Source organism: Vreelandella venusta, from assembly GCF_015689495.1.
Taxonomy (GTDB): domain Bacteria; phylum Pseudomonadota; class Gammaproteobacteria; order Pseudomonadales; family Halomonadaceae; genus Vreelandella; species Vreelandella venusta.
This window is the reverse complement of the sequence record NZ_CP065135.1, coordinates 57,672-173,014: the sequence shown is the minus strand read 5'-3', so window position 1 is coordinate 173,014 and position 115,343 is coordinate 57,672. Positions and strand designations below refer to the sequence as shown.

Annotated in this window: 101 protein-coding genes and 3 rRNA genes (1 of these 104 only partly in view); 46 read left to right on the top strand and 58 right to left on the bottom strand. The window is 53.4% G+C overall.

All coding sequences use genetic code 11. The features are described from left to right. Positions 1-1,393 carry the 3' portion of an RNA polymerase-associated protein RapA gene (gene rapA / locus IR195_RS00760; RefSeq protein WP_206048521.1) on the top strand. The gene continues 1,553 nt to the left of window position 1, outside the view, so only the last 1,393 of its 2,946 coding nucleotides appear in the window; its start codon lies beyond the left edge, outside the window; it ends in the stop codon at positions 1,391-1,393. A gap of 10 nt (positions 1,394-1,403) precedes the next feature. Here the strand turns inward: rapA and IR195_RS00755 are convergent, their stop codons facing one another. Continuing rightward, entirely contained in the window at positions 1,404-2,306 is a 903-nt protein-coding gene (locus IR195_RS00755; protein ID WP_206048520.1) for a TIGR01777 family oxidoreductase, read from the bottom strand. Positions 2,307-2,481: 175 nt separating this feature from the next. Between IR195_RS00755 and IR195_RS00750 the strand changes: the two genes are divergently transcribed. The 9 genes from IR195_RS00750 (at position 2,482) to IR195_RS00710 (ending at position 11,421) form a co-directional block, all read left to right on the top strand. After that, positions 2,482-3,546: an NAD(P)/FAD-dependent oxidoreductase gene (locus tag IR195_RS00750; protein ID WP_206048519.1), complete on the top strand. Its 1,065-nt coding sequence runs from the start codon at positions 2,482-2,484 to the stop codon at positions 3,544-3,546. Positions 3,547-3,767: 221 nt separating this feature from the next. Next, a complete protein-coding gene (locus tag IR195_RS00745; RefSeq protein WP_206048518.1) occupies positions 3,768-4,688 on the top strand; it encodes a MerR family transcriptional regulator in 921 nt (306 codons plus the stop codon). Positions 4,689-4,731: 43 nt separating this feature from the next. Next, positions 4,732-6,144, top strand: coding sequence for a deoxyribodipyrimidine photo-lyase (gene phrB / locus IR195_RS00740; RefSeq protein ID WP_206048517.1), 1,413 nt, complete (start codon positions 4,732-4,734; stop codon positions 6,142-6,144). Positions 6,145-6,248: 104 nt separating this feature from the next. Further along, positions 6,249-6,680, top strand: coding sequence for a nuclear transport factor 2 family protein (locus IR195_RS00735; RefSeq protein WP_206048516.1), 432 nt, complete (start codon positions 6,249-6,251; stop codon positions 6,678-6,680). Between the two features lie 58 nt (positions 6,681-6,738). After that, a complete protein-coding gene (locus IR195_RS00730) occupies positions 6,739-7,524 on the top strand; it encodes an SDR family NAD(P)-dependent oxidoreductase (RefSeq protein WP_206048515.1) in 786 nt (261 codons plus the stop codon). Then, a complete protein-coding gene (locus IR195_RS00725) occupies positions 7,521-8,876 on the top strand; it encodes an NAD(P)/FAD-dependent oxidoreductase (protein ID WP_206048514.1) in 1,356 nt (451 codons plus the stop codon). Before IR195_RS00730 ends, IR195_RS00725 begins: the two co-directional genes overlap by 4 nt. Then, positions 8,873-9,637: a DUF1365 domain-containing protein gene (locus IR195_RS00720; protein ID WP_206048513.1), complete on the top strand. Its 765-nt coding sequence runs from the start codon at positions 8,873-8,875 to the stop codon at positions 9,635-9,637. Before IR195_RS00725 ends, IR195_RS00720 begins: the two co-directional genes overlap by 4 nt. After that, on the top strand, positions 9,634-10,902 hold the full coding sequence (locus tag IR195_RS00715) for an SAM-dependent methyltransferase (RefSeq protein WP_206048512.1): 1,269 nt from the start codon (positions 9,634-9,636) through the stop codon (positions 10,900-10,902). The genes IR195_RS00720 and IR195_RS00715 overlap by 4 nt, the downstream gene beginning before the upstream one ends. After that, positions 10,903-11,421 (top strand): DUF2878 family protein, encoded by a 519-nt coding sequence (locus IR195_RS00710; protein WP_206048511.1) that lies wholly within the window; start codon positions 10,903-10,905, stop codon positions 11,419-11,421. Positions 11,422-11,437: 16 nt separating this feature from the next. Here IR195_RS00710 and IR195_RS00705 read toward each other — a convergent pair whose 3' ends face one another. Next, on the bottom strand, positions 11,438-13,279 hold the full coding sequence (locus tag IR195_RS00705) for a putative bifunctional diguanylate cyclase/phosphodiesterase (protein WP_125744883.1): 1,842 nt from the start codon (positions 13,277-13,279) through the stop codon (positions 11,438-11,440). Positions 13,280-13,553: 274 nt separating this feature from the next. On the opposite strand from IR195_RS00705, the gene fabA reads away from it, so the two are divergent. Together fabA and fabB are read left to right on the top strand one after the other, a co-directional pair. Continuing rightward, positions 13,554-14,069, top strand: a complete 516-nt coding sequence (gene fabA / locus IR195_RS00700) for a 3-hydroxyacyl-[acyl-carrier-protein] dehydratase FabA (RefSeq protein ID WP_038480285.1) — start codon at positions 13,554-13,556, stop codon at positions 14,067-14,069. A 12-nt stretch (positions 14,070-14,081) separates the two neighbouring features. Then, on the top strand, positions 14,082-15,299 hold the full coding sequence (gene fabB / locus IR195_RS00695; RefSeq protein WP_125744881.1) for a beta-ketoacyl-ACP synthase I: 1,218 nt from the start codon (positions 14,082-14,084) through the stop codon (positions 15,297-15,299). Between the two features lie 90 nt (positions 15,300-15,389). On the opposite strand, the gene IR195_RS00690 is transcribed toward fabB, so the two are convergent. The 4 genes from IR195_RS00690 to IR195_RS00675 form a co-directional block, all read right to left on the bottom strand. Then, positions 15,390-16,124: a lysophospholipid acyltransferase family protein gene (locus IR195_RS00690; RefSeq protein ID WP_206048510.1), complete on the bottom strand. Its 735-nt coding sequence runs from the start codon at positions 16,122-16,124 to the stop codon at positions 15,390-15,392. Then, positions 16,121-17,011, bottom strand: coding sequence for a sugar nucleotide-binding protein (locus IR195_RS00685; RefSeq protein ID WP_125744877.1), 891 nt, complete (start codon positions 17,009-17,011; stop codon positions 16,121-16,123). The genes IR195_RS00690 and IR195_RS00685 overlap by 4 nt, the downstream gene beginning before the upstream one ends. A gap of 58 nt (positions 17,012-17,069) precedes the next feature. Then, a complete protein-coding gene (locus IR195_RS00680) occupies positions 17,070-17,729 on the bottom strand; it encodes a single-stranded DNA-binding protein (RefSeq protein WP_125744875.1) in 660 nt (219 codons plus the stop codon). A 169-nt stretch (positions 17,730-17,898) separates the two neighbouring features. After that, the gene (locus IR195_RS00675) at positions 17,899-19,278 is read right to left on the bottom strand and encodes an MFS transporter (protein WP_206049725.1); all 1,380 of its coding nucleotides are present in this window, start codon (positions 19,276-19,278) and stop codon (positions 17,899-17,901) included. A 171-nt stretch (positions 19,279-19,449) separates the two neighbouring features. On the opposite strand from IR195_RS00675, the gene uvrA reads away from it, so the two are divergent. Both uvrA and IR195_RS00665 read left to right on the top strand, forming a co-directional pair. Then, positions 19,450-22,299: an excinuclease ABC subunit UvrA gene (gene uvrA / locus IR195_RS00670; protein WP_125744873.1), complete on the top strand. Its 2,850-nt coding sequence runs from the start codon at positions 19,450-19,452 to the stop codon at positions 22,297-22,299. 185 nt (positions 22,300-22,484) lie between these two features. Next, positions 22,485-23,225 carry a Crp/Fnr family transcriptional regulator gene (locus tag IR195_RS00665; RefSeq protein ID WP_125744871.1) on the top strand — a complete coding sequence of 247 codons (741 nt, stop codon included), beginning with the start codon at positions 22,485-22,487 and terminating at the stop codon, positions 23,223-23,225. Positions 23,226-23,352: 127 nt separating this feature from the next. Here IR195_RS00665 and IR195_RS00660 read toward each other — a convergent pair whose 3' ends face one another. Together IR195_RS00660 and IR195_RS00655 are read right to left on the bottom strand one after the other, a co-directional pair. Next, a complete protein-coding gene (locus IR195_RS00660) occupies positions 23,353-24,153 on the bottom strand; it encodes a ribonucleoside-diphosphate reductase (protein ID WP_206048509.1) in 801 nt (266 codons plus the stop codon). Positions 24,154-24,227: 74 nt separating this feature from the next. Further along, a complete protein-coding gene (locus IR195_RS00655) occupies positions 24,228-26,339 on the bottom strand; it encodes an adenosylcobalamin-dependent ribonucleoside-diphosphate reductase (protein WP_125744867.1) in 2,112 nt (703 codons plus the stop codon). A gap of 208 nt (positions 26,340-26,547) precedes the next feature. Here IR195_RS00655 and IR195_RS00650 point away from each other — a divergent pair, with 208 nt between their 5' ends. After that, complete coding sequence (locus tag IR195_RS00650; protein WP_206048508.1) at positions 26,548-27,105, top strand: hypothetical protein; 558 nt, start codon at positions 26,548-26,550, stop codon at positions 27,103-27,105. A 9-nt stretch (positions 27,106-27,114) separates the two neighbouring features. Here the strand turns inward: IR195_RS00650 and IR195_RS00645 are convergent, their stop codons facing one another. From IR195_RS00645 to IR195_RS00515, 27 genes are all read right to left on the bottom strand, one after another. Further along, entirely contained in the window at positions 27,115-29,157 is a 2,043-nt protein-coding gene (locus IR195_RS00645; RefSeq protein WP_206048507.1) for a sensor domain-containing diguanylate cyclase, read from the bottom strand. A 23-nt stretch (positions 29,158-29,180) separates the two neighbouring features. Next, the gene (locus IR195_RS00640; RefSeq protein WP_125744863.1) at positions 29,181-29,852 is read right to left on the bottom strand and encodes an OmpA/MotB family protein; all 672 of its coding nucleotides are present in this window, start codon (positions 29,850-29,852) and stop codon (positions 29,181-29,183) included. Between the two features lie 4 nt (positions 29,853-29,856). Then, positions 29,857-30,672, bottom strand: a complete 816-nt coding sequence (locus IR195_RS00635; protein WP_089040047.1) for a motility protein A — start codon at positions 30,670-30,672, stop codon at positions 29,857-29,859. A 39-nt stretch (positions 30,673-30,711) separates the two neighbouring features. Next, positions 30,712-31,413 carry an RNA polymerase sigma factor FliA gene (locus IR195_RS00630; protein WP_206048506.1) on the bottom strand — a complete coding sequence of 234 codons (702 nt, stop codon included), beginning with the start codon at positions 31,411-31,413 and terminating at the stop codon, positions 30,712-30,714. A gap of 26 nt (positions 31,414-31,439) precedes the next feature. Continuing rightward, entirely contained in the window at positions 31,440-31,880 is a 441-nt protein-coding gene (locus IR195_RS00625) for a flagellar protein FlhE (protein WP_241006776.1), read from the bottom strand. A gap of 67 nt (positions 31,881-31,947) precedes the next feature. After that, positions 31,948-32,526 (bottom strand): hypothetical protein, encoded by a 579-nt coding sequence (locus IR195_RS00620; protein WP_206048505.1) that lies wholly within the window; start codon positions 32,524-32,526, stop codon positions 31,948-31,950. Beyond that, the gene (gene flhF, locus IR195_RS00615; protein ID WP_206048504.1) at positions 32,523-34,727 is read right to left on the bottom strand and encodes a flagellar biosynthesis GTPase FlhF; all 2,205 of its coding nucleotides are present in this window, start codon (positions 34,725-34,727) and stop codon (positions 32,523-32,525) included. The genes IR195_RS00620 and flhF overlap by 4 nt, the downstream gene beginning before the upstream one ends. Before the next feature lie 52 nt (positions 34,728-34,779). Then, positions 34,780-36,864, bottom strand: a complete 2,085-nt coding sequence (flhA, locus tag IR195_RS00610; protein ID WP_125744854.1) for a flagellar biosynthesis protein FlhA — start codon at positions 36,862-36,864, stop codon at positions 34,780-34,782. After that, a complete protein-coding gene (gene flhB / locus IR195_RS00605) occupies positions 36,861-38,027 on the bottom strand; it encodes a flagellar biosynthesis protein FlhB (protein ID WP_171880224.1) in 1,167 nt (388 codons plus the stop codon). The genes flhA and flhB overlap by 4 nt, the downstream gene beginning before the upstream one ends. Positions 38,028-38,144: 117 nt before the next feature. Continuing rightward, complete coding sequence (gene cheZ, locus IR195_RS00600) at positions 38,145-38,840, bottom strand: protein phosphatase CheZ (protein WP_206048503.1); 696 nt, start codon at positions 38,838-38,840, stop codon at positions 38,145-38,147. A gap of 42 nt (positions 38,841-38,882) precedes the next feature. Further along, positions 38,883-39,272: a chemotaxis response regulator CheY gene (gene cheY, locus IR195_RS00595; RefSeq protein WP_125744849.1), complete on the bottom strand. Its 390-nt coding sequence runs from the start codon at positions 39,270-39,272 to the stop codon at positions 38,883-38,885. Between the two features lie 131 nt (positions 39,273-39,403). Further along, positions 39,404-41,089, bottom strand: coding sequence for a methyl-accepting chemotaxis protein (locus IR195_RS00590; RefSeq protein WP_206048502.1), 1,686 nt, complete (start codon positions 41,087-41,089; stop codon positions 39,404-39,406). A gap of 38 nt (positions 41,090-41,127) precedes the next feature. Next, a complete protein-coding gene (locus IR195_RS00585) occupies positions 41,128-42,189 on the bottom strand; it encodes a protein-glutamate methylesterase/protein-glutamine glutaminase (protein ID WP_089040054.1) in 1,062 nt (353 codons plus the stop codon). 88 nt (positions 42,190-42,277) lie between these two features. Beyond that, complete coding sequence (locus IR195_RS00580; protein ID WP_125744845.1) at positions 42,278-43,150, bottom strand: CheR family methyltransferase; 873 nt, start codon at positions 43,148-43,150, stop codon at positions 42,278-42,280. Beyond that, positions 43,147-45,309 carry a methyl-accepting chemotaxis protein gene (locus IR195_RS00575; protein ID WP_146943076.1) on the bottom strand — a complete coding sequence of 721 codons (2,163 nt, stop codon included), beginning with the start codon at positions 45,307-45,309 and terminating at the stop codon, positions 43,147-43,149. The genes IR195_RS00580 and IR195_RS00575 overlap by 4 nt, the downstream gene beginning before the upstream one ends. Positions 45,310-45,367: 58 nt before the next feature. Beyond that, positions 45,368-46,681 carry a methyl-accepting chemotaxis protein gene (locus IR195_RS00570; RefSeq protein WP_206048501.1) on the bottom strand — a complete coding sequence of 438 codons (1,314 nt, stop codon included), beginning with the start codon at positions 46,679-46,681 and terminating at the stop codon, positions 45,368-45,370. Between the two features lie 102 nt (positions 46,682-46,783). Further along, positions 46,784-47,284: a chemotaxis protein CheW gene (gene cheW, locus IR195_RS00565; RefSeq protein ID WP_125744839.1), complete on the bottom strand. Its 501-nt coding sequence runs from the start codon at positions 47,282-47,284 to the stop codon at positions 46,784-46,786. Then, positions 47,281-49,401 carry a chemotaxis protein CheA gene (gene cheA, locus IR195_RS00560; RefSeq protein ID WP_146943079.1) on the bottom strand — a complete coding sequence of 707 codons (2,121 nt, stop codon included), beginning with the start codon at positions 49,399-49,401 and terminating at the stop codon, positions 47,281-47,283. Before cheA ends, cheW begins: the two co-directional genes overlap by 4 nt. A gap of 43 nt (positions 49,402-49,444) precedes the next feature. Further along, positions 49,445-50,365, bottom strand: a complete 921-nt coding sequence (gene motB / locus IR195_RS00555; protein ID WP_125744834.1) for a flagellar motor protein MotB — start codon at positions 50,363-50,365, stop codon at positions 49,445-49,447. Next, entirely contained in the window at positions 50,362-51,231 is an 870-nt protein-coding gene (gene motA, locus IR195_RS00550; protein ID WP_125744832.1) for a flagellar motor stator protein MotA, read from the bottom strand. The genes motB and motA overlap by 4 nt, the downstream gene beginning before the upstream one ends. A 226-nt stretch (positions 51,232-51,457) precedes the next feature. Further along, positions 51,458-51,982 carry a flagellar transcriptional regulator FlhC gene (gene flhC, locus IR195_RS00545; RefSeq protein ID WP_125744830.1) on the bottom strand — a complete coding sequence of 175 codons (525 nt, stop codon included), beginning with the start codon at positions 51,980-51,982 and terminating at the stop codon, positions 51,458-51,460. Beyond that, positions 51,979-52,311, bottom strand: coding sequence for a flagellar transcriptional regulator FlhD (gene flhD, locus IR195_RS00540; RefSeq protein WP_125744828.1), 333 nt, complete (start codon positions 52,309-52,311; stop codon positions 51,979-51,981). The genes flhC and flhD overlap by 4 nt, the downstream gene beginning before the upstream one ends. Positions 52,312-52,414: 103 nt before the next feature. Further along, positions 52,415-52,708: an EscU/YscU/HrcU family type III secretion system export apparatus switch protein gene (locus tag IR195_RS00535; protein WP_125753376.1), complete on the bottom strand. Its 294-nt coding sequence runs from the start codon at positions 52,706-52,708 to the stop codon at positions 52,415-52,417. Continuing rightward, complete coding sequence (gene fliK / locus IR195_RS20585) at positions 52,692-52,913, bottom strand: flagellar hook-length control protein FliK (protein WP_423250120.1); 222 nt, start codon at positions 52,911-52,913, stop codon at positions 52,692-52,694. The genes IR195_RS00535 and fliK overlap by 17 nt, the downstream gene beginning before the upstream one ends. A gap of 989 nt (positions 52,914-53,902) precedes the next feature. After that, positions 53,903-54,304 (bottom strand): flagellar protein FliT, encoded by a 402-nt coding sequence (gene fliT, locus IR195_RS00525; RefSeq protein ID WP_146943083.1) that lies wholly within the window; start codon positions 54,302-54,304, stop codon positions 53,903-53,905. 8 nt (positions 54,305-54,312) lie between these two features. Then, positions 54,313-54,729 (bottom strand): flagellar export chaperone FliS, encoded by a 417-nt coding sequence (gene fliS / locus IR195_RS00520; RefSeq protein WP_125744821.1) that lies wholly within the window; start codon positions 54,727-54,729, stop codon positions 54,313-54,315. A gap of 196 nt (positions 54,730-54,925) precedes the next feature. Next, positions 54,926-56,617 (bottom strand): HD domain-containing phosphohydrolase, encoded by a 1,692-nt coding sequence (locus IR195_RS00515; RefSeq protein WP_206048500.1) that lies wholly within the window; start codon positions 56,615-56,617, stop codon positions 54,926-54,928. Between the two features lie 230 nt (positions 56,618-56,847). Between IR195_RS00515 and IR195_RS00510 the strand changes: the two genes are divergently transcribed. Further along, on the top strand, positions 56,848-57,216 hold the full coding sequence (locus IR195_RS00510) for a flagellar protein FlaG (protein WP_206048499.1): 369 nt from the start codon (positions 56,848-56,850) through the stop codon (positions 57,214-57,216). Between the two features lie 131 nt (positions 57,217-57,347). On the opposite strand, the gene fliE is transcribed toward IR195_RS00510, so the two are convergent. After that, positions 57,348-57,674, bottom strand: coding sequence for a flagellar hook-basal body complex protein FliE (gene fliE, locus IR195_RS00505; RefSeq protein WP_125744815.1), 327 nt, complete (start codon positions 57,672-57,674; stop codon positions 57,348-57,350). Between the two features lie 257 nt (positions 57,675-57,931). Here fliE and fliF point away from each other — a divergent pair, with 257 nt between their 5' ends. The 13 genes from fliF to fliR all read left to right on the top strand — a co-directional run bounded on the left by fliF (position 57,932) and on the right by fliR (position 69,569). Then, positions 57,932-59,695 carry a flagellar basal-body MS-ring/collar protein FliF gene (gene fliF / locus IR195_RS00500; RefSeq protein WP_206048498.1) on the top strand — a complete coding sequence of 588 codons (1,764 nt, stop codon included), beginning with the start codon at positions 57,932-57,934 and terminating at the stop codon, positions 59,693-59,695. After that, positions 59,688-60,695 carry a flagellar motor switch protein FliG gene (gene fliG, locus IR195_RS00495; protein WP_089040071.1) on the top strand — a complete coding sequence of 336 codons (1,008 nt, stop codon included), beginning with the start codon at positions 59,688-59,690 and terminating at the stop codon, positions 60,693-60,695. The genes fliF and fliG overlap by 8 nt, the downstream gene beginning before the upstream one ends. Beyond that, on the top strand, positions 60,688-61,458 hold the full coding sequence (locus tag IR195_RS00490) for a flagellar assembly protein FliH (protein WP_206048497.1): 771 nt from the start codon (positions 60,688-60,690) through the stop codon (positions 61,456-61,458). Before fliG ends, IR195_RS00490 begins: the two co-directional genes overlap by 8 nt. A gap of 57 nt (positions 61,459-61,515) precedes the next feature. Then, entirely contained in the window at positions 61,516-62,904 is a 1,389-nt protein-coding gene (gene fliI, locus IR195_RS00485) for a flagellar protein export ATPase FliI (protein WP_241006775.1), read from the top strand. Between the two features lie 2 nt (positions 62,905-62,906). After that, positions 62,907-63,359 carry a flagellar export protein FliJ gene (fliJ, locus tag IR195_RS00480; protein WP_146943093.1) on the top strand — a complete coding sequence of 151 codons (453 nt, stop codon included), beginning with the start codon at positions 62,907-62,909 and terminating at the stop codon, positions 63,357-63,359. A 23-nt stretch (positions 63,360-63,382) separates the two neighbouring features. Next, positions 63,383-65,014: a flagellar hook-length control protein FliK gene (locus IR195_RS00475; protein WP_206048496.1), complete on the top strand. Its 1,632-nt coding sequence runs from the start codon at positions 63,383-63,385 to the stop codon at positions 65,012-65,014. A 168-nt stretch (positions 65,015-65,182) separates the two neighbouring features. Then, a complete protein-coding gene (fliL, locus tag IR195_RS00470; protein ID WP_125744803.1) occupies positions 65,183-65,659 on the top strand; it encodes a flagellar basal body-associated protein FliL in 477 nt (158 codons plus the stop codon). 20 nt (positions 65,660-65,679) lie between these two features. Then, positions 65,680-66,735, top strand: coding sequence for a flagellar motor switch protein FliM (fliM, locus tag IR195_RS00465; protein ID WP_125744801.1), 1,056 nt, complete (start codon positions 65,680-65,682; stop codon positions 66,733-66,735). Further along, positions 66,732-67,250: a flagellar motor switch protein FliN gene (gene fliN, locus IR195_RS00460; protein WP_172419540.1), complete on the top strand. Its 519-nt coding sequence runs from the start codon at positions 66,732-66,734 to the stop codon at positions 67,248-67,250. The genes fliM and fliN overlap by 4 nt, the downstream gene beginning before the upstream one ends. Next, on the top strand, positions 67,247-67,699 hold the full coding sequence (fliO, locus tag IR195_RS00455; RefSeq protein ID WP_125744797.1) for a flagellar biosynthetic protein FliO: 453 nt from the start codon (positions 67,247-67,249) through the stop codon (positions 67,697-67,699). Before fliN ends, fliO begins: the two co-directional genes overlap by 4 nt. Positions 67,700-67,707: 8 nt before the next feature. Continuing rightward, the gene (fliP, locus tag IR195_RS00450; protein WP_216662374.1) at positions 67,708-68,475 is read left to right on the top strand and encodes a flagellar type III secretion system pore protein FliP; all 768 of its coding nucleotides are present in this window, start codon (positions 67,708-67,710) and stop codon (positions 68,473-68,475) included. 28 nt (positions 68,476-68,503) lie between these two features. Then, complete coding sequence (fliQ, locus tag IR195_RS00445) at positions 68,504-68,773, top strand: flagellar biosynthesis protein FliQ (protein WP_125744795.1); 270 nt, start codon at positions 68,504-68,506, stop codon at positions 68,771-68,773. Positions 68,774-68,777: 4 nt separating this feature from the next. Further along, positions 68,778-69,569, top strand: a complete 792-nt coding sequence (fliR, locus tag IR195_RS00440) for a flagellar biosynthetic protein FliR (protein WP_146943099.1) — start codon at positions 68,778-68,780, stop codon at positions 69,567-69,569. A gap of 69 nt (positions 69,570-69,638) precedes the next feature. On the opposite strand, the gene IR195_RS00435 is transcribed toward fliR, so the two are convergent. The 12 genes from IR195_RS00435 to flgB all read right to left on the bottom strand — a co-directional run bounded on the left by IR195_RS00435 (position 69,639) and on the right by flgB (position 81,580). Beyond that, positions 69,639-70,999, bottom strand: a protein-coding gene (locus IR195_RS00435; protein ID WP_206047697.1) for an IS3 family transposase whose coding sequence is annotated in 2 segments (ribosomal slippage) — positions 69,639-70,543 and positions 70,543-70,999 — 1,362 coding nt in all. Because the reading frame shifts where the segments join, the coding sequence is not laid out codon by codon here. Positions 71,000-71,105: 106 nt separating this feature from the next. After that, complete coding sequence (gene flgL / locus IR195_RS00430; RefSeq protein ID WP_125744791.1) at positions 71,106-72,359, bottom strand: flagellar hook-associated protein FlgL; 1,254 nt, start codon at positions 72,357-72,359, stop codon at positions 71,106-71,108. Between the two features lie 15 nt (positions 72,360-72,374). Further along, positions 72,375-74,033, bottom strand: a complete 1,659-nt coding sequence (flgK, locus tag IR195_RS00425) for a flagellar hook-associated protein FlgK (protein WP_125744789.1) — start codon at positions 74,031-74,033, stop codon at positions 72,375-72,377. A 62-nt stretch (positions 74,034-74,095) separates the two neighbouring features. Continuing rightward, positions 74,096-75,157: a flagellar assembly peptidoglycan hydrolase FlgJ gene (gene flgJ / locus IR195_RS00420; protein WP_206048495.1), complete on the bottom strand. Its 1,062-nt coding sequence runs from the start codon at positions 75,155-75,157 to the stop codon at positions 74,096-74,098. Beyond that, entirely contained in the window at positions 75,158-76,249 is a 1,092-nt protein-coding gene (locus IR195_RS00415) for a flagellar basal body P-ring protein FlgI (RefSeq protein WP_171880225.1), read from the bottom strand. 90 nt (positions 76,250-76,339) lie between these two features. Then, complete coding sequence (locus IR195_RS00410) at positions 76,340-77,029, bottom strand: flagellar basal body L-ring protein FlgH (RefSeq protein WP_125744785.1); 690 nt, start codon at positions 77,027-77,029, stop codon at positions 76,340-76,342. Between the two features lie 51 nt (positions 77,030-77,080). Continuing rightward, on the bottom strand, positions 77,081-77,863 hold the full coding sequence (gene flgG, locus IR195_RS00405) for a flagellar basal-body rod protein FlgG (RefSeq protein WP_089040084.1): 783 nt from the start codon (positions 77,861-77,863) through the stop codon (positions 77,081-77,083). A gap of 30 nt (positions 77,864-77,893) precedes the next feature. Then, entirely contained in the window at positions 77,894-78,652 is a 759-nt protein-coding gene (locus tag IR195_RS00400; RefSeq protein WP_206048494.1) for a flagellar basal body rod protein FlgF, read from the bottom strand. A gap of 42 nt (positions 78,653-78,694) precedes the next feature. Then, complete coding sequence (gene flgE / locus IR195_RS00395; RefSeq protein ID WP_125744781.1) at positions 78,695-79,981, bottom strand: flagellar hook protein FlgE; 1,287 nt, start codon at positions 79,979-79,981, stop codon at positions 78,695-78,697. Between the two features lie 34 nt (positions 79,982-80,015). Next, positions 80,016-80,714 carry a flagellar hook assembly protein FlgD gene (flgD, locus tag IR195_RS00390; RefSeq protein ID WP_423250116.1) on the bottom strand — a complete coding sequence of 233 codons (699 nt, stop codon included), beginning with the start codon at positions 80,712-80,714 and terminating at the stop codon, positions 80,016-80,018. Next, a complete protein-coding gene (flgC, locus tag IR195_RS00385) occupies positions 80,714-81,124 on the bottom strand; it encodes a flagellar basal body rod protein FlgC (protein ID WP_038480124.1) in 411 nt (136 codons plus the stop codon). Before flgC ends, flgD begins: the two co-directional genes overlap by 1 nt. 24 nt (positions 81,125-81,148) lie before the next feature. Beyond that, positions 81,149-81,580, bottom strand: a complete 432-nt coding sequence (flgB, locus tag IR195_RS00380; protein WP_125744779.1) for a flagellar basal body rod protein FlgB — start codon at positions 81,578-81,580, stop codon at positions 81,149-81,151. A 194-nt stretch (positions 81,581-81,774) separates the two neighbouring features. On the opposite strand from flgB, the gene flgA reads away from it, so the two are divergent. From flgA to IR195_RS00360, 4 genes are all read left to right on the top strand, one after another. After that, positions 81,775-82,491, top strand: coding sequence for a flagellar basal body P-ring formation chaperone FlgA (gene flgA / locus IR195_RS00375; protein ID WP_206048493.1), 717 nt, complete (start codon positions 81,775-81,777; stop codon positions 82,489-82,491). Positions 82,492-82,579: 88 nt separating this feature from the next. Then, positions 82,580-82,843, top strand: a complete 264-nt coding sequence (gene flgM / locus IR195_RS00370; RefSeq protein ID WP_146943111.1) for a flagellar biosynthesis anti-sigma factor FlgM — start codon at positions 82,580-82,582, stop codon at positions 82,841-82,843. Between the two features lie 13 nt (positions 82,844-82,856). Next, positions 82,857-83,306 (top strand): flagella synthesis protein FlgN, encoded by a 450-nt coding sequence (locus IR195_RS00365; protein ID WP_125744773.1) that lies wholly within the window; start codon positions 82,857-82,859, stop codon positions 83,304-83,306. A gap of 107 nt (positions 83,307-83,413) precedes the next feature. Then, complete coding sequence (locus IR195_RS00360; protein WP_206048492.1) at positions 83,414-84,169, top strand: SDR family NAD(P)-dependent oxidoreductase; 756 nt, start codon at positions 83,414-83,416, stop codon at positions 84,167-84,169. A 344-nt stretch (positions 84,170-84,513) separates the two neighbouring features. Here IR195_RS00360 and rrf read toward each other — a convergent pair. The 4 genes from rrf to lldD form a co-directional block, all read right to left on the bottom strand. Then, a 5S ribosomal RNA gene (gene rrf, locus IR195_RS00355) occupies positions 84,514-84,629 on the bottom strand. Positions 84,630-84,747: 118 nt separating this feature from the next. Beyond that, a 23S ribosomal RNA gene (locus IR195_RS00350) occupies positions 84,748-87,640 on the bottom strand. A 295-nt stretch (positions 87,641-87,935) separates the two neighbouring features. Further along, positions 87,936-89,470 (bottom strand): 16S ribosomal RNA (locus tag IR195_RS00345). Together the 16S, 23S and 5S rRNA genes form the textbook arrangement of a ribosomal RNA operon. A gap of 570 nt (positions 89,471-90,040) precedes the next feature. Beyond that, positions 90,041-91,195 carry an FMN-dependent L-lactate dehydrogenase LldD gene (lldD, locus tag IR195_RS00340; protein ID WP_206048491.1) on the bottom strand — a complete coding sequence of 385 codons (1,155 nt, stop codon included), beginning with the start codon at positions 91,193-91,195 and terminating at the stop codon, positions 90,041-90,043. Positions 91,196-91,502: 307 nt separating this feature from the next. Between lldD and IR195_RS00335 the strand changes: the two genes are divergently transcribed. Genes IR195_RS00335 through IR195_RS00325 form a run of 3 tightly spaced genes read left to right on the top strand, consistent with a single transcriptional unit; the run spans position 91,503 to position 95,567 of the window. Beyond that, positions 91,503-92,276 (top strand): GntR family transcriptional regulator, encoded by a 774-nt coding sequence (locus IR195_RS00335; protein WP_125744767.1) that lies wholly within the window; start codon positions 91,503-91,505, stop codon positions 92,274-92,276. Then, a complete protein-coding gene (locus IR195_RS00330) occupies positions 92,273-94,192 on the top strand; it encodes a sensor histidine kinase (protein ID WP_206048490.1) in 1,920 nt (639 codons plus the stop codon). The genes IR195_RS00335 and IR195_RS00330 overlap by 4 nt, the downstream gene beginning before the upstream one ends. Next, entirely contained in the window at positions 94,185-95,567 is a 1,383-nt protein-coding gene (locus IR195_RS00325; protein WP_146945325.1) for a sigma-54-dependent transcriptional regulator, read from the top strand. The genes IR195_RS00330 and IR195_RS00325 overlap by 8 nt, the downstream gene beginning before the upstream one ends. On the opposite strand, the gene IR195_RS00320 is transcribed toward IR195_RS00325, so the two are convergent. The 3 genes from IR195_RS00320 to IR195_RS00310 form a co-directional block, all read right to left on the bottom strand. Further along, positions 95,543-96,214: a metal-dependent hydrolase gene (locus IR195_RS00320; protein WP_146945324.1), complete on the bottom strand. Its 672-nt coding sequence runs from the start codon at positions 96,212-96,214 to the stop codon at positions 95,543-95,545. The two genes, IR195_RS00325 and IR195_RS00320, sit on opposite strands and share 25 nt — an antisense overlap. Before the next feature lie 112 nt (positions 96,215-96,326). Then, positions 96,327-96,863: a gamma carbonic anhydrase family protein gene (locus IR195_RS00315; RefSeq protein WP_038480096.1), complete on the bottom strand. Its 537-nt coding sequence runs from the start codon at positions 96,861-96,863 to the stop codon at positions 96,327-96,329. 43 nt (positions 96,864-96,906) lie between these two features. Beyond that, on the bottom strand, positions 96,907-98,247 hold the full coding sequence (locus IR195_RS00310) for a sodium-dependent transporter (RefSeq protein ID WP_125744757.1): 1,341 nt from the start codon (positions 98,245-98,247) through the stop codon (positions 96,907-96,909). 222 nt (positions 98,248-98,469) lie between these two features. On the opposite strand from IR195_RS00310, the gene prlC reads away from it, so the two are divergent. The 4 genes from prlC (at position 98,470) to IR195_RS00290 (ending at position 104,547) form a co-directional block, all read left to right on the top strand. Further along, positions 98,470-100,518, top strand: a complete 2,049-nt coding sequence (gene prlC, locus IR195_RS00305) for an oligopeptidase A (RefSeq protein ID WP_206048489.1) — start codon at positions 98,470-98,472, stop codon at positions 100,516-100,518. 62 nt (positions 100,519-100,580) lie between these two features. Further along, positions 100,581-100,832 (top strand): YheV family putative zinc ribbon protein, encoded by a 252-nt coding sequence (locus tag IR195_RS00300; protein WP_125744753.1) that lies wholly within the window; start codon positions 100,581-100,583, stop codon positions 100,830-100,832. A 438-nt stretch (positions 100,833-101,270) separates the two neighbouring features. Next, positions 101,271-102,251, top strand: coding sequence for a TAXI family TRAP transporter solute-binding subunit (locus IR195_RS00295; RefSeq protein WP_125744751.1), 981 nt, complete (start codon positions 101,271-101,273; stop codon positions 102,249-102,251). A gap of 97 nt (positions 102,252-102,348) precedes the next feature. Further along, positions 102,349-104,547 (top strand): TRAP transporter permease, encoded by a 2,199-nt coding sequence (locus IR195_RS00290; RefSeq protein ID WP_125744749.1) that lies wholly within the window; start codon positions 102,349-102,351, stop codon positions 104,545-104,547. Between the two features lie 118 nt (positions 104,548-104,665). On the opposite strand, the gene metF is transcribed toward IR195_RS00290, so the two are convergent. After that, the gene (gene metF / locus IR195_RS00285) at positions 104,666-105,508 is read right to left on the bottom strand and encodes a methylenetetrahydrofolate reductase [NAD(P)H] (RefSeq protein WP_146945322.1); all 843 of its coding nucleotides are present in this window, start codon (positions 105,506-105,508) and stop codon (positions 104,666-104,668) included. 177 nt (positions 105,509-105,685) lie between these two features. On the opposite strand from metF, the gene IR195_RS00280 reads away from it, so the two are divergent. Further along, on the top strand, positions 105,686-106,627 hold the full coding sequence (locus tag IR195_RS00280; RefSeq protein ID WP_125744745.1) for an AEC family transporter: 942 nt from the start codon (positions 105,686-105,688) through the stop codon (positions 106,625-106,627). Between the two features lie 5 nt (positions 106,628-106,632). Here IR195_RS00280 and ligB read toward each other — a convergent pair whose 3' ends face one another. Together ligB and metK are read right to left on the bottom strand one after the other, a co-directional pair. Further along, a complete protein-coding gene (gene ligB / locus IR195_RS00275) occupies positions 106,633-108,318 on the bottom strand; it encodes an NAD-dependent DNA ligase LigB (RefSeq protein WP_146945321.1) in 1,686 nt (561 codons plus the stop codon). A 138-nt stretch (positions 108,319-108,456) separates the two neighbouring features. Next, positions 108,457-109,677, bottom strand: a complete 1,221-nt coding sequence (gene metK, locus IR195_RS00270; RefSeq protein WP_125744738.1) for a methionine adenosyltransferase — start codon at positions 109,675-109,677, stop codon at positions 108,457-108,459. A gap of 247 nt (positions 109,678-109,924) precedes the next feature. Here metK and tkt point away from each other — a divergent pair, with 247 nt between their 5' ends. Genes tkt through IR195_RS00245 form a run of 5 tightly spaced genes read left to right on the top strand, consistent with a single transcriptional unit; the run spans position 109,925 to position 115,334 of the window. Beyond that, positions 109,925-111,916, top strand: coding sequence for a transketolase (gene tkt, locus IR195_RS00265; protein WP_125744736.1), 1,992 nt, complete (start codon positions 109,925-109,927; stop codon positions 111,914-111,916). 33 nt (positions 111,917-111,949) lie between these two features. Further along, a complete protein-coding gene (locus IR195_RS00260; protein ID WP_089037279.1) occupies positions 111,950-112,303 on the top strand; it encodes a CidA/LrgA family protein in 354 nt (117 codons plus the stop codon). Next, positions 112,293-113,012, top strand: a complete 720-nt coding sequence (locus tag IR195_RS00255) for an LrgB family protein (protein ID WP_125744734.1) — start codon at positions 112,293-112,295, stop codon at positions 113,010-113,012. The genes IR195_RS00260 and IR195_RS00255 overlap by 11 nt, the downstream gene beginning before the upstream one ends. A 60-nt stretch (positions 113,013-113,072) precedes the next feature. After that, positions 113,073-114,116 (top strand): type I glyceraldehyde-3-phosphate dehydrogenase, encoded by a 1,044-nt coding sequence (locus tag IR195_RS00250; protein WP_089037277.1) that lies wholly within the window; start codon positions 113,073-113,075, stop codon positions 114,114-114,116. A 48-nt stretch (positions 114,117-114,164) separates the two neighbouring features. Continuing rightward, on the top strand, positions 114,165-115,334 hold the full coding sequence (locus IR195_RS00245) for a phosphoglycerate kinase (RefSeq protein WP_146945319.1): 1,170 nt from the start codon (positions 114,165-114,167) through the stop codon (positions 115,332-115,334). Positions 115,335-115,343 lie beyond the last annotated feature (9 nt).

Genomic DNA, 115,343 nt, shown 5'->3' with positions numbered 1-115,343 from the left:
AGTACTGATTATTGCTCACCACAGAGAAACCGCTGAAGGGCTTGCCGAAGGACTACGTGTGCTAGGCGGCTATCACGCACCCGTGTTCCACGAAGGGCTATCGCTGGTGGAGCGTGACCGGGCCGCAGCAGCATTTGCCGATGAAGAAGACGGTTGCCAAGTGCTGGTGTGCTCTGAAATCGGCTCAGAAGGCCGCAACTTTCAGTTCTGCCGCCATTTGGTAATGTTTGATATGCCCCAGCATCCTGACCAGTTGGAGCAGCGTATCGGCCGCCTCGACCGGATAGGACAGCGCCACGCAATTGAACTCCATGTCCCCATCTTCACGGGCAGCCCAGGCGAGCGCCTGCTGCGCTGGTACCACGAAGGCATGGACGCTTTTAGCGCCCCGCATGGCATTGGCAACGATCTCTTTGATGCGTTTGGCGATGCCCTGGCTGATGCGTTGCTCGACGATGAAATGCTCAGTGAAATCATCGATGAAACCCGTGAAATGTTCACCGCCAAACTGGCTGAGCGGGACGCTGGCCGTAACCGACTGCTAGAGCTAAACGCCTGCCGCCCTGCCCGTGCTCAGCAGGTAATTGATGCAGTGCGTGAGTTGGATGAAGACCCAGCGCTGCCACGTTTTGTCGAGCGCGCCCTGGATATTTTTGGTGTAGACAGCCAAGAAATTGGCAATGGCTTGCTCTATTTGCAGCCTAGCCAGCATATGCTGGATGGACTCCCCGGGCTGGTGAAAGGTGAAGAGGGCTTTTCGGCCACTTACAGCCGTTCGCTGGCACTTGCACGAGACGATATTCAACGACTCTCATGGGAACACCCGCTGCTGCGCGAAATGATGGAGCGCATTCTAGATGGCACGATGGGCAACACCGCGTTGGCGCTATTACGCCACCCAGCCATTCCCAGCGGCCGTTTAATGGCTGAGTTGGTGTTTCGTACCCACTGCCCTGCGCCTAAATCGCTGCACCTCAACCGCTTCTTGCCCCCCACGGCAGTACGCGTTCTACTTGATGAGTCAGGCGCAAATCTCACCAGCAAGATCTCCTTCACGGGTCTTGGCAAGAATCTGCAGAAGGTCAATAAATCACTGGCACGAGATTTAATCAAAAGTCGCCATGACCAGCTGCGTACGCTCCTCATTCAAGGGGAAGGTGAGGCCGAACGTGAACTGCCCAGCATCGTAGAAAGCGCTGAAACACGCATGCGAGCTCAGCTAGATGCAGAACTCGCCCGCTTGACCGCCCTGGCAGAGCACAATCCCGCGGTGCGTAGTGAAGAACTTGAGGCGTTGAAGCAAGAGCGCCAAGCGCTCAGCGACGCGATAGAGAACACGCGTTTACGGCTTGATTCCGTGCGGGTGATAATCACTGTCGACCCCAACGCCTAACCTGACAAAACTAAAGAATCGCCTTTAACGCCTTATCAAGCGTCGGGTATTGAAAGGTAAATCCCGCCTCGGTCAGGCGTGCAGGGCGCATATCGGCCCCGGTCAGCAATAGCTGGGACATTTCTCCGAAGCCCGCTTTTAGTACAAAAGCGGGCACCGGAAAAATCGCCGGCCGGTGTAGCTGTCTAGCCAACGTTTTCGTGAACTCAGCATTCGTCACCGGATGCGGGGCACTGCCATTAAACGCCCCTGAAAGCGTTGATTCGTTCATCAAAAATATGATCGCTGCCACAAGATCATCACGATGAATCCAGGGCATAAACTGCGCGCCGCTGCCAAAACGCCCCCCAAGGCCAAGCTTAAAGGGTGGCAGCATCTTCTGCAGCGTACCGCCGCCCGTTTCAAGCACTAAACCAATCCGTAGTATCGCTAAGCGAACGCCCATCGCTTCGATCGGTTTTGCCGCCGCTTCCCACTGCGCACAAAGCTGATGAGCGAACTCGTCGTTGGGCGACGTTGTTTCATCCACCACCTTATCGCCTTGATCGCCGTAATAGCCCATCGCAGAGCCGCTAATCATTACGCTGGGTAACGCCTGTCCATTAGCTTCGAGCTGCTCACAAAGCGTTATCAGTTGCTGCGTACTGTCGATACGAGAGCGAATGAGAGTCTCTTTTTGACGGGTGCTCCAGCGCTTGGCAGCAATCGACTCACCGGCAAGGTTCACCAGCACATCCGGAGGAGTGTCCACAAACGCCTGAGCGCTATCACGAATATCGCAGGCTTTTGGCAACCTACCACGCACCTGATGCGGAGCCCGGGAAACCACCTGCACATCATGCCCTTGGGTGAGAAGCTGTTGGCAGAGCCGCTGACCAACAAAACCGCTACCTCCAGTGATTAATACCCGCATGGTGTCACTCCTATGGTTTATTAAGGTGGCTAGCGTATGCCCGCGTCGACGCCGAACTGCAGAGCCGGGAACAGCAGTCAGTTAAATGGCCGTTGCATAGAATTTATTGTACGATATCTATACAAAAATGCTACGCATTGACCACCACACAGCTGCTTAACCATCGCGAGTGCCTATGCTTGAACCATTGCCTGAGTCATTACCACTCTCCGGCGCCCACTCAGTGGCCGTCATCGGTGCAGGTCTGTCGGGCCTTGCCTGTGGGCAGCAACTTGCCAACCAGGGAGTAAAGGTGGCGTTATTTGATAAAGCGCGCGGCCCGGGTGGCCGTATGTCCAGCAAGCGACGTCCCTCAGCGACACTGGACCTAGGTGCTCAAGCGTTCACTGTGCGCGATCCACGCTTCGCCAATAAAGTCGCTGAATGGCAAGCTGCTGGTTGTGTCGCCCGTTGGCCCACATCTTGTTATCAGGCTAGTGCATCTGGCTGGCAAACACACAGTGACGCTCAGCTACGTTATACCGGCACGCCCCGTATGAGTGCACTCACCCGTCATCTAGCCGATACACTTAACGCACTACCGAATGCCTTCATAACGTTTCAAACCCATATTGCAACGCTTGATAAGACGGCTGCGGGCTGGCAGCTTCACGATACCCGCGGCTCAAGTCATGGACCTTTTGACATGGTGGTTATCAGTGCTCCGCCGCCTCAAGCCAAGGCATTGTTAGCCGCGTGGGAGCCAACACTAGCGGCGGCCTGTGAGGCAAAGCCTCAGCGTGGGTGCTGGGCAGGCTGGGTTATTTTCGAGAAGCCATTACCCCACATGGCCAAGGTAGACGACGCTTGGCACACCGTTCACACACAGCATCCAGCGCTTCGTCTAGCATCACGCAATCACACTAAACCTGGCCGTGAACATCAGCCGGAAAGTATTAGCTTGCTTGCTCAGCTGGATTGGAGCGATGCACATATTGAGAGTGACAGCGACAGTGTTGCCCAACAGCTGCTAGCCGCATTTGTATCGCTGTTGCCCGATGATGCAGAGCTACCGAACGTCCTTGACCTGGGTGCGCATCGTTGGCGCTATGCTCAGCCAGCGCAGGCAGGTCATCAGGCATACTTATACAGTACAAGTGGCTTAGCACTCTGTGGCGATAGCTTTAAGGGTAGTCGTGTCGAAGATGCTTGGTTATCAGGCGATGAGCTGGGAAAGGCTCTATTAGGCCGGTCGGTCTGAAATTAGAAATTAAACTTAACTTTTCCGCCCCCATAGGAAAGGTTGTACCCAGAAGCCACAAGTTGTACAAAGGTGGCTATAATAGCGTTCAGCTATCTATACGATTAATAAAGACTCGATTATGTGGCAAAACCGCCGGCCAGGCGCTGAAACATCGCCACGACAATTATTGACAGATCCCTGCACGCTTATTTGCAGGCAACCAAGAGGCAATGGCGCCCATGAGCATCAAGGCGACCCACCCACCCGATACCCCGCTTTATCCGATTAGGGAAGTTTCCCGCTTGACGGGTGTGAACTCGGTCACTCTTCGTGCCTGGGAGCGTCGCTACGGTTTAATTCGTCCACAACGCACCCCCAAGGGCCATCGTCTATACGCACAAGATGATATCACTCGTATTGAGCGTATTTTGCAGTGGCTAAACCGCGGCGTTCCGGTGAGCCAAGTTGTTGATTTACTTGACCAGCCTGAGGCTGTAGAAGCACCTTCGCCGAACACTGGCGACTGGGCCAGTCAACGGCAGTTGTTGCAGTCCATTATTGAAGCCGTTGACCTTCCCAAGCTGGAAGCGCTGTACCACCAGAGTCTGGCGCTATACCCATTAAGCGTCGCGATTAATGAACTCTGGCAGCCCGTTATTCTTACCCTGGAAGCCAAATGGGCTAACCAGCCTGATGATCTTGTACGCCGCACCTTTGAGGCCTTTTTACGCAGCCAGGTAGGCATTCGTCTGCACTATGCCAATCAGGCAACGCGTGGGCCGCTAATCCTGCTCAGCGCGATGCCTGACGACCCTGGTCCGCTATGGGTGTTAATGTGTGCGCTAATGGCCAGCGAACAGGGCTACCGCGTACAACTTTTTGACCGTTCATTAGCGCTGGAGGATCTTCCTCAAGCCGTATCCCGACTGCACTCATCGATGGTACTGCTTTCTAGCGGCCAGCGAGAAAGCGACGACTACATCGGTCGCGCACTACCTCAGGCAGCAGAAGCGTTGAGTGTTCCGATTGGAGTGTGTGGAGAAGTGGCACGCTTAAGAGAAAATGAGCTGCGTGACGGTCCGGTGCAGATGTTAGGCAACGATCTTCCGCAAGCCATTTCACGACTTCGCCCATTGTTGCGCGAATCGGGAATTCTCTGAAATATCAGGTGCTATTTAAGCTTACCGATGATAAGGACATCGCATGAACCTGCAGCTCGTTTGGCTGCGTAGCGACTTACGCATTCATGATAACTCTGCGCTTGCTGCTGCGGCGGCCAAAGGCCCCGTGGTGGCCGTTTTCCTACGCAGCGTGGCGCAATGGCAAACACATGGCCATGGGGCGACTAAAATCGACTTCTGGGCACGCAGTGTTGCGGCGCTCAAAGCGTCGCTTAACGGGCTAAATATTCCACTTTTGCATCGCGATATCGACCACTATGATGAAGCGGCTCAGGTATTGCTTGATATCGCCCGCGAGCACCAGATTACCCAGCTTCACTTTAATTATGAATATGCGCTGAACGAGCAACGTCGCGATCAGTCGGTACTCGATGCTTTTCAACAAGCAGGGATCACCGTTCAGGGTCACCATGACGCCGTAGCCTTCGCCCCTGGCAGTTTGTTGACCGGAAAAGGCGATTATTACGGCGTATTTACACCGTTTTCGAAAGCTTGGCACAAGCAGGTGACTGCACAGCAGCTTGCCTTACGTGATACCCCCGGCGTGCAACCTCCGTTAGCGATCGATAGCGACCCACTGCCCGCGCCTCCATCGCTAGATAATGACCCTGTTGATAAACGCCTATGGCCTGCTGGAGAAGAGGCGGCCAGCGACAATCTCGAACGTTTTTTACGCTTTCGTGGACGGCACTATAAGCAGCAGCGAGACTTTCCAAACGTTCGCGGCACTAGCGAACTTTCGCCCTACCTAGCGCTGGGCATGATCTCCTATCGCCAATGCCTTCAGGCAGTAATGAGTGAAAATAGTGGCCACCTGGCTGATGGTGATGCAGGGCTGACCAGCTGGGTGAATGAGCTTATTTGGCGTGAATTTTATCAGCATGTCGCGGTAGGCTTTCCCCAGGTTTGCCGTCACCAACCTTTTCAAGAGCACACCAAACAGCTCCGCTGGCGTGACGACGACAAAGGCTTTCAAGCGTGGTGCGAAGGCCGTACCGGCTACCCGATTGTCGACGCGGCCATGCGCCAGCTAGTGACTACAGGCTGGATGCACAACCGCCTGCGCATGGTCACCGCGATGTTTTTAAGTAAACACTTGCTGATTGACTGGCGGCGCGGCGAGGCATTTTTTATGCGCCATTTAATCGACGGTGAGTTTTGCGCCAATAACGGCGGCTGGCAGTGGGCGGCATCAACGGGGACGGATGCAGCGCCCTATTTTCGTATTTTTAACCCCACTACCCAGTCAACGCGCTTTGATCCAGAGGGTGAATTTATCGCCCATTGGCTGCCCGAGTTAAAATCGCTGCCTAAAAAAGCTCGCCATGCGCCGCCCCAGGACATGCTAAACCCAACGGACTACCCAGCTCCCATCGTTGATCATAAAGCAGCGCGCCAGCGTGCCCTGGATGCCTTTAAAGCGCTCTCGAAATAACTCCCTCTTTTTTGCATCACCTGCTGAGGTGATGCAAATCGCTCGGCTGCTCTCCCCTCGCATTATCGTTTGCTTATTTTTCTTAACCACCACAGGACTGCGTGATGCCTAACGACCAAGCTTTGGCGAATTTTTGCGCCTTTTTTAATAAACTAGACAACACCTGTACAGAAAAACTATACGAGGTATATACTGAGGAAGTTATCTTCAACGATCCGCTACATCACATTGCTGGGCGGTCGGCGTTAGAACGTTATTTCGCCGCCATGTATGAAAACGTTGAACGTTGCCAATTTACCTACCACACGCAGCAGCAGGTGGCTAATCAAGCATTTGTAACGTGGACAATGGAGTTCGTTCATCCCCGACTAGCCCAGGGAAATCCGATCAGTGTCGCGGGTTGCAGTGCCCTAACATTTGCCGAGGATGGTCGAGTTTCAAAACATCGCGACTATTTCGATGCAGGCGCCATGTTGTATGAACACTTACCAATCCTGGGCCGTGTCATACGTTGGTTAAAACGGCGCATTAGCTGATTTATGCCATTTAATTGCGTACAGGTTGCATGCTAACAGGCCGTTATAGGAGAGCATGATGAGCACATGGAAAACGCCCCAACGCATTTGGCTCACAGGAGCCACGTCAGGCATTGGTGAAGCGCTTGCTACCAAGCTCATCGCCCAAGGTCATCATGTTGTGCTTAGTGCTCGCAACCAAGAGGCGCTCGATGATTTATGTGACGGTCACCCCAATGCATATTCGCTCCCCGTTGATGTCAGCGACCACCAAGCCGTATTGGCAGCGGGTGAACAGATCAGCACATGGTTGGGCGCACTGGATATTGCCTTATTCAATGCAGGCACCTGCGAATATCTAGATGCGCAGCGTTTTGATATGGCGCTGATTGAGCGGGTCTTCACCCCAAACCTGTTTGGCACCCTGTATGGCGTGGAAGCAGCCCTGCCATTATTAAGAGCTGCCCGCAAAGAGGGCAAGCCTGCTCGCCTAGCCGCCACTTCTAGTGCTTCTGCCTATTTACCGCTGCCCAGAGCCGAAGCCTACGGCGCCTCAAAAGCAGCTATCAGTTACTTTTTGGAATCATTACGTCTCGACCTCAATCAAGAAGGCATTGATGTCAGCGTCATTCACCCAGGTTTTGTTAAAACCCCGCTGACCGATCGCAATGATTTTCCAATGCCCATGCAAGTCACTGCAGACCAAGCGGCCGATGCCATCATTGCCGGACTTGTCAAAGGAAGACTGGATATTCACTTTCCGCGTCGTTTCACCTATCTGGTGAAATGTTTAGGAATTTTACCGCCTGCGCTGCGTCGTCATATCGGCCTACGCATGACAAGACGTCAAGAGGAGCAACAATGAGCACCATGGCTTCACAGCGTATCGCCATTATCGGCAGCGGTATTAGCGGCATGGCAGCGGGTTGGTACTTATCCTCCCAACATGAAGTCACTCTGTTTGAAGCAAACGGGCGTCTTGGCGGGCACACGGCCACGATGGACGTGGAGGTCGGGGGGAAGTCCTACGCTATCGACACGGGCTTTATTGTTTTCAATGATTGGACCTATCCCCATTTCCAACGCTTGCTAGAAACACTCGAAGTGCCTAGCCAAGCCACCGAAATGAGTTTTTCGGTGCATGAAACCAATGTTGATTTTGAATATAACGGCCATACGCTAGGCTCGCTGTTTGCCCAGCGGCGCAACTTACTTAGCCCCGCTTTTTATCGCCTGTTACGCGATATCTTGCGCTTTAACAAACAAGCAACGGCTGACTTAGAGGCCAAGCGGCTTCCCAGCGACAGAACGCTAGGCCAATACCTTGACCAACATGGCTACAGTGACGCTTTTCAGCGCCGTTATCTGCTGCCCATGGGGGCCGCTATTTGGTCTGCGAGCATTGGCGATCTACGCGCCTTTCCGCTGGCGTTCTTCGTGCGTTTTTTCCGCAATCACGGCTTGCTGTCGGTTAACCACCGCCCGCAATGGCATACCTTAGTTGGCGGCTCGAAACGCTACATTCCCAGCATGACAGCGCCATACGCAGCACGTATTCACCTGAATACACCTGTGACACGTATTGAGCGAAATGCCACCGGCGTATTGGTCACCACCGCACAAGGCACGCAACGCTTTGATCATGTGGTGTTGGCTTGCCATGCCGATCAGGCGCTCGCGATGCTGGGCGACTCGACACCCGCTGAACAAAACATTCTTGCCGCTATGCCTTATCAAGATAATGAGGTAGTGCTGCATACCGATACCTCGCTGCTGCCCCGGCGTCAGCGAGCCTGGGCTAGCTGGAACTATCGCTTAGATGGTCGGGGAGCAGATGAGCGGGTGTCTGTTACCTACAACATGAATATTCTGCAGCGATTGAAAGAAGCCGAGACGACTTTTTGCGTCACGCTTAACGACTCAAACAGCATTGACCCTGCGAAAGTGCTCGGACGCTATACCTATGCCCATCCCCAATTCACACTGGCGGGACAAGCAGCGCAGATGCGCCATGACGAGATATCTTCGGTTGCTAGGCGCACTCACTTCTGCGGCGCTTACTGGCGCAATGGCTTTCACGAAGATGGGGTATGGAGCGCGCTGCGGGTTGCCCAAGCACTAGGTTGTGATGAAGCCGCCGCGCCCCCAACAACGCCCACGGCACTCCCTGCTCATGACCTAATGCCCACTAACAGCGTTGGGGAGGGGCTCGGATGATGGCCGCGCCTCGCTCGCGTATTTACCGCGGCACCTTACGCCATCGCCGCTTCATACCTAAAGAGCACGCTTTCAGTTACCGCGTTTGGATGGCTTGGCTCGACTTGGATGAGTTGCCGACCCTGTTTGACAATGTGCCTGGCTTTAGCGCCCGAAGGCCGGCACTAGCGCGCTTTCGTCGTGAAGATTATCTCGCCCCAACGGATAAGCCCTTACGCACAGCGGTACGCGAAGAGCTAATTCGTCAGCTGGGTAGTGCCCCCAGCGGCAAGATTTACGTTCTGACTCAATTACGCACCTTTGGCACTGTCTTCAATCCTATTTCGATGTACTACGCCTACGACCATCTTGGCAGGCTGGCAGCGGTGGTTGGTGAAGTCACTAATATGCCCTGGAAAGAGCGTACCTGCTATGCCTGCCGGATCGCTCCTGATCGTCATAGCCATCATGCAAGCTTTGATAAAGCGATGCATGTATCGCCATTTAATCCTATGGAAATGACCTACCGCTGGAAGCTCAACGCACCCGGCGACCAGCTCTATCTTCACATGGAAAACTGGCAAAGCGGGCAGCGCCATTTCGACGCCACGCTTACGTTAGAGGCTGCGCCAGCGACACGCGGCGTTCTATTAGCAACGCTTGCACGCCAGCCTTGGATGAGCCTGAAAACCGTGGCGGGAATTCATTTTGAAGCGTTTCGCCTCTGGCTGAAGCGCATCCCCGTTTATAACCACCCTAAGCGCAAGGAAACTTCAAAATGACGACCCTGCGTTCTACGCCCCCTGATATACAACCGGTTAACCAGGATCGTTTCACTCGCTGGTTGAAGCCTCGCCTGATGACTCAATTAGATGCCTTCCAGGGTGGCCGTATCACCTTAATTGAAGGCAACCAGTGTCACCACTTGGGTCAAGCCGGACCGCTTCAGGTGACCGTCGTGATTCGCCACTCTCGTGCCTGGAAAAGGCTCGCGTTCGGCGGCACAGTGGGCGCAGCTGAATCCTATATGGATGGCGACTGGGATGCTGATGACTTAGTGGCCTTGGTGCGTTTGTTTGCGGCCAATCTGGATCATGTAAACGGTAAAATGGAAAACGGCAGCGCCCGCTTCACCCGCTGGATGCTTGGCGCGGCCTATCGCTTCCAACGTAATAGCCTTTCCGGTTCAAAGCGTAATATCTCGGCACACTACGATATTGGCAATGACCTATTTGCCACGTTTCTTGATCAACGCCACTGGATGTACTCGAGCGCTGTTTTCCCCTATCCAGAAGCCAGCCTGGAAGAAGCGTCTACCTACAAGCTCGATGTCATGCTCGAAAAGCTAGATGTGCGCCCAGAACACCATTTGCTAGAAATTGGTACTGGCTGGGGTGGTCTTGCAATACACGCTGCCAAAACTCGCGGCTGCCATGTCACGACCACCACCATTTCTGAAGAGCAGTACGCCCATACCGCCCGGCGCATTCAAGAAGAGGGACTTGACGATAGAATCACCCTGTTAAAGCAGGATTATCGTGAGCTGACAGGTCGCTACGACCGACTGATCTCTGTTGAGATGATCGAGGCCGTCGGCCACCAGTATTTGAATACCTACCTTGAAAAGATCGACAGCCTGCTGAGCGACGATGGCCAGGCGATGCTGCAAGCCATCACTATCCGAGACCAACGATTTGAGGAAGCCAAACGGGATATGGACTTTATTAAGCGCTATATTTTCCCCGGTGGTTTTTTACCGTCTCATCACGCCATGCTAACCAGCGTGATGCGCAAAACCTCACTGAACGTGGTAGCGCTTGATGAAATTGGCCAGCACTATGCCCGCACTTTACGCGAGTGGCGCCACCGCTTTGAAAGCAGCCTAGAGCAGATAAAGCAGCAAGGCTACGACGAACGCTTTATTCGTATGTGGCGTTACTATTTATGCTACTGCGAAGGCGGCTTTATTGAGCGCTCTATTGGTACGTGCCACTTATTGCTAGCCAAACCAGCCGCTAAACCCGCACCGTTAACAGGCGCACTATAAATGGCTAGCCCTCGCTGGCACGGCTTGCTGTTCAATGCACTTCGCTTCGAAGCGGGCTGGCTGCTGTGCGTTCTAGGTGGCTCAGGAGTGGCAGCCATTATAGGGAGCGCGTTGCTAGGTTGGCATTTCTGGCGCTGTGCCAAACCCGGGGAGTGGCGTTTTATTGGTGTTTTTGCGCTGCTGGGATTAGCGCTGGACGGAGGCCTTCATTTGGCAGGCGGTTTCGACTTCGGTGAGCACACCCTAGTGGCTGGTTTACTACCACTGTGGCTTTGGATGCTGTGGCCGCTGTTTGCAACGCTGGTATTTCACTCGCTTGCTTGGCTGTGGCAATACCCCATGATTGCGGCGGTTTGCGGCGCGGTCAGCGGGCCACTGTCTTATGTTGGCGGTGCAGCGCTCACTGGCGTTAGCTTAGCCCCCTGGTTACTGCCGGCACAGGCCATTATTTGGGCAGCGCTATGTTTGTGTATTAGCCGTTACTCTAACCACAAGCTCGCTGCTTCTAGTGTTGATTAACATCGGCTTCTAGCATTCACGAAGACACTGATTCAGCCAGGATTCGCGGTGCCCAACGCTGTTCAAGCTCCGCAGCAGGTAAGGGCCTAGCAAAATAGAACCCTTGTACTAACGTACAGCCAGCGTTAACCAGAAACTGGCACTGCTCCTGAGTTTCTACACCCTCGGCCACCACTTCTAGCCCCATCCCTTCTGCCATCGCCAACACAGCCGTTACAATAGCGGCATCCGCTTGGTCATGAGGTAATTCACGAATAAACGCGCGATCTAGCTTAATTTTATCCACCGGCAGACGCTTCAAGTAACCAAGCGATGAATACCCGGTACCAAAATCATCGATGGCAATTGCATAGCCTTGACTACGCAACGCCTGCAGGCGAGGTCCCATATCCCCGGCACGCTCGTCCAGCAATACTGATTCCGTTAACTCTAAGCCAATTTGCGACGTTTTTAACTGATAGCGCTCTAAACAGCCAGACAGCTGAGTTTCCAGGTCGCCCTGAAAAAGCTGCAGCGCAGAAATATTGACCCATACCGTCACTTTGGGCATCCCGCTATATTGCCAGTGCGCTTGCTGAGCGCAGGCTTTTTCGATCACCCAACTACCGAGTTCGGCCATCAGCCCATGACGTTCGGCAAGCGGTATAAAATCGCCCGGCGAGATCATGCCAGCCTCAGGGTGACGCCAGCGCAACAGCGCCTCCATGCCCACTAAATCGCCCGTCCCTGGATGATGCTGCGTTTGGTAATGCAGCTCTAATTGATCACCAGAAATCAACGCCGCCCGCAAGTCGCTCACCAGAGCAAGCTGGGGGTTATCTTGTTTATCCAGCGCAGGGCGAAACCGCTGGCTAAGATTACGCCCTAAGCGCTTGGCGCTATATAAGGCAGACTCAAGCCGCTGAAACAGTACGCCTGAATCACTGCCATCTTCAGGGGCTCGACAGCTACCAATCGTTAACCCCAGACGTAACGATTGATCTTTTATTTCGAATGGCCGGCTCATGTGCTCACGCAAGGTCGCTACCCACTGATCATGGTCGTCGAAGGTGGTCGTGCGAATCACCATAAATTCATCACCACCCAGCCTGCCCACTACGCTACCCGCCATATAGCCTGTTAACCGTTGGGCAAAGCGCGCTAACAAACGGTCGCCCTGCTCGACCCCTAAGCTGTCATTCACCGATTTGAGCCCGTCAATATCAATCAATGCCATATCCAAGCTTTCACCCGCGCGCAAATGGCGCAACCGAGAAGACATCAGATCGTGTAAGCGGCGCCGGTTTGGCAATCCTGTTAGCGGGTCTTCATAACCAATTCGGCGTAAATCACGCTCGCGGGCTTTTTGAGAGGAAATATCGGTAAAAAGGCTGATAAAGTGAGTAATTTTGCCACGTTTGTCGGTAACCGCACGGACCTTTAGCCATTCGGGGTACTCATCACCGTGCTTGCGGCGATTCCACATTTCGCCCTCCCAACGGCCAGTCGCCTTTAACGTGCTCCAAAACGTCTGATAAAACGCTTTATCGTGACGTTGCGCCGCTAACGTCTCTAGCTTACGCCCAACCATTTCCTGGCTTTCAAAGCCGGTAATTTGAGTAAAGGCGGGATTGACCGACAAGACGCGATTATGTACATCGCTGATGACAATGGCGTCGCTCGCCAAGCCTATTGCATCTTGCGAAAGACGTAGCCGTAAAAACTGTTGGCGTATTTGGTTCCAAGCATCCCAAATGCCAAATGCAACCAAGCTAGCCGCCACCATACGTAACGCAGAGTCAGGCACCCACACACAAGCGGGCAGCGCTATTAACGCCATCCACACCAGCGGACGATTAAGAGAAACAGGCAGCCACATGGCGGTTTAGTGTGTCCTATAAATGGGCCAAACAGGGCATGGATTACAGATCAGGCATCATGCCGCTTAACAAAAAACATGGATACAGCATATTACGTCAATAGGGCGTTTATTGTGCAGAATCGCGTATTTGAAATAGCGAAATACTAACAATGGCTATCGGCAGACAGGTAAAAAGCTGTAGAAAAACACGATAAGTGCCCAACAACGTGCATTCAGAGGTTTCGGGAAGTAGACTAGAGCCAACTACCATCTTGATACTCGGAACGATTCAGTGACCAAGCAACATTCCTTTGATCGCGAAGAACTGCTGGCCTGCTCCCGCGGCGAGCTATTTGGCCCAGGCAACGCACAGCTTCCGGCTCCCAATATGCTGATGCTTGACCGCATCATGCACATTCACGAAGAAGGTGGCGTGCATGGTAAAGGCGAGCTAATTGCCGAACTGGACATCACCCCGGACCTGTGGTTTTTTGATTGCCACTTCCCCGGCGACCCTGTCATGCCCGGCTGTTTGGGGCTAGATGCCATGTGGCAGCTCGTGGGGTTCTACCTAGGCTGGCTTGGCCATCCGGGCCGTGGACGCGCACTGGGCTGTGGCGACGTCAAATTCAGCGGCCAGATTCTACCCGACGCGAAAAAAGTGACATATCACATTAATGTGAAGCGCATAATTACCCGTCGGCTTATTCTAGGCATCGCCGACGGCACCGTGTCTGTCGACGGACGCGATATATATCAGGCTAATGATCTGCGCGTTGGCCTATTCACCTCCACTGCGAATTTCTGACAGGAGGCTCCCATGCGACGAGTGGTAGTCACCGGCCTTGGCATCGTATCGTGCTTAGGCAACGACCAGCAACAGGTCTTAGATGCACTCAAAAACGGGTGCAGCGGTATTCGTTTTAAGGAAGAGTACGCCGAACGCGGCTTCCGTAGCCATGTAGCGGGTAGCGTCGACATCGACCTTGATTCCCTCATTGACCGCAAGCTTCGCCGGTTTATGGGCGACGCTGCAGCGTATGCCTATGTATCGATGGCACAAGCCATTGAAGATTCGGGGCTCTCTGAAGAGCAGGTGTCCAACGAACGGACGGGGCTTATAGCCGGGTCTGGCGGGGCCTCCAGCGCGAATCAGGTAGAAGCCGCCGATGTCATGCGCGAAAAAGGCCTACGTCGTGTGGGGCCATACCGTGTTACCCGCACGATGGGCAGCACCGTGTCGGCATGCTTGGCAACGCCATTTAAGATTAAAGGCGTTAATTTTTCTATCTCATCCGCCTGCGCAACGTCTGCTCACTGCATTGGTAGTGCGATGGAGCAAATCCAGCTTGGTAAGCAGGATATCGTGTTTGCCGGTGGCGGCGAAGAAGAGCACTGGACCCTCTCTTGCCTATTTGATGCGATGGGTGCCCTTTCCACTCATTACAACGATACGCCCGAGAAAGCCTCTCGCCCTTATGATCAAGCGCGTGACGGGTTTGTCATTGCTGGTGGCGGTGGCATGCTAGTGCTGGAAGAGTTAGAGCATGCTAAAGCCCGCGGTGCCAAGATATACGGCGAATTGGTGGGCTACGGCGCTACCTCCGACGGCCACGATATGGTTGCCCCTTCTGGGGAAGGTGCGACGCGTTGCATGCGCCAGGCCATGGCGACGGTTAAGGGTGATATTGATTATATTAACACCCACGGTACGTCTACGCCGGTAGGCGATGTGGCTGAGTTGAAAGCAATCCGTGAGGTGTTTGGCAATACCACCCCTGCGATGAGCTCAACCAAGTCGCTGACCGGCCACTCATTAGGCGCAACCGGTGTTCAAGAAGCGATTTATTCGCTGCTCATGATGCAACATGATTTCGTCGCTGCCTCAGCGAATATTGAGCATCTCGATGAGCAGGCAGATGGATTCGACATCGTTAGAGAGCGGCGTGATGGCGTTACCATCAACCGAGTGCTTTCCAACAGCTTTGGGTTTGGCGGCACTAACGCTTGCTTGGTATTTCAGCGCTTTGATGGCTAATTCCTAGTCATGCAGTGCATGTGCAGTACGCTATAAAAAAACGGTGCCTTAAGGCGCCGTTTTTTTATAGTCATCGAAAGATTGCTGATCTTAACGAGACGTTGGCCGCGGCACCTCTGAAATCTCTTGCAGCTGCCCCTCTATCCAGGCTTCAACATCCATCAGCACCTCATCGGGTGTCCGGCCTGCCGTCTCGATAGGCGCACCAATACGCACCCGAAGAACACCGGGACGCTTTATCCAATGGCGTCCAGGCCAGCGTTCACCAGCATTATGCGCCACTGGCAGCACTGGCACGCCTGCTCGGCAGGCCACCACGCTACCGCTCTTGTTGTAGCGCTTTCGAACCCCTGGGTCGACACGCGTTCCCTCTGGAAAAATAAGCACTGACAGCCCAGTTCCCAGTCGCGCGACGCCCTGGGTCAACACCTGCTTCATAGCGCGGGCAGGCTTAGAGCGGTCCAGACTAATCGGTCGCAACAAACGTAACCCCCAACCAAATATAGGCAGTCGCAACAACTCCTGTTTTAATACCGTGCAAACGGGTGGCTTCATCACCTGCAGAAACACCGTTTCCCACTCGCATTGGTGGTTGGCCTGGATCACACAAGGGCCCGCTGGAATATTTTCTCGCCCCTGAATGTCGTAGCGCACGCCACACGCAATTTTGAACCACGCTATCAAAAAATGGTTATAGAGGTTTAGCAAACGATAACGGGCAGCCAAAGGCAAAAACGGCGCAATTGGCAAAAAAAGAATGCCAATCAACAGCATGGCAGAAAAATATCCCACATAAAAAACCAAGCTGCGAACCAGATTGATCAAGCCAACTCTCCTGTCCCTTCACCCTGCTGTTGTTCCCGCATCAAACACCACGCATCCAGCATTCGCCCTACCTCCAGCCGCCATGGCTTTTGATGGACACCAAACACATCAAGCACACGGCGGCAATTGAGTACTCGCCGCAGCTTGGCATCATGGTGATGGTTAAGTGCTTGTACTTCACCAAGGGCTACGCTTTCACCGCGGCCTTCCAGATGGGTTGCCAGTTGGGTGCGAACCATTGAGGTAAACGTAAACGCACTAACCGGCTCGGTGCCCGCTAAGTGGTAAGCCCCCCAAGCATCGGCACCACAGACTTGCTGCTGTAGCATGCCGATCAACGCCATGGCGACAGCGTCGGCAGACGTCGGGCAAAAAATAACATCTTCAGCGGCGCGAGCAGGCTGGCCAATCATCAAGCTATCGATTATCTCGTTTAGCCACGCATGGCTACCTTCCAGCGCAAACAAGGGACCTAAGCGAACAATGAGATGCCGGTGATACCCAGCACGAATACGGTCACCCGCTTGCACTAAGCGGCGCAGGCTTTCATCCCGAGGGGCAGGCACCACATGTTCATCGATGGGAATTTCAAAACCATCTTCGTAAAGTTGGTCTGAAACACACCACACCAGCGCAATGCCTTGTGCTTGGCAGGCATCGACGCAGGCATCAACGGCATCGGCGTGTGCCATTACATCGGCAGGCGCCATACTGAGCGGGTGCGCTAATGGGGGGATAATCACCGCATCAGGTGTAATCGCTTGGAGTTGAGCAGAGGTAATCGTGGTCCCCTGCTCAATAACAAGCTCTGTATCCGTTCGACGACTGGCTTCCCGGGCTAATGCCAAACTTAAGCAGTGCCCCGCATCTAGTATCAGCAGCTTCAAAACAGAACCTCCCCCTCACCTAACCCCTGGAATGTAGCGAACTATTCAGTTCAGGCGATCAGAACGGAATTTCGTCGTCAAAATCATCGAAGTTGCCTGGATCCGGAGCCCCATAATTGCTGTTTTGATTGGCGGGAGCTGGCTGGCTGTGTTGTGGCCCACGAGCAGGCTGGGGCGCGCCTCCATAGTTACCTTGAGGAGCACCGCCCTGGGGAGGGTAACCACCCTGCTGAGGCATACCGCCACCCTGATGCCCCTGAGAGGCCGAATGCTGAGGAGCGGGGTGCTGCGGCGCGTGTTGCTGCTGGGCTGGTGCGCCTTGTGCAGGGTTATTTTGTGCGTAACCACCTTGAGGTGCTCCGCCACCCTGGAAATCGCCGCCACGACTATCTAGCATCTGCATGTCGTTGGCCACAATTTCCGTGCTGTAGCGATCTTGACCGTTTTGGTCTTGCCACTTACGGGTTTGTAGACGACCTTCAATGTAGACCTTAGAGCCCTTTTTCAGGTACTGCTGGGCAATCTCAGCGGTCTTATTGAACAACACAATGCGGTGCCACTCGGTACGCTCTTGGCGCTGTCCACTTTGGCGGTCCATCCAGGTGTCAGACGTCGCCAAATTCAGGTTTGCTACCGCCGTTCCGGAGGGCGTAAAGCGTACTTCAGGGTCTTGGCCCAGATTACCAATCAAAATGACTTTGTTAATACCGCGCGCCATAGGTCGCTCCTTTCAATAATCGGTCATATATCAATACCAGTGCCCTCAAGGGTATCACTGATACGGCTGACAGGCCTGAATGCCATGCAGCAAATGTGTGTAAAAGCTTCGGTATGTGTTTAAACCTGGAGGTGTAAACGCTTGCTGTACCAATAATCAGAAATGGTCGTTACGTATTAGGTGGTGATAGCAACCTGCTCAGCGCTGCTTGATCGAGTTCTTTGCGGTTCACTTTTAGGTACATCAAGCGCTCTTCCGGCACCACCATCACATCTTCCACACCCACGACATCGGCTAGATGCTCCATCAACAGATTTAATGCATCAGGCTGCGTATCGTGTAGTGCTACGACCTCACTGGAGAGAGGCGGTGGTGGCGGCATGCGCCACATTGCCAGCCACCATAGCAGCGCCAGCCCTGCACAGCCGAAGAACACCGCATCAAGCCCCCATAGGTTCGACAACAAGCCACCCAGCGTGCCTCCTAAAAAAGCGCCCAAAAACTGACTGGTCGAGTACACCCCCATCGCCGTGCCTTTAGCACCCGCGGGAGCCAGCTTACTGAGCATTGACGGCAGCGTGGCTTCGAGCAAGTTAAATCCTGTAAAAAAAACAAATAGCCATGCGAATAGCCAGCTCTCTTGGGAGAATGGCAGCCCCAGGCTGCCCAAGCTAATGACGATGGCGCCGATTGCCAGCAGGCATATTAATTTCATGCGCTGGTATTTCTCTGCCACGATCACCAGCGGCACCATGGCAATAAATGACAGCGCCATAATCGCCAGGTAAGCCAGCCCGTGATACTCAATCGCAACGCCTGCATTTAACAGGCGGAAAGGAACAGCAACAAAAATCGCCATTAACACCAGATGCAGCGAAAAAATCGACAGATCTAGCCGCCATAAATCGGGGCGCGTAATAACACTTTTAAACTGCTGGCGATCCATCCCCACATCGCGGTGGCGCAAACGGCGGGGGGCGGGGGGCACCCATCGCCAAAGCACCACTAAACCGACCAGCGTTAACAGCGCCGTAAACCAAAAAACACCCGCCAGACCCGCCCAGGCCGCCAGCCAGGGGCCAAGAACCATGGCGATAGCAAACGATACGCCAATGGAGAGCCCAATCGTGGCCATCGCCGCCGTTCGCACCTGCTCACGGGTTTGGTCTGCTAATAGCGCCATAATCGCTGCAGCAACGGCTCCACAGCCCTGCAACGCACGGCCCAAAATGATCCCGCCAATGGAGTCTGCCATCGCAGCGACCACGCTTCCTACGGCGAAGATCAGTAAGCCCATGGCAATAACGCGTTTACGACCAATGCGGTCTGACAGCAGGCCAAAGGGAATCTGTAGCGTTGCCTGAGTTAGCCCATAGACACCTAATGCGACACCAATTAGCAGGGGGGTAGCGCCACTTAAGGTGTCGGCATATAGCGCCAACACCGGCAGCACCATAAACAGCCCCAGCATACGAGACGCATAAAGCCCGGCTAAGCCGCTGATTGCACGGCGTTCAGTGGCCAGCAGCAGTGCGGAAACCTTGCGCATAATACCCTTGTGGTCAATAAAGAGGCTGAACAGCCCGAGATAACCGTCCATTCTAGCGCTTTGTATCCACGCTGGAAACGCCAAGCGCTGACAGCATATCGATATGGAGCTTTGCCGGAAGGGGGACAGCAAACGTATAATTACGCTTTTGCCACGCGATTCGAGGTGTTGATGGACAGCATTCTGGTCAGGGGTGCACGCACCCACAACCTCAAGCAGATCGATGTGGAGCTGCCCCGCGACAAACTTATCGTCATTACCGGCCTTTCTGGCTCAGGTAAGTCGTCGCTGGCGTTCGATACGCTCTACGCTGAGGGACAACGCCGCTATGTGGAGTCACTTTCCACCTATGCGCGTCAGTTCCTTTCGATGATGGAAAAGCCCGATGTAGATCACATCGAAGGGCTTTCACCTGCGATCTCTATTGAGCAGAAATCCACTTCCCACAACCCACGCTCTACCGTCGGCACAATTACCGAGATTTACGACTACCTGCGCCTACTGTTCGCCCGGGCAGGCACACCACGCTGTCCAGAGCACGGCGAAGAACTGGAAGCACAAACCATTTCCCAAATGGTCGACCAAGTCATGAACCTGGCCGAAGGCACCAGGCTAATGCTGCTGGCGCCGGTGGTGAAAGGCCGTAAAGGGGAGCACCTGCAACTGCTGGCAGAATTGCGGGCTCAAGGCTTCGTTCGGGTACAGATTGATGGCCAAGTGCTAGAGCTTGACGATATTGCCCCGCTCGACAAGCGCAAGAAACACGATATCAGCGTAGTGGTTGACCGTTTTAAAGTACGCGATGATATTGCCCAGCGTCTGGCAGAATCGTTTGAAACCGCCATTAATCTCGCCGACGGCACGGCGATGATCCACTTTATGGATGGCGACCAGCAAGATCTTGCCTTTTCGGCACGCTTTGCCTGCCCGGTATGTGGCTATTCGCTTTCTGAACTTGAGCCGCGGATGTTTTCGTTCAACAACCCAGCGGGGGCTTGCCCCACCTGTGATGGCTTAGGCGTTCAGCAATATTTTGACCCCGACAAGTTGATTAGCCATCCGGAACTTTCGCTAGCAGAAGGCGTGATTAAGGGCTGGGATCGGCGCAATATTTATTACTTTACCCAACTCCAGGCGCTGGCTAAACATTACCAGTTTGAGCTTGAAACGCCATGGATTGAGCTGGCCAGCCATGAGCGTGAGATTATTTTAAATGGCAGTGGCAGCGAACAAATTCCCTTTGTCTATGTGGGTGACCGTGGCCGCAAGGTAACGCGCGAGCACGCCTTTGAGGGTGTACTACCCAATATGCAGCGTCGCTATCGGGAAACCGAATCCAATATGGTACGTGACGACTTGGCCAAGTATATCGCCGTGCAACCCTGCGCCACCTGTGGCGGTTCGCGGCTGCGTCAAGAGTCACGCCATGTGTTTGTCGATGACCATAACATTGCCGATATTGTGCATTTACCTATTGGCGAAGCGTGGCGCTACTTTGCCGAACTTTCCCTACCGGGCCGTAAAGGCGAGATTGCCGACAAGATCGTTAACGAAATTCATGCTCGGCTAGAGTTTTTGGTTAACGTAGGGCTCGACTACCTGAACCTGGAGCGCAGCGCTGACACGCTATCAGGGGGTGAAGCCCAGCGTATCCGTCTCGCCAGCCAAATTGGCGCGGGGCTGGTGGGTGTGATGTACATTCTGGACGAGCCCTCCATCGGCCTGCACCAGCGGGATAACGACCGTCTGTTGAAAACCCTGGAGCGCCTACGCGACCTGGGCAACACCGTGATCGTGGTGGAGCACGACGAAGACGCCATTCGCGCTGCGGATCATGTCCTCGACATCGGTCCTGGTGCCGGAGTCCATGGTGGTGAAATTGTCGCCCAAGGCACGCCGCAAGACGTTATGGACAACCCCAATTCGCTGACGGGTCAGTACTTATCCGGCACCCGAGAAATTGCCGTACCGCCCTACCGTATTCCCGGCAATCCGGAAAAGCAGCTGGTGGTGCGTGGCGCTACGGGCAATAACCTGCAAAACGTCACGCTCAGCCTACCGCTGGGGCTGTTTATTGCCGTTACGGGGGTTTCCGGCTCGGGCAAGTCGACGCTGATCAACGGCACGCTGATGCCGATTGCAGCCCGCGAGCTTAACCGTGCCACCACGCTTACCCCCGCGCCTTATCAAAAAATCGAAGGGTTAGATCAGCTTGATAAAGTGATCGATATTGATCAGAGCCCTATCGGACGGACACCCCGCTCCAATCCAGCCACCTACACCGGTATTTTCACACCGATTCGTGAGCTGTTCGCGGGCACTCAGGAAGCACGTTCGCGGGGCTACAAGCCAGGCCGGTTCAGCTTTAACGTTAAAGGCGGCCGCTGCGAAGCGTGTCAGGGCGAAGGCATGATTAAGGTAGAGATGCACTTCCTACCGGATATTTATGTGCCTTGCGATGTGTGTAAAGGCAAACGCTACAACCGCGAAACGTTGGATATCCACTATAAAGGCAAAACGATCCACGAAGTGCTGGCCATGACGGTAGAGGACGCCTTGGAATTCTTCAGTCCAGTGCCTGCTATCGCTCGTCGTTTGCAAACCTTGTTGGATGTGGGCCTTTCCTATATCCGCCTAGGGCAAAGTGCCACTACCCTTTCTGGCGGTGAAGCGCAGCGGGTCAAACTGGCCCGTGAGCTAGCCAAGCGCGACACCGGAAAAACGTTATATATATTGGATGAGCCAACCACTGGCCTGCATTTTGAGGATATCCGTCAGCTACTCACGGTACTCCACCGGTTACGTGATCACGGCAATACCATTGTGGTGATCGAGCACAACCTGGATGTGATCAAAACGGCTGACTGGATTATTGATCTTGGCCCAGAAGGTGGCTCTGGCGGTGGACAAATTATTGCCGAAGGAACACCGGAACAGATTGCCAAGCAGAGCGTTTCCCATACAGGGCATTTCCTGGCGCCGTTGTTAAAGCGTGGTAATCGCGCCCAAAAAACCGCCTAGAGCGACTTCCAGGGCGGGCCTGCCCTCCCTGGAAAATGACAGCGATATGCCTGCCCCCACAAGGACGCCAAGAGAGCAGAAAAGACCAAGCAACATAAAACGGCTCTGTTTATATTGATTAACGTTTATATTGATCAACAACGCGGCCGGTTAATTGTTGCTAACCTTTTTAGGAGAAGGAAGCTGTGGATCAGGATAAAAGCTGCATTATTAGCCACTTCAATCACTACTGCTCACTAACTGAAGAAGAAAAAGCACTATTAATAGAACTGGAAGAGAGCCCTACCGAGATCAAAGCAGGATCACTACTGTGGGAAGTTGATGCTCCCGCGAATGAGTTTTGCACCTTGCGCAGTGGCTGGGCTTACTCCTATCGACATTTAGAAAACGGCGACCGGCAAATTCTGGAAGTATTTTTGCCTGGCGACATTATCGGTTTGCGAGAGTTTGCGTTTTCCAGGCGGCTGGAAAACGTGCGCATGATAACCGACGGCGTGGTCTGTCACTTTCCTCATAAGCGCATGCTAGAGCTATTTCGTCAGTCACTAACGCTGACCTCGGTGATGTTTGCCATTGGTAGCCGTCACCAGGCCCTCCTCACGGAACGGCTGGTCAACTTAGCGCGGCGCAGTGCTCGGCAAAAAATGGCTCACTTTCTCCATGAAATGTACCTACGTTTACGCCAAACGAACCATGACATCAGTGAACAGTTCCGGTTGCCACTTTCTCAAGAACAGTTAGCCGACATTCTAGGTTTGAGTCCGGTTCATGTGAGCCGAACCTTTAGTGCATTGAGTGAAGATGGCTTGGTGTTCCGTGACCGTCATAACGTCACCATCCCCGACTTGAAGGCGCTGGCTAGCGAAGGGGAGTTCGACGACTGCTATTTAACCGATAACGTCAGGCCGCTACTGATGAGCGTCTGAGCCTTAGCGCCTAAATCAACGGCTGAATTTTGGTCCTTAAAATGTTTTGCTCTTAAAACAAGCAACGCCGCGTGGCTCTCTAAGCCGCGCGGCGTTGTTCGTTAGCGTTTGAGCTGGTTTGGCTGGCTTAGCCGCACTTAGACCAGCCGCAGCCTGCATAGCAGGTTGGACAGCCATCCATCATAATAAGCTCACCGCGACACTCAGGACAGTTACCCACGACTGCCGGGCCACTGCCTTCAGGCTTTTTTACGGCGTTTTTTTCTTGCTCAGCGGCACCGCCAATCGGCTCCACGGCGCCAACCGCTGGGCTGGTGTCTGGTTCTTCATCGACCGGAGGTTGCCAAGCATGGCCATGCTGCATGCGGTGCGCATAACGCTCTACCAACATTTCTACCGGTACTTGGTTACCATCCTGGTCCAAGAACCCGCGCCGATAAAGAATCTGCTGGATCGACCAGGCAATCGCCGCCACTTCGGAATCGTGAAACATTGGCTTGTTCCAACGGTTCATACCACAGCGTACCAACCCCTTATCCCACGCTACTTTGCGCAGGTCAGCCACTGCCTGAGTAACATATCCGCCGCGCGCAGCAAGGGAAAGGCTACGCATCGTTGCCGTAATCCATTGATGCTCGCTGGAAAGCTGTCCTGATGGGAAAAAGAACTCAACCGGGCGCTCAATGATCACACGTCGGCCACCTACCACGCCTTCTACCGGCATAAATGAGACCAGCAGGTAAACCTTTTTACGGCCTTCCGCCCCCACATAAGAGATTTTTTCGGATACCGCTTCTAACGTACCCTCTGGACGCGAAGGAATCCTGACCGTTAGCGGGTCTTCTTCCGGAAGTTCGGGAGCAGGCGCTGTTTGCTCCTGCTGCTTGATACGGTAACCAACGATTTTTGAGGTAATTTCTACAGCCATGGTGTTCTCCACTTAGCAAAGGGGGCCGGGGCAAAGGACGTCGGGCGATATTCGTAGCAAGGCGTAGCCCGCCCTTACCATTTGCCGTAGGTGCCCTCTTTTAAGGCGTCAAACAGGTTGGCGGCGTTATGCTCTTCACCGTCGTAGACCACCGTTTCATCGCCGGCCAGTTCTAAGGTCTCGCCATTTTCCAGCTCAAACACGTAGGTGGTGTTTTTTAAATCATCTTCACGTACCAGAACGCCCTGAAATGCTTCTGGGTTGAAGCGGAATGTCGTGCAGCCTTTGAGGCGGCTCTCATACGCCTGTAGATAGAGATCCTGGAATTTCTCAAACGGGAACTCTGTCGGCACGTTAACTGTTTTTGAGATTGCCGAGTCGATCCACTGCTGAGCGGCCGCCTGCACGGCCACATGCTGCTCAGGCGACACGGAGTCGGCGGTAATAAAGTAGTCGGGTAAATCGCTTTCCACCGCATCGGCGGCAATAAAGTGACGATAAGCGGCTAACTCGAACGAGACAACTTCCACCTGCTCTTTGGTTTTCTTACCCGATTGAATGATATTGCGGAAATAACGGTGCGAGAACGAGGGTTCAATGCCGTTGGAGGCATTATTCCCCATGGATAGCGAGATCGTGCCGGTGGGCGCAATCGAGCTGTGGTGGGTAAAGCGTGCCCCATGTTCCGCCAACTGGGTGACCAGTTCAGGATCAAGCTCAGCCACTTTCGCCATATACTGGCTATAGCGGGCATGCAGAATACGTCCAGGCACATTATCACCCACTTCATAACCATCAGCAGCGAGTTGGGGGCGCTCACGCATCATCTTCGGGGTAATCGTATGCTCTTGCTCAAGCACAGGCGCCATGCCTTTCTCTTTAGACAGCTCTAGCGCTTGCTTCCAGCCTTCCAGTGCGAGGTGGCGGCTAACTTCTTCGGTAAAGGCCAACGACGCCTGGGAGCCATAGGGAATTTTAAGCATGGTCATCGTTGAGCCAAGCCCCAAAAAGCCCATGCCGTGACGGCGCTTGGCTTCAATCTCACGCTGTTGCTGCGGCAGTGGCAGACCAGCAATTTCCACGACGTTATCGAGCATACGCGTAAAGATCGCTACCACCTTGCGATAGCGTTCCCAATCAAAGCGTGGCTTGTCACTAAACGGCTCAATCACAAATTTGGTCAAGTTGACCGATCCCAGCAGACAAGCGCCTTCTGGCGGCAGCGGCTGCTCGCCACACGGGTTGGTGGCGCGGATATCCTCGCAGAACCAGTTGTTGTTCATGCGATTGACTTGATCAATCAGAATAAACCCAGGCTCAGCGTAGTCATAGGTCGAGGACATAATGGTGTCCCACAGCTCGCGCGCTTTAATAACTTCAACGACACGGCAAGCCACGCGGCCTTCATCATCGACCGTATAGCCCTCTTCAATGACGGGCCAGTCGCGATAAATCAAATCGCCCGCTTTTACATCGTCTTTTTCACCAGGGTGCAATGGAAACGCCAGCGGCCAGTCGGCGTTATGCTTCACTGCTTCCATAAATTCGTCGGTAATCAACAAGCTAAGGTTAAACTGGCGCAGACGACCGGCTTCTCGCTTAGCTTGAATAAACTCACGAACATCAGGATGGCCAACGTCGAAAGTGCCCATCTGAGCCCCTCGGCGTCCACCTGCGGATGCCACGGTGAAACACATCTTGTCGTAGATATCCATAAACGCCAGCGGCCCGTTAGTGCCAGCCCCGGCACCAAACACAAACGCTCCTTTATGGCGCAGCGTCGAAAAGTCGTAGCCAATACCGGCGCCAGACTTCAACGTCATACCGGCATCAACGACGGAGTCGAGAATATCGCGCATAGAGTCGCGAATAGTGCGGGAAACCGTGCAGTTAATCAGGCTAACCGCCGGTTTGTAGGCTTCAGCGCCCGCATTGGAAAGGATTCGTCCGGCAGGAATCGCGCCGTTTTCTAACGCCCAGCGGAATTTTGGTAGCCATTCGTTAGCATTGTCACCTTCAACCGCCGCCAACGCTCGCGCGACACGCTCAAAGGTAGCACCCACATCCTGATCAACAGGTTGGCTATGGCGATCTTTTAACCGATATTTGGCATCCCAGATATCTTTTGAGGGAATCTGTAAGGGGACGTCATTCGAAGTCTTCATAGCCTTTGCTGCGGTGCTCATGTCGCGAAACTCCTTCACAACGGGGTGAAATTAGCGCTCAAAACGGAGCGATTATACGTTCTGCGACCATGAAGTATAGACTTGACTTTACACTATATGCGGCATTTCTCTTGTTAAAAACTACTACATATAGAAAAATCAGCGCGTTACCTTTTGCTTATCTGCAACACACGATAGGCTAATGTTTTTCTTGTGCGATGCCACCCTTATGCCTACATTCAAGCCTTTTGCGTTAGTGACCTTTAGCGCCATATTTTCCAGCACTGCACTGCCTAGCATGGCAACAACGTTCAATATTGATGACGTACAGCCCCACGGGCATTGGCAGTCAATGGCGCTAACGTTAGGCAGTGAGCGGCACTTTCGCGCCGTGGAAACCCATAGCTATTCGGATGCCACCTTGAGCTTGAACGCAACTCAGGGTGTTTGCGACTTACCGTGGCTGGAAATGCGGGTCACGTTGGCGGAACAGCAAGGCGAAAGCCGCGCGGTTAACTTAGTGCCAACTAGGCTCCGGGTGGATGACACGCCGATCATTGATACCATGGCTGAGTTTATTACTGAGCGTGGCGATGATGGGTTTTATGCGCACTTCTACCTAAGCGAGCTACCAACATTAATGGCTCAAATGAGCCAGGGAGAGCAGCTGTTTATTGGTTTCGATCAACAAGATAGCGACCCTTGGTACATGACCTTTAGTCTTGATGGCGCTGATGCTGCCATAGCGAGAATGCAGCGTTTATGCGGTCGTGCCGACAATCCATGATGCCACCTGTCACTGCACGCTTTTTTCAGCGATTTCAACGCGGTTACGCCCATTATGTTTAGCTCGGTACATCGCAGCATCGGCCCTGGCGATGAGGGTTTTGCAGCTGTCATTGGGATGCCATACTGCAACACCAATGCTGACCGTTATCGGTTGGCTCAAGCCCTTCACCTGTAGTGTTGCCACTAGCCCACGCAAGCGTTCAGCAAGCCCTTCTGCGGCTTCCATACTGGAGTGGGTGGCCAATACCACAAACTCCTCCCCTCCCCAGCGCCCCAAATGATCACAGCCCCGCAGTGAGCTTTCCACCATGCGGGCTAGCGAAATCAGCACATCATCGCCCACGCTATGGCCGAGGGTGTCATTAATCTGTTTAAAATGATCGACATCAAATAACAGCAGCGCAAAAGTCGCTCCGTAGCGTTTTGCTGCTACTAGTTCGGCATCAATAGCCTGCTCGATGCGGTAACGGTTCCACACCTGAGTGAGCGGGTCAAAATGCGCCAACTGCTCTAATCGTTGATTCGCTTCTGCAAGCGCTTTACGCTCGCGCTCCAGGTGCATATTGAGCGTGCTGATCTCATAAGCAGAAATCGCCAGTGTTAAGTCTTCCCCCAAGTCCATCGCAGCTAGCCGTTCGACGCGTTGCCAGGCTTCGCTTTTTCCTGTCACCTCCTCACACCACGCGTCAGAAGGCGACATTGCCATAGGCGGCAGGGATACCGAAGAGGGCTGCATCGCCCAGTAGAGCGTTTCCACTTGCTCAGGACGAAAAAATATCAGCCAGCCGCGCCGAGCAGGGTCGGTAGGCAACGGCACGGCAAGTACTCCGCTCTGCTCTAGCATGTCTAAAGAGCACGTTAGCGGCTCTTTGGCTGCCTCTTGGGTACACCATGGTCCACTATGGATGTGGGATTTTTCAATCCGCGTGACCAGTTGGCCAATCGCTTCCGGCTTGGGCGTATTGCCTGATTGATAGATGCTACCTTTTACCCATAACGCAACGCCATTGGCACGGAAGAGCGACTTCCATCTGTCGGCATGCTCGGTAAATAGCTGATAAGGCCCCTGGGGCTTTAAGCGATTATTGCTTGAAAGCACCAAGCTGTCTTGTACGCGCTGCAAATAGCGCGCTTCTTGGCGAGCTCTCAGCAGCAGCAGCCGTTGAGTAGCCATTTGCACCAAGGTACGTACCGCATCTCTCACGGGCGGTGTTACAGGGTAGGCTGCTGCCGAGTGGCAAAATAGCAGCCCCCAAAGACCGGTATCTCCCTGCATGGCCACGCTGAGTGCGCCGCGTACGCCCAGTCGTTGTAAGTACTGCTGCCGCTCAGGAGCCGGCGCACGCAGGAAACAATCACTGACATTTACATTTACTACACTCGCAGGCAGTAGGTGCTCACCGGGTGCTGTGACATCTTGGATCAGTCGCACCGAATGGCGCTCATAAGCGCGTCTTAGAGCAATAGGAAAGTCTTTGGCAGGAAAGCGTTGCCCTAACAAGGCCGGTAAGTGATCTGCCGCCACTTCGACACTCGACTGAGCGCGCCTCTTAGCTAACGACTCAGCCACGATTACCCCATGCCAATCACTATCGAGATGGCATACAGATACCCGGTCATGCCCGGTTAACTCTTGTACCGACATCACTAGGTAATCAAGTAGCTCTTCTTGATGGGTCGCTTCCGCTAGGCGCATCAGGCGTTCGTTCACCGTGCCAAGCAGACGCTGTTTACCGAGGGTATGAAGGGGCTCTATCTCAACCAGCACATGCACACCGGCACGGTAAGCATGTAACTGGAAACGGCTTGATCGAGTAGGACACTTAAAGGTGAGTGGCCCCGGCAAACGCTGTTGGCCTTGTAGCTCGTAGCGTATGCGCTGGCTTAAGCGCTTGCCTAGAACGCTGGAAAGCGTTGGAAGACGCCCTTCAGGAAGGCTTACTCCCAGCAGTTCCGCAAAGTTGCTACTAAATGCCTGTATGCGCCGACAGTCAGCATCGAGCACCAGTAATGCACCGAACGACTGTAGTAGCGAGTGATGCTTCGACACAGAGATGGCCTCAAGAAATCTCTTTACCCCTCAGCCTGCTGCCTTAGCAGCAGTTCGACGCGCCGGTTGGCAGATCTGCCTTCCGGTGTAGCGTTACTTTCCATGGGTTGGGTATCGGCATAGCCGACTGCCCGCATACGTGAAATAGCAACTCCCTGGCGCTCAAGATACTGGACCACCGCAATGGCGCGTCCTACCGAGAGATCCCAATTTGAGGGAAAGCGAGAGGTAGCGATGGGAACATTATCCGTATGCCCTTCGACTGAAATTTGCCCCTCAAAGGATGCCAGCACTGCCAGAAGGCTTTCTAACACATCTTGCCCCTGGGGCGTTAGCACGGCGTCACCGCTAGGGAAAAGCAAGCTATCGTCGATGCGCAGCGTAACACCTTCTTCACCCTGAGAGACACTAACTCCTGGGATATTCAGCTCAGCCATTTGCGGCTTTAGCCCGCTGTGCCGGGGGTGAATACCAGTTGCCAAGCTGGCCAACGGAAGCGAGGCGATCGCACTTATAGAATGCACTCTATCGCGTTCAAAAGCAGCCCCTCCCCCCGGCGGCGTCAACGCAAGCAGTAAGACAAACAGCGTGATTAACAGCGTTAATACGTCTAAATAGCTCGTTAGCCACCCCTCATCGCCCTCCCCTGGCACAGTGGGCAATTCCAGCGCGTGCCGTGAGTCACGATCTAGCATGGCGCTACCCTTTTGCCGCAGAGCTAACCGTTGGCCGCGGTTTTACAGCGGCGTCACGGATTTCGTCATGATAGTTAGCCACGAAGGAGTTGAGCGTTTCTTCAATAAAAGAAGGCAGTCGCCGCTTGGTAATTAACGAAATACCTTCCAGCACCATATTCATGGTGATAAGGCGCTCTTCCGTGCGCCGTTCTAGCTTGACGGCAATCGGTTTGAACACCAAGTTAGCGAGCAGAATACCGTAGAATGTTGTCAGCAGAGCTACCGCCATGCGCGGGCCAATAACGTCAAGGTCGCCCGCATCCATTACTTCCAGCATATTGACCAGTCCCACCAAGGTGCCAATCATGCCAAACGCGGGCGCGTAGGTGGCCATAGTGCGGAATATCTGCGCCTCAGCATGCTCGCGTGCTTTTAATCGTGCGATGCGCCAGCGCAGCATATCGAAAATTTCGTCTTCTTTCGTGTTCGCAATGACCAGCTGGATCCCGGTGCGCAAAAAGGGGTTGCGAGTGTGCTCTAGCTCCTTTTCAACCGCCCTGACATCGCCTTTAAACCACAAGCGCGCCATGGACACCAGTTCGTTGATATCATCGCGCACATAAGTGTTTTCACGCCGAAACACCAATCCCACCAGGCGCACCACGCGTAGCACTTCTTTCAGCGGATAACTAATAAAGGTGGCCGCCAAGGTGCCCGTTACTACAATGGCTAGCCCCGGCAGATTGATAAAGCTTTCTGGCGACTCTGCAGTAAAAAACAGTACGCTTACCAGCAACAGCATGCTGGCAAAAATACCGATCAGCGTAGATGGGTTCATCAACGGCTCCTCGCCGGTTATTCGTGATTAATAGTGACGTTAGGCGGTGTCATATAAGCGAGCACGAAGCCTGCTAATCGCCTGGCTGTGAAGCTGGGAGACACGGGATTCGGTCACACCCAGCACCGCCCCAACCTCTTTAAGGTTCAGCTCTTCTTGGTAATACAGCGCCATCAGTAGCTTTTCACGCTCAGGTAAGGCGTCAATCGCGTCAATTAACGACTGTCGCTGCTGCTGATCTAGAAACTGATCGAAGGGCAGATTCGTGGCTTCTTCTTTCACCGACTCGACCCCTTCGGCCACCAATTCTTCAAAGGGCAACAGCTGGCCACTGTTCGTATCATTGAGCAATTGCTGATACTCGCTAAGCGGCATATCCAGATCACGCGCGATTTCACCCTCTTCCGGCGGACGTCCTAGCTGCTGCTCAAGGCGGCGCACCGCATCATCCACGGCTCTGGCAGAGCGGCGCACACTACGTGGCAACCAATCACGTGTGCGCAGCTCATCCATCATGGCGCCGCGAATACGCTGGCTTGCAAACGTGGCGAACGTTGCTCCTTGGGTCGCATCAAAACGCCCTAGTGCTTCTAATAAGCCCACCATGCCGGCTTGAATAAGATCATCCAACTCAATACTTGCGGGTAGTCTTACCTGCAGCGTTAAGGCCTGACGTCTTACCAGTGGCATGTATTGGTTTAACAACTCGCCCTGTTTAATCCTGCCTTGTGCTGTATACATCCTCGTGCCTCACGGCTGAACTCTGTTCACTGGTAATTCACAATCACTTGCAGTCCCTGTACCCGTACCGGGCGCTGGCCTGGCGTCAACGCAAAACGCAAGTACAGCGGTCCATTAACCGATTTACCGGCTAGCGCCGTGGTTGACCCCCGCATAGCCGTCAAAGAAACACACTGCTCAGGGTGGCATAGCCAGGCGTTAACCGGCGCATTGACCGGCATTTGAAAACGCCAATGAATACGCTCTATCGCGGCGTTCTCTACCGGAGCCCCTGCTGGTGGTTGAATGGGCTGGCTACTGACAGCTCGTTCACTCATCGCGACCAGTACGCTGGGCACCTCACTACTCCAACTGCCCGTCGCGGCGTAAACACGCATGGCGATGACGCTTAGCGCCACCATCAACACGCTTTTGAGCAGCCTGTCGGCTTTGCAGGTAGCGACCTTGAAGTCAGCGAGCATCGACATTGTTACTCCCTATAGAGGCGCTTGATTGCGGCTGTTAAAGCACGGCTACATAGCGTCAGGCTAGCTGTCATCGCGCCAGCAGTAAAAGCTCTATATCCAAGTAATAGCTGGCTGCTTCGCGCAGGTTATCGAGTAGACCTCGGCGCGGCAAATCTGGCTCGTGCAGTGCCAGCAGCTGTCTAGGACCACCGTTTTCCTGCACTTGCCGCAACGAGCGGTACATCTGTGCGAAAGCATCGGCATCACTATTAATCCATAACGCCCAGCGCGGAAAGCGCTCTTTCAGTTGACCAAGATTAGCGGCACCCGCATTGACGATGTGAATATCCCAATCATCCGGGTCACCCGCCCAACGTCGCCCCAATACTGCCCATTGAGCTAGGCGTCCTTTTACTCTTGCCACCTGCTGATCGCCACCGTTAGGCATACCGATCACGATAAGCGGCTTCTGCGGCACCGAAGGCGGTGCGGTGGTTGGCGCTTGGGCAGCAGTTGGCAGCACCGTTAAAGAATCGGTCATAGCGGCCAGTGGCTCAGCCGCAAGTTCGTCTCCCGTGGGGTCACTCTCAACTGACTCTGCTTGGCGCTGCTGGCGCTGTAAATCTGCCCACTTGCGCAGGCCCGCTGCCTGATCCTGGGCACTCATGCCAGTCCCTCACGGCTAACGCTGCTGAGCTGGCGAATGGCGTCACGGGCCATAAACGCGTGAACAAGCGCATCTAGCATCGCCTTATCGCGCCGCTTACGCGTGGTGCCCAGCAACCTTAACAAATCGGAACGCAGCGCTATCGCAGCGTCATCAGTGGCGCTATCTAAGTGTCCCGCTGCAGCGGCGACACCGCTAGCCATCAATAAGCGTACCTCTGTGCTTACTTCGCCATCATCCGCATCTTTCAACTGCTGCCAAGCGCGTTTGGTTAGGCTAGACACCCCATCGCTTTGCAGCTGGATAACCAGCAGCGAGCGCACATCTGTACCTAATCGAGCAGGTGTTAACCAGTAGCGACGCGCGATGCGTTTGCCATTTTCTGGATCGCGAACTTCACCAACCCATGCCAACAGCGGTGTACCAGCGGCATCCTCCACAGCAGTGTGGGTGTGCCATAGCTGCGCCGTTTGGCCACGAAAACGCAGATCAGTGTGATGAGTGAGCGGGCTATCTTTGAGCAGCTGGCGCTGGGCATAACGCTCGCCCTGACAGTATACCCGCTGAGTGGCAGCTACTTGCGTGATCCAGGTCAAGTGTTGGGCTTCTAGCCACGCTAACGTGGCGGGATCGGGAAACACGGGGAGCAGATGTACGGCGGCCCCCATCGCTTCGCCCTGGTGCAGCAGCCGTGACTGCCAACCAGCGGGCTGACGGTGCTGTAGGCTGGTTAGCGCGAGCCAACCGCCATCAGCGTCTAGCCCAAGATCAGGCATCGACCAGTCACAGCCTCGCTCATTACGGCGGGGAGACCATGCCATGCCCAGCCCCTTATCCGCGCAGGGCTCGCTAGCTAGCAGTGCATCCAAGCGTTTGTCTTGCAGCACGCCCGGTAAGGAGGCGATATCCCATATCGACTCTAACGCTGAAAATCCAATAATCCTGTCACGTAGTCGCGTCAGTACAGAGCTGAGACGGCGCCCTTGCCCCAGCACGTCTCGCGACCAGCGCGGCAAACTCACCGAGTGAGGCTGCGAAACGGCGGCGGAGCGCCGCTCTTCACGCACTCTCCCCAATGGGCTATTAAGCGCTTGATCAATCAGTGCAGTAGGGTCCGCAACCGCCATATCTTCTGGAACACGCTGCCCGTACGAACCAAACAGCACGCGTAAACCATGGCGTATGACAATATCTAGCACGGGGGCTAACCGGCCAGCTTCGTCCTGCTTGGTAATAATGCAATCATCTAACTCAGCGCCAGCCGCCCGTGCGGCTTGGCGATAGCGCAACACGACCTCTTCCAAGGTTTCAGGCTGGCTGGCTGCATTCAACAGCAGCACTAAGCGGACGGACGCTTGCCCGCCCTGCAAATGGGCAATCTGCTCAATCACTCGCTGGTCACGCTGACTCATACCGACGGTATCGATAATCACCCACTGCTTACCCTGCAGTCGTCCGACTAGCTCATCAATCGGCTGCTCGGCGTCTAAGGCATACATGGGGGTATCAAGCAGGCGGGCATAAATTCTTAGCTGCTCATGGGCACCAATACGAAAGCTATCGGTAGTGACAAGGGCCACAGGGCGCGTACCGTGACGCATCACAAAACGTGCTGCTAGTTTCGCAGTGGTGGTGGTTTTCCCCACTCCCGTAGGCCCCACCAGCGCGACAATTCCTGCTTGATCGAAAAATCCGGTTTCTTCTTTCAGTACCGGCAACCGTGCCATTAGCTGCCCACGCAGCCACTCCAGCGCAAGTGCGCTATCGGCATCCGGCTGAGCCAAGGGCGCCGGCAACGCCGCCAGTACTTCGTCGCTGAGCTCTTCGCTGAACCCAACGCTAAGCAGCTGTTGGCGCAAACGGGAGAAAGAGTCGTCAGTGAGTGCTGAAGCGGGCGCATCGTCAGCTGATTGACGCTGGGCAAGCAGCTCCCGCATTTCTTGCATCTCGCGCAGCAAGCGTTCACTCATTGCCTGCAGCGGATCTGCATCTCGCGCTGAAAAGGCAACTTGGGCAGCTGGGGTAGGTGGCGACGCTGGGGAAGGTTCAAAATGATCGACCGCCTCGTCCGCCATCGCCAATATTTCAACCCCATCCTCGATACGGCGATTGGCGATAATTAAAGCGTCATCGCCTAATGTTTCGCGCACTTGGCGCATCACATCGCGGCTGTTTGCTCCAACAAATCGTCTCACGCTCATGTGTTACCTGCGCCTCTGTTTGATGGTTTGGAACGGGTGTTCTGCAGCAAACTCACGCCCGCCCTCCTACGACCGTAGTGACTCGTAACGTACGGTCATCCGGTATTTCTGCTTGAGACATCACCACCAGATGACGCACGCGCCGACGTAAGAAACGCGCTAGCACAGCACGCAGCGAGTGCTGCACAACCAGCACCGGTGCTTCACCGCTACCTTCATGACGCTCCAGGGCCTCTTGTGCCTGCGTCATAAGCGTATCAGCCAGCCCTGGCTCCATCGCACCGTTACCATTCATGGCCTGCATAAGCACTTGCTCTAACTGGGCATCAAGCCCCATCACGTTGAGCGTTTCCTGGCCAGCAAACCACTGCTGGGTAATCGCACGCCCCAAGGCAATGCGCACCAGTGCGGTCAATTCATTAGCATCTTTTTGCTGACCAGCATGCTCTGCCAGGGTATCCAACACCGTGCGCATATCGCGTATCGAGACATCTTCATCCAGCAGATTTTGCAGAATACGCTGCAGTACAGTCAGCGAAATGGCTTTCGGCACCACCTCTTCGACCAGCGACTTTTGATCCTCACCCAGCTTATCAAGCAGCTTTTGCACTTCTTGCCGCCCCAGCATTTCTGGCGAGTGGCGATGCAGCAGGTGATTCAAGTGAGTAGCAATGACCGTGCTGGCATCCACCACGGTATAGCCGTACACCTGGGCGTGTTCACGCTGATTGGCATCGATCCAGATAGCAGGCAAACCGAAGGCCGGGTCTTGGGTGGGCGTCCCCTGTAATTCTCCTGATACCTGACCTGGGTCGATTGCCAGCCACTTGCCCGGCTGTGCATCCGCACGGCCTATTTCTGCACCTTTCATAGAGAGTACGTAGGTATTCGGCGGCAGTTCCAGGTTATCGCGTATATGCACCACAGGAGGTAAGAACCCAACTTCTTGGGCAAATTTCTTGCGCACACTTTTAATTCTGGCCAACAGCTCCCCTTTCTGGCGGGAGTCCACTAGAGGAATAAGTCGATGTCCCACCTCAAGCCCCAGCGTATCAACCAGCTGCACATCTTCCCAACTGGCTTCTGGTGACTCTTGTTGGGGCAGTGGTACTGCGGAAATTTCCTCTTTTAACAACGCTTGCTCTTTTTGGCGAATCAAATACCACGCTAAACCCGCCAGTAAGGCTGTGAAAATCAGAAATACCAGGTTTGGCATACCGGGCACCATACCCAGCAGCCCCATCACCATCGCAGATAGGATCATGACCTGAGGGTTAATAAACAGCTGGCTGATCATTTGCTGACCAACATCTTGGTCAGTGTTGACGCGCGATACAGTCACACCGGCGGCGGTTGAAATCACCAGCGCAGGAATCTGAGCCACTAGGCCATCGCCAATAGTTAGCAAGGTATACGTACGGGCGGCATCAGCAAACCCCATATCGTGCTGCATCATACCGATCAATAACCCACCGATAATATTGACCACCATGATGACCAAGCCAGCCATGGCATCACCACGCACAAACTTGCTCGCACCATCCATCGAGCCATAAAAATCTGCTTCCTGGGCGACTTCAGCGCGCCGCTTTTTAGCGTCCTCTTCACCAATCAAGCCTGCGTTCAGATCCGCATCAATCGCCATCTGTTTGCCGGGCATGGCATCCAGCATAAAGCGAGCGCCCACTTCGGCAATACGCCCAGCCCCTTTGGTAATAACCATGAAGTTGATGATCACCAGGATCAAAAAGACCACCAGGCCAACGGCAAAATTACCGCCGACCAGGAAAGTACCAAACGCTTCGATGACTTTACCGGCCGCATCTCCACCTTGGTGGCCTTCCATCAGTACAACACGGGTCGAGGCCACATTGAGCGATAGCCGTAATAGCGTGGTAAACAACAGCACCGCAGGAAAAGCGGCAAAGTCGAGTGGCTTTTCTGCAAACATGCTGACCAGCAGCACCATGATGGCCAGTGCGATATTAAACGTGAACAGCAAATCGAGCGCGAAGGGCGGCAAGGGCAGAATCATCATGCCCAAGATCATCAGAATCAGCAGCGGCCCTGCGAGCAACTTCATGCGCACATCGCCTATCCAATCGCGCTGATTGATCAACTGGCTTAAGCCTTTCATGGTTGCGCCTCGCTGCCACCGGCATCCCGATTGGAACGTTCCATTTCAGGGGGAACCGATAAATTGTCTGGGGTTGGGGGCACCTCGCCTCCTTGTTGTGCGACCTGCTTCAAGCGGAAAGCCCAAGCCATCACTTCAGCCACTGCGGTATACAGTTCCGCAGGCACTTCCGCGTCTAAATCCACGTGATGATACAGAGCGCGCGCCAAAGGGGCTGCTTCCAGTCTCGGCACACCAGCTTCCAGGCCAATTTCGCGGATACGGGCGGCCACGGCATCGGCCCCCTTGGCCACTAGCCTTGGGGCGCCCATACTACCTTCCTTGTACGCTAGGGCCACCGCATAATGGGTTGGGTTGGTGATAATGACGTCGGCGTCAGGCACTTTACTCATCATCCGCCCTCTGGCCATTGCTTGCTGCTGCTGGCGAATACGCCCCTTGACGTGGGGGTCGCCTTCCGACTCTTTGTGCTCTCGCTTAACCTCTTCCTTGCTCATACGCAGCTTTTTGGCGTTGCTCCAAAGCTGAAAAGGCACATCAATTAAAATAACCACCACTAGCGATAAAACGATCAAGCCAGCGGCTAGCGCCGACATATTCAATGCGGTCGCCAATGCTTGTTGAATGGGCTGATTCATTAGCCCCATGAACTTACCCAGGTTGGCGTACAAAAACGCCGCTGCAATGCCGCCGACCAGGATTGATTTGGCAATCGCTTTGGTTAACTCAATCAACGCCTGGGACGAAAAAATACGCTTTAACCCTTTCACAGGGTTTAGCTTCGACAGTTTGGGCTGCATGGATTTTGCCGAGACTAACCATCCCCCAAGTAATGCCGGAGCAACCAGTGCGATCACCGTCAACAGTAAGAACAGCGGCAGCATTGCAAATAGCGTACGCTGCCCCAGATCCAGCGCATTGACCAGCATCGGGGTACTTTCCATGGCATGACGGCGCTCGAACAAGAAGGCTTGCTCCATCACCATGCCCAACTGGTCATAGAGCATTTGCCCCATGCTCCACAGTCCAAGCACACCGCCGAATAGCAGCAAAAAGGTCGCCAGTTCTCGAGACCGGGGCACTTGGCCCTCTTCCCGAGCTTTTTCTAAGCGTCGGGGCGTGGCCTCTTCCGTCTTTTCCTGATCGCTGTCGTTATCTGCCATGCGGCCATCCGGCGGTATCTTGCGTGGCTTATCATAAATTCAGCCGCCCCGTGGGGCGGCTGAACAAATGCCTATAGTGCCAGATACTGCCTTTCACAATGTCTTAATAACAACGCATTAAAAGCCTAATTCGTCCAATAAGTCGTCGACCTGATCCTGACCCGTGACGATATCAGGCGCATTGTCCTTCACCTGTGGGCCATTCAACAGCTCTTCATTACGGCGTGCGTTGTCATTTTTCCATTGATCTTCTGCCTTACGCTGCATCGACTCACGGGCATGAGCTCCCGGAACGTTATCGATCAGCACTTGCACCAACTGATGCTCAATTTCTCGAATGACATCCATCATCTTTTTGATGACTTGGCCAGTAAGATCTTGAAAATCCTGAGCCATCATAATATCGAGCAGCTCTTTATTGGTCGCGGCCGCAATGGCTGGCACATCGCTTAGGTAGGTGCGTGTCTCTTTTACCAGAGCCTTGGCATCGTCCAACTCTTGGGGTGCTTCAAACCACTCAGCCCAGCGCTTATCAAGCGCTTCAGCACGGTCAGAGAGTTGGTCTTGTAATGGCTGAGCGCGATCAATGGCATTTAATGCACGTTCAGCTGCCTGCTCAGTCATGGTAGCGACGTAATGCAATCGGTCACGCGCGTCAGGAATTGCTTCCGCTGCTTTCTCGATCTCTTTGTCCAGACCCAGCTCTCGCATGTTGTCGCGCAACATGCGGGTCAGTTTGCCGATGCGAAAGATCAGGTCTTCAGCGGCTTCTTCAGATAGCTGGGTAGCGCTATCCTGCTCATGCTGACTCATCGTGTTGTCTCCTCGTTAACCGAGCATTCAGGCGCAGCCGCTTCATTTACCCATCTTATCGAAGATCTTATTTAGCTTTTCTTCGAGTGTGGCTGCTGTAAACGGCTTGACGACGTAGCCATTAGCGCCCGCTTGGGCGGCCGCGATGATGTTCTCTTTTTTGGCTTCCGCGGTCACCATCAATACGGGTAGCTCTTTCAGTGCTTCATCCTGGCGGATCTCTTTAAGCATTTCCAAGCCGTCCAGGTTTGGCATATTCCAATCAGATACGACGAACTCGAAGTTACCCGCACGCAGCTTATTCAGCGCGTCCTGACCATCTTCTGCCTCATCAACATTGGTAAAACCAAGCTCTTTCAACAAGCTGCGAACGATCCGGCGCATGGTGGGAAAATCGTCCACTACCAGAAAACTCATGTTCTTATCGGCCATTGGTTATCCTCTCAATCAAATTATTTCTAACATAATGATACTTATAAAACCGTCCTTAAAACCGTCCTTAGAACAGCTCTTAAAAACAGCTCTTAAAAACAGTTTAAAACAGCTCTTACCCCCTTAAACGCCTAGAACGCTTCCCACTCTTCGTGGTGGCTAGGCTCTGGGGACCGGCGAGGGCTGGGCGCAGTGGCTGCCTGCGGCCTAGCAGTCGGCACGTTTACTTGGCTACTCGCTGGCAGTGCTTGACGCTGCACGCCCTCTTGGCTAGTTAACAAAGCAAAGACAGCCACCGCCTCTTCTAACTTGTTTGCTTGCTCTTCGAGCGACATAGCCGCCGCGGAGGCTTGCTGAACCAGCGCTGCGTTTTGCTGGGTCACTTCATCCATCTGCCCTACCGCTTGGCTGACCTGTTCAATGCCATCGCTCTGCTCCTGAGACGCTGCAGAAATCTCATCCATAATATCGGTCACCCGACGGACAGCCGTCACCACATCAGACATAGTGGTGCCCGCTTGCTCTACCAGGGTAGAGCCTTGCTTGATTTGTGCAACAGAGGCATCAATCAGTGTTTTAATCTCTTTTGCCGCATCTGCGCTGCGGCTAGCCAAGTTGCGCACCTCTCCAGCGACAACGGCAAAGCCACGCCCTTGCTCGCCAGCGCGTGCCGCTTCGACTGAGGCATTGAGCGCCAAAATATTGGTTTGAAAAGCGATAGAGTCGATCACACTGGTGATATCGGCCACTTTCTGGGAGCTGGTAGAAATACCGTGCATGGTCTGCACTACCTGCTCAACCACCTGGCCTCCCTGCTCGGCAGTAGTGGAAGCATCTGCTGCCAGCGTGCTTGCCTGACGCGCATTGTCGGCATTTTGTTTAACCGTGGCCGTCATTTGTTCCATGCTGGCGGCCGTTTCTTCGATCGAGGCAGCCTGCTGCTCAGTGCGTGATGACAGATCCGCATTACCACTGGCTATCTCTCGCGTGCCGTAATGAATTTCACTACTGCCTTCACGAACCCGCGTCACAATCGCCGTCAGGTTTTGCTGCATCGTGCCCATCGCTGCAAAAAGACGCCCCACTTCGTTTTTGCCTGATGCGGGAACAGGCTCCGTTAAGTCAGCCTGAGATATTTTGTCCAGTCGTCTTACGGCATCATTCAACGGCGCGATGACCGTACGGCGTAGAGCGATATAAATTAGCACCGTCACCAATAGCGCAATTGCCACGGCAATCGCATTGACTAGCATAAACAGATCGCCTTGCGCTTCAGCGTCGCCACGAATGCTATCTACCTGCTGAAAACCATGCTGTACAAAAGCAGTGGCGCTATTGGCTAAATTGCTCAAAGGCTCAACCAGCTCGCCGCGAAGCCGATTAAAAGCATTAATGTCCATGGTTTCGAACGTCGCATGCTGCTGTTTGACCAAGGCCAGCACTGCGCGGAAGTCGTCTATCAATGCCTCGCCCAATGCGTCGTTTGTCGTCGCAGCGAAGCGTTCAAAACGCTGTTCGGCACGGCCAATGCGATCCAGCGCAATGTCGACCTGGTCATTGGATTGGCGTGTTTGGCCGACCATCAAAAAGTTGGACGCTGTTTCCATGGCCAGCATCGCTTGGTTAAGCAACGAGTCAGCGCGATTAATCTCGTTGAGCTGGCTATTGCTGATGAGGCTATAGGTTGCCAGGTTAGCCTGGGCATTACGGTCTGCCATAAAGCTAATACCAGCTAACACCACTATCAGCATGACAAAGCTAGCCAACGCGGCAATAACGGCAGAGTGAATACTGATATGACGCAATGAGCGTGTCATTTTTTTGTTCCCCTTTCTTATTGATGCGTAACGGGGTGTTACACCCGCTGAGCACGCCCTGAAGCGGCAATTAAGGCCATTAACCGCGATGGAATATCATCTAACGCAACCACTTCGACTGCTCCCCCGACGGCGATGGCTTCTCTTGGCATACCAAACACCACACAGCTTTGCTCATTTTGCGCAATGGTGGCTGCCCCGGCTTCACGCATCTCAAGAAGACCTGCAGCGCCATCCTTGCCCATGCCGGTCAAAATCACACCAATGGCGTTTTTACCCGCATGTTTGGAAGCAGAGTGAAACAGCACATCGACAGAGGGACGGTGACGATTCACCGGCGGGCCATCATTTAAGCGCACAACATAGTTGGCACCACTGCGGACAAGCTCTAGATGTTGATCACCCGGCGCGATATAGGCATGGCCCGGCAAGACCCGCTCGCCATCGGTGGCTTCTTTGACGCTAATTCGGCACAACCGATCTAGCCGCTCGGCGAAAGAGCGGGTAAAGCCACCGGGCATATGCTGAGTAATCAAGATGGCCGGTGCATTGGCCGGCAGTGGCTCGAGCACTGAGCGAATTGCCTCTGTGCCGCCGGTAGAAGCGCCAATGATAATCAGCTTCTCACTCGACACCATGGGTGCTTTTAGCTGTGTGGGTGGCGGCGCATTTTTATGACGGGCCTGGCGAGGACGCGAGCGGGCAGCGGCGCGCAGCTTGTCGGTAATTTCAGTTGCATACTCCATCATGCCACTGCGAATACCCAAGCTGGGCTTGGCCACAAAATCCAATGCGCCTAACTCTAATGCACGCAGAGTGATCTCTGAGCCGCTCTGGGTCAGCGATGACACCATAAGTACCGGCATAGGACGCAGCCGCATTAACCGTTCCAGAAAATCAAGACCATCCATCCGCGGCATTTCTACGTCCAATGTCAGCACATCAGGATTGTGTTGTTTGATCAGATCCCTTGCAGCAATCGGGTCTGGTGCGACGGCGACGACTTCCATATCCGGCTGAGAGTTGATTATTTCCGTTAACAAATCACGAATCAGCGCCGAGTCATCAACGCACAACACTTTGATTTTGGCTGCGCTCAAAGCACGCCTCCTTTATGACGGTAGCCACCTGTGTGCCATCCCACTCCGCTAAGGCGATTGCCAAAAGGAGTCAACGCACGTAACCGATTTATTTTTTTGCGAGGGTATAAACCGTTTGCCCACGCAGCTTGAATGCATCGCTGATATACGAAAAATTTTCCGAGTGTCCCGCAAACAGTAAGGCGTCTGACTTCATTAGCGGGGCAAACCGTTTTAGTATCTTGGCCTGGGTATCTTTATCGAAATAAATCATAATATTACGGCAAAAAACGGCATCGAAAGGGCCTTTTACCGGCCATTGGGGCGCCAGCAAATTAAGCGGCAAAAACTCCACCAACGATGATACTTCCGGCCTTATACGTGCCAAGCCGGCATGACCACCGGTGCCTTTCTGGAAAAATCGCTTAACCCGCCCTTCATCTAATTTACGTACCTGCTCAAGCGGGTAGATACCGGCACGCGCTTTACTGAGTGCATCGGTGTCAATATCGGTGGCAATGACTTTGGCCTGGGCGGCTTTTGGCCCCAAGGTTTCTAGCAGCGTCATGGCAATCGAGTAGGGCTCTTCTCCGGTGGACGCCGCTGAGCACCAAATAGTCACTGGACTTTGCTGCTTCTTAATGTGCTCAGCTAATAGCGGAAAGTGGTGGGCCTCACGAAAAAAAGCAGTGAGGTTGGTGGTTAAAGCGTTGGTAAACGCCTCCCACTCTCTAGCGTCCGGCTGGCGCTCCAACCGAGATAAATAGTCGGTAAAACGCGTAATACCGTGGTGACGCAGTCGCTTGGCTAAGCGGCTGTAGACCATTTCACGCTTATGCTCCGCAAGCACTATTCCGGCGCGCTGGTAAATCAATTCTCGTATACGCGCAAAGTCAGCATCGGTTAGCACCAGATCACGTTCGATCTGCCCTCCCGATGCCCACTGGCCGACGTCAACTCCCCGCTCGCGTTGGTCGATCAAAATTCTTCCCACTCCTCTACTGCGGCCAACTGCCGCGTGGTTGGCGATGAAGGCGGTTTAGTTGGGCTATCTGGGAGCAGTGCTGGCGACCGAGAAGCAGTCGGTGCTGGGCTAAGCGCTGCTTTTGGCGAGTTCTGATGATTCAAACGAAACGCTTCAACCGACAGGGCCAATAGGCTCGCTTGCTGCTCCAATGCCACGGCGGCGCGCGCTGTTTCCTGAACACGAACGGCATTCTGCTGTGTCGCTTGATCCATTTCGGCAACGGCTTGGTTCACTTCAGCGATACCGTGGCTCTGTTCTGCTGACGCTGACGAAATGTCATGCATGATCTGGGTAACATTGCGCGCCGCGTCGGCCACCTCACTAATTGCTACTTCGGCTCGTTTGACCAGCCCAGCGCCCACATTGACTTCTTGATTAGAACCATCAATCAACACGCGAATCTCTTGAGAGGCGCTTGCGCTTCTGCCGGCTAGCTTGCGCACTTCTTCCGCAACCACCGCAAACCCACGCCCATGCTCACCAGCCCTGGCGGCTTCAACGGATGCGTTGAGCGCCAGAATATTGGTTTGGAAAGCAATCGAGTCAATTACATTGATGATGTCAGTCATTTTTTGCGAGCTTTGGGTAATTCGCTGCATATTCTCGACCAATTGCGACATTAGCTCCCCAGTCTGGGTGACTTGCTTAGCATTATTATCGGCAAGACGACGCGCTTCTTGAGCGTTATCGCTGTTTTGACGCACAGTCGTGGTCATTTCTTCCATGCTGGATGCGGTTTGCTGGAGCGACGCGGCCTGTTGCTCGGTACGAGACGATAGCGCCTCATTGCCGCTGGCAATATCTCGAGCGGCTGGGGTAACCACATTAATACCGCCTTTTACATCGCTGATAATGCTGCTCAAACTTTTCCGCATAGTGTTCAGCGACTCCATCAGCATCCCAACCTCATCCCGCTGGTGGGGGGGCACTTTTGCGGCTAGGTTTCCGCCCGCAATTTGCAAGGTAAAGCGAGACGCGCTTTTAAGCGGCCGAACAATCGAACGTAACATCAGCCCCCCAAGCAGGATAAGCGCCAGCACGCCAACACCTAGTACAGCGGCCTGAGCGCTTAGCATGCGGGTTTGACCTTGCTCAGCATCAGCAGCCATTACCTCCGCAGCCACCTGTTTTTCAGCGATGAGCTGGTTCACCATCGTTGAGAGTTCGCGCCCTTCGTTATTCATCACACTGATGACTGCGTCCAAACCGGTAAACACTTGATACGTGTCTTCTGCTTGCAAGACGGTTTCCGCCTGGAACATGCCATTGTCTAAAAAGCTTTGCAGCTGAGTATTGAAGGAGCTGGCTAGCGCTGTCGTATTGACATCTCGGGAGTAGTATTGCTGCCAAGCGGACTCGATCGTCGCCGCGCTATTGGCAATCATGTCGCCCATCTCGAAGCGCTGTTGAATCAGCTCCATGCGCTCTGGTTCAATCATGGCCTGGCGTGTTTGCGCGATGGTCTGGTCAATTTGCTGTAAGCGAATAACATCTTGCAGGCCATCATGATTTAGCGTCGCTAGCCGCTCTCCTGCGACATTAAGGCCATACAACCCAAGGCCTCCACTCACCAACAGCAGTGCACCAGCGACGACAATCATGCCAACCAATTTAGCGCGCAGAGTATCCAGTCGTATCCGCTTTAAACCTTGAGTTAAGCCTTTCTTGCGCAACTTCCCCTTGTCTAAATAGAGCTGTTTGTTACGGCCTTCACGGATTTCAGCGTAGGCCTGTTCCGCTTGGGCGATCGCCTCTCGGGTTGCCTGCACCCTGACCGAGGCATAGCCAACGACCTGGTCGTCTTCAATAATCGGCGTTACGCTGGCACTCACCCAGTAGTGGTCACCATTCTTGCAACGGTTTTTAACCAGTCCTCGCCATGTTTCACCGCTTTTCACGGTCTGCCACAGGTTTTCAAATGCTGCTGGCGGCATATCCGGATGTCGAATCAGGTTATGGGGCGCACCTATCAGCTCTTCGTACTGAAAACCACTGATCTCGATAAACGCTGGGTTGGCATAGGTAATGCGCCCTTTAAGATCCGTGCGCGAAACGAGAAAATCATCGCTCTGTAGTTCAATTTCACGCTGAGTGACTGGCTGGTTATTACGCATCCGCCTACCTTATTTTTAGTATTGAAGCCGAGGAAGTCATGAGCCTAAACCGCAAGACCTAAAACGCTTCCCACTCATCGACTGCCGTGTTGCGCGCAGGTGTTTTTTTGGTCGCTGTGCTGTGGGCGATAGGTACTGGCTGAAGCGTTTGAGGCCGCATGGCAAACTTTTTCTCTGCCAGGGCAGGCGCCACCTGGAAGCGCTCAACCGCTTCCCTAAGACGTGCCGCTTCGCTCTCTAATTCGTTGGCGCTGCGTGCCGCCTGCTGAACCAACTGGGCATTTTGTTGAACAACCTGATCCATTTGGGCAACCGCTTGATTCACTTGCCCGATCCCGTTGCTTTGCTCTTCGGAGGCAGCCGCAATCTCATCCATAATGTCGTTGACCCGCTGCACCGCGGCGACAAGGTCCTGCATGGTTTTTCCCGCGTGGTTCACCCGTTGGGTACCCGCATCCACTTTGCCAAGCGATGTATCGATCAGCGTGCGAATTTCTTTAGCTGCATTCGCACTGCGGCTAGCGAGACTGCGAACTTCCTGCGCGACAACCGCAAACCCTTTGCCATGCTCACCCGCACGGGCGGCTTCTACCGAGGCATTTAAGGCGAGAATATTGGTTTGAAAGGCAATCTTATCGATCACCGTAATAATGTCGGCAACCTGGTGGGAGCTGGCGCTAATGTCCTGCATGGTTTCAACAATATTGGCAACTTCTTCGCCACTGCGTCTGGCGGTTAGCGTTACTTCATTGGCGAGCTGACTGGCTTGTTGTGCATTGTCTGCATTGTGTCCAACGGTAGAGGCCAATTGCTCCATGCTTGAGGCCGTCTCTTCTAGCGAAGAGGCCTGCTGTTCAGTGCGTGAGGAGAGGTCGTTATTGCCACTGGCGATATGTTGAGAGCGCTCAAAAATCGACGCACCGCTTTGGCGTACTACGCCAACCGTTTCAGACAGTGAAGACTGCATATGCGCCATTGCACTATACAGCCTGCCAATTTCATTATTGCCCGGTGAGGTTATTTGCTGACTTAGATCGCCCTGGGCCATTTTCTCAAAGTAACCGACCAGACGATCCAAGGGGCGCAACACATTAACGGTCACCCCCCATACCACCACCGCGACCGTTACGCCGGTCATAATGACCACGCCAATCAGCACCCAGCGAATGCGCGTCGCAAACTCACTAAACGCCGCTTGCTGCGCCTGCAAATCACTCGATGCCTGCACAATAGCGGCACCGTGGTGGAGTGCATAAAGGCCTATACCACAGGCCACCACCACCAAGGTTGAGAAAGTGGCTAATACCAGCCCCCAACTGAGACGCACGGTCATATTGCTCATCATTTGACGCAGTAGCGGTGTCACACGCATTACTCCAAACACAACCGTAGTAGCCGATGCTATCCGTAGCACCAGAGAGGGCTGTTTTTTTGGCTTAAGAAGGCACTCTCCCTGTGCCCAGTCACACAGGTGTTAGCGGTTGCTGGTGCTATCGACCAAGGCCATTTCTTCGCTGGTCAGCAGCTTATCGATATCAACCAACACCAACATGCGGTCTTCAAGACTGCCTAAGCCGCTCAAGAAATCAGAGGAGAGCGTGACGCCAAACTCAGGCGCTGGCTTGATTTGCTCGGGTGTTAGCGTCATGACATCGGAAACGCCGTCCACCACAATACCAACCACGCGATCGGCGACATTGACCACGATCACAACGGTTTGACCACCGTACTCCACGCTGTCTAGGTGAAATTTAATGCGTAGATCGACAATGGGCACAATGACGCCACGCAAATTGGTCACCCCTTTAATAAAATCAGGGGCATTGGCAATACGCGTGACGTTTTCATAGCCGCGTATTTCCTGAACCTTAAGAATATCAATGGCATACTCTTCTTCTCCCAAAGAGAACACCAAAAATTCGCGATTATCGGCTTCTGCGGCGGACAGCACCGCACCATTGTTTGCCTGGCTCATGACGGCTCGGCCTCCTGGTAATAAGAGAGATGGGGATAACTCACCTGTTTTCCGGCTTCTTTCTTGGCACGGCTTAACCGATGTAAACCTGTAATATCGAGAATTAGCGCGACGCTACCGTCACCCAGGATGGTCGCCGCCGAAACCCCCGGCACTTTGCGGTAGTTATCTTCTAAGTTCTTGACAACCACCTGTTGCTGGCCAATCAGTTCATCGACCAACATGGCATAACGGCGCCCCTCCCCCTGCACGATCACGGCAATACTCTTGGTTGGGTCGGTAATGGCATTTTCCACATCGAGCACTTCATGGATCGCAATGACCGGCAGGTACTCATCGCGCACTTTAAGCACCACATCATCACCCGCCATGGCATACATATCGCCTTTGGCAGGCTGCAACGATTCAAGTACTGTGGAGAGTGGCAAAATAAAGGTTTCACCACCTACCTTGATCGACATACCGTCAAGAATGGCCAGTGTCAGCGGCAACACGATGCGCGTATTGGTGCCTTCACCTTTCTTGGACTGGATTTCAACCCGGCCGCCCATGCCTTGAATATTCCGCTTGACCACATCCATGCCGACACCACGGCCAGAAACGTCGGTGACTTCTTTTGCGGTGGAGAAACCCGGTGCAAAAATCAGCTGGAAGACTTCTTCGTCAGGCATGTTGTCGGAAACGCTCAAGCCGTTCTCACGCGCCTTGGCCAACAACCGATCACGATCCATGCCCGCGCCATCGTCACGCACTTCAATCAGAATATTGCCGCCCTGATGGCGTGCTGATAACACGAGCTTGCCAACACGGGGCTTACCTACCGCTTCCCGCTCATCCGGCATTTCGATGCCGTGATCCAAACTATTACGTACCAAGTGCGTTAGCGGATCGGTAATGCGCTCAACCAGACTTTTATCCAGCTCGGTGGACTTGCCTTCGGTAATCAGCTCAATTTCTTTGCCCAATTTACCGGCGGTATCACGTACAACACGGGGGAATCGGCTAAACACAAATTCCATCGGAATCATGCGGATCGACATTACCGCTTCTTGAAGATCGCGTGCGTTACGCTGGAGCAGGCTCATGCCATTTTGCAGCGAGCTATTGCCAACAGATTGATCACCAAGGTCGCTGACCGTTTGGTCCAGCATCGACTGGGTAATAATCAGCTCGCCCACCAAATTGATGATCTGGTCGACTTTATCTACCGACACACGGATCGAGGCAGACTCGGCGGCCGCTTTTTTGGGGGCGGATTTGGCTGGCTTTTCTGGCGAGGGTGTTTTGTCAGCAGGTTTAGCCACCGCTGGCGCCGCTGGCTCAACACTATTAGGAGGCTCAACACTAGCAGTAGACTCAACAACATCAGTCGACACGGCTGCTGGCGCGTCTAACGCAGCGCTGGCACCTTGGCCTTTTTCAACCGCTGTCTGGCTAATTTCGATCTGCTCAGGCTCGATAATGAAGCACATCACCGCTTCAATATCGTCCGCACTGACGTCACCCGTCAGCGTGACTTCATAACGTTTTTCATCACCCGAGTGGGACTGGACATCACCCAGTTGCTCAAGCTCTTCTACCAGCAGCGTGCGATCTTTTTCGTTAACATTCAGTAGCGCAACCAACAGATGGCGCTCGCTTGGCGCGGGGGATTCGGCAGCCACGGCGCTGGCTGATGGTTTTTTTTCAACCGCTGGCGCGGGGGGCGCTGGTGCATCCAACGTCTGGCCAATTTCTTCTAGCGCGATCTGCTGCAGTGTCTGGCAGATCCGCTCGTAGGCTTCTTGGTTGGGCTCTTCCTCGTTGCGATAGGCATCGAGTTGCTCATGCATGATGTCTTTTGCCTCTAAAAAAGTATCAACGAGGTCGGCTCGCAATGTCAGCTCACCTTTGCGTGCGTGATCTAACAAGTTCTCAAAGATGTGCGTCGTTTTCTGCAACACACTGAAGCCGAAGGTACCCGCGCCGCCTTTTATTGAGTGGGCAGCGCGGAAGATAGCGTTTAGCTGCTCGCTATCCGGATCATCGACATCCAGCTCCAGCAGGTGCTGCTCCATATCGGCCAGCAGCTCTTCAGCTTCTTCAAAAAAGGTGTCAAAAAAATCCGCTATATCCATGCACCGCTCCACATAAACGTCTTAGTGTTGTGATAAGCCCTGCTCATTCGCTTTCATCGCTCTGAGACGCGCTTTGTGGCAGCGCTTCTAAAAGCGCATCTTCCTCAGGCAATGAGGAATCAAAACTCATAACGCCTGGATTACGAATCGCTTCAGCGATTTCTGGCAATAAGACAACAAGCTCAATGCGACGATTAACCGGGTCTGTCGGCGCAGTGTCAGGCAGCCTGACACGATCGGCAAAGCCCGATACGCGCAGCAGTTGATCGGGATCAAGTCCACCCGCAACCAATTCACGCCGAGAGGCATTCGCTCGGTCGTTGGACAGCTCCCAGTTGCTGTAGCCTCGATAGCCACCTGCATAAGGCACGCTGTCGGTGTGGCCGCTGATGCTTAAGTCATTGGGTAATTCGTTAAGTAGCGGTGCCATCGTACGGAGCAGGTTGCGCATGTAGGGAGCCACTTGGTCACTGCCTAACTCGAACATAGGCCGCTGCTCCGTATCGAGCAGCTGAATCCGTAGCCCTTCACGGGTTAAATCAAAGCGCATTTGGCTACGTAGGTGGCGCAGCTCCGGGTCTTGCTCAATGGCCCGCTCAATGCGCTCTTGCAAATCGTTAAAGAAACGCCGCTCCTGAACACTGGGACGGCTATGCTGCAGGATATCAATCCGAGCTCGTTCGCCATCGGTGTGGGTCGGGTCTGGGCCGCCGCCTGGAATCACCTGGGTGCTTCCTGACCGATCGCCACTGGTCATTGCCGAGATCAATGGCGTACTGAAGTACTCTGCAACACTGCGACGGGTTTCTTCGTCGGAAACACTTAAAATCCACATGACCAAAAACAGCGCCATCAGAGCTGTCATAAAGTCAGCAAGGGCGATCTTCCACGCACCGCCATGGTGGGCATGCACCACTTTTTTGCGCCGAATAACAATCGGACGCTTATCGCCCCCCTTACTCATGCATTACCGCCCTTTTTAGCGTCGCGAACGTACTCTTCAAGCTCTGCGAAGCTGGGACGTTCGGTGCTGTGTAATGCCTTCCGACCAAATTCGACAGCTAACTGGGGAGCATAACCATGCAGGCTAGCCAGTAGCGTGACACGGATACACTGGAGCATTTTTTCTGCTTCTTTGGCTTGCCGCTCGGCATAGCTCGCAATTGGGCTGATAAACCCATAGCCCATTAAAATCCCCAGGAAGGTACCTACCAGCGCCATGGCAATCATTTGTCCCATTTGTTCAGGGCTGGCATCTGCGTAGGTCAATGCTTTAATAACCCCCATTACCGCGGCGACGATCCCGAACGCAGGCATTGCATCACCTACTTTGGCAATCGCATCAACGGGAATATGGGCTTCCTGCTCAAATACTTCGATTTCGTGAAGCATTAATTCATCGATTTCCATCGGTTCCATGCCACCACTCACCATCAACCGCAGATAATCGGTTAAAAAATCCATAATATGAGGGTCTGCAAGCACCGTGGGATGCTCTTGAAACAGCGGGCTGTCCTGGGGGTTGTCAATGTCACGCTCAATGCCCAACATCCCCTCACGACGCACTTTAGAGAGGATCTTGTATTGCAGCGCCATTAACTCCATATACAGTGCTTTATTATATTTTTTGGTGCGCTTGAGCCGGGGAAGTATTTTAAACGTGGCTTTAATCGCTTTGCCGTTATTGGCAGCAATAAAAGCGCCAACGCCTGCACCGCCAATAATCAGCAGCTCCAGGGGTTGGAACAAGGGGCCCAAGCTACCGCCTGCCATCACATAACCGCCAAAGACAGATAGCAGTACGACCAAATAACCCAGAGGAATCAGCACAAGCAGTGTCCTTGCGGTATCAGTTTTATCTCATAGGAGCGCGATTGCCGTGTTTCAAAAAGAAGACACAGAAAAGTCCCGCTCCACGCGTTTCTTAGCCATAGCATACGCAGGCGTAGGCAGTTCTAATGAAAAAGTACCCACCCCTTTTGGTGCTATCTATGCGTTAAAGACGCACTTTTTTGGTTATATGCTTACCCGCTGTGGGTAAGACAGTTTTAATCTTTCATAGCCGCGCCTTGCGCGTTTTGCCGGCTCGCGAGGGAGGCTGACAAATACCACAAACATAATCATGAGTGGGGCTATGCGCATGCGCGACAAAGTGCCCCCCACAGCGCGTGCACCTGTTGAGTTGCAACAAGTCACTTTCAAAAAACCGTACCAGTGTCCACGCCCGAGTAAGCCCAAGCACCGGCTCAACGTTTTCGAGGTTTATCTGCTCTTCATACAGGCGGTAGGCTTTGACAAAGGCATCAATACGCTCGCAACAGGTATTATTTTGAATACTGTTATAAATGTTATAAAACAGCGACGAATGCACGTTTGGCAGCCACGTCACGAACCAGTCCGCTGAAAAAGGCAGCATCCCCTTAGGCGGCGACATCCCGCGCACTTCTTTGTACAACTTAATCAAGCGCGTGCGACTTAGGTCTGTCTCGGTCTCTAGTACTTGTAAACGTGCACCCAATTCAATCAGCTCAATGGCCAGTTGCACTTGGTGCATTTCATCAACCAAGCTTTTCTGACTCACTCTGACTCTCCTACCGGAAACACCTCAAACTCTTCACAAGCCGACAACAAAGAAGCATGTAACCCTGAAAGACCTTGATCCCGAGGGTTATGAGTAATTTTGCGCAGTTGATGGACGCTCGTTTGGCTTAGCCGGCAGATCAGCTGGTTATTGCGCGCCAGTTTCGTCAACTGCCGAGCATTCAGAGACACCAGCAGATCGGCAAGCTCGCTGTCTACCTTTAGGCGAAACATCGCTGCCTCTCGGTCTTCGACCAACAAACGCTGCGCGAGAAGTAAATACGCTAAATTAATTTCTTGAATTTCATCGAGAAAGCTTGTTTGACTCATAGTGTTCCATCGAACGACATGGGCGTTTCGTTATGGCTTTATACTGACGCCTTAAAGGTTTTTAACATTCCTCTGTCATGGTTACATACAACGTTTGTATTGGCTACCAGCGCTCTTGACGAGGAATTAACCCTTCTTCGGATAACTCAAAAACCCATACAAGAAGCTCTGCAATCACCTGATATAAATTTGCCGGAACCTCAGCATCGAGATCTAACTGCATCAGCAGTGCTACAAGCTCAGGTGCATCGTGCACATAAATACCTTGGCGCTGAGCCTCCGCCATAATCCGCTCCGCCAGCTCGCCGTAACCCTTTGCGATCACTCTCGGTGCCTGATCTCTGTCTTGATAGGCTAGCGCGACAGCTTGGCGACGATGTTCACCCGAGGTCGTCATCATGGCCCTCCAAGGCGGCATAATGTGCTCGCACCTGAACACTGCGAAAATCTAACGCCTGCAGACGTTTTTCTAATCGCTCACTGCCCAGCTCTAAAGACTGGTATGTCGACGCCGTATCTGTGGTTAGATCGATGCTTAACGCTGACTGGTAAAGCCTGATGGAGGCGCTGAACGCTCCCAGGTTAGGCACGTCGAGCTGCATATCTGACTGCCAGACACCATCCTCCTCCGCCTCTTGCTGGGCGCTTTCGCGCTCCCCTTCCCGAGTGGGCATATGAATGACTAATGCCATGAAAATACCGGCCCACACATCCCCTTCCCAGCGAAGAACCGGCATCACAAGCATATCGAGCTGCTGACGCACTAAGCTCTGCAAACTTTCATGCACAATCTCACGGCCACCGCGCGCTAGCGAACTCTCTTCCATCGCCATATCAATGCTGACGGCAGCGCTTGCAGAGACATTGGCAGACACACGCTCAGGCTGTGCGCCTGTTGGCAGGGTATTACCTGGCATAAGCGCGGCAGGGCGGATCAAATTAGCTTGCTCACTTGCCACAGGTATCAGCAGCGAATTCGGCAATATGGCAACGTTTGTATGACTTTTCCCTAATGCGGCACTTGGCGCAAAAGGAGGCATTACAAACGAGGCCATACTGGCAGGCAACATTACTCGCGAACCTGTCTGCATCTGCGGTTCTCGCAGCAACTGCTGCCGGGAAAACTCGCCTTGAAACCATCGCTTCAAATGCGACTCGTAAAACAGCCCGCTATCCCGAATGCTGCCTTCTAACCGACTCGCCAGTGCCGTCGCAGAGGGCGCTTCCGCCGATCCCATCAGCGGCGCCTGGGGGCGCACCATTGCTGGTGGCGCAGGAAAACGCAACAAGACATCGGCGATGGTGCGCGCCGCTGGGCTAAAGTGAGTTTGCGTTGAGCCTAGTAGTGGATTGGCTGTCTCTCCCTTAGCGGCGGGCAGCCGTTGCCCATCAAGCGTAGATGGCAGACGCCTAAGGTCATCAAGAGGTGACGATAGCGGGCGCCCATCCAGGCTTGCATCGCCTTGCAGTGCGCGCGGCCCCTCACCCGGTGGCACTGGCTGCACGGGCGCGTTAAGAGGACGCTGGGACAGCTCGCCCTTACGCCCAAGCACTTGGTGCATGAGCGTATCAATAAGTGGCGTAATGCCACTCACGTAGCTTCCTCTTCCTGATCGTTATCGAAAAGCGTCGCATTCGCTTGCTGAGGCGCATAAGCACGATGCAAACTTCGTTGACGTTGAGAAACACCTATCAGCTTGCCTAGCTCATCTCGCCTAGCCACCAAACGGCGACGAATTTCAACATCGTGCTCAAGAATGCTTTCCAGTAACTCTGTTTTTTGCCTCCGGCCATCATCATCAAGCACGGTCTCTTCATCATGTTTACGCAACGCTTCAACGGACATCACATAGTGAGTACGTTGTTCGATAAGCTCTGCCCACTGCTCCGCATTCGCGAGCTCGTGCATTTTTGTCACACAGATGAGTAGCTTGGCGTACGCTTCAATAAGCGCTTGCTGGGCATTTTCACGAGCAGTTTCAGAAGCCGACATGCTTTGCCTCACGCACTTTGCTGTTGACCGATTTCACGCCATGCAGAGGCGATGTCTTCAAGCAAACGTTCTGCTTGGTTGAGGCTGTCTTCATCATTTCGAAGGTTTGCGGCTAACAATAAACGGGAAATGTAGTCATAGAGAGAAGCCAAGCGCTCAGCAATATCACCGCCCTTCTCTTGATCCAGCGCAGCAACCAAGCCGTTGTTAATAATATCCAGCGCCTTGGAAATCGACTTTCCTTTTTCGGCCGTGTGACCTGCCTGCATATGAATACGCGCCGCACGGATGGCCGCCTGAGCACCATCAAACAGCATTACAATAAGCTGATGAGGATCAGCTGACATAACGCCGCTTTCCACGCCAACGCGGGCGTAGGCATTGGCACCTCGGCCATAAGCGGCGCCACCGCGAGAGTATGTCATAAGCGGGCTCTCCTTTATTAATGTGAGTAACAGCCACACAAGCAGCGACGCGCGCTGTTCCACGTTAACTGTTTCGCGTTCAAAATCGAGTTTATTGGCTCGGCTATAACTCTTATCGGCGCCTGACTAATAGACTTTAATGTTTAACTTACTTTTCGCTCAGAAAGTTTCGCTCTCTTTGCCAAGCAGTAAATGGCTATGTAGACACCGCTACTTCACGCATTGGCTTACCCAGCCTTTCTAGAACGTCACCCCGCAGCGTATCGCCCAACGTTTCACGCATGGGTGACGTCGCCTGGTGAGTCAGCACGACTTCAGCCGGCGCCCCCTGTGCATCAAGGCGAACAATCCAAGCCATTTGCTCGCTGGAAAAATGCGCCAGCGCCCCCACCGGCAGGGGCTTGAAATGCTCGATGTAACGCTTGGTCCAGCGGGGATCAAATTGATGAGGATGGCTCAACAAGTGACGATAAATTTGCTGCACCGTTTTAGCGGGCCGGTCAGCTCGATCACGGCGCATCGCCTCTATCACATCGACCACAGCACTCGCCTTGGCTAGCTCGTTAATATCACTACCGGTTAAGCCATCAGGGTAGCCACTCCCATCCAGCCGTTCGTTAATACCGCCAATCACCGCTTGGGCAACGGCAGTAGAAAGCCACTGACAGTGCTGAAGACGATCTAACAACAACGCCACATGCTCGCTCATAGCTTGGCGATGAACGGCTTCGAATTGCGGCGCTTTGAACAGTATTTGCGGAACGAGGGCTTTACCAAGATCATGCACTAAACCACTCGCTACAATCGCTTTGCGCACATCACGGGGCATATTGGCACCCACTAAATCGAGCAAGTGCACGGCGACTGCAATCCCATGGCGAACGAGAAGCGGCTCCGGCGACATGCAGCGTGTCGCAAATAGCAGTGCTTCACGGTCCTCTTCATGAAGCAGCAAAAGGCGGTCGGCATTACGCGATAGTTGGCGAGAATCGATGTCGCTGCCTTGCTGCAAAAGCAGCAGTTGAGCATCCAAATAAGCCGCTACTTTCACCAAGCGCCGCGCCATGGGTGTTGCATAGCGCCGAATATCACGCCGCCCAACATGCTCCCCCCCTGCCGTACGTTTGCCAGGCTGCTCGAATAGCGGCGATGGCTGACGATCATCCTGCACTTCTTTTTTATAACGGGCGGCTTCGCGCTCGATTTCACAGACAAAATACCAAATTTGCCGCTCTTGCTCCGAGGCGCAGTTCATAAAACGGAAGCCTACGCGCAATAGGTGCCGCTCAGGATCGGTTTTTTGATGGCGCGGAACGCCCTGCACTTCAAAATACGTGCCATCTGGAAACGTAAAAGCCAGCGTTAGCGGCAGGTCAGCATCAGCCAACACCCCACTAGCAGTCAGCGGCAGCTCTATCTGGCAGCCATCCTGGGAAAGATCGCGCAGCTCTCCGTAAATCCTATCCTCGCCTTCGCCACATATTGAAGCGGGCACGACCATGCCTAAACGCAGCTCAGCGCGAAACGATTCGCGACGCTGGAGCACCTCCAGAGTCGCCGGATAGTCGCTACAACATAAAAAGCGCCCACCCACATGGCGGGTTTCGGTTAACGACAGAAACGGCGTGCGCACCACTTTGCCCTGGGAGTAGCCGCGCAGGAAAAAAAGCTCACCTTGCTGTAAGCAATCTAGCAAATGATCGACCGAGGATAAGTCCATCACTAACGTCTTGCCGGCGTACTGCTCCATCAACACGATAGGTTCTGGGCGCGCATCAGCGGAGGCCAAACAAAGCGACACTCCGCCACCTTCGATCATGGTATTTAACAGGGAGCTTACTGCGGTTGGACTGGTAACTCTTTCATATTCATCTTGTTGGACTGACATTCTCGTCTCGCTCGCTACCACGTTGTTATTACGTCACACCCACAAAAAGGCAACAGAGCCTATCAGCAGCTTTTGGGCTGCCGTTTTAACGACCACACCCCTTCGCTATACAACAATAAAGTTTTTAGCCTCCTTGCCGATAACAGTGAAGAGGCCTATTGCTACGATTCGATGGCCTTACCACCTTATTGCCACCACGCCGCGTGGCTTTTTTCTAAAGGATTCCGTCTATGGGCCCCTTGTTAATTGATGAGCTAATCTCGATAGCAACAACTCCCTACCCACCAACACTTTCCCAATCAGCCACCCCAAACACATCGTCACCGCAGACGCCTGGCGTCGTAGGCGTTGACGGAGAACAGCCCGAACTCCTCAGCGTAAGCAAAGAGTCGCTTACGGCACCGATACAGCGGATCAACGAAGCCTTTCGGCCACGGGGGTTGGAGTTTGAGCTAAGCGAGCAATCCGGGCGCGTCATTACGAAAGTCATCGACCGCGAAACCGGTGATGTTATTCGTCAAATACCCGCCGAAGAGGTGTTGCTCGTCGCAGAGCGACTGGGAGAGTTACAAGGACGAATTATTTCTCTAGAAGCCTGATCGAGCGATAGGAGAGGTTACTTCGTCATGGCCAGTGATCTCTCTTGCTTACACTACCAGCCAGTTAATTCTTCACTATACTCACTAGCGCTTGTGGCTCATTTTTTTCGACGCCAACGAATAAATGCTAACTAGACCTGCATATTCATTACGTCGCGATAGGCCGTTACCAGGCGATTACGCACTTGAAGGCCCATCTGAAAAGCAACGCTCGCTTTCTGCATGTCGACCATCACGTCGTTCAGTTCAACATTCGGTTCACCTGCCTGAAAAGCCGTCGCTTTTGCGTTAGCAGCCTGCTGTAAGCGATTGATACGCTGAATAGACGCCTGCAACTCACTACCAAAACTGCCCTGACCCACCGCCGTGGCAATATGCTCACCCTTGATCGGCTGGGCTGCCTGGGTAGCTAAACCTTGCATTTGCTGTAGCGTTGACTGTATGGCAGGTGAACTCATAAGTACGACTCGTCCGGAGGAAAGTGGAGTAATACCAAAAGCCTATCACTGGTAGCACAACACTCATACGTACAAATACGCATTAAAAGCCAACCTGTTCGTTCATTTATGCTCGACCTGCCCCAGGATAATGGCGTCCATCACAATTCCGCTTCATCTTTTTAGCGGATAATCGCGATTGACGGATATTAGCCTATGCCTTCTTTGGTGATGCGCCTGAGCCGTCATCAGTTTTGCCTGTCCTCGTGGGGGCACGCATGAGCGAAACTGGTGCTACGGCAGGCCGTCAGAACAGTACGACACAAAATGCCCCCCGCAGCGGAACGGCAGACAATGACACCAAAGGCCTCTCAACGGCTCAGCGCACGTTAAAACAGCTACGTGGCAACCCGTTGGTTGTGCTGCTGATCGCGGCTGCAGCGTCTATTGCGATTGTTGCTGCGCTTTTCATGTGGGCCAGCAGCCCTGAGTATCGGGTGCTGTATAGCAACCTGAATGAAGCCGATGGTGGGCGTATCATTGCGGAGCTGGATAGCCGCGGCGTTCCCTATCAATTCAGCCAGGGCGGCCAAGCGCTGTTAATACCCAGCGATCAGGTGCACACGCTAAGGTTACAACTTGCTGAGCAAGGGCTCCCCCGTGGCGGTAACCTGGGCTTTGAGCTGATGGAGAATCAAGCCTTTGGTATCAGCCAGTTTGCTGAACAAGTTAACTTTCAGCGCGGCCTTGAAGGCGAGCTGTCTCGCTCTATTGAATCACTAGGCCCCGTCGATAAGGTTCGCGTTCATCTTTCGATGGCCAAGCCGTCGGTCTTTATTCGTGATCGTGAGCCAGCCAAAGCGTCCGTTGTACTAACGATGTTGCCTGGGCGTGTGCTGGGCGAGGGGCAAGTTAGCGCTATTGTCCATATGGTATCCAGCAGTGTTCCTGAGCTAGCTCCGGAAGACGTCACCATTGTGGATCAAAATGGTCGCCTGCTTTCGTCTACAGCGTCACAAGGCAACGACCTGGACGGCTCTCAGCTGGCCTACATCGCAGAAGTCGAACGCTCCTATCAGCGCCGTATCGAAAATATCCTGACCCCCATCCTTGGCAATGACAACGTACGCGCCCAGGTAGCGGCACAGATCGACTTTTCTCGTCGTGAACAGACCTCTGAGCGCTACGCCCCCAACCAAGCCCCCAATGAGTCCGCGATTCGCAGCCGTCAGCTTAGCCTGTCGTACGATGGTGAGGATCCTCTGGCGACAGGTATTCCAGGGGCATTAAGCAATACCCCGCCCGGTGTTGCGCCATCACCAATCAATCAGCCCGACGCGGATGAAGAGGATGCCGAAGTACCTGACAACGCCTTGCAGAACCTGCGTCAAGATGACGTGGTGAACTATGAAGTTGACCGCAGCATTGAACATATTCAGCACCGCCTTGGCCAGGTAGAGCGCCTATCGGCAGCGGTTGTCGTGAACTTCCGTCAGGTTATCAATGACGAGGGCGAAGCAGAGCAAGTCGCCCTAAGCCCAGAAGAGGTTGCTCAGTTGGAGCGCTTGGTTCAACAGGCCATGGGCTTTTCGCAAGCGCGTGGCGATCAGGTGGAAGTCGTCAACACGCCGTTCGTCAGTGTCGATGACAGCGCGTCTGACGTCGCTTGGTGGCAACAGCCGGAGACGCTGTCGATTGCATCAACCTTGGGCCGCTATCTGCTTGTCGCCCTGGCAACGCTATTGCTCTATTTGCTGATTCTACGGCCACTGATCAAACGCTATACCCAGCCACCGGTGATGGCTGCCGCCATGCCTGGCAGTACGTTTAGCGCCAGCGTTGGAGGCGAAAGCGAAGAAGATGAGCAAGAGAACGAGGCATCTGCGTCTGGTGAAGACGACGATACCTACAGCAATAAGCCCAAACGGCGGCGCAAAACCTCGCTGTACGAACACAATCTTAACGACCTGCGTGAAATGGCCCAGGAAGATCCCCGTATGGTCGCAATGATTATCCGCAGCTGGATGAACACTCATGAGTAGCCCGATTGCCGAGATGACCGGTGCACGCAAAAGCGCCATTCTCTTGCTTGCGCTGGACGAAGATAGCGCGGCGGAGGTCTTTAAGTACCTCAGCGCCAGCGAAGTACAAGACATCAGTCTGGAAATGGCTCGCTTGCATCAAGTCTCACACGAAGACATGAAAGCAGTGCTGGAAGCCTTCCATAAAGAAAGCGAAGAGTTTGTGGCGCTAAACCTCAACTCTAGTGAGCATATTCGTTCGGTACTTACCAAAGCGCTGGGGAGCGAACGTGCCACCAGCCTTATCGAAGATATTCTCGAGACCACGGGCGGCAACTCCGGCATTGATGCACTGAATCTCATGGAAGCCTCCATGGTGTCTGAGCTGATTCGTGACGAACACCCGCAGATTATCGCCACTATTCTGGTTCATCTGGACCGCCACCAGGCGGCCGATATTCTTGAGCTGTTTGAAGAGAAGTTGCGTAACGATGTGGTATTGCGTATCGCGACGTTCAGCGGCGTTCAGCCAGCCGCACTGCAAGAGTTAACAGAGGTGCTGACCAGCATGCTGGATGGCCAAAACCTCAAGCGCAGCAAGATGGGTGGCGTAAGAACGGCCGCCGAAATTCTCAACTTAATGAATTCGTCTCAAGAAGAAGTCGCCATCGAAACCGTGCGCTCTCACAGCGAAGACTTGGCGCAAAAAATTATCGACGAAATGTTCCTATTCGAGAACCTACTCGACCTGGACAACCGCGCTATTCAGATGGTGCTTCAAGAAGTCGAAACCAACTCTCTGGTGGTGGCCCTCAAGGGTGCTCAGGAGGCGTTGGTCGACAAGTTCCTACGCAATATGTCCCAGCGAGCTGCCGATCTTGTTCGCGAAGACATGGAAGCCCGAGGCCCTATTCGCGTTTCACAGGTAGAAACCGAGCAGAAAGCTATTTTGCAGGTAGTGCGCCGCTTAGCGGATTCCGGTGAAATCGTCTTAGCTGGCGGGGACGATGAGTATGTCTAACGCCAAAACGCCTGAATTTGACCGTCACGGTAGTTGGCGACGCTGGCAAATGGATGAGTTAGCTGAGCAGACCAGCGACTCACAAGCGGACGGCATACCAACGCCTTCCGCCCAGCAACGCAAAGTCGCGGCAGCCAAAAAAGCAGCCGAGCAGGCACGCCAACGTGAAGAGCAGGAACGCCAGGCGCTTTACGAACGCGTTCGCCAAGAAGCTGAGGAAGCGGGCTATCAGGATGGTTTAGCCCGAGGCCATCAAGAAGGTATTGAACAAGGCCTTCGCGAAGGGCGTGCCCAAGCAGAGAGCGAGCTTGAACAACACATACGCAAAACCGTGGCGCCCTTACGCTCACTGGCAAAACAGTTTTCTGATGCACTAGAGCGTATTGATGAGACGGTGGCACATGACCTCGCCGAACTCGCGCTGGCAACCGGCAAGCAGTTAGCCGCAGATGCGCTACAAGAGCGTCCTGAGCAAATTCTTGAGGTCGTTCGTGAGCTGCTCCACACCGAGCCACCGCTCGTAGGCCAGCAACGTCTTTGGCTTAATCCGCAAGACCACGCGCTGGTTAAAGAGCATCTCGGTAGCGAGCTACAAGCAGCCAGTTGGTCACTGCAGCCAGATGATCAGCTCGCACGTGGCGGATGCCGGATCACCAGCGCTCAAGGAGAGCTGGACGCGACGTTTGAAAGTCGCTGGCAGGCAGCTGTTGCCCAGTTACGCAAACGCCATCACAACAGCGACTCCCCATCCTCTACCCAGTAACACAAAGGTAAATGCACACGTTGATGAAACAGGTAATGCGATGAAACAGGTAATCCAATGAGCGAGGCGACCTGTCCGCACCTCTACCGCTGGCGCAAAGCACTGCACCGTACAACGCAGCGCGTTAGTCAGTTGCCTAACTACCGCACCAGTGGCCGTGTGATACGCGCCACGGGCATGGTCATTGAGGTAGTGGGGTTACGCGTAGCGGTGGGGAGTGCTTGCCGCATTGAATTACCTGGTGCAGATGGGCGGCTGAACGATAGCGACAAACATGCGGAAGCCGAAGTGGTTGGCTTTGCTGGCGACAAGCTGTTTCTTATGCCGCTAGAAGAAATTTCGGGCCTGATGCCGGGGGCCAGAGTCTCTCCACTTAGTGATGGCAGTGGCCACAGCGCCCGACGCTTTCCAATTGGCGATGAGTTGCTGGGGCGGGTGCTCGATGGCAATGGCAACCCGTTAGATGACCGTGAAAGTGTTGAGGATACGCCTCGCGCAACCCTTAATGCGACGCCACTTAATCCGCTTTCCCGAGCGCCTATTGATGCCCAGATTGACGTTGGCATCCGCGCCATCAACGCATTACTGAGCGTTGGCCGGGGGCAGCGCATGGGGCTTTTTGCTGGCTCTGGGGTAGGTAAATCCGTACTGCTCGGCATGATGGCTCGCTATACCCAGGCGGATGTCATCGTAGTGGGACTCATCGGCGAACGTGGTCGTGAGGTACAGGACTTCATCGACAACATCTTGGGGCCTGAGGGACGCAGGCGTGCTGTGGTCGTGGCAGCGCCCGCGGATACCTCACCACTCCAGCGCTTACAAGGAGCCGCTTACGCGACGCGGTTGGCCGAAGGTTTTCGCGATGAAGGGCGTAACGTTCTGCTGATTATGGATTCACTGACCCGCTACGCCATGGCCCAGCGTGAGATTGCGCTCGCAATTGGTGAACCGCCCGCCACCAAAGGTTATCCACCTTCGGTATTCGCTAAGCTACCCGGGCTTGTCGAGCGTGCTGGAAACGCTGAGCGCGGCGGCGGTTCAATCACCGCTTTTTATACGGTGCTGACCGAAGGCGATGATCAACAGGATCCTATTGCCGACTCAGCCAGGGCAATTCTTGATGGCCATATCGTGCTCTCACGCACGCTGGCCGAAGCGGGCCACTACCCGGCCATTGATATTGAAGCCTCAATCAGTCGTGCGATGACAGCCATTAGCTCTCCTGAACAGCTTCAAGAAGCCCGCACCTTTAAACAGCTTTTTTCACGCTATCAGCGCAATCGTGACTTGATCAGCGTAGGGGCTTATAGCCCAGGGCACGACCCAAGACTGGACGAGGCGGTGAACCGCTTCCCGTCATTGGAACGGTTCCTTCAGCAAAACATTGATGAGTGTGCAACGCTTGAAGCATCACGCCAAGCACTGCACGCGGTAGTGGGAGGTTAGCGATGAGTCATTCACAGCTCGACATGCTGACAGGCTTAGCCCGTGATGCGCGGGATAAAGCCGGGAAATTATTGGCAGAAGAACGACAAACGCAGCAACAAACAGAAGCGCAGCTGCAATCACTTAGCCGCTATCGCGTGGAGTATGCCGAGCGTTTACAGAAGGCGATGCGCGACGGCATCGACCCCGCCACCATGTACAACTATCAGCAGTTTCTGGCATCGCTGGATGCCGCCCTCAGCCGGGCACGGCAGGCGCTTGTAGCCCAGCAAAAACGTGTACAGCAAAGCCAACAGCATTGGCAACAGGAACAGCGCAAGCTCTCCTCCTACGATACGCTGACATCACGACGTTTATCCGAAGAGCATCGCCGCCAAGAACGTTACGAGCAAAAATCAAGCGATGACTTTGTAACGAACCGTTTAGCCCGCCAGCCGAATGATAAGGCGCATTAGCGCCACGCCGAGGAGCTGTATTTATGACTATTGAGCTATTGCTAACAATGCAGGGCCAGGGAGCTAACTCGTCATCAAGCTCTTCTGCAGCCCCAGGCTCTCCGCGTGCAGCGCAAGGCATGTTCCTACAGGCGTTTACGCAGGCTGCCAGCCAGCAGGCCCGCCCCTTCACTAGCGCCCAGGCAGAAAGCGCCCCCAAACTTTCACTGAGCGATATTGTTGAACAATTAGCATCACTTGATGGTGAGCTGGATGAGGAAACACTGTCGAGCATAGTGGCCACCGTAAGCGCTCAGGGGCAGGCTACCGACATGCTCTCTTCTGGTACTGATAGCGTTGCGCTTGCTCAAACGCTAGAAACGGCATCAGCAGCGCGAGAACCAGCCTGGGCACCAGAACAGGCTTCTTCGTCGCCTGCTGAAGGCACTGAGACGGTCGAGACAACCACGCAGATGACTATCGCAGAAGTCGCGTCGCGTTTAGCCCTCATCGCGTCATATTCTACGCCGTCAACCGCAAACCCTGCGGGCTCCGGTGCACACCCTGCGACGCCCTCAGCAGCAAGCTTAAGTCAGGCAACGGTCCAAACACCACCCGGTAACCTTGCGCCCAGCAACGCTTCTCCTGCCACCGTCGCTTTACTTGCAAGCACGGCCCTCGCTAGCGCTGCACCACCTGATGGGCAGGTAGCGCTAGCCGGCGAAAGAGCGGTTGCAGAAACACCACGAATAGCAACACAAACGCCAGCTAACGCTGCTGCATCAACAATGGCGCTGCTGCCTACCAATGGTTCAGCCACTGCTCCACCCAACAATACGGGTGAGCTGGCTCAGTCTGCAGCTGGCCCCTCGCTAACCAGTGCATTGGCAGCCACAGCACAGCAAGCGATTGGCGCCACCAACGCCTCGCGTCCAACGGCATCAAGTGCTAAGGCGTTGCCAGTAGAAGCAGCGACCACGCCTGTTAACACCCCGACACTTGCGGCATCGCTGGAAACCATTCCTGCCCAACCGTTTACGACCATGCAGCCAGGCATGCATGCGCTGTCCCCGCTCAATACTGCACTGACGCCAACGGTGAATGCTGACGCGGTGGCCAGCTTATTCGCTGAGGCAGAGACGGTGAGTGTCACCAGTAGTGCAAGCAAAGGCAGTGAGCAGGTATTACCTGCAGCGCTGACGTCACAAAACCAAGCCATGCCTAATAGCCCTGCGACAGCGACCTTAAATACGCCGCTGACCAGCCCCGCTTGGCCTTCCCAGTTAGGGCAGCAGTTAATTCAGTTTGCTCAGCGTGGCGGCGAACACCAAGTTAAAATGCAGCTTCACCCTGCTGAGCTAGGGCCATTATCGATCACGCTTAAGGTGACCGAACAGGGCACACAGGCACACTTTTTATCGTCACATGCCCCTGTTCGTCAGGCCCTTGAGCAAGCCATTCCTCAACTACGTGAAGCACTTGCTGAACAGGGCATTTCACTCGGTGAGACCTCTGTAGGTGAGCAGCAGACCCCGAACGAACAGGCTTTTGCCCAGCAAACGCCAGGAAAATCCGCTGGTAATCGAGGCGGTGAGTCAGGTAGCGATAGTGCCCCTTCACTTACCGAGGTGGATGACCAAAGTAGCCAAGATGGCCGTGTCGATCTCTATGCTTAATGCTTAATTCCGACATTAGCGTTGAGTGTGACGGCTCTGATACTCACGCCATCAGGTAACTAAACCAAAAGATAGGCTCATCCAATGAGCTTGTTCATTTCATCACCTGTAACAGCGTTAGGCATAATGCTTGGCTAGTGTTACGGGTGAAATTTATGGGAACAGCAAATGGCAGAAGCAAGCGGCGGGTCTAAAAAACTGCTTTGGATAATGATTGTATTGGTACTGCTTTCGTCAGCGGGTGCAGCGGCAGCTATCTATTTGGTGCTGGATCAGCGCGGCGGCAATGCTGAACACGACGAAACACTGCAAAAAATTGAGCATGTACCGCCTGTCTTTACACGTATTGACCCATTTACTGTCAACCTGGCAGATGATCGCTATGGCTCCCGTTTGCTTTATACCGGCATTACGCTTCGGGTTGGGGACGAGCAAAGTAAGGCGATTATTGAAGAACACATGCCCCAGGTACGTAGCCGCTTGCTGATTTTATTATCCGGCAAACAGGCGAATGAACTAACCTCCACTGAGGGGAAAGAAGCGCTGGCCCAAGCAATTATCAACCGCTTGAACGTCCCGCTTACCGAAAACCAGCCTCCACTAGACTTACGGGAAGTGCTGTTTACCGAATTCATTGTGCAATAACCCGGGAACTGGAGCCGTTCATGTCACAGGACGATCTACTGTCCCAGGAAGAAATTGATGCCTTACTAAAGGGCGTCAGTGGCGATGATGAGCCTGCGGCTCCGTCATCGTCCACCCAAGAGGAAGCGCGCGTTCGCCCCTACGATCCCGCGACACAGCATCGAGTGATTCGTGAGCGCTTACACGCGTTAGACTTTATCAATGAGCGTTTTGCACGCTACTTCCGCAATGGTCTATTCAACTTGATACGGCGCAGTGCCGATATCACCGTTGAGTCGGTGCGTTATCAGAGCTTTAGCGACTTTTCGCGCAATGTTCCAGTACCCACCAACTTGAACCTTGTATCAATGAAGCCGCTGCGCGGATCAGCACTCGTGGTCTTTCCACCTAACCTAGTGTTTATGGTGGTGGATAACCTGTTTGGTGGCGATGGTCGTTTCGTAACCAAATCGGATGGCCGCGAATTCACTAATACCGAGCAGCGTATTATCCAGCGCCTGCTCAACTTGGCCATTGATGCCTACCAAGAGGCGTGGAAGGTTGTTTATCCGTTAGAGGTGTTTTTTTTACGTTCCGAAGTGCAATCCAAGTTTGCCAACATCACCAACTCGCCCAACGAGATTGTGGTGAACACCAAGTTCAATATTGAAGTGGGCAACCTGTCGAGCAACTTTCAGATTTGTATGCCCTACGCCATGATTGAGCCGCTTAGGGATTTGCTCGCCAATCCGATTAATGACAGCAACCATGACCACGATGGCACATGGTCACGGCGCATGGCGAACGAGCTTCGCCAATCAGAAGTTGAGTTAGTCGCTGAATTTGCCCAAATACCCAGCCGTATTGCCCAAGTAATGGGGCTTAAAAAGGGCGATGTGTTGCCCATGGATATTCCCAATACGATCACCGCTCGCGTCGACGGTGTCCCGGTGATGGAGTGCGAGTACGGGAGCCAACAGCAGCAACGCGCATTACGCGTGCTACGTATGATCGACCATGCCGCTATGAATAACCTATCGTCCAAGGACTTTATTAAAGGTTCAACGCGACAGAAAGCCAAGGAACCCAAAGCATGACTGATCCAAATAAACCCGATCAAAAGGTCTCTGATGATGATTGGGCGGACGCCATGTCAGAGCAAGAAGAGCCCAGTTCGAGTGCCGATGCCGCAGGCGAGGAAGACCCATGGGCAGCGGCCATGGCCGAGCAAGAAGCCGCCGAGGAAGCAGACGACTCAAGCAGCAAGCCTGAGCCAGAAGCCCCTGTTGCTAAACCAGCAAGCGATGAAGTATTTCGCCCGCTAAGTGCTGAAAGTGGCCATGCCAAGTCTCGCGACTTGGAAATGATCATGGATATCCCGGTCAAGCTTACGGTGGAGTTAGGCCGCACCAAGCTAACCATCAAACAACTACTTGAACTTGCCCAGGGGTCAGTGATTGAGTTGGAAGGTCTCGCTGGTGAGCCCATGGATATTTTGATCAATGGCTATTTAATTGCCCAAGGGGAAGTGGTTGTGGTGGAAGATAAATACGGCATTCGCATCACAGAGATTATTACCCCCTCTGAGCGCATTCATAAACTCAACCGATGAGCGTCGCTTCCTCTTCTTCATCGAGCACCTCACTGGATGCCATTAGCGGTAGCGGTGATGCCTTAATCGGCATGGCAGCACTCGGCAAAACGGCCGCGGCACTCGCTCTGGTCATTGCCATTATTCTGCTATGCACAGCGGTACTCAAACGCTGGCAAACCGCCCGCTATCAACATGGTGCTCACTTAAAAATTGTGGGCAATACCGCGGTAGGCAATCGCGAGCGTATCGTCGTGGTTGAGATAGAGGATACGTGGCTGGTCGTCGGCGTTAGCAATGGGCGGATCACCAAACTGCACGAACGTCCTGCGCCGACAGATCGCCCCACTGCGTCACCCGCCGAGGCGCCTTCGCGGTTTTCTCAGCGTTTAGCCCAGGCCCTAGCCACCAGCCAGGGCAAACGCGATGCCGAGCCCCCCACCGCTTCCGATTCAAACCACACACCATGAGATTCGAGATGCACTTCGCTTGGCCTTATGGGCGGCGTTGGTGGCTAATACTTGCCACGATCGCCTGCTGCTTATTTGTTCTACCTGCTCATGCGCAGCAGCTTCCTGGACTGGTGTCTCAACCTTTAGATAATGGTGGTCAGCAGTGGTCGCTGTCGTTACAAACGCTGCTATTTTTAAGCTCTCTGGCTTTTCTGCCAGCCATGCTGCTCATGATGACCAGCTTTACGCGCATTATTATTGTTCTTAGTTTGCTCAGAACAGCCATGGGTACCCAGGCTACGCCGCCAAACCAAGTTTTATTAGGTATCGCGCTGTTCTTGACGTTTTTTATTATGTCGCCTGTCTTAAACCAAGTGTACGACATCGCTTGGGTGCCGCTTACTAATGAAACGATCAATTTTGAAGAGTTCTTACTGCGGGCTCAGCAACCATTTCGTGAATTCATGCTCGCCCAGACCCGCGAGCCTGATTTAGCACTTTTTGTGCGTCTTGCGGAGGTAGGCCCCATGCAAGGCCCCGAAGAGCTACCTATGCGGGTCTTACTGCCTGCCTTTGTTACCAGTGAGCTTAAAACTGCCTTTCAGATTGGTTTTACTATTTTTATTCCTTTTCTGATTATTGACTTAGTGGTCGCGAGCACGCTGATGGCGCTCGGTATGATGATGGTGCCACCGATCACGATTTCACTGCCCTTTAAGCTCATGCTGTTTGTATTGGTCGATGGCTGGCAGTTGATTATTGGCTCGCTAGCAGAAAGCTTTTACATGATTTGAGCGTCGCGTTCAGCGGCCAGGAGTATCCATGACCCCGGAAATGGTGATGAGCATTGCTTACCAAGGCATGCGAGTAACGCTTTTTCTTGCAGGCCCTATGCTGCTGGCCGCCCTCTTCACCGGCCTTATCATTAGCTTGTTCCAGGCAGCAACCCAAATAAATGAAATGACGCTGACCTTCATTCCCAAAATATTAGCCGTCTTTGCCGTATTGGTACTTGCAGGGCCTTGGCTCCTCGGTTTGATCACCGATTTCACCCATCGCCTCTTCAGCAATATTCCCAGTATGGTGATGTAACGCCATGGTGGAGGTGACGTTCGCCCAGCTCCAGGCGTGGTTAGTGGCTTTCTTTTGGCCATTTGCACGTATTACTGCCTTTATGGCGGCTTCGCCTCTCTGGGGCCATTCCAGCGTTCCGAATCAGGCCAAGGTGGCGTTAGCCGCGATCATTGCCATTGTGATTGCTCCGATATTGCCTGCCATGCCTGATATTCCCATCGTGTCGTGGGCAAGCGTAGGTATCCTGGTTGAGCAACTGCTGATAGGCGTTGCGATTGGCTTAGTCATGCATATTGTTTTCGCCGTAGTGCAGGCAGCTGGTGAGTTTATCGGCTTGCAGATGGGTTTGGCGTTTGCCAGCTTTTTCGATATGTCGAGTGGCACCAATATCATGGTGCTATCGCGTATTCTTTATATGATTACGCTGTTGATGTTTCTGGCTATGAATGGCCACCTGATGGTGTTAGAAACGTTGATCATGAGCTTTGAAACACTCCCCATTGGCATTGGTGCCTTAAATCCGAATGCGTTTGAGCTGCTGGCGCGTTATGCAGGTACTATTTTTGCTTCCGGAATGCTGCTTGCGCTACCGCTGGTCGGTTCACTGTTGATCATTAACTTAGCACTCGGCATTCTCAACCGCTCAGCGCCGCAGTTGACGGTATTCAATATCGGTTTTCCCGCCTCATTAACCGTTGGGCTTATCCTGCTGATGGTATTAATGACAGACATCGGCCGCTTTTTACAGCAGCTCTTCAGCCAGGGGCTGGCCTTTATGCAGAGCCTGATCGAGACCATGGCACCGCTAGGCTAGTGTGCAAAGCGCATCTGAAAAAGGCCCCAACCGCTAGCTGAACTGACCCCCAATAGTTGGACGGTTCATTTAGCCGGCGCCCAAGGCCTGAGTCCTGTACTGCACAGGGCTCAGGCCTTTTAGTTTTAGCTTGATCCGGTGATGGTTGTAATAGTAGATGTAGTCAGCAATACCGCGCTGCAACTGCTCAACGGTATCGAACCGATTCAGGTGAAAATACTCAGCCTTCAGAGTGCCGAAGAAGCTCTCCATCGCCGCATTATCCAAGCAGTTACCCTTGCGCGACATGCTACGAAGTACCCGCTGCTCCACCACCAAGTGGCGATAGCTAGGATGTCGATAATGCCAACCTTGATCCGAATGGAGCAGCGGCCGATCCCCTGGCATCAGCCTGTCAAAGGCTTTCTTCAACATCCCCTTCACTAGATCGAATACCGGGCGTCGCCCTGTCTGGAAGGCAATGATCTCTCCGTTATACAGGTCCATGACCGGTGACAGGTAGAGCTTCTGGTCATTGACCTTGAACTCGGTAATGTCCGTCACCCATCGCTGATGGGGGTGCTGAGCCTGGAACCGGCGCCGCAAGGTGTTAGGAGCCGCGTGGCCCTCCGCTCCCCGGTAGGCACGATAGCGCTTGGGGCGAACCAGGGACTTCAAGCCCAGCTGTCCCATCAGCCGCTGAACGGTCTTGTGGTTGATCGTCTCTCCTGCCTGCCGCAGAACAGCGGTGATACGCCGGTAGCCATAGCGCCCTTGGTGGCGGTCGTAGATCGCCTGGATATGCTCCTTCAGAGAGGCATACCGATCGACAGTGCCCAAGGCCTGTATCTGGTAGTAAAACGTGCTGCGAGGCAGCTCAGCGGCACGCAGCAGCAGAGCCAGCGAATGTTCATGCCTCAACCCTTGGACGCTCCGGGCTTTTTGCCCCGCGTCGCTTCCTCTTTTTCCCGGATCAAGGCATCGAGCTTTTTTAAGTAGGCATTCTCGGCGCGCAAGTAAGCCAACTCTTCGAGCAGGTCCTCTTGGGAGCGCTCACCATCAGGCGGGATTGGTGTGGAGGATGGCTTCTTAGTCATCGGGCGGCGTCCTTTGGGTTTTGGCTCTAGTGCAGTCAGACCACTACTATGGTACTGACGCGCCCATCTGCCAATAGCGCCCATCTCGCGGATATTGAAGAAGGCCTGCGCCTGACGCTGTGACAAGCCATCTCGCCACATCGTCTCAAGCACCTTCCGCTTAAAAGCCGCGCTGTAGTGCTTATACTGCTTGCGCAGACCTGCTACGCCGTGCTGACGGTATCTCTCGCGCCACGTCCGTACCAGAGAATGATCCAGGCCATGCTGGCGAGCCACCTCCCTCAAGCTGGTGTTATCGTGCAGACACTGCTGCACCACCCGCAGCTTGAAGTCCTCATTGTATCGACTGCTCATAAAAACACCCCGACGGTTGGGTTGGGTGTCCAACTTTCGGGGTGCAGTTCATAGCGGTTGGGGCCTTTTTTAATGCAACATCATGCACGACTAAAGCGTGGCCGATTTACATATAGTCGAACAACGACATGCCTTTAATATCGACGAATGCTTTCTGAGCAGCCTGAAGACCCACTTGGCGTAAGCTATATTCAGAAATCGCTTCGACGTAATTCAAATCGACCAAGTCAGACAGGGTTTGCTCATAGTTAAGCTTTCGGTTGCTGCCTACCGCATCAATCACTTCCAGCTCATTCAGCCGAGCACCCGCAGAAGCACGAACGGAAAGCACGTTATCGAGCGCATTATCAAGATCACGCATCGACGTATTAAGCGTATTACGTAACGCAGCTTTTTCCGTGGTGCTTTGGGCAGGCATTTCTAGCACGCTAATCGCTGCTTCCATAGTGCGAAACAGGTCCGCACCACGCTGCTCACTACCCGCCCGGGCAATTAAGATTTCATCATCGGGCTCGGCGCTGCCGGTAAGTGTGATATTAAGCCCAGCAAAACTAAGCTGCTGGCCGTCGCCAACATATTCACCACTGGCCACTAAATCAGCGGCGTCTTCCTGCCAGGCACCGTCGCTAAAACGTTGCACTTGATAGCTGATGCCGCTACCCAGCGCTGCATCTTCACTGAACACAACACGATAGCTGTCGCCATAGCCTGGAGCGTTAACATCGGTCAGCTGAGGCCCCTTGAAGGTAACGCCCCCGAGGTTTTCTGTACTAGCTTCAGCGATATAGCCAGCACCGCTGGGGACGCCCTGAAAAATCGAGGCACCATTTTCAGCAACAGGCATCAAACGCGAAGAATCGACACGCTGCTGGCGTGAATTGTTATCACCGTTATATTCCACGTTGCCGTCTGCCGATTTAACAAACGGCGGAGCATTATCTTTATAACCGCCGAATAAGTAGCGACCATTGCCATCGGTGGCATTCGCCTGGCCCAGCATCGTTTCGTAAATGCCTTTTAGATCACTGGCAATGGATTCACGGTCCACATCGCTCAGCGTATCGCTAGAGGCTTGAATCAGCAGTGCTTTAGCACTAGTCACTGCATCACTGACACTGTTAAGAATGCTCTCAGTTTGCGACAGTGAATTGCGTGCCGAAACCCGAGCGTCTGAAAACTGCTGATTCATCGCCCTGGATTGATCAACGCCGACAGCACGTGATGCTGCCTGCGGATCATCGGAAGGATTCACCACGCGACGGCCACTGGCAATTTGCTGGCTAACTTTCAAGAAATCGCTTTGCTGCCGGTTAATAGAAGCCGTGCTCTGCTCAAACATAGTGACCGTACTAATACGCATCGCCTAAGCTCCTTATTAGTTCCGTAGATTCAAGATGGTATCCAGAATGGCACCTGCGGTATCAATCACGCGCGCATTCGCTTGGTAATATCGCTGATAGCGAATCAGGTTAGCCGCTTCTTCATCAAGATTAACACCCGACTCTGATTGCTGAACCGCTTCCAGTTGATCGGTTAGCCCTTGTCGAGCATCTAAATTCACCTGGACAATATTGGCACGGTTACCCACATCGCTAACAATGACGCCATACGCGCCGCTCACCGATGCGCTACCACCCACGATGGCTTTTTGCTGTAGATCCTGTAACGCCAAGGCATTGCGGTTATCGCCCGCGCCCGTCGCTACCCAATCGGCAGGGTCGTCTTCAGGATTGGCTGGCTTGCCAGCAGCGATACGGTCTAGCTCATTGATGGTGACATCTATACCGCTTGCGCCACGTCGCACCGGCTGCACTTCAAAACGGTCACCATCGTTAGGCGTGCCGCTAATCGTAAGCGCTACGCCACCAAACGTCAGCGCACCGGTTCCCGCGTTCCAGTCAATATCATCTACTGTTGCTCCGTTATCGTTACGCGTAACGGTAGGCGCACCACCCTCAAAGCGAACGGTGTAGTCCGTCGCGCGAAGCTGGTCAATCGTGTCGCTATCAAATTCGGCAGATTCAACGACGGCGGTGCCTCTGTTATTCGCATGACTAAACGCTTGGGGCGAGTACACGGCAAAAAAATCGCCACCTTGCTCACCATCCAGGTCGACACCCTGCTTGTGCTGCTCGTTAAACGCCACTGCAAGAGAAACCGCCAGTTGGCCAATTTGGTTCTGAGTTTTATCCAGGGTTTCTGAACGGAATATCATCAGACCACCCAGCGCGCCGCCTTTAATCGCTGACTCTTCTAACTGAGCCACACTACCTTCACCATCACGATAAGCCACCACTGTACGCTGTGGATCAACTTCTGATTGCACAGCTTCAAGCTTAAACGCGCTGGTACCCGTCACTAACGGCTGACCATTCGGCAAACTGAGGTTATAGCTTTTTCCATCTTGGATATTTAAGTGTATATCCATGCGTTCATTGAGCTCAGAAACCAAATGATCGCGCTGGTTCAACAGGCTATTGGGCGCTTCACCGCTACGCGCACGGGCCAGCGCAATTTCACGATTTAGGCCGGCAATTTGTTCGGTCGTGTTATTTATCTGAAAAACTTCATCTTTGATTTGGCTATTGATGTTGCTCTGCATATCTTGCAGATAACCATCAAAGGAGCGGAATTGGGCGCTGAGAGTATTGGCTGAGCCAACGACGCCTTGGCGGGCAGCAGGATCCGCTGGTGCACTGGCCAAATCTTCCAAAGAGGAGAAAAACGACTGCATTAATGGCGATAAGCCCGCTTCTCGATCCGCAAGCAAGTTATCAATTTGGGTGATTTGGTTGTGATAAGCCGCCAGTGCGCTTGATTGGGTTTTAGCGCTGTTAAGCTGGCTCGAGACATACGTATTAAACTGGCGTTCGATACTGTTGACCTTAACGCCACCGCCTACAGCCCCTTGGCCAAACTGAGCCAGCTCACGATTATAGCCTGGCGTATAAACGTTACTAATATTGTTGCTGGTGGTATTGAGGGCATTCTGCGCCGCATTAAGGCCGCTTAAGCCGATTGAAAACATGCTCATGGTCAATTCCTTAGGCCGATAAGTTGTCTATCGGCAGTGCGCAGCAAAACTTGAATCACACGTTAGCGGGAATCTGCGAGAAACTCGCGCCCCGTTGCTATCGGCCCCATGGTGTTCATGACGGCGACGAGTTTATTGGCATAGTGGGGGTCCGTCGCATAACCGCCTCGCTGTAATTCATGAGCGGCTTGATGCGCATCAGCGGCCTGCACTACGCCCGCGTAGCGTGGGTTGTTGCCGATCAAATTGGCATAGTCGGTAAACGCATGCTCAAACGAGTCATAGACGCGGAAAGAGTCCACAATCTGGACTCGACGGCCGTTAACATACTCGTGGGTGACAATATCGGTCGTCTTACCCTGCCAATGACTGCCCGCCTTAATACCAAACAAGTTGTGGCTATTGCCGCCGTGTTGCGTGGCAATTTCATGGCGGCCCCAGCCTGTTTCCAGCGCTGCTTGTGCCAGAATAAGCTCGGCGGGCACCCCGGTGGCATCACTGGCAGCCTGGGCTGGAGCGGCCAATGTCGTTAAGAAGCGCTGAACATGATCGGGTGCATGACTGAAACTGCCTGGTGTCACGGCGGAAGTGGGCGTAGCCGTTGAGGCAACGGCCGATGCCGTGTTGGTATTGCTGGTCTCAGCGGCTGAGCGTTGGCTAATCGCGTCTAGTTCAGCCAAGAACCGCCCACCACTCGATGCTGGCGCATAACCACCGCGATTCGGCTGCAGTGGCTCATCCAACACCCTCGGGGTACCGCGTGGTATACCCGCGATCAGCGCTTGCAGTTCTTGGTCAGCGCTACCTGGCTTGTGATTGACCAGCCCTTGGCGCTGCAGCTGCTCCACCAGCATATCCGCCAATCCCATGCCTTTAGACGAGACTACTTGCGACCACTGCTGATCTAACATCTGCTGGTAAGTATCCGTTGTCGAACTGCTCAACAGACCAGAAGAAGGAATAGCATCGCGCATGCTTTTCATCATCATCTGCACAAATAGGGCTTCAAACTGCTGAGCAGCGCCGTGTACACCGGCATCAGGATCCACTCGGGCGTTGTGCTGCAGGCGCTGAAAGCCGTTCATGTCCAGCGCGAATTGGCTGGTCATATCGCCAATGCTCATTTAAATAACCTCAAGCTCTGCGCGAAGCGATCCAGCGGCCTTCAGCGCTTCAAGAATCGACATTAAGTCTTGGGGTGTGGCTCCCAATGCGTTGAGTGCATTGACCACTTCATTCAATTGGGCACCTTCTACGATTTGCAAAAACGCTTCCTGCTGCTCAATTTCAATATCCGTATTGGGCACAACCACCGTTTCACCCTCACCAAAGGGAGCCGGCTGGCTAACCCCAAACTGGGTATCAATCATGATAGAGAGGTTGCCGTGGGCAACGGCTGCTTGGCGCAGGGTGACAGCACTATTCATAACGACGGACCCCGTTCGCGCATTAAGTACGACCCGTGCGGGCGCCTCCATAGGTGTCACCTGCACATTTTCTACACGTGCCATGAAGTTAACCCGAGCGTTTTCATCCACCGGGCCATCAAGTGCAATCACCCGCCCATTACGCGCATACGCTACCGACTGGCCAAATTCGTTATTAATGGCCGTTACCATGCGCTGTACCGTGCCAAAATCTGACTCATTAAGCTGTAACTCTAATCGTCCGCCGTTACCGCCAAGATTTAGCGGCACTTCCCGCTCAACCAATGCCCCATTAGGAATGCGTCCTGATGCCTGTTGATTGATCTGAACACTGCTGCCGCCTGATTGAGCGCCTGCGCCACCCACAAGCATATTGCCCTGGGCAATGGCGTAGGTATCACCATCAGCACCTTTCAGTGGCGTCATTAACAGCGTTCCGCCACGTAAGCTGCGGGCGTTAGCAATCGAAGACACCACGATATCCAAACGCTGACCTGGGCGTGAGAACGGCGGTAAGTCAGCGGTGACCATGACCGCAGCAACGTTGCGCAGCTGTAAGTTAGTACCTGCTGGCACCGTTACGCCTAGCTGAGAGAGCATGTTCGTCAAGCTTTGGCTGGTAAACGGCGCCTGGGTAGTTTGGTCACCGGTGCTATCCAGCCCCACGACCAAACCATAGCCAACCAACTGATTATCACGCACCCCGGCAAAGCTTGATAGTTCACGCACCCGTTCCGCTGCGGCTGGCATCGCTAGTACACAACTAACGGCAAAGAGTGCCGTCAACATAACGACACTACGTAGCCTGTGCTTAACACCACGATAACGGTTTAACTGCATAGCCATGATAGGTCTCTGTTAGCGGGCCGAGTAACTGGCTTAAAACGGCGATACATTTAAGAAAAAGCGCTGTAACCAGCCCATGTGCTGCGCCTCATTGATATAGCCATCACCGACATATTCAATTCTTGCGTCTGCCACTTGGGTTGAAGGCACGGTATTTTGCGCGGTAATTGTGCGAGGGTTAACCACCCCAGAGAAGCGAATGAATTCTGTTCCCTGGTTAATCGCGATCTGCTTTTCGCCGCGTACCCGCAAGTTACCGTTATTCATCACCTCTAATACCGATACGGTGATAGTGCCCGTGAAGGTATTATTAGCTTGAGAGCCGCCGCCACCCGCAAAGTCACTCGCCCCCGATATATCAAAACCGTACTCGGCCAATGTATCCAGCACATCAGGCAGCTGCGCAAGCTCTAGGCTGGCACTCCCCGAACGATCCGCATTGGAACGGGCATTTTTGCTAGCACTTACCTCTTCATCGAGCACAATGGTCAAAATATCGCCAATAGAGCGCGGACGGCGATCTTCAAACAGCGGCTGATAACCCCGACGCGCTTGGTAAATGGAGCCATTAGCGATCGGCGGCGGCCGATCCACAATGGTAATTTGCTCTTGCTCACCGACCACCGAGGCTCGCGGAATTTGCGCGCAACCCGCCGCAAACAACAGAAACAGCGCAAGGCCAACTAACAAAAAACGACGTGAAGCAGCGTGTAAATCCAACATAATGCGACCTGTTAGTAAGCCCTGTTTAGTAAGCCCTAGTCATCAATACCGTTAGAGCTGGCTCAAACGCGCTAACATTTCGTCGCTGGTCGATACCGCCTTACTATTAATTTCGTAGGCGCGCTGGGTTTGGATCATATTGACCATTTCCTCAACCACATTGACGTTCGAGGTTTCTACATAGCCTTGGAATAACCTGCCAGCCCCATTATTGCCGGGAACATTTTGGTTAGGCGCACCAGAAGCACCTGTTTCCAAGTACAAATTGCCGCCAACGCTCTCCAGGCCTGCTGGATTAATAAACGACGCTACGTTGATCTGGCCAATATCAGCATCTTGGGCGATACCTGGTTGGCGCACACTGACCGTACCGTCTTCACCAATCGTGACCGACAAGGCGTTAGCAGGAATAAAAATAGCCGGCTCTAATGGATAACCATTAGCAGTCACCATTTGACCATTTTCATTGAGCTGAAAACTGCCGTCGCGGGTGTAACCAACGGTGCCATCAGGCAGTAACACTTGAAAAAAGCCTTCTCCATTGATCGCCAGATCGCGGGAGTTACTGGTTTCTTCGAGGCCACCTTGGGTATGCAGGCGCTCAGTCGCCACCGCACGCACACCGGTACCTATTTGCATCCCAGAAGGCAGGCGATCCTGAATATTATTTTGCGCACCAGGCTGGCGCATATTTTGATAAAGCAGATCTTCAAACACAGGGCGGGAACGTTTAAACCCGTTTGTGCTTACGTTCGCTAGGTTATTGGAAATCACATCTAGCTTGGTTTGCTGAGACTCTAGCCCCGTCTTGGCTGTCCACAACGACTTAATCATAAGCGTGCTCTCTTGGCTGAGTGGCTGCTATCAGCCCTGAATAGATAAAATGCTGTTAGCGCGCTGAGCGTTTTCGTCCGCCGTGCTGAGCATTTTCATTTGCATGTCGTAACGGCGGGCAACATCAATCATCGACACCATGGCATCTACAGCGCTGACGTTACTGCCCTCTAGGGCACCACTGACAATTCGGGCATCCTCATCACCTGGAAGCACAGCGGCAACGCCTTCCTCATTCAATGGTCCACGAAACAGCCCGTCGTCACCGCGCATTAATGCCTGCTCATCGGGCGTGACTAGCTTGATGCGGCCGACATCGACCAGCGCTGCAGGCCCCTCACCTTGGGGGATCGCGCTGATGGTACCGTCCGCACCAATGGATATCTGCGCACCTTGCGGCAAGGCAATAGGGCCACCCTCTCCCATGACCGGACGCCCAACACTAAGCAGTACACCATCACTGTCCAGTTGCAGATCGCCTCGCCGGGTATACGCCTCAGTGCCGTCCTCGCCGAGCACCGCCATCCAGGCATCATCCTGCATAGCGATATCGAGGGTTCGACCCGTGCGCTCAATAGGGCCCTGCGAAAAATCGGTGCCAGGGGTGGTCGTCACCGTCGAGACCCGTGTGTCGAGTAGCCCAGCGCCCTCTACCGGGACTGAACGCGCTGCTTGCAACTGCGCGCGAAAGCCTGCAGTAGACACATTCGACAGGTTATTGCTAACCACTGTCTGCTGGTCCATCGTGTGTTTGGCGCCGCTCATGGCGGTGTATAGCATACGATCCACAACTGACTCCTTAGCTCAGCATCACGCCATTATCACAGCTGATTACAGGTTAATAATGGTCTGCAGGAGCTCGTCCTGGGTGCTGATAGAGGTTGAGTTCGCTTGGTAAGCTCTTTGGGAAACAATGGTGTCAACCAGTTGCTTTGCTAGGTCAGCATTAGAGTTTTCAAGCACGCCCGATTCAATGGTGCCAAAAACGCCAGTGCCCGCTGTTCCAATGATGCCAACGCCAGAAGCATTGGTTTCACGCCAAGCATTATCACCAATCGGCTGAAGACCTTCTTCGTTCGCAAAGTTGGCCAACACTACTTGACCAGCTTCACGACGCTGCTCGTTCGTAAAGATACGGATAACTTTGCCATCGCGAGTAATTTCTAAGCCCGCCAAGCTACCCGAAGAGTAACCATCTTGCGTCAATGTGTTCTGGATCGACGTGTTGTTAAACTGAGTAGTGCCCACTAAATTGAACGTAAAATCTAGCTCTTCAGCTCCGCCCAGATCGCCGGCAGGGAAAGTGAAGTTAACTTCCTCACCGCCACCAACGCCGATAATATTGTTATCGGCATCTCTTTCAAGAGAGCCGTTAGCGTCAAATGTTAATTCAAAGTCATTGCTATTATCTAACTTAACACCATCCCTAGCGACTTGAACATTCCAGGTGTTATCCCCGGTTTTGGTGTAATACGTAGAGATATTACGAGCATTACCCAGAGAGTCGTAAACCGTAAAACTATTAGAGAAGTGGTAGTCCACTTCTACTTCATTGGCAGGATCAGTAGTACCAAACTGGTTATAAAGCACTGCCGTTTGCAGATTTTCACCGGCAACAACACTAGCGTCTAAATTATAAGTAGCCGTGCTACGACCAGTTTCTTTGGCGGCAATATCATCTGCGGGAATACGCAATGCCTGAGGCGCGCCGCCAGCAATGACTTCGGAAAACGGGTCATTGATATCAGAAAGCCCATAACCGGTGAGGCGTTGGCCCGCAGCATTAACCAAAAAGCCTTGATTATCTTGACTAAACTGGCCGTTACGTGTGTAGGCGGCTTCGCCACTTGACTGCTCAACGCGATAGAAGCCACCACCCGCCACAGCAAGGTCCAGCGTACGCCCAGTCGCCTCTAAATCACCAGAAGTAAAATCTTGACGAACATTAGCCACTTTAACACCAAGGCCTACTTGGCTGTTCGCTCCAGCAAAAACATCGGCAAAAATAGCACCCGAACTTTTAAAGCCCACAGTCTGTGAGTTGGCAATATTGTTGCCTATAATTTTTAAGTTTTCAGACTGTGCATTTAAACCACTTAAAGCTTGAGAAAAGCTCATTACATTCTCCTAGAGAGTGATTTAGGCGTCTAAATCAAAGAATCTGTTTGACTTGATCCAACTGAACCTGTCCGTAAACAGCCCCTAAATCCAGTTTAATCTTCCCGCTACCATCATTAGGGGTCACACTATTAACAACCGCATAGTTCAATGCGGTTGAATCTAGTGTTTCACCCTCAGCATCTTTAGCCTCTAGCTGAACCGTATAACGACCACTAGCAGCGGCTTCACCCTGCTCGTTTTTACCGTCCCACTGGAAAGACTGCACACCGGCTTCTACCGCACCCAAGTTATAGCGCCTGATCACTTCGCCACCTTGGCCAACAATTACCGCGGTAAGCTGATCGGCAGGTTTAGCAAGCTCAATACCAAAGGGTGTCGTATAGAGTTTTCCTTCACTATCTTGCTCTAGCATGACCTTGTTGCCAGGCACCATCACGCCTTGGCCAATCAGGCCACTTGCTTGCAGTGCTTGGTTGGCATCCATTTGGCTCGTGATGCTTTGCAAAGTGGTGTTCAGCTGCTCAATCCCACTTACCGTATTAATCTGTGCAATCTGGGAGGTCATTTCCGCATTTTCCATTGGATTCAGCGGGTCTTGATTCTGTAGCTGAGTAATCAACAACGTCAGAAAGCTACTGCGCAACTCGTCTGATGCGTTCTGCTTTAACTGGGAGCCACTGCCGCCACCGTTAATCGCCGAAAGTGTTGCCGGGTCGATTGTGTTCATCATTACCCCTCACCCAGTGATAGCGTCTGCACCATCATCTGCTTCGTTGTGTTGAACACTTCTACGTTGGCCTGATAGGAGCGCGACGCCGAAATCATGTTGACCATTTCATGTACAGGTTCAACATTGGGCTTGGCGACATAGCCTTCTTCATCCGCAGCAGGATGGTTTGGCATGTATTGCAGACGTAGCGGAGCATCGTCTTCCACTACCTCTGTGACACGTACGCCACCGACGCCATATCGATTATTGTGTGCTTGGGTTTCAAACATCACTTGTTTGGCCCGATAGGTCTCGCCATCAGGGCCTGCAATGCTGTCGGCATTGGCCATATTGCTAGCGGTAACATTCATACGCTGCGCCTGGGCGCTCATAGCAGAACTAGCAATATCAAAGGCTGAAAACATCGACATAAATTACTTTCTCCTACCGCTCGGTTATTCCGGCTGCATCGCGTTTTTCAGGCCCTGAATGCGGCGATTCATAATGGTTAGTGCGGCTTGGTAACGCACAGCATTGTCTGCAAACTGTGTCCGCTCACGATCCATATCGACCGTGTTGCCATCCAAGCTGGGCTGATCGGGAATGCGATAAAGCAGCTCTGCACCGCCCACACCCCGCCATGCTGGGCCTTCACCTTGCAGATGACGCTCTGACGTTCGAGCCAGCGGCAGCGCGCCATTTTGCTGCTGCTGTGACTGACTGCCCGCAACCGCTTTCTTAAGTTCACTGGCAAAGTCGAGATCGCGCGCTTTATAGTTAGGCGTATCGGCATTGGCAATATTGGCTGCTAGCACGTCGTGACGCGCTTGGCGTAAGCCCAGTGCCTGCTGGTGATAGTTAAAGGCAGATTCAAGCTGGTCAATCATGCCAACCCTCGTTCGCTGAGAAGCAAATTAAAACGGATATTATTGATGATGAATAATAGGCTTCGCATCGTCAGCCTAAAGCATGGAACAGCTGCCGTTTACACCAGCATTTCATATGATGCACAGGGTACTTTTGCACTACACTGCACGGTTGATGATTATCATCTGCCTCCCTTCGATTGAGCGACTCTCCCATGCCACACCCACTGCGCCCAACGCGATACTATCTGGCGACCCTTAAGCAACTAGCTTGTCTATCACTGCTCAGCCTTGGCCTTTCATTTCACGCGCATGCCAATAGCCAACAGTTGATGGATACCGTTCAACAGTTCCTCTATCAAGAATCTCAATCGCTTGGCCAGGAAGTGATGATTGATATCTCACCGCCTTCTGCACATTTACCTGAGTGCATTGCCCCCGAACCCTTTTTTCCGAATGCTAACCAATCCCCTATCGGGCGCGTTTCGGTCGGCGTACGCTGTGGCGAAAATCGTCGTCAAGTGCGGTATATCCAGGCGCAAATTGATATCATTGGTAGTTACGCCGTGGCTGGGCAGGATATTGATAGGGGCACGCTCATCACGAGCGATATGCTGACATCACGCGAAGGCAATCTTGGGGATCTAGCCGCCCAAGCACTTATCGACCAAGACGATATTATCGGTATGGTCGCGCAGCGGCCTATTCGAAGCGGCGGTACTTTCCAGTCCCATTACCTGCAAGCGCCTCAAGTGGTGAAACGAGGGCAACGCGTCACTGTCATAGCAGAGGGCGCTGGTTTCCGAGTATCACGCGAAGGTGAGGCCTTGTCTGATGGTGCACAAGGCGAGCGTATTCGTGTGCGCTTCGATACGCGAGAATTAGTCACCGCACGCATTATTGGCCAAGGAACCTTGGTAATAGATTTTTAATCTAATGGCTAAAGTCCATACTACCCAGGCCGATAGTAATAAGTAATACAGCGCATGACGCCCCAACGTTGACGATGAGGCAAACAACGTGAAAATCGATAATATTAATCCGCTGCTACGTTCTAACCAGGCGCAGCAGCGTGATGAAGCACAGAAAATAGCTGGCAATAAGCCAGCCGAAGCAGACAACGCAACACGATCAGCAACGCAACTTAGCCAAACGCATACAGATAGCTCACACGATATCGATATGGCAAAAGTTGAGGAAATTCGTGAAGCTATTCGTGAAGGAAAGCTAGAAATTCGCGCGGATCGCATTGCTGACGGCTTAATTGCTAACTTAAAAGATTGATAAGCGAACGATTATGGGTCTCTCACGACTGCTCTCAGATCAGTTACAACGCCTTGATGAATTAGCACAGCTGCTCTCAGATGAACAAACACAGCTGACTAAAGGCAGCATTGACGGAGATGCGCTCTCCGCTATAGCCCTGCAAAAACAGGCGCTGTTAGTTGAGCTGGAACGCATCGAACAATTGCGCCGAAACGTTCAGGCAAAGCTTGGCTATGCAGACGGTGCGCTTGGCGCCAAACAAGCTGCTAACGATGCGGACTGCTTGACCACCTGGGAAAGCTTGCTCGAAAAAAGCGAGCGTGTATCACGCATGAACGAATTAACCGGGCAAATGCTATCGCTTAGAGTGAAGCACAATCAGGAAATGCTGGATTACATCCGCCAAATTGCTGAAAAAACTCTCTACAAGCCAAATGGGCGCAATAATGCCCAACCCGGTCGCTTTAACGCGTCTGCCTAGCAATTCTTGACCAGTCCTTCTTGACCAGCACTTCTATACAAACATAGACAAAAACTGTACAAGCAGCTTTAATGTGAATATTAATGTTCATAATTGGAGCCTAACGGATGCTTGCCCATCTTCCAGACAGCTTTACCGCTGTCGTCACCGGTGCCAATGGCGGCATAGGTAACGCTACTATTAAGCAGCTGCTTACCGACACTCATGTGGGGAGTGTCATTGCCGTAAGCCGCTCACCCCTTGTCTCTCAAGATCCATCTTTTCAGGACGCATCCGTTGAGATGGTAAACGCCGATATCACGACACAATTAGGGCGTGAAGCTCTTCGCCAACAGCTAAACGGACGTCCCATACACCTACTATTTAATGCTATTGGCACGCTGCATGATGACTCACGTGATGTACAGCCCGAGAAACGCTTAGAGCAGTTAGATGAAGCATCATTCGCCCATGTTATGCATGTTAATGCCACTACGCCCGCCCTACTGATTGCCGCACTGAAGCCATTGTTGCAAGGCAAACATCCGGCCATCGTCGCCAGTTTGTCGGCACGCGTGGGATCCATTGGCGACAATCGGCATGGGGGCTGGTACAGCTATCGGGCTAGTAAAGCAGCGCACAACATGCTGATGAAGACACTCTCCATCGAACTAACGCGACTTAACAAACAGTCTATTGTGCTGTGCCTACACCCGGGCACTACAGATACATCGCTTTCGAAACCTTTCCAAGCCCGTGTTCCCAGCGAAAAGCTATTTACGGCAGATTTTGTCGCTGAACAGCTATTAAAAGTAATATCTAAACGCACCCCCGAAGATACTGGCAGCTTCTGGGATTGGGCTGGCAAGCCTATCGAATGGTAAGTATCAGACAAAAAAATCCCCCAGGGCACCAGCCCTGGGAGATTTTTATGAATAAGTGGCTAACGATACACCCTCCTAGCCCTGCGAGCCGCCCTTGTTATTTATTCTCTTAGGCCCTGCCCCTTGTAATTCCCGCAGGCCCTTAGCAGGAATCCATGTTGGGCTGGGGTTTCGGGCTGTTGCAGGACAAGGTGGATTCCCGATCACCCCACTCGGGAATGACGGTGTGGTGGCTCGGGGATGACGTGCGGTGTGGCCGCTTTGTGACAGGGGCTAGGGAGTGCTTTTTTCTTCCGCGCAAACAAAAAACCCAGCCGGTTGGCTGGGTTCTTTGTTCAATAAGTGCCTGACGATGACCTACTCTCGCATGGGGAGACCCCACACTACCATCGGCGCTAAGCGGTTTCACTTCTGAGTTCGGCATGGGATCAGGTGGTTCACGCGTGCTATGGTCGTCAGGCGTAACTTGTAATGCATATCATGCTGATGTGTTTTGTGGCGTCTCTCGTTTCCTGTCATCGGCAGGAAGCGCGTATCCGGTTTTCGTTATCACTGCGACCAGACCCCTTGGGTGTTATAGGGTCAAGCCTCACGGGCCATTAGTACACGTTAGCTCAACGCCTTGCAGCGCTTCCACACCGTGCCTATCAACCAGCTGGTCTCGCTGGGCCCTTCAGGAGGCTCTAGGCCTCAGGGATGTCTCATCTTGAAGGGGGCTTCCCGCTTAGATGCTTTCAGCGGTTATCCCGTCCGCACATAGCTACCCGGCAATGCCACTGGCGTGACAACCGGAACACCAGAGGTGCGTCCACTCCGGTCCTCTCGTACTAGGAGCAGCCCTTCTCAAACATCCAACGCCCACGGCAGATAGGGACCGAACTGTCTCACGACGTTCTAAACCCAGCTCGCGTACCACTTTAAATGGCGAACAGCCATACCCTTGGGACCGACTTCAGCCCCAGGATGTGATGAGCCGACATCGAGGTGCCAAACACCGCCGTCGATGTGAACTCTTGGGCGGTATCAGCCTGTTATCCCCGGAGTACCTTTTATCCGTTGAGCGATGGCCCTTCCATACAGAACCACCGGATCACTAGAACCTGCTTTCGCACCTGCTCGACGTGTCTGTCTCGCAGTCAAGCACCCTTATGCTCTTGCACTCATTGCACGATGTCCGACCGTGCTGAGGGTACCTTCGTGCTCCTCCGTTACTCTTTGGGAGGAGACCGCCCCAGTCAAACTACCCACCACACACTGTCCTCGATCCGGATAACGGACCTGAGTGAGAACGCCAATGATGCCAGGCTGGTATTTCAAGGTTGGCTCCCCTCGAACTGGCGTCCGAGATTCAAAGCCTCCCAGCTATCCTACACAGGCAACATCAGCGTCCAGTGTGAAGCTATAGTAAAGGTTCACGGGGTCTTTCCGTCTAGCCGCGGGTACACCGCATCTTCACGGCGATTTCAATTTCACTGAGTCTCGGGTGGAGACAGCGTGGCCATCATTACGCCATTCGTGCAGGTCGGAACTTACCCGACAAGGAATTTCGCTACCTTAGGACCGTTATAGTTACGGCCGCCGTTTACCGGGGCTTCAATCAAGAGCTTCGGACGAATCCTAACACCATCATTTAACCTTCCGGCACCGGGCAGGCGTCACACCCTATACGTCCGCTTGCGCGTTAGCAGAGTGCTGTGTTTTTACTAAACAGTTGCAGCCACCTGGTATCTTCGACCGGTTCGGGCTTAGAGAGCAAGTCTCATCACCCTACGCCGGCGTGCCTTCTCCCGAAGTTACGGCACCATTTTGCCTAGTTCCTTCACCCGAGTTCTCTCAAGCGCCTTGGGATTCTCACCCTGACCACCTGTGTCGGTTTGGGGTACGGTCGCACATGATCTGAAGCTTAGAGGCTTTTCCTGGAAGCGTGGCATCAATGACTTCCTGACCGTAGTCAGTTCGTTTCGTGTCTCGGCCTTGAAGGGTCCCGGATTTACCTAAGACCCAAGCCTACTCACTTTCACCAGGACAACCAACGCCTGGCTCACCTAGCCTTCTCCGTCCCCCCATCGCAATCATGTCCGGTACGGGAATATTGACCCGTTTCCCATCGACTACGCCTTTCGGCCTCGCCTTAGGGGCCGACTCACTCTGCTCCGATTAGCGTCGAACAGAAACCCTTGGTCTTCCGGCGGGGGAGTTTTTCACTCCCCTTATCGTTACTCATGTCAGCATTCGCACTCGTGATACCTCCAGCGAACTTCTCAATTCACCTTCATCGGCTTACACGACGCTCCTCTACCGCTCACACATAGTGTGAACCCGTAGCTTCGGTACCTGGTTTAGCCCCGTTACATCTTCCGCGCAGGCCGACTCGACTAGTGAGCTATTACGCTTTCTTTAAAGGATGGCTGCTTCTAAGCCAACCTCCTAGCTGTCTGAGCCTTCCCACATCGTTTCCCACTTAACCAGGATTTCGGGACCTTAGCTGACGGTCTGGGTTGTTTCCCTTTTCACGACGGACGTTAGCACCCGCCGTGTGTCTCCCACGCTTGCACTCACCGGTATTCGGAGTTTGCCTCGGGTTGGTAAGTCGGGATGACCCCCTAGCCGAAACAGTGCTCTACCCCCGGCGGTGATACGTGAGGCGCTACCTAAATAGCTTTCGAGGAGAACCAGCTATCTCCGAGCTTGATTAGCCTTTCACTCCGATCCACAAGTCATCCAAATCTTTTTCAACAGATCCTGGTTCGGGCCTCCAGTTGATGTTACTCAACCTTCACCCTGCTCATGGATAGATCGCTCGGTTTCGGGTCTATATCCAGCGACTGTGTCGCCCAGTTAAGACTCGGTTTCCCTACGGCTCCCCTAAACGGTTAACCTCGCCACTGAATATAAGTCGCTGACCCATTATACAAAAGGTACGCAGTCACAGAACAAGTCTGCTCCTACTGCTTGTACGCACACGGTTTCAGGGTCTATTTCACTCCCCTCTCCGGGGTTCTTTTCGCCTTTCCCTCACGGTACTGGTTCACTATCGGTCAGCCAGGAGTATTTAGCCTTGGAGGATGGTCCCCCCGTCTTCAGTCAAGGTTTCTCGTGCCCCGACCTACTCGATTTCACATGATCAGATTTTCGACTACGGGGCTATCACCCACTACGGCCGCGCTTCCCAGCGCATTCGTCTAATCAGTCACATGCTTAAGGGCTGGTCCCCGTTCGCTCGCCGCTACTAGGGGAATCTCGGTTGATTTCTTTTCCTCAGGGTACTTAGATGTTTCAGTTCCCCTGGTTCGCCTCTTACGCCTATATATTCAGCGCAAGATACTCATCTTATGATGAGTGGGTTTCCCCATTCAGAGATGCCCGGGTCACAGGTTGTTTGCCACCTCGCCGAGCCTTATCGCAGGCTTCCACGTCTTTCATCGCCTCTGGCTGCCTAGGCATCCACCGTGTGCGCTTCATTGCTTGACCCTATAACCCGAAGGAGTCTGGTGTCTCGCAATGATAACGATTGCCGGATACGCTTGAGACGTATCACAAAACAATTACGTATAAACGTTTTAAAACGTTTATGTCAGCATGATATACATTGTTAAAGAGCGACTGCTATGCGCAGTGATAAGCGAGTGCTTTTTTCACATTAAAAGAAAAAGAAAGACCTTTTTTTCTTCTTTCAACATAAAGAAAACGCTTATCACTGCGTATCAACAGCATTCTGATCAGGTAATTCATTGTGAGCGCTTACCGCGAGGGATGATGCATCGTTTAAGGAGGTGATCCAGCCGCAGGTTCCCCTACGGCTACCTTGTTACGACTTCACCCCAGTCATGAACCACACCGTGGTGATCGCTTTCCCGAAGGTTAAGCTAACCACTTCTGGTGCAGTCCACTCCCATGGTGTGACGGGCGGTGTGTACAAGGCCCGGGAACGTATTCACCGTGACATTCTGATTCACGATTACTAGCGATTCCGACTTCACGGAGTCGAGTTGCAGACTCCGATCCGGACTGAGACCGGCTTTTCGGGATTAGCTGACTCTCGCGAGCTCGCAACCCTTTGTACCGGCCATTGTAGCACGTGTGTAGCCCTACTCGTAAGGGCCATGATGACTTGACGTCGTCCCCACCTTCCTCCGGTTTGTCACCGGCAGTCTCCTTAGAGTTCCCGCCATTACGCGCTGGCAAATAAGGACAAGGGTTGCGCTCGTTACGGGACTTAACCCAACATTTCACAACACGAGCTGACGACAGCCATGCAGCACCTGTCTCTGCGTTCCCGAAGGCACCAAGTGATCTCTCACAAGTTCGCAGGATGTCAAGAGTAGGTAAGGTTCTTCGCGTTGCATCGAATTAAACCACATGCTCCACCGCTTGTGCGGGCCCCCGTCAATTCATTTGAGTTTTAACCTTGCGGCCGTACTCCCCAGGCGGTCGACTTATCGCGTTAACTTCGCCACAAAGTGCGCTAGGCACCCAACGGCTGGTCGACATCGTTTACGGCGTGGACTACCAGGGTATCTAATCCTGTTTGCTACCCACGCTTTCGCACCTCAGTGTCAGTGTCAGTCCAGAAGGCCGCCTTCGCCACTGGTATTCCTCCCGATCTCTACGCATTTCACCGCTACACCGGGAATTCTACCTTCCTCTCCTGCACTCTAGCTTGACAGTTCCGGATGCCGTTCCCAGGTTGAGCCCGGGGCTTTCACAACCGGCTTATCAAGCCACCTACGCGCGCTTTACGCCCAGTAATTCCGATTAACGCTTGCACCCTCCGTATTACCGCGGCTGCTGGCACGGAGTTAGCCGGTGCTTCTTCTGCGAGTGATGTCTTTCCTAATGGGTATTAACCACTAGGCGTTCTTCCTCGCTGAAAGTGCTTTACAACCCGAGGGCCTTCTTCACACACGCGGCATGGCTGGATCAGGCTTTCGCCCATTGTCCAATATTCCCCACTGCTGCCTCCCGTAGGAGTTCGGGCCGTGTCTCAGTCCCGATGTGGCTGATCATCCTCTCAGACCAGCTACGGATCGTCGCCTTGGTGAGCCTTTACCTCACCAACTAGCTAATCCGACATAGGCTCATCCAATAGCGGGAGCCGGAGCCCCCTTTCTCCCGTAGGACGTATGCGGTATTAGCCTGGGTTTCCCCAGGTTATCCCCCACTATCGGGCAGATTCCTACGCATTACTCACCCGTCCGCCGCTCGTCAGCGGGTAGCAAGCTACCCCTGTTACCGCTCGACTTGCATGTGTTAGGCCTGCCGCCAGCGTTCAATCTGAGCCATGATCAAACTCTTCAGTTTAAAATCATTGTGATGCTTACTCGTTACCCGAAGACAACAAAAGCGCATCAAACTTGGCTCAAGGTTCAAACGAATTCATTCAAACTTTCGTTCTCATGACCGCTTGCCTTGATATTTGGTGATTTATCACCCTCATCGGCAAGCGCCCACATGAATTACCTGATCAAATTGTTAAAGAGCTGTTTTCGCTGCTGAACTTCCGAAGAAGTCACTGGCTAACCGATGAACTGGCTCGCCTCAGCGAGGAAGGCGTATTCTACGCATTTCCTAGTGTTTGTCAATCACTGTTTTAAGTGAGTGAAGCGAGTGAGCGAAGAAAGCAAGATAACAATGCTTTCTGGCGTGGCTCGTTTCAAAAAGCGCTGGAAGACATCGAAGCATATTACTACTGAGTTCTTCTAACTCTCTGACAAACCGAAGGTTTTCACCTTCAATCACCGCTGGTAACGCTGTGCGTCCCCGGCAGCGGATGCGTACTTTACGGATTCGCTGCCGTCTTGGCAAGGACTTTTGAAAAAAAACGCCAACATTCGTCTATTACCCCATATACCGCAGCACCACCCTCTCTATTTAAGCAAGCGTAGGAATTGCGTCAGGCACTAATGATTCGGTGCTGAGATCGGCAATGGTTCGCGCCCCAGTGAGCGTCATCGCCACTTTCATCTCTTTTTCAAAAAGCTCAAGCAGGTTAGCAACTCCCGCTTCACCTGCTGCTGCAAGCGCATAGATAAAGGCGCGACCAATCAATGCCGTATCTGCGCCCATGGCAATCATCCTCACTACATCCAACCCATTACGCACACCAGAATCCGCCAGGATGGCCAGGTCACCCTTAACTGCATCGGCAATAGCGGGCAGGGCACGTGCGCTAGAAGGCACGCCATCCAACTGACGGCCACCGTGATTTGAAACTACAATACCGTCAGCCCCAAAGCGGACTGCATCACGGGCGTCTTCAGCATCCAGTATGCCCTTAATAACCATTGGGCCGTCCCACTGCTCACGAATCCAATCCAAATCTTTCCAGGAAATAGAGGGATCAAAGTTATCGCCAAGCCAAGCAATATAATCCTCAAGCTCCGTCGGCTGACCACGATAATCAGACACGTTACCTAGATCATGCGGGCGACCATGCACACCGACATCCCAAGCCCAAAGGGGGTGCAACGCAGCTTGAAGCATACGCCTCATAGGTCCGCTTTTACCGCTCATGCCTGAATGGGCATCGCGATAACGCGCTCCAGGTACAGGCATATCAACGGTGAAGACTAATGTTTTAACCCCTGCCGCCTTAGCACGCTCAAGCACGTGCTTCATAAACCCCCTATCCTTCAATACATAAAGCTGAAACCAGATGGGTCGCTCAACTACTGCTGCCACTTCAGCAATAGAGCATACGGATACCGTCGATAACGTAAACGGTATGCCCTTCTTGGTCGCTGCGCGTGCCGCCTGAACTTCGCCGCGCCTAGCGTACATGCCTGCCAACCCCACCGGCGCCAAGGCAAGAGGCATTGCCATCTTTTCACCGAACAGCTCAGTTTCTAGCGATAGCGACGACATATCTTTCAACACACGCTGCCGCAACGCGACACCCGCCAAGTCTTCAACATTGCGCCGCAACGTATGCTCTGCGTATGCCCCGCCATCAGCATAGTGAAACAGAAACGGGGGGATGCGACGCTTGGCAGCTTGGCGGTAGTCCGTCGGTGATGAAATGATCATGGCAGGCCCTATGCAATAAATAGATGCACTACTTATAAGTACTATCTATAAACGGTCATCGAAGCGTCAGTATTAAGCGCCCCAGAAAAATTGGTTTTACCAATTTACAAACAATGAGTATCAACAGTAATGAGGCACAGAGAGCGTGTCAAACACGCATCGCGCACTATGACGTGTTTTAGCCATATACTTTAGTTAAAAACCAAATAAACAGTGTGAACAGCCAACCATTTGCTAAGCTTTTGCTATTGAGGCAAACCATTAAAGCCCCTATCATTGGTCTTACCAATTATGAGGATCTGCGCTAATGACTTATCCACCGCTCCGTCAGCAGCGCTTGGCTGATGTGATTACCGAGCGCCTTGAGGCCATGATTCTTGAAGGTAGCCTCAAGCCTGGCCAGCGCTTGCCCCCGGAAAGAGAGCTTGCTGAACAGTTTGGCGTGTCGCGCCCTTCTCTTCGTGAGGCTATTCAAAAGCTTGCCGCACGGGGCCTGCTTAATAGCCGCCAAGGGGGTGGTACCTTCGTGAATGAAACGCTAAACAGCGGCTATACCGATCCTTTATTGGAAATGCTTTCCCGACACAAAGAGTTTCATTTGGATTTGCTTGAATTTCGCGATGCGATGGAAGGCATTTCGGCTTATTACGCCGCGTTACGCTCCACACCGGCGGACAAAGCGGTATTAATCCAGCGCTTTGAAGAACTTGACGGTGGATTTGTGGGTGCCAACCCCGCCCAGGAGGCAAAGCTAGATGCTGCCTTCCACCTCGCTATTGCAGAAGCTGCTCATAACGTACTGTTACTACATACTATTCGAGGAATTTTTCATCTATTAGAGCAGAGTATCGTTGATAACCTCGCCCATCTTTTTGCAAAGCCCGACTCGCGCTCGCAGTTAATGAAGCAACACCGCGCCCTGTTAGATGCGATTTTAGAAGGCCGTGCTGAAGATGCTCGCAGCCGAGCGCACGAACACCTAGTGTACGTTGAGGAAGGTCTTCTCGAGATGGCCAGAGCGGAAACCCGCGCCCAGCGAGCATTGCGTCGTGCCCAAGGTACCAGTAGCACACCCGCATGAGTCGCTTATCTCGCCTTTCAGCCTATCGCTGGCGGCTAATCTGGCTGATCGCGATTCCGCTAGGACTAATACTATGCATGTGGCAAGCCGCTCAACTCGCCCGCGAGCAAGCGCTATCAAACTTACAAGACGATGCCGAAAACGAGCTACGACTTTCTGCCGCCAACTTAAACGGTTACCTGCTGCGTTATGATTATTTGCCACAAATGCTGGCGACCAGGGAAGGCGTACAACGTTTTTTAGACTCCCCTGACAGCCAAGACCCCATGCCGCTCAACTTACTGCTTGATCGTTTTCGCTTTACTTCTGGGGTCTCTGATGTCTATTTGCTTAACCGTGACGCCGATACCATCGCTGCCAGCAACTGGCACCGCCCCAATACATTTATTGGTCAAAACTACGCGTTTCGCAGCTATTACACCGACGCTATTACTGGGGGGCAGGGGCGTTTCTTTGGTTTAGGCGTACAGTCGCTTGAGCGTGGTTACTACTTTTCTGCGCCGGTGTGGCTTGACGACACCTCGCCCGATGCAAAGCCCGACGGCGTTATCGTCGTTAAAGTGCTGCTCGACGATGTTGAAGAGGGCTGGGCGGAACAGGATGCTGAGCTGTTTGTCACCGATAGCGACAATATTATCTTCATGGCCAGCCACCCTGAGCTACGCATGAATGCCCTCCATCCTCTCACTGACGACCAACGTGACACCCTCCGGGCAACCCGGCGCTATGCGATGGAACCTTTAACGCCTTCCGGCATTGAGCTTGAAGCCCCTTACGGGTCAGATAGCTATCTCGTTAGCTTCACTAGCGGCCCACTAATCGGTGGGCACTATTTAAGCCTTACGCGCCCCATTCCAGAGTTTGGCTGGCAAATGCATATTTTAAAACCACTCACCCCCGTGGTGAATGCCCAGTGGATTGCGGCATTGATGGCGGGAGGCTTATATGGCGTGGTGGCCCTGGGCGGAGGCATTGGTTGGCAACGCTTGCGTTTACGCCGAGAGCGCGAAGCATTTGCAGAACGCGAACGGCAAACCCTAGCCAGGGTACGCGATGAGCTAGAGGTTAGCGTAGAACGAAGAACACGTGATTTAGTCGCCAGTAATCAGCGGCTCTCTGATGAAATAGAGGAGCGACGGCGCGCAGAAGCGAGTTTACGCCAAACCCAAGATGAGCTGATCCAAGCGGCAAAGCTTGCGGTACTGGGCCAATTGGCTGCCGGTATTAATCACGAGCTAAATCAGCCCTTAGCGGCTATTCGCGCCTACGCTGAAAATGGCCGACGGTTTATTGAACTGGCGCAGGTAGATAAAGCAGACGCTAACCTAGCGCAAATTGTCGAGCTTACCCAGCGCATGGCCGATATTAGCGCTCAGTTGCGCCAGTTTTCTCGTAAAAGCAGTGAGCGCCAGGAAACAATCTCTGTGCAAGCTTGTATTGAGTACGCCTTGCGTTTATTTCACAGCCGCTTACGCGATGATGACATCAAGGTGGTCCAACAATGGCCCGAGGAAACGCTTTGGGTTGAGGGTGATTTAGTCCGCTTAGAGCAAGTACTGGTGAACCTGATCAGTAACGCGTTACAGGCAATGAAAGAGGTAGCGTCGCCCATGCTGACGCTAAGTGTCGAAATCGCACAACAGCAAGTGATGATCAGCGTTGCCGATAATGGCCCTGGTGTCTCGGAAAACCACTTGGGTCAGATTTTTGAACCCTTCTTCACCACCAAAGCACCCGGTAGCGGATTAGGGCTAGGACTTTCGATTTCCTCACGTATTATGGAGGATCTGGGCGGCAAACTGCTGGTAGCAAATCAGCCCACTGGCGGAGCGCGCTTCATCATTACGCTACCCTGCTCAACAACACCTAACGTACTGCCGCCCTACTCAGTCAAGGAGAATAACAACCATGCATGAGCCGTCGACGCTGCCGGTCATGGTGATCGACGACGAACCACATCTGCGTATCACCGCCAGCCAAACACTCGAACTCGCAGGCTACACGCCTCACTGTTTTGAGTCTGCAGAACAAGCGCTTGAGGCACTACCAGCAAATTTTCCCGGTGTAATCGTCAGTGATATTCGTATGCCTGGCATGGACGGTATGGCACTACTGCATGAATTACACAGCCGTGATGCCACACTGCCGATTATCTTAATCACTGGCCACGGTGACATCTCAACCGCGGTCGAGGCGATGCGCGCAGGTGCTTGGGATTTTCTGGAAAAGCCTTTTGCTGGGGATCAGCTACTCGATGTCGTGAGACGAGGGATCGAAAAGCGCCAGCTAAGCCTGGAAAACTTACGCTTAAAAGCCGAACTTGAGGTCCAGCAAGCGGCCCTTGGCCCACGCCTTGTGGGCCGCACACCGGTGATTTCTCGTCTGGCGGCAATGATTCAGCGCATTAGTCAAGTAGAGGCTGATGTACTGCTATTTGGCGAAACCGGCACCGGAAAGGACCTTGTCGCCCGTGCCATTCATGAACGTAGCGCCCGGCGCAATAGCCCGTTTATGGCGATCAACTGCGGCGCAGTGCCAGAAAACACCATAGAGTCGGAACTATTTGGCCATGAGAAAGGCGCCTTTACCGGCGCTGTAGAACGGCGAATTGGTAAGTTTGAACATGCCAATGGTGGCACCGTGTTCCTGGATGAGATCGAATCAATGCCATTGGCACTTCAGGTTAAGCTGTTGCGCGTATTGCAGGAGCGCAGCATCGAACGCCTTGGCGCCAACGAGACAGTACCACTCAATATACGAGTGATTGCCGCCACCAAAGTGGATCTCAAAGTCGCTGCTGAAGAGGGTAGCTTTCGCGAAGATCTCTACTATCGACTCAACGTGGTTACCCTGCCACTGCCCGCGCTACGCGAACGGCGTGAGGACATTCCACTGCTGTTCCAGCATTTCGCCGTGGTCGCTGCCAACCGTAGCGGCTTAGAAGCCCCCACCTTGGACAGCCATTCGATAGCCGCACTACTGGCTCACGACTGGCCTGGTAATGTTCGCGAACTACGTAACCTCGCAGAGCGTTATGTATTACTGGGAGCAGCCTTTGACTATCGCTTGGATGCATTACTGGAAGGGGCCAACGCCGACACCGAAGAGCCAACGTTGCCGCGCCAAGTAGAGCTATTTGAAAAGAGCCTGATTAGCCAATCACTGTCCCGCCATCATGGGCGTGTCACCGACGTGTGCCGTCATCTGGGCATACCCCGCAAAACTTTCTACGACAAGCTCAAAAAACACAGCTTAAGCGCAGACGATTATCGCCATAGCAGCGATCCTTGATGAAATAACTCAACCAACACGTCCCACGGCGGCACCCAGGGAACCAGGGTAAATAGCGCAATCAGCATAAAAACATTCGAAAGTGGGCGACGACCATCGCCCAGCTTTAGCGCGGTACCAAAAGAGCGCTTTAACCGCGCCCCCTCTAGGTCCACGCTGAAAAGCTCGTCCAGGCTCAAATGAATGATAAACCCCAGCATTACCGCTGCACTATGACACCAGGCCAGCCAAGCCGGCTGTGCCAGTAAATGAAAACTAAACGCTGCTGTCACCAGCGCGCACAGCACAGCCGCCATCAATGAGTGCCAAATACCCCGATGAACCGTTAGCCGTGCAAACACCACTGCCGCCAAATAACGTACGCTAACGTAAATGCCGCCACACGCCACCAGCAACAAACCGGGTGTTAACCAGGGCTGCAACAACAACACACCAATCACCAGCGAAGGCACCGATAAAAGATTAAAAATCAATCGAATAGAGCGAGATCGGTCTGCATCTATGTCAGGCAAAATACCGCCAAAGGCTACCAGGGCAATAATTAATAGCGCCTGAGTCACTGGCCACCACTCAGCCTGCCAGCCAACATAAGCCATTAGCACGCCGCCTGCTGCTGCTACCGTAATGTGCGTGCGAAAATTCGCCATAGCGCGGCATTCCTAGAAAACTGGATAAATTACCAGATTTTTGGCTGCCGCAACATGACTATTTAAGAAAAAAGAGTGTTAGGCCAACTGCTTAGCACCTACATTAGGAAACTTACTGAGCAAGAAACTGATCTTTTAACTTAACGTAGTTACCTGCCGTGTAAGGAAAGAAAGCGCGCTCTTTATCTTTCAGCGGGCGTAATGCTTTCGCCGGGTTTCCAGCATATACATGGCCACTTTCCAGGCGTTTCCCCGGGGTTACTACCGCACCAGCAGCAATAATCACCTCATCTTCGACAATCGCCCCATCCATCACAATTGCCCCCATCCCCACCAAAATTCGGCTACCCAGCGTACAGCCATGCAAAATCGCTTTATGGCCAATGGTGACATCATCACCAATCGTCAGTGGAAAGCCATCAGGATTGAAATCGCTGGCATGGGTAATATGCAGCACGCTGCCATCCTGCACGCTAGTACGAGCGCCGATGCGGATCCGATGCATATCACCCCGAATCACCGTCATCGGCCACACCGAACAGTCATCGCCCAGCTCTACATCACCAATCACCACGCTAGCGGGGTCGATATAAACCCGCTCGCCAAGGCGAGGCGAAATACCTTGAAAGGGTCGTAGGGCATTGCTCATTGCACACTCCTGCTTAACGCTATTGGATTCAAATATTCATGGACTATAGCAACCCGCCGAGCAAAACAATAAACGTCAGCGGAATCGACACCCAGCGTACAATATTACGCCAGAGTACATAGCCACTCTCCCCAACACCCAATGCTTGTACAACCTGCTCGCGGGGCATTACCCAAGCAGCAAAGACCGCAATTAACAATCCACCCAAAGGCAGGAAGATATCAGGCGGAATACTACTGACTAGCTCAAAAACATTGCGTCCAAACAACGGCCTGACGTCGGCGAGAGTAGAAAACGAAAACGCCGAAAGCAGCCCCAACAACCATACACTCAGCGCTACGACGGCCGTTGACACACTGCGCCGCCACCCAAGCCCTTGCAACGTCGCCACCATGGGTTCAGCGAGGTTAATCGCAGAGGTCCAGGTAGCCAATAAGAGCAATAAAAAGAACACACTTAACCAAAACGCTCCCCAAGGCAGCTCAGAAAAAGCAATAGGCAGCGTCACAAACATCAACCCTGGACCGTCGGCAGGGTCCATACCTTGGGCAAATACCACCGAAAAGATCGCAATCCCTGCTAACAAGGCAACGCTGATATCGAGCATGGCAACTGCAAACGCAGCTTTTGGCAGGCTCTGCTCATCAGGCATATAAGCCCCATAAGCCATGAGCGCACAGGCCCCTACTGCCAGGGTAAAAAATGCATGCCCCATAGCATGCAACACCACTGAGGCCGTTACATCGCCAAACGACGGTAAAAACAGCCATGAAAGGGCTGTGCCAAATCCGTCAGTGGTTGTGGCATAACCAGCCAGTAGCAACAGTAAACCGTACAGCAGCGGCATTAATAGGTTGTTCAACCTCTCTAGGCCTTTAGCAACGCCTGCTGCCACCACCGTCATGGTCATAAATAGGAACAACGAGTGGTTAAAAATCAACAGGCCAGGGTTGGCCAGAAACGCCTCGAAACCCGCGCCTATTTCTGCTGCGCTTGCGCCATCGAAATCCCCGTTGATGGAAGCGACTAAAAACTCAATCGACCAACCTGACACTACCGAGTAGAACGATAAAATACAGAAGACAGTGAATGCACCAAACAGCCCTAGCCAGCGCCAGTGTCGAGAAGCGCCTGCATCAACGGCTAGCTTACTTAGCGCTTGCATTGGCCCACGGCGCCCTGCCCGACCAATTAAAATCTCGGCCATCATTACCGGGATACCTAACAGCAGTACAAACGCTACATAGATTAATAAAAATGCCGCGCCACCGTTCTCGCCTGCAACGTACGGGAAACGCCAAATATTACCCAGCCCAACTGCAGCTCCCGTTACCGCTAAGATAAAGGCTCGCTTTGACCCCCAGCGCTCCAGCGTTTCACTCATCACTTGCTCCTGCCATTGGTGGCACTAGTTGGCGACACTAAAAAGCGGCAAGACTAGCAGGCGCTTACGCTCAGGCCAAACCCTGGTTCAAGCCACCGTATTAAGCCCAAACATTGAAACACGGCCCCACCGCCCGCACTGTGTCATTATTATTGCGTTTTTATACGCCCCTAACGTATTAAAAACGTTGCGAGTTAAAAAATTAATGGCTACGAGGTGCCTATGTCCCGCAATCCGTTGCTAGAGCCGCATGAGCTTCCCCCTTTCGCTGACATTCGCGCCGAACACGTCGTGCCTGCGGTAGAAACATTGCTGAATGAAAGCCGAGAAGTCATCGAGCGACTCGCTCAACAGGCCGCTACAGCGCCACCGCGTTGGGATAACTTTGCCGCGCCGCTAGAGGCTGTTAATGACCGGCTTACCCAGGCGTGGTCGCCCATCTCGCATCTCAACGGCACGATGAACACAGCCGAGCTGCGGGAAGCCTATCAAGCATGTTTGGAAAAGCTCTCGGCGTTTAGCACTTGGATGGGACAACACGAAGGTCTCTTTACAGGCTGGCAAGCGCTTAAGCAGGGTGATGAATGGGCAACGCTAACGCCTGCTCAGCAGCGCACAGTAGAAAACGCTTTACGTGATTTCCGCTTAGCTGGCGTCGATTTACCTGCTGACAAAAAGGCTCGTTATGGCGAGATTCAAGCGCGCCTCTCCGGCCTATCCAATCAGTTTTCAAACAATGTGCTCGATGCTACCCAAGCTTGGCATAAAGATATTGGCCACCTTGATGAACTTGCCGGGGTACCGGAAAGCGCGCTTGATACGCTAAAAGCCACTGCCCAGGCAAAAGGCGTCGAGGGGTACCGCATCACTCTCGATTTTCCGAGCTTTTTCCCCATTATCAGCTATGCCGATAACCGAGAATTACGACGCGAGGTATACACCGCGTTTGTCACGCGTGCTTCAGATCAAGGTCCAGACACAGGTCAGTTCGATAACGCGCCCGTTCTTGAAGAGATTTTGGCGCTCCGTCAAGAGCTTGCCCACCTGCTTGGCTTTAAGACCTACGCCGATTACTCGCTCGCCACTAAGATGGCCGACTCCCCCGAACAGGTGCTTGAGTTTTTGAATGATCTAGCTCGCCGCGCCGTTCCCCAGGCCAAGGAAGAAGTCGCGGAGCTCAGCGACTATGCCCGTGAAACATTAGGGATTGAAACGCTTGAGCCGTGGGATGTGGCCTATGCCAGCGAAAAGCTGCGCGAAGCCCGCCACGCCATCTCACAAGAGCAGCTTCGTCCTTACTTTCCTGCGCCACAGGTGATAGATGGGCTGTTCCAGGTAGTCGAGCATCTTTACGGTGTTTGCGTAGAAGCAGGCCCTGATGCGCCCAGCTATCACAACGATGTTCAATACTTCCGTATTACCGAACACGGTAAACCGATCGCCGGCTTCTATTTGGATTTATACGCTCGCGAAAACAAGCGTGGCGGCGCGTGGATGGCCGATTGCCGAGTACGTCGGCAAACCGAAAACGGCCTACAGCTGCCAGTGGCATTTCTAACCTGTAATTTCACCGCCCCAGTGGGTGATAAGCCCGCTCTGCTAACCCATGATGAAGTCACCACGCTATTTCATGAGTTCGGCCACGGCTTGCACCACATGCTGACCAAACAGGACATCGCCGACATCTCTGGCATTAACGGTGTTGCTTGGGATGCGGTCGAACTACCTAGCCAATTCATGGAGAACTACTGCTGGGAACGCGAAGGGTTAGACCTGATCGCCAAGCACGTCGATACTGGTGAACCACTGCCCGCTGACCTGCTAGCACGTTTACAGGCTGCCAAGAACTTTCAGTCTGCAATGGGGATGGTGCGCCAAATAGAGTTTTCATTATTCGACTTGCGCCTACACCATGAGCTGGAAGCGCCTAGCGCCAGCGACGTTCAAACACTACTGGACGACGTCCGTAGCCACACATCCGTCGTGCCGACGGTTGACTTTAACCGCTTCCAGAACAGCTTTAGCCATATTTTTGCGGGCGGCTATGCGGCGGGCTATTACAGCTACAAGTGGGCAGAAGTGCTCTCTGCCGATGCTTGGAGCGCGTTTGAAGAAGCAGGGATTTTTGACCCTAACACGGGCCAACGCTTCCGCCAGGAAATTTTGGAACCCGGCGGTGCGAGGGATGCCGCCGAGCTATTTCGTGCTTTCCGAGGCCGCGAACCAAGCGTAGAGCCCTTATTACGCCATAGCGGTATTCGCGCAGCCTGAGATTTATTTTCACTATCACCGGGTGCGCTATCAGCCTTGTTAGCGCACCCTTGGAGCCTGTTATGTCGAGCGTGAAACGCTTTATTGCTGGGGTAACCTGCCCACGCTGCGCGGCCATGGATCGGATTCGCGCCTGGGAGCAAAACAACATTCGCTACCGGGAATGCGTTAACTGCGATTTTTTCGAACAGTTGCCGATTGAAGATGAGGCGACACCAGAGCTAACGACTCGCGTTAACCAAGTACGCGAAGAGCAAAAAACGCAGGATGTACAGCCAGTACGCATTCTCGACCCCGGTAAACCTAAGCGTTAACCATCTTTCCCCAGCCGTTATGCTACCGCGTTTAATTTAAGCCTCCACCGCGCTGGAGGCTACCTCGCTCCTCACTCCTCACTCCTCACTCCTCACTCCTCACTACTCACCACTCACCACTCACTCCTCACTCCTCACTCCTCACTACTCACTCCTCACTCCTCACTACTCACTACTCACTACTCACTACTCACTACTCACTTCCAAAAGTGTGCGGAAAACCACACACCCACCAGCCTTTGGTGTGCGAAACCCCAGACACTCAACGCTTTTTTAGTTTCAACCAAAGTTGAATAAGAAAACTTTAAGTAGCTGATTTTAATAATTACCCCGCCTATTGGCATGACTATCGCTGTATATAAATTGCTTAACGTTCAAGCCACTGGCCGTGCCAGCACGCCAGACGATAATCCCAATAACAGCTTAGGAAATCTCGCCATGCGCAATATGATGCCTAAAACCGTCGCCCTTCTTGCCAGTAGTGCCCTTCTAGCAGCAGGCACTGCCCAAGCAGACCGCTCAGAATGGCCCGATAACTTTACTGTCGGTACCGCGAGTCAGGGCGGCACCTACTTCGTTTATGGCTCAGGCTGGGCTAACTTTATTGCTGATGAGCTGGATGTTTCAGGGGGTGGTGAAGTCACCGGCGGCCCGACTCAAAACCTAGCACTCGTACACAGCGGCGATATGGCCTTTGGCCTGACGACGATGGGCCCAGCATCAGACGCGGTTAAAGGTGAAAGCCCACTAGCGCCTGGCTTGGCAATGGACAACGTATGCGCGCTGTTCCCGATGTATGAAACACCCTTCTCTATTGCCGCACTTTCAAGCTCAGGCATTGAATCCATCTCAGATATTCCTGATGGCGCGCGCATCGGCTTCGGCCCAGCCGCTTCTACATCAGACACTTACTTCCCCGCTATCCTCGAAACGCTGGGCGTTGAGTTTGATCGTCGTAATGGCGGCTGGTCTGACTTAGGCGGTCAACTGCAGGATGGCCTGCTGGATGTGATCGCGTTTGCAGCGGGTATTCCGATTCCGGCCGTTAGCCAGCTCGAAGTGCAGACCGATGTAAACATCATTGAGTTTACCGAAGAAGAGATGGCCACCGTTCTGGATGCCTTCCCGGTTGCCGAATTCACTATCCCAGCGAGCACTTACACCACACTGGAAGAAGACGCACGCGCTGTTTCTATGTGGAACTTCGCCATTGCGGGCTGTGATCTGCCGGAAGACTTTATCTATGAAGTCACCAAAGCCACGATGGAAAACAATGAGCGTATGCGCTCAGTACACCGCAGCGCTGAAACCACCATTCCAGAAAACATCGTCCACAACAATGTGCTGCCCTTCCATCCGGGCGCCGCACGCTGGTACGAAGAGAATGGCTACGACATTGCTGATGACATGATCAACTAAGCCAAGCCCCTCTTCACGCTGCCCTGTTTTCCGCTGGCCGGACGGGGCAGCGTTCGCTACCGCCTCTTTTTTGCTTTTGCTGTGAGGGTGACCTCTGATGAGTCACAATACCGATCAAAACCCCAACGGCCTCAAGGATGATGCCCAAACTGCTTCATCGATACCCGAGTCAATCGCTGAGGGTGTCGATGAAGAGGTTGTCGAGTCCAATCGCCGCGTGTTTGTTGGTTGGCAGTTCTTTTTGTTTGCCGCACTGGCGATTGGCTATTCAAGCTTCCATCTGTTTTCGCTCAATGTGTACCCAATGGAAACCTGGTCGTTTCGCATTGTACATATCGCTGGTGCGCTAATTTTAGGGTATGGGCTGTTTGCCGGTGCTCGTTTTGCAGAAGATGATCAGCAAGCCTCCCCGGCATGGCTCAAGTGGGCCAGCTATGCGCTCCTAGCGCCTGCGATCTATGCACTTGTACAAGTCGGTTTAATGCAGCAAACACTCAATGGCGGTGCTATGCGCATCGACCCCAGTATTGAGACACTGCATTACGGCTATCCACTGATAGCCACCACGGCTGCAGCGATTGCTCTCTCGTGGTTCTATCGCCAAGCACGCCATCGCTTTAACCCCGCCGATCTCGTTCTGATGGTATGCGCCATCGCCAGCGCTGCTTACTTGCTGATGGCCTTTAATACCAATATGCGCATGTCGACAGGCACCTCATTTGCTCCTCCCGGCATCTCCTGGGCGGCCATTGCGGGCTCACTGCTGATTCTAGAGCTTACTCGTCGCGTAGCGGGTTTAGCACTGGTGGTTATTTCAGCGGTTTTCTTGGTCTATGTCTTTGCTGGCCAGCACCTGCCCGGCTTCCTAGGCTACCCAGGCTTGTCTGTGCAGCGCTTCTTCAGTCAGGTCTATACCGACGCGGGCATTCTTGGCCCAACGACGGCGGTATCATCGACTTATATCATTTTGTTTATTATTTTCGCGGCGTTTTTACAGGCCTCGAAAGTAGGTGACTACTTCGTCAACTTCGCATTCGCAGCCGCTGGCCGTGCCCGTGGCGGCCCGGCGAAAGTATCTATTTTTGCTTCAGGCCTAATGGGTATGATCAACGGCACATCAGCGGGTAACGTGGTATCGACTGGCTCGCTTACCATCCCACTGATGAAAAAAGTCGGCTATCCGGCGCGCAGTGCGGGTGCCATTGAAGCAGCGGCGTCTACGGGTGGACAGATCATGCCGCCCATCATGGGGGCGGGCGCCTTTATCATGGCGGAAGTCACCGGTATTCCTTATACAGAAATTGCGATTGCAGCGGTCATTCCAGCCATTCTTTACTTCGCCTCTATCTACTTTATGGTGGATTTTGAAGCGGCGCGTAAAGGCATGCGTGGTATGCGTAAAGATGAAATCCCGCTGTTCTCTAAGCTGGTTAAACAAGTCTATCTATTCGCGCCAATCATCATTCTTATTGTCGCTCTCTTTATGGGCTACTCCGTCATTCGTGCCGGTACACTAGCCACCGCATCAGCGGCAGTTGTTAGTTGGATCTCACCCAATAAAATGGGTATTCGGGCTATTTTAAGAGCCCTCCAACTAGCGGGCGTCATGTCGATTCAGATCATCGCAGTGTGTGCTTGCGCGGGTCTTATTGTTGGCGTTATATCACTGACGGGCGTCGGCGCGCGCTTCTCATCACTGCTGTTAGGCCTTGCCGGAGTTAGCCAGCTATTGGCGTTGGTATTTGCCATGCTGATCAGTATCCTGCTCGGCATGGGCATGCCGACCACAGCAGCCTACGCGGTAGCAGCTTCAGTGGTGGCACCTGGCCTGATCAATATTGGTATCGAACCGCTTGTCGCACACTTCTTCGTGTTCTACTTCGCGGTTGTGTCGGCCATTACCCCGCCAGTGGCGTTAGCGTCTTATGCCGCCGCCGGTATTTCTGGGGATAACCCCATGGGCACATCGGTCGCTTCGTTCAAAATTGGTCTTGCTGCGTTTATCGTGCCATTTATGTTCTTCTACAGCCCAGCGATGCTGATGGAAGGCTCCGCGATGCAGATACTTCGCGTCGGGGTGACCGCCACACTGGGGATCGTCTTGCTTTCAGGCATGGTGCAAGCATGGTTCTTTGGGCCGGTAAATACCTTACAGCGTGTGATTATGCTGGTCGGTGCGCTGTTTATGATTTACGGCGGCATTTACAGCGATATTGCTGGCCTTGCGATTGGCGCAGCGCTGTTCATTATGCAGCGTAAGCAGCATGGCAATAAGGCGACACCCAGCACCACATAACGATACAACCGGCTACTCACTTAACCACTAGCCGTTAGCAGCCCAACGAAAACGCCCGTTCGAGTACTCTCGAACGGGCGTTCTTCTTGATCACTAAGCTAGGCCTTGGAAGAGCGCTCTAGCCTCTCAGGTTATCAACAATTTTCAGTACTGGTGCCGCCTGATTAAGCGTGTAGAAGTGTAGACCAGGCGCACCACCATCGAGTAAGCGCTCACACAAACGACTAACCACATCGGTGCCAAAAGCGGCAATAGCGTCACTATCATCACCATAAGCTTCCAGCTGCTTACGAATCCAGCGGGGAATTTCTGCGCCACAGGCGTCTGAAAAACGCGCTAATTTGGTGTAGTTAGTAATCGGCATAATGCCAGGAATAATCGGCTGTTCGACACCTAATGCCCGGGCTTTTTCAACAAAATGAAAGTAGGCATCCGCGGTAAAAAAGTACTGGGTGATGGCCATGTTGGCGCCAGCCTTCATTTTACGGGCAAAGTTTTCCACATCCTTGTCGAGGTTGGGTGCCTGTGGATGAGATTCAGGATAGGCAGCCACCGCAATATCAAAATGGTCACCGGTTTCCTCGCGAATAAACTCAACCAGTTCGTTGGCGTAGCGCAACTCACCAATGCTTCCCATGCCCGATGGCATGTCACCACGTAACGCCACTAAACTGTCGACGCCCTCTTCACGATACTGCGCTAGCAGGTCGCGCAGTTGCGCTTTTTCACTGCCAATGCAGGAAAGGTGTGGCGCGGTCGTAATGCCGCTCTGGCTAACGGTGCGCACAATATCGCGTGTGCGTGCTTGGGTGGAACCACCAGCACCATAAGTGACCGAGAAAAAGCGCGGTTGTCGAGCGGCCAGTTCATCGCGCACGTGCATTAACTTCTCTCTTCCTGCATCGGTACTGGGCGGAAAGAATTCAAAGCTAATACCTAGCGGGTGTTCTTGACTGCTCATGGGACTTCCTCGTAAAGCGTTAACATCGTGATAATTTAGGTTATTCTCCTCTTTCCGCCGCGCTGGAGCTAATGAAAGATTCCACGGTCGGCCTTTAATTCGGCTCATGTTAGCTATTTACGTAACTACTTAGCTATTCACACAACGATGTCGTCACCTAGCGACTAGGATGCAGAAATGGATTTAGCACCAAGCGCCCTAATGGGGCCACTGCTGATGTTATTGGGGTTTGTAGGCTTGGGGTGGATTGCCGCACAGCGCTTAAAAATCGACCCTCGCCCCATCGCCACCTTACTGGTTTATCTGATCGCACCACTGACCATTTTCCGTGCACTGATGAACGGCGGCCCCACGGCGGAGTATCTGCTATTAACGCTGGCGCTATTCATTTTGGTAAGTACCATGGCGCTGGCTGTACGCTGGTTTACCCAGCACCGCTTTGGGCCACAGGAAGGGGCGCTGTTAGCGTTCTCTTCTGGCACTGGCAATACCGGTTATTTTGGCCTGCCCGTGGCGCTAATTTTACTGCCGCCAGAAGGTGTCACGCTTTATCTCTTCTGCATGTTAGGGATTAATCTATACGAGTTTACGGTGGGCTTTTACTTAAGTGCCCGTGGCCACTTTTCCATACGCCAAAGTCTGATCAAAATTGCTCGACTCCCCTTGGTCTACGCGTTTTTGTCTGCGCTGCTGCTGAGTGCACTCAACGTGACACTGCCCAGCGCCTTGATGAACTCGCTGGACGTCTTCCCCGCCACCTACACCCTGCTAGGCATGATGATCATCGGCATGACCCTTAGCCAGGTGACGCTTGATGCTTGGGACTCCCGCTTTGTTGCCACCTGCGTGGGTTTACGTTATTTGCTTTGGCCGCTGGTGATGCTAAGCGCTGTTTTATTACTTCAAACCCTTGGGTCACTGACGCCAGAACTCGGTATGGCATTGCTGTTGCTAGGCGTCGTCCCCATGGCCTCTAACGTGGTGGTGGTCGCTATGGAGCTAGGGATTCAACCGCAAAAGGGAGCATTAGCGGTGCTTACCACCACGCTATTAGCGCCATTACTCATTCCTCTCTATCTCCACCTAATGCTGCGCCTTACCGGGCTAGGGAGCCTCTGATTAACTTAAAAGCCTTCAACCCCTGTTAGTTTTAGCTGGGCGGCCATCCGCTGCACGTCTGGGTGGCTGAAAAATGCCACCAATGCGTCAGCACGTACGGGGCCAACGCCGGGTTCGGCTTGCCAATCTGTAGGTGTGTAACTTGCTAACGTATCCCAGTCGCCTAGCTGAGCATTGCCACCTGGCGGCATCCCTAACGCCATTAACCATTGAGAATAGGAGGCCGCCTGTGCGGCCTGGAACTGAGCGACAAGCGCTGCAGAACGAACGCTTCCCACGCCATGTGCTCGCTGAAGCTGTTCCGGCGTTGCTGCCAGCCAGCCCAGCAGTTCAGTCACGACACCCGCCTCCATCAGCGCTTGCCAAGTCCCTTCTCCCACGCCTTGCATGTTTAACTGGTCACTTAAGAAGCTAAGCCGCGCCAGCAACTGCGCGTCACACTCCGTGGTAAGCGTAAAGCAACTTAACAGGTGATAACGCTCTGGCGAGGGAACCCCAAGGGCCACTCGCTCCTGGGTTTGCCAAACGACTTCCGTTACCTGAGGAATAGTCAAACCCGCCAATGTTATCGCAACGTGATCCCCAGGGCGCACGTCCCATGTCTCCCAGCGTTCCAGAGCCCCCAACGACACACGGCTAATGCGCCGTCCTTCTAGCGTGACGGGATAGAGCCACAACAGTGGCGTCACGCGCCCTGTTCGACCAACACGAAACTCGACGCCACGAACCTGAGCTAACGCCTGCTGAGCGGGATATTTCCACGCAACAGCCCACTCCGGCGGCGTTGATGTCCAGCGTTGAACCCCAGGGCGCTCGGACTGTTTCAAGACCACCCCATCGGTGGCGAACGGCAATGGGCCGTTAAACCATGTATCGCGCCAGTTGGCGGCGTCATGCTGGGCATTAATAGGATGGGTGTAAGCGGCGGTATCAAAACCTAATGCGGTCAGCTGGCCAAGCCTTGCATGCATCTCAGTAGGCCCCTCTGGCCAGTCCCAGATAAACAGCCCGATCCGCTCACGAGTTTGTCGCGCAGGCGATGCTTGAGCCATAGCCCCAGCAACAGCACCTCGCGCACCAGAGGCGGGGTTCTGCGACTGAATATGGCCATTCAATATCCAGTAGAGTTCGCCTTGGAATACAGCGGATAGCGGCGTTGGCAGTGTATTTGGCACAGCAGGGAGTTGCTGTACACGAGCCGTCCAGTTCTGACCACGTTCGCCGTCACCGCGGCTAATCGCTTCGACCAACACGCCCTCCTCGTAGTGTAGCGTTATCGCCACACCATCGATTTTAGGCTGAATCCAAAGATCATCTCGGCGGCTCATAAAGCGTCGCACACCGTCATCATCGGCCTTATTCAAGCCCGTTTGCGCCACGGGATGGTCTAGCGTGTCAGCGCTACGGGTGACTCTGGCTAGCGGTCGATGCTGGGGCATTTCACCCAGGCAGGCTTGCCAATTTGCTAGCCGAGCGACCGCTTGATCGTAAAGCTCATCATCAATCAGTGACTCGCCCTGATCGTGATAGGCGCTGTCCCATCGAGCAATATGCTCTGCCAGTGTTTGACGCTCTTGCGCCAGCCGTTCACGGGGCCAATCAGGGCACACATTGGCATGTGCGGATAAGGTGACACTCATTAACCAAGCAACCAGTAACCATTTCCAGCCTGCTGCACACCATTTTCTCATGCTCTCCCTCTCCCACTTACCTCCCTCAACAATAAAGTAATCTTAGCGTAAGGCTTATCATCCCGTTCAACGCACAACAAAAACGCCCCTTGGCGTAGGCCATAGGGGCGTTCTCTCTTACAACAGGCGTTGTTTGGTTTACAAACCAGCAGCCTGGCGCAGAGTATCGGCTTTATCGGTCTTTTCCCACGGGAAGGCGGTAAAGGTTTCTGTATGCACCTGGCCTTTGTCGTCTACCCAGCTGTAGCTATGCTCAAACGGCTCACGTCCAAAGTGACCATAAGCAGACGTGAGGCGATACATCGGATGTAGCAGGTCGAGCATTTTAGTAATCGCGTAAGGGCGCAGATCAAAATGCTCACGCACTAGCTCGACAATTTTAGCATCGTCGACTTTACCGGTGCCGAAGGTATCGATGGAAACCGACGTCGGTTCGGCAACGCCAATCGCGTAGGAAACCTGGATTTCGCACTTATCAGCCAAGCCTGCGGCAACGACGTTTTTAGCCACGTAACGGCCAGCATAAGCGGCACTGCGGTCAACTTTTGACGGGTCCTTACCAGAGAAGGCCCCACCGCCATGGCGCGCCATACCGCCATACGTATCGACGATAATTTTACGCCCTGTTAAGCCACAGTCGCCCACTGGGCCACCAATAACAAACTGGCCGGTCGGATTAATGTGGTACTGGGTATTCTCATCCAGCCACTCAGCGGGAATCACCTGTTCGACGATTTCGCGCTTAACCATTTTGCGCAGGTCGTCTTGGCCGATTTCCGGGTCGTGCTGAGTAGACAATACGATAGCATCGACACCACAGGGTTTGCCTTCCGCGTTATAACGGAACGTTACCTGACTTTTTGCATCTGGGCGTAGCCACGGCAGCAGACCGTTTTTGCGCAGCTCCGCCTGACGCTCAACCAAACGGTGCGAGTAATGAATTGGCGCCGGCATAAACGAATCGGTTTCGTTCGTCGCGTAACCAAACATCAACCCTTGATCGCCAGCACCCTGATCTTCAGGTTTCGTGCGGTCGACGCCCTGAGCGATATCAACGCTTTGCTTGCCGATCAGGTTGATCACCCCACAGGTTGCGCCATCAAAGCCCACGCGAGATGAGGTATAGCCAATATCGGTAATCACATCACGTACCAACGCTTCCAGATCAACCCACGCAGACGTGGTGATCTCACCAGCAATAATGGCAACGCCTGTCTTCACCATGGTTTCACAGGCAACGCGGGCCTGTTTATCTCGGGCGATAATGGCATCTAGTACCGCGTCGGAAATCTGGTCGGCAATCTTATCAGGATGCCCTTCTGAGACAGACTCGGAGGTAAACAGGGAATATTCGCTCATCGCGCTCTCGACCCTCTGTATGACGGCTGCAGAGTGACCGCAGCATCAGCAGGAAATCATGGCAGGAAGTTCAGTTCCCTGCCCATATATAGAAGCGGCACGACCATTTTCGCTACCACTTCGGGAGGCAGAGTCTACACGCTGTTGGGGGTTCTTCCCAGAACGTGGCTCCAGAATTTGCCGCCGCCGGGGAAGTCAGCGACAATAGCGGCTTTATTATTTCCGTTTTCAGGCGAGGAGCACACCCATGCCGTCCCGTTTTGAGCTGGCCAATGCCATTCGCGCCCTTTCCATGGATGCTGTTCAGAAGGCCAAATCTGGCCACCCTGGCGCGCCTATGGGCATGGCTGATATCGCCGAGGTGCTGTGGAATGACTACCTCAAGCACAACCCCGAAGACCCCAAGTGGGCTGATCGCGACCGCTTCGTGTTGTCTAATGGCCACGGCTCAATGTTGCTTTATTCGCTGCTGCACCTCAGCGGCTATGAATTAAGCCTGGAACAACTGCAGAATTTCCGCCAGTTGCATTCGCCCACGGCTGGCCACCCCGAATTTGGCTACGCCCCAGGCATCGAAACCACCACCGGTCCTCTGGGCCAAGGGTTCGCCAACGCCGTTGGTTTTGCGATTGCTGAAAAAACGCTGGCCGCGCAGTTTAATCGCCCTGGCCACAACATTGTTGATCACCATACTTGGTGCTTCCTGGGTGACGGCTGCTTAATGGAAGGCATCTCCCATGAAGCCGCATCGCTGGCAGGTACTCAGCAGCTTGGCAAGCTGATTGCCCTGTATGATGATAACGGCATCTCTATTGATGGCGAGGTGGAAGGCTGGTTTACCGACGACACCGCTAAGCGCTTTGAAGCGTACGGCTGGCACGTGGTGCCGAACGTCGACGGCCATAAACCGGAAGAGATCAAAGCGGCCATTGAGTTAGCCAAGAGCCACGACGATAAGCCCAGCCTGATTATCTGCAAAACGATCATTGGCTTTGGTGCACCTAACAAACAGGGTAAAGAAGAGGCGCACGGCGCACCCTTAGGTGACGACGAAGTGGCCCTCGCCCGTAAGCAACTCGGCTGGGAGCACGCACCGTTCCATATCCCCGAGCCCGTATATTCTGCTTGGGATGCCCGTAACGCTGGCAAAACCCGCCAGCAGGAGTGGGATACCCGCTTCGCTCGTTATGCTGAAGCATTCCCAGCCGAAGCCAAAGAGTTTGAGCGCCGTATGAAGGCGCAGCTACCGGCAGAACTTTCAACCACCGCGCTCATTGAGCAGGCCCAAGAGAAAGGTGAAAGCATTGCCTCTCGTAAGGCCTCTTTTGAAGCGTTGAATGTTATCGGCCCGCAAATGCCCGAGCTGCTCGGCGGCAGCGCCGATCTTGCGCCGTCTAACTTGACCTTCTGGAAGGGCGCCAAAGCCATCACGCCGGAAGACGCTAGCGGCAATTACCTGCACTACGGGGTACGTGAGTTCGGCATGGGTGCGGTGATGAATGGTATCGCCCTTCACGGTGGTTTCGTTCCGTATGGCGCGACCTTCCTGATTTTCATGGAATACATGCGTAACGCCGTGCGGATGGCCGCGCTGATGGGCCAGCAAGCCATTTATGTATTTACCCATGACTCTATTGGCCTGGGCGAAGATGGCCCCACTCACCAGCCGATTGAGCAGCTGACCAGCCTGCGCACAACGCCTAACCTGAACACATGGCGCCCCTGTGATGCGGTTGAAACAGCGGCTTCCTGGGATGCCGCGGTGAAACGCCATGCCGGCCCCACCGCGTTAGTGCTCTCGCGCCAGAACCTGCCTCATCAGCAACGCACCAAGGCGCAATTAGCGGCTATTCAGCGTGGTGGTTACATTTTGAAAGACAGCGACGGCACGCCCGAGCTGATTTTGATTGCCACTGGCTCTGAGGTATCGCTTGCCATGGACGCCGCTGCAGAACTAGAACAGCAGGGTAACGCAGTGCGCGTGGTTTCCATGCCGTCAACCTACTGCTTTAATGGCCAGGACGCGGAATACCGTGAAAGCGTACTGCCCAAGGCAGTCACCAAGCGGATTGCTATCGAAGCGGGCCATGCCGACTACTGGTACAAGTACGTTGGCCTGGATGGTCGTGTTATCGGCATGACCACCTACGGTGAATCTGCACCTGCGGGCGAACTGTTCAAACATTTCGGCTTTACGGTTGAAAATATTGTTAAACAGGCCAATGAGCTGCTGGGCTAACGCCATGCAGGCTAATCTAGCGTGGGTTCTGCCATGCCCGCGCTAAATGGTCTGCTTTGGCTAATTAGCTATTGGTTAATTGGGGAAGTGGTCATCCACTTCTCCGGTTTGCCTTTTTCTTCGGGGGTGGTGGGCATGCTACTGCTATGTGCCACCCTTGGCGTATTAGGGCGCGTGCCTTCAAGTTTGGCGGCCGCAGCACAACCACTAATCGCGCTGCTGGCCATGTTGATTATGCCAGGCGTCGTTGGCGTGTTCTTTATTCTGGATGAACTCGCGGGTCAGTGGTTCGCCATACTCATTGCGCTATTGCTAGGGACATTATTAAGCGTGATTACCACGTTATGGTTATTACAACGGCTAATTGGGCGATCAGATGCCCACTGATATGTTGTCCACTCTAACAGCCACACCGCTGTTTGCTGTAGGACTTACCCTTGCAGCCTATCTGCTCGGCAACCTGATTTTTAAGCGCTTGCGCAACCCTTCTTGGCTACCCGCTATTCTAATCGCTGCGTTGCTATTAGCAGCGGCACTTGTCGCGATAGGGCTGCCTTATTCGATTTACCAACAAGGGGCCTCATGGCTCACCATTTTGTTAGGGCCGGCCACCGTTGCCTTAGGCATGCCACTCTATCAACAGTTGCCGCGCATTCGTGAGCTTTGGCAACCGCTGACACTTTGCTTACCAGTCGCCGCCGCACTAGCGGCCTGCTACGCAATCGGCATTGCTTGGCTGATGGGGGCTAGCCCAACTATTTTGGCGTCACTCGCCGCCAAATCAGTCACCGCGCCAATCGCCATCGGCATTACTGAACAGCTCGGCGGCAACGTAGCGTTACTCATGGGGGCGCTGTTAATGACAGGAGTCGTTACTATTCCCTTCGTGAGTGTCGTTGCTCGGCTGCTTAAAATTAACGATGAACGCATTATTGGCTTCGCACTGGGTCTCAATGGCCATGCCATTGGCACTGTGCGAGCCTTTGAACTGAGCCCAACGGCCGGCGCGTTTGCCTCGTTAGGTATGAGTTTAACCGGTATTTTTACCGCCCTACTGCTGCCACTCGCCTGGCGGCTGATCGGCACGGTCAGCTGAAAAACAAACTCAGTTGAAATACGCTATCATTGAGCAATTTTTTGAGAGCCGCTTCGCGACATGGCTAATGCAAACTCGACATATCGAATTGCCATTAATGGTTACGGACGCATTGGCCAATGCGTGTTAAGAGCGTTGGTTGAGCGCAACCACCCAGAAATTGAAGTGGTCGCCATCAATGAGCTATCTGATCTTGCGACGATTACCTACCTTACTCGCTACGATACGACCCATGGTCGTTTCCCAGGCGAAGTAGACAATGACGGTGAATGTCTGCTTATCAATGGCCAGCGCATACACGTTCTTTGCGAGCGTGACCCGCAGGCTCTGCCCTGGGCAGCACTAGATATTGATTTAGTTCTGGAATGCTCTGGTAGTTTTAAGGATCGTGCGACAGCGGAGCAGCATTTAGCCGCTGGGGCTAAGCGATTGCTGTTTTCTCAACCCGCCGAAAGCGATGTGGATACGACGATTGTGTGGGGCATCAACGAACATGAGCTCACACTCTCCCAGCGTATTCTCTCAGCAGCCTCATGCACCACCAACTGCCTTGTCCCGTTACTCACCGTACTGGACGAAGCACTGGGGCTTGAACACGGCGTTACCACCACTATCCACTCGGCCATGAACGACCAGCCCGTCATTGATGCTTATCATCAAACGGACCTGCGCCTGACACGCTCGGCCATGCAGTCGATTGTCCCCGTGGACACGGGGTTGGCCGTCGGGATCAGCCGCCTGATGCCAAGCCTGTCCGGTCGTTTTGAATGTCTACACGTGCGCGTACCCACGATTAATGTCTCTGCCATGGATGCTGCATTGACGGTGCGTCGTGACACGAGTGCCGAGCACGTTAACGACTTACTACGAAGCGCCAGCCAGCAGCGCTTAGCTGGCGTATTAGGCTATACCGAAGCCCCCATGGCATCGATAGATTTTAATCATGATCCACGCTCTGGCATCCTAGACGCCACGCAAACACGGGTCGCGGGGACACGCTTAATTAAGCTGCTGTGTTGGTTTGATAATGAATGGGGCTTTGCCAATCGTATGCTGGATATCACCCAACGGCTGGCATCGCTTTCCAAAAGCAACGCTCGCTAGGCCTGCATCATGTCTTTTCATCTGCTTGAACACGAGGAAACCGCTCACATGAACGTGCAAAAAATGACCGATCTGCCCCTGGAAGGGCAGCGCGTGCTGATTCGTGAAGACCTTAACGTACCGATCAAGCATGGCCGTGTTTCCAGTGACGCTCGTCTTCGCGCAGCGCTGCCCACCATTCAGGCAGCAGCTCAAGCAGGTGCAAAAGTGATGCTAATGAGTCACTTAGGCCGCCCTACTGAAGGTGAGCCTGCTGAAGAATTTTCACTCGCTCCCGTCGCTGAGCGCCTAGGCGAGTTGCTTAGCCGCCCCGTTACGCTGATCAGCGATTATCTCGATACAGCGCCAACCTTGGCTAACGGCGATGTTGTGCTGCTAGAAAACGTGCGCTTTAACAATGGTGAGAAAAAAGACGACGAACAGCTTTCCAAACAATACGCAGCGTTATGCGACGTTTTTGTCATGGATGCCTTCGGTACCGCTCATCGCGCACAGGCTTCTACTCATGGCGTGGCGCGCTTTGCCCCACAGGCGTGTGCAGGACCGCTGCTTGCCCAAGAGCTGGATGCACTTGAAAAAGCCTTGGCAAATCCGGCGCGCCCCATGGCTGCCATTGTAGGCGGCTCTAAAGTATCCACCAAATTAGACGTACTCACTGCCCTTTCAGACAAATGCGACCAACTGATTGTTGGCGGCGGTATCGCCAACACGTTTATCGCTGCGGCAGGCTATAATGTTGGCAAATCGCTCTTTGAGGCAGATTTAATCGGCCAAGCAAAAGCACTCATGGAAAAAGTAGCCATTCCATTGCCGACGGATGTCGTCGTTGCCACTGAGTTTTCTGATTCCGCAGAAGCTGTCATCAAGCCAGTTGATCAGGTCGCCGATAACGAAATGATTCTGGATATCGGACCCGACACCGCTAGCCACTTAGCCAGCTTACTGAAAAATGCAGGCACTATTTTGTGGAACGGCCCTGTCGGTGTATTTGAAATTGATCAGTTTGGCAAAGGAACCGAAGTGCTTTCTAAGGCGATTGCCGACAGCAGCGCTTTCTCAATTGCAGGGGGCGGTGATACGTTAGCAGCGATTGATAAATATGCCATTGCTGACCGCGTTTCCTATATCTCTACTGGCGGTGGCGCATTTCTTGAGTACGTTGAAGGCAAGCAGTTGCCTGCCGTCGCCGCACTTGAAGCTGCCGCTCAGCGCGGTTAAATCTTTATT

Coding starts and splice junctions, on each gene's coding strand:
- fliM (WP_125744801.1), top strand. CDS start 65,680: ATGTCACAGGACGATCTACTGTCCCAGGAAGAAATTGATGCCTTACTA.
- fliQ (WP_125744795.1), top strand. CDS start 68,504: ATGACCCCGGAAATGGTGATGAGCATTGCTTACCAAGGCATGCGAGTA.
- IR195_RS00475 (WP_206048496.1), top strand. CDS start 63,383: ATGACTATTGAGCTATTGCTAACAATGCAGGGCCAGGGAGCTAACTCG.
- IR195_RS00660 (WP_206048509.1), bottom strand. CDS start 24,153: ATGGCTGTAGAAATTACCTCAAAAATCGTTGGTTACCGTATCAAGCAG.
- cheZ (WP_206048503.1), bottom strand. CDS start 38,840: ATGAGTCAGCATGAGCAGGATAGCGCTACCCAGCTATCTGAAGAAGCC.
- IR195_RS00490 (WP_206048497.1), top strand. CDS start 60,688: ATGTCTAACGCCAAAACGCCTGAATTTGACCGTCACGGTAGTTGGCGA.
- IR195_RS00715 (WP_206048512.1), top strand. CDS start 9,634: ATGACGACCCTGCGTTCTACGCCCCCTGATATACAACCGGTTAACCAG.
- metK (WP_125744738.1), bottom strand. CDS start 109,677: ATGAGCGAATATTCCCTGTTTACCTCCGAGTCTGTCTCAGAAGGGCAT.
- IR195_RS00745 (WP_206048518.1), top strand. CDS start 3,768: ATGAGCATCAAGGCGACCCACCCACCCGATACCCCGCTTTATCCGATT.
- IR195_RS00515 (WP_206048500.1), bottom strand. CDS start 56,617: ATGTCAGTCCAACAAGATGAATATGAAAGAGTTACCAGTCCAACCGCA.
- motB (WP_125744834.1), bottom strand. CDS start 50,365: ATGAGTAAGGGGGGCGATAAGCGTCCGATTGTTATTCGGCGCAAAAAA.
- IR195_RS00755 (WP_206048520.1), bottom strand. CDS start 2,306: ATGCGGGTATTAATCACTGGAGGTAGCGGTTTTGTTGGTCAGCGGCTC.
- lldD (WP_206048491.1), bottom strand. CDS start 91,195: ATGATCATTTCATCACCGACGGACTACCGCCAAGCTGCCAAGCGTCGC.
- fliP (WP_216662374.1), top strand. CDS start 67,708: ATGCACTTCGCTTGGCCTTATGGGCGGCGTTGGTGGCTAATACTTGCC.
- IR195_RS00675 (WP_206049725.1), bottom strand. CDS start 19,278: ATGCGCAAGGTTTCCGCACTGCTGCTGGCCACTGAACGCCGTGCAATC.
- ligB (WP_146945321.1), bottom strand. CDS start 108,318: ATGAGAAAATGGTGTGCAGCAGGCTGGAAATGGTTACTGGTTGCTTGG.
- fliF (WP_206048498.1), top strand. CDS start 57,932: ATGAGCGAAACTGGTGCTACGGCAGGCCGTCAGAACAGTACGACACAA.
- flgB (WP_125744779.1), bottom strand. CDS start 81,580: ATGATTGACCAGCTTGAATCTGCCTTTAACTATCACCAGCAGGCACTG.
- fliT (WP_146943083.1), bottom strand. CDS start 54,304: ATGTCGGCTTCTGAAACTGCTCGTGAAAATGCCCAGCAAGCGCTTATT.
- IR195_RS00280 (WP_125744745.1), top strand. CDS start 105,686: ATGGATTTAGCACCAAGCGCCCTAATGGGGCCACTGCTGATGTTATTG.
- flhD (WP_125744828.1), bottom strand. CDS start 52,311: ATGAGTCAAACAAGCTTTCTCGATGAAATTCAAGAAATTAATTTAGCG.
- fliI (WP_241006775.1), top strand. CDS start 61,516: ATGAGCGAGGCGACCTGTCCGCACCTCTACCGCTGGCGCAAAGCACTG.
- uvrA (WP_125744873.1), top strand. CDS start 19,450: ATGGACAGCATTCTGGTCAGGGGTGCACGCACCCACAACCTCAAGCAG.
- IR195_RS00750 (WP_206048519.1), top strand. CDS start 2,482: ATGCTTGAACCATTGCCTGAGTCATTACCACTCTCCGGCGCCCACTCA.
- IR195_RS00635 (WP_089040047.1), bottom strand. CDS start 30,672: ATGAACCCATCTACGCTGATCGGTATTTTTGCCAGCATGCTGTTGCTG.
- IR195_RS00640 (WP_125744863.1), bottom strand. CDS start 29,852: ATGCTAGATCGTGACTCACGGCACGCGCTGGAATTGCCCACTGTGCCA.
- IR195_RS00325 (WP_146945325.1), top strand. CDS start 94,185: ATGCATGAGCCGTCGACGCTGCCGGTCATGGTGATCGACGACGAACCA.
- fabB (WP_125744881.1), top strand. CDS start 14,082: ATGCGACGAGTGGTAGTCACCGGCCTTGGCATCGTATCGTGCTTAGGC.
- IR195_RS00575 (WP_146943076.1), bottom strand. CDS start 45,309: ATGCGTAATAACCAGCCAGTCACTCAGCGTGAAATTGAACTACAGAGC.
- fliR (WP_146943099.1), top strand. CDS start 68,778: ATGGTGGAGGTGACGTTCGCCCAGCTCCAGGCGTGGTTAGTGGCTTTC.
- tkt (WP_125744736.1), top strand. CDS start 109,925: ATGCCGTCCCGTTTTGAGCTGGCCAATGCCATTCGCGCCCTTTCCATG.
- fliJ (WP_146943093.1), top strand. CDS start 62,907: ATGAGTCATTCACAGCTCGACATGCTGACAGGCTTAGCCCGTGATGCG.
- IR195_RS00365 (WP_125744773.1), top strand. CDS start 82,857: ATGGGTCTCTCACGACTGCTCTCAGATCAGTTACAACGCCTTGATGAA.
- phrB (WP_206048517.1), top strand. CDS start 4,732: ATGAACCTGCAGCTCGTTTGGCTGCGTAGCGACTTACGCATTCATGAT.
- fliO (WP_125744797.1), top strand. CDS start 67,247: ATGAGCGTCGCTTCCTCTTCTTCATCGAGCACCTCACTGGATGCCATT.
- IR195_RS00735 (WP_206048516.1), top strand. CDS start 6,249: ATGCCTAACGACCAAGCTTTGGCGAATTTTTGCGCCTTTTTTAATAAA.
- IR195_RS00590 (WP_206048502.1), bottom strand. CDS start 41,089: ATGACACGCTCATTGCGTCATATCAGTATTCACTCTGCCGTTATTGCC.
- IR195_RS00510 (WP_206048499.1), top strand. CDS start 56,848: ATGGGCCCCTTGTTAATTGATGAGCTAATCTCGATAGCAACAACTCCC.
- prlC (WP_206048489.1), top strand. CDS start 98,470: ATGTCCCGCAATCCGTTGCTAGAGCCGCATGAGCTTCCCCCTTTCGCT.
- IR195_RS00295 (WP_125744751.1), top strand. CDS start 101,271: ATGCGCAATATGATGCCTAAAACCGTCGCCCTTCTTGCCAGTAGTGCC.
- cheW (WP_125744839.1), bottom strand. CDS start 47,284: ATGAGCCAGGCAAACAATGGTGCGGTGCTGTCCGCCGCAGAAGCCGAT.
- metF (WP_146945322.1), bottom strand. CDS start 105,508: ATGAGCAGTCAAGAACACCCGCTAGGTATTAGCTTTGAATTCTTTCCG.
- IR195_RS00680 (WP_125744875.1), bottom strand. CDS start 17,729: ATGGCGCGCGGTATTAACAAAGTCATTTTGATTGGTAATCTGGGCCAA.
- flgJ (WP_206048495.1), bottom strand. CDS start 75,157: ATGAGCATTGGCGATATGACCAGCCAATTCGCGCTGGACATGAACGGC.
- fliS (WP_125744821.1), bottom strand. CDS start 54,729: ATGACATACTCTCGCGGTGGCGCCGCTTATGGCCGAGGTGCCAATGCC.
- IR195_RS00720 (WP_206048513.1), top strand. CDS start 8,873: ATGATGGCCGCGCCTCGCTCGCGTATTTACCGCGGCACCTTACGCCAT.
- IR195_RS00310 (WP_125744757.1), bottom strand. CDS start 98,247: ATGAGTGAAACGCTGGAGCGCTGGGGGTCAAAGCGAGCCTTTATCTTA.
- fliG (WP_089040071.1), top strand. CDS start 59,688: ATGAGTAGCCCGATTGCCGAGATGACCGGTGCACGCAAAAGCGCCATT.
- flgA (WP_206048493.1), top strand. CDS start 81,775: ATGCCACACCCACTGCGCCCAACGCGATACTATCTGGCGACCCTTAAG.
- flgL (WP_125744791.1), bottom strand. CDS start 72,359: ATGCGTATTAGTACGGTCACTATGTTTGAGCAGAGCACGGCTTCTATT.
- IR195_RS00620 (WP_206048505.1), bottom strand. CDS start 32,526: ATGAGTGCCCAGGATCAGGCAGCGGGCCTGCGCAAGTGGGCAGATTTA.
- IR195_RS00705 (WP_125744883.1), bottom strand. CDS start 13,279: ATGTGGCTGCCTGTTTCTCTTAATCGTCCGCTGGTGTGGATGGCGTTA.
- IR195_RS00315 (WP_038480096.1), bottom strand. CDS start 96,863: ATGAGCAATGCCCTACGACCCTTTCAAGGTATTTCGCCTCGCCTTGGC.
- IR195_RS00630 (WP_206048506.1), bottom strand. CDS start 31,413: ATGTATACAGCACAAGGCAGGATTAAACAGGGCGAGTTGTTAAACCAA.
- flgE (WP_125744781.1), bottom strand. CDS start 79,981: ATGAGCTTTTCTCAAGCTTTAAGTGGTTTAAATGCACAGTCTGAAAAC.
- IR195_RS00415 (WP_171880225.1), bottom strand. CDS start 76,249: ATGTTGACGGCACTCTTTGCCGTTAGTTGTGTACTAGCGATGCCAGCC.
- IR195_RS00710 (WP_206048511.1), top strand. CDS start 10,903: ATGGCTAGCCCTCGCTGGCACGGCTTGCTGTTCAATGCACTTCGCTTC.
- flgG (WP_089040084.1), bottom strand. CDS start 77,863: ATGATTAAGTCGTTGTGGACAGCCAAGACGGGGCTAGAGTCTCAGCAA.
- IR195_RS00650 (WP_206048508.1), top strand. CDS start 26,548: ATGCCTACATTCAAGCCTTTTGCGTTAGTGACCTTTAGCGCCATATTT.
- IR195_RS00330 (WP_206048490.1), top strand. CDS start 92,273: ATGAGTCGCTTATCTCGCCTTTCAGCCTATCGCTGGCGGCTAATCTGG.
- IR195_RS00655 (WP_125744867.1), bottom strand. CDS start 26,339: ATGAGCACCGCAGCAAAGGCTATGAAGACTTCGAATGACGTCCCCTTA.
- IR195_RS00410 (WP_125744785.1), bottom strand. CDS start 77,029: ATGTTGGATTTACACGCTGCTTCACGTCGTTTTTTGTTAGTTGGCCTT.
- IR195_RS00725 (WP_206048514.1), top strand. CDS start 7,521: ATGAGCACCATGGCTTCACAGCGTATCGCCATTATCGGCAGCGGTATT.
- IR195_RS00335 (WP_125744767.1), top strand. CDS start 91,503: ATGACTTATCCACCGCTCCGTCAGCAGCGCTTGGCTGATGTGATTACC.
- IR195_RS00360 (WP_206048492.1), top strand. CDS start 83,414: ATGCTTGCCCATCTTCCAGACAGCTTTACCGCTGTCGTCACCGGTGCC.
- IR195_RS00245 (WP_146945319.1), top strand. CDS start 114,165: ATGAACGTGCAAAAAATGACCGATCTGCCCCTGGAAGGGCAGCGCGTG.
- fliE (WP_125744815.1), bottom strand. CDS start 57,674: ATGAGTTCACCTGCCATACAGTCAACGCTACAGCAAATGCAAGGTTTA.
- IR195_RS00625 (WP_241006776.1), bottom strand. CDS start 31,880: ATGTCGATGCTCGCTGACTTCAAGGTCGCTACCTGCAAAGCCGACAGG.
- flgD (WP_423250116.1), bottom strand. CDS start 80,714: ATGATGAACACAATCGACCCGGCAACACTTTCGGCGATTAACGGTGGC.
- IR195_RS00320 (WP_146945324.1), bottom strand. CDS start 96,214: ATGGCGAATTTTCGCACGCACATTACGGTAGCAGCAGCAGGCGGCGTG.
- IR195_RS00570 (WP_206048501.1), bottom strand. CDS start 46,681: ATGCGTGTGACACCGCTACTGCGTCAAATGATGAGCAATATGACCGTG.
- fliL (WP_125744803.1), top strand. CDS start 65,183: ATGGCAGAAGCAAGCGGCGGGTCTAAAAAACTGCTTTGGATAATGATT.
- fliN (WP_172419540.1), top strand. CDS start 66,732: ATGACTGATCCAAATAAACCCGATCAAAAGGTCTCTGATGATGATTGG.
- IR195_RS00730 (WP_206048515.1), top strand. CDS start 6,739: ATGAGCACATGGAAAACGCCCCAACGCATTTGGCTCACAGGAGCCACG.
- IR195_RS00255 (WP_125744734.1), top strand. CDS start 112,293: ATGCCCACTGATATGTTGTCCACTCTAACAGCCACACCGCTGTTTGCT.
- flgK (WP_125744789.1), bottom strand. CDS start 74,033: ATGAGCATGTTTTCAATCGGCTTAAGCGGCCTTAATGCGGCGCAGAAT.
- fliK (WP_423250120.1), bottom strand. CDS start 52,913: ATGCAGCTCGACGTGCCTAACCTGGGAGCGTTCAGCGCCTCCATCAGG.
- cheA (WP_146943079.1), bottom strand. CDS start 49,401: ATGGATATAGCGGATTTTTTTGACACCTTTTTTGAAGAAGCTGAAGAG.
- IR195_RS00535 (WP_125753376.1), bottom strand. CDS start 52,708: ATGACGACCTCGGGTGAACATCGTCGCCAAGCTGTCGCGCTAGCCTAT.
- IR195_RS00290 (WP_125744749.1), top strand. CDS start 102,349: ATGAGTCACAATACCGATCAAAACCCCAACGGCCTCAAGGATGATGCC.
- IR195_RS00250 (WP_089037277.1), top strand. CDS start 113,073: ATGGCTAATGCAAACTCGACATATCGAATTGCCATTAATGGTTACGGA.
- IR195_RS00260 (WP_089037279.1), top strand. CDS start 111,950: ATGCCCGCGCTAAATGGTCTGCTTTGGCTAATTAGCTATTGGTTAATT.
- flgC (WP_038480124.1), bottom strand. CDS start 81,124: ATGTCGATGTTTTCAGCCTTTGATATTGCTAGTTCTGCTATGAGCGCC.
- flhA (WP_125744854.1), bottom strand. CDS start 36,864: ATGAAAGGCTTAAGCCAGTTGATCAATCAGCGCGATTGGATAGGCGAT.
- cheY (WP_125744849.1), bottom strand. CDS start 39,272: ATGGCCGATAAGAACATGAGTTTTCTGGTAGTGGACGATTTTCCCACC.
- IR195_RS00300 (WP_125744753.1), top strand. CDS start 100,581: ATGTCGAGCGTGAAACGCTTTATTGCTGGGGTAACCTGCCCACGCTGC.
- flhB (WP_171880224.1), bottom strand. CDS start 38,027: ATGGCAGATAACGACAGCGATCAGGAAAAGACGGAAGAGGCCACGCCC.
- flhF (WP_206048504.1), bottom strand. CDS start 34,727: ATGAGCGTGAGACGATTTGTTGGAGCAAACAGCCGCGATGTGATGCGC.